91 protein-coding genes and 3 pseudogenes are annotated in these 105,187 nt (G+C 72.3%); 48 read left to right on the top strand and 46 right to left on the bottom strand.

What is annotated here, in order from left to right; genetic code table 11:
• Window positions 1-3,813 precede the first annotated feature (3,813 nt).
• A complete protein-coding gene (gene nadA / locus ABD832_RS00460) occupies window positions 3,814-4,029 on the top strand; it encodes a quinolinate synthase NadA (protein WP_344886747.1) in 216 nt (71 codons plus the stop codon).
• 82 nt (window positions 4,030-4,111) lie between these two features.
• Window positions 4,112-4,330 (top strand): hypothetical protein, encoded by a 219-nt coding sequence (locus ABD832_RS00455; protein ID WP_344886745.1) that lies wholly within the window; start codon window positions 4,112-4,114, stop codon window positions 4,328-4,330.
• A gap of 130 nt (window positions 4,331-4,460) precedes the next feature.
• Here ABD832_RS00455 and ABD832_RS41970 read toward each other — a convergent pair whose 3' ends face one another.
• The 6 genes and pseudogenes from ABD832_RS41970 to ABD832_RS00435 all read right to left on the bottom strand — a co-directional run bounded on the left by ABD832_RS41970 (window position 4,461) and on the right by ABD832_RS00435 (window position 10,617).
• Window positions 4,461-4,718 (bottom strand): SIMPL domain-containing protein, encoded by a 258-nt coding sequence (locus ABD832_RS41970; protein ID WP_425582558.1) that lies wholly within the window; start codon window positions 4,716-4,718, stop codon window positions 4,461-4,463.
• Between the two features lie 615 nt (window positions 4,719-5,333).
• A complete protein-coding gene (locus tag ABD832_RS00450; RefSeq protein WP_344886743.1) occupies window positions 5,334-5,741 on the bottom strand; it encodes a maleylpyruvate isomerase mycothiol-dependent enzyme family protein in 408 nt (135 codons plus the stop codon).
• Window positions 5,742-5,766: 25 nt separating this feature from the next.
• Window positions 5,767-6,084 (bottom strand): annotated as a pseudogene (locus ABD832_RS41965) (maleylpyruvate isomerase N-terminal domain-containing protein); the annotation flags it as partial.
• Window positions 6,085-6,500: 416 nt separating this feature from the next.
• On the bottom strand, window positions 6,501-8,843 hold the full coding sequence (locus ABD832_RS00445; protein WP_344886741.1) for a serine/threonine-protein kinase: 2,343 nt from the start codon (window positions 8,841-8,843) through the stop codon (window positions 6,501-6,503).
• Between the two features lie 653 nt (window positions 8,844-9,496).
• Entirely contained in the window at window positions 9,497-9,775 is a 279-nt protein-coding gene (gene pspAA / locus ABD832_RS00440) for a PspA-associated protein PspAA (RefSeq protein ID WP_344886739.1), read from the bottom strand.
• A complete protein-coding gene (locus tag ABD832_RS00435) occupies window positions 9,772-10,617 on the bottom strand; it encodes a PspA/IM30 family protein (protein ID WP_344886737.1) in 846 nt (281 codons plus the stop codon). The genes pspAA and ABD832_RS00435 overlap by 4 nt, the downstream gene beginning before the upstream one ends.
• A 144-nt stretch (window positions 10,618-10,761) precedes the next feature.
• On the opposite strand from ABD832_RS00435, the gene ABD832_RS00430 reads away from it, so the two are divergent.
• Both ABD832_RS00430 and ABD832_RS00425 read left to right on the top strand, forming a co-directional pair.
• Complete coding sequence (locus ABD832_RS00430) at window positions 10,762-11,370, top strand: DUF3043 domain-containing protein (protein WP_344886735.1); 609 nt, start codon at window positions 10,762-10,764, stop codon at window positions 11,368-11,370.
• 332 nt (window positions 11,371-11,702) lie between these two features.
• Window positions 11,703-12,701, top strand: coding sequence for an aldo/keto reductase family protein (locus ABD832_RS00425; RefSeq protein WP_344886733.1), 999 nt, complete (start codon window positions 11,703-11,705; stop codon window positions 12,699-12,701).
• A gap of 243 nt (window positions 12,702-12,944) precedes the next feature.
• Here the strand turns inward: ABD832_RS00425 and ABD832_RS00420 are convergent, their stop codons facing one another.
• Window positions 12,945-13,151, bottom strand: a complete 207-nt coding sequence (locus ABD832_RS00420; protein WP_344886731.1) for a hypothetical protein — start codon at window positions 13,149-13,151, stop codon at window positions 12,945-12,947.
• A gap of 401 nt (window positions 13,152-13,552) precedes the next feature.
• Between ABD832_RS00420 and ABD832_RS00415 the strand changes: the two genes are divergently transcribed.
• Together ABD832_RS00415 and ABD832_RS00410 are read left to right on the top strand one after the other, a co-directional pair.
• Window positions 13,553-14,515, top strand: a complete 963-nt coding sequence (locus tag ABD832_RS00415) for a bifunctional adenosylcobinamide kinase/adenosylcobinamide-phosphate guanylyltransferase (protein ID WP_344886729.1) — start codon at window positions 13,553-13,555, stop codon at window positions 14,513-14,515.
• Window positions 14,516-14,746: 231 nt separating this feature from the next.
• Entirely contained in the window at window positions 14,747-15,709 is a 963-nt protein-coding gene (locus tag ABD832_RS00410; RefSeq protein ID WP_344886727.1) for an adenosylcobinamide-GDP ribazoletransferase, read from the top strand.
• Window positions 15,710-15,839: 130 nt separating this feature from the next.
• Here ABD832_RS00410 and ABD832_RS00405 read toward each other — a convergent pair whose 3' ends face one another.
• Window positions 15,840-16,829 carry a DUF1648 domain-containing protein gene (locus tag ABD832_RS00405; protein WP_344886726.1) on the bottom strand — a complete coding sequence of 330 codons (990 nt, stop codon included), beginning with the start codon at window positions 16,827-16,829 and terminating at the stop codon, window positions 15,840-15,842.
• Window positions 16,830-16,867: 38 nt separating this feature from the next.
• The gene (locus tag ABD832_RS00400) at window positions 16,868-17,215 is read right to left on the bottom strand and encodes a GntR family transcriptional regulator (protein WP_344886725.1); all 348 of its coding nucleotides are present in this window, start codon (window positions 17,213-17,215) and stop codon (window positions 16,868-16,870) included.
• A gap of 90 nt (window positions 17,216-17,305) precedes the next feature.
• Between ABD832_RS00400 and ABD832_RS00395 the strand changes: the two genes are divergently transcribed.
• From ABD832_RS00395 to ABD832_RS00350, 10 genes are all read left to right on the top strand, one after another.
• Complete coding sequence (locus ABD832_RS00395) at window positions 17,306-18,838, top strand: leucyl aminopeptidase (protein ID WP_344886723.1); 1,533 nt, start codon at window positions 17,306-17,308, stop codon at window positions 18,836-18,838.
• Window positions 18,839-19,087: 249 nt separating this feature from the next.
• Complete coding sequence (lpdA, locus tag ABD832_RS00390) at window positions 19,088-20,467, top strand: dihydrolipoyl dehydrogenase (protein WP_344886721.1); 1,380 nt, start codon at window positions 19,088-19,090, stop codon at window positions 20,465-20,467.
• Between the two features lie 37 nt (window positions 20,468-20,504).
• Window positions 20,505-22,067 carry a 2-oxoglutarate dehydrogenase, E2 component, dihydrolipoamide succinyltransferase gene (gene sucB / locus ABD832_RS00385; protein WP_344886719.1) on the top strand — a complete coding sequence of 521 codons (1,563 nt, stop codon included), beginning with the start codon at window positions 20,505-20,507 and terminating at the stop codon, window positions 22,065-22,067.
• A gap of 214 nt (window positions 22,068-22,281) precedes the next feature.
• On the top strand, window positions 22,282-23,178 hold the full coding sequence (locus ABD832_RS00380) for a TIGR01777 family oxidoreductase (RefSeq protein ID WP_344886718.1): 897 nt from the start codon (window positions 22,282-22,284) through the stop codon (window positions 23,176-23,178).
• 40 nt (window positions 23,179-23,218) lie between these two features.
• On the top strand, window positions 23,219-23,956 hold the full coding sequence (locus ABD832_RS00375) for a Type 1 glutamine amidotransferase-like domain-containing protein (RefSeq protein ID WP_344886716.1): 738 nt from the start codon (window positions 23,219-23,221) through the stop codon (window positions 23,954-23,956).
• Window positions 23,957-23,984: 28 nt separating this feature from the next.
• Window positions 23,985-24,662, top strand: coding sequence for a lipoyl(octanoyl) transferase LipB (gene lipB / locus ABD832_RS00370; RefSeq protein WP_344886715.1), 678 nt, complete (start codon window positions 23,985-23,987; stop codon window positions 24,660-24,662).
• Window positions 24,663-24,942: 280 nt separating this feature from the next.
• A complete protein-coding gene (lipA, locus tag ABD832_RS00365; RefSeq protein ID WP_344886713.1) occupies window positions 24,943-25,872 on the top strand; it encodes a lipoyl synthase in 930 nt (309 codons plus the stop codon).
• 105 nt (window positions 25,873-25,977) lie between these two features.
• A complete protein-coding gene (locus ABD832_RS00360) occupies window positions 25,978-28,476 on the top strand; it encodes a beta-glucosidase H (RefSeq protein ID WP_344886711.1) in 2,499 nt (832 codons plus the stop codon).
• A gap of 283 nt (window positions 28,477-28,759) precedes the next feature.
• Complete coding sequence (locus ABD832_RS00355; protein ID WP_344886709.1) at window positions 28,760-29,437, top strand: DUF4191 domain-containing protein; 678 nt, start codon at window positions 28,760-28,762, stop codon at window positions 29,435-29,437.
• Complete coding sequence (locus tag ABD832_RS00350) at window positions 29,437-30,243, top strand: class I SAM-dependent methyltransferase (RefSeq protein ID WP_344886707.1); 807 nt, start codon at window positions 29,437-29,439, stop codon at window positions 30,241-30,243. Before ABD832_RS00355 ends, ABD832_RS00350 begins: the two co-directional genes overlap by 1 nt.
• On the opposite strand, the gene ABD832_RS00345 is transcribed toward ABD832_RS00350, so the two are convergent.
• From ABD832_RS00345 to ABD832_RS00335, 3 genes are all read right to left on the bottom strand, one after another.
• Window positions 30,240-31,376, bottom strand: a complete 1,137-nt coding sequence (locus ABD832_RS00345; protein WP_344886705.1) for a serine hydrolase domain-containing protein — start codon at window positions 31,374-31,376, stop codon at window positions 30,240-30,242. The genes ABD832_RS00350 and ABD832_RS00345 overlap by 4 nt on opposite strands.
• A gap of 159 nt (window positions 31,377-31,535) precedes the next feature.
• A complete protein-coding gene (locus tag ABD832_RS00340) occupies window positions 31,536-32,582 on the bottom strand; it encodes an RNA polymerase subunit sigma-70 (RefSeq protein ID WP_344886703.1) in 1,047 nt (348 codons plus the stop codon).
• 188 nt (window positions 32,583-32,770) lie between these two features.
• The gene (locus tag ABD832_RS00335; RefSeq protein WP_344886701.1) at window positions 32,771-33,232 is read right to left on the bottom strand and encodes an RDD family protein; all 462 of its coding nucleotides are present in this window, start codon (window positions 33,230-33,232) and stop codon (window positions 32,771-32,773) included.
• A gap of 118 nt (window positions 33,233-33,350) precedes the next feature.
• Here ABD832_RS00335 and ABD832_RS00330 point away from each other — a divergent pair, with 118 nt between their 5' ends.
• The 3 genes from ABD832_RS00330 (at window position 33,351) to ABD832_RS00320 (ending at window position 39,674) form a co-directional block, all read left to right on the top strand.
• Window positions 33,351-34,373: a hypothetical protein gene (locus ABD832_RS00330; protein WP_344886699.1), complete on the top strand. Its 1,023-nt coding sequence runs from the start codon at window positions 33,351-33,353 to the stop codon at window positions 34,371-34,373.
• Window positions 34,374-34,534: 161 nt separating this feature from the next.
• The gene (glnA, locus tag ABD832_RS00325) at window positions 34,535-35,959 is read left to right on the top strand and encodes a type I glutamate--ammonia ligase (protein WP_344886697.1); all 1,425 of its coding nucleotides are present in this window, start codon (window positions 34,535-34,537) and stop codon (window positions 35,957-35,959) included.
• 1,024 nt (window positions 35,960-36,983) lie between these two features.
• Window positions 36,984-39,674 carry a ricin-type beta-trefoil lectin domain protein gene (locus tag ABD832_RS00320; RefSeq protein WP_344886695.1) on the top strand — a complete coding sequence of 897 codons (2,691 nt, stop codon included), beginning with the start codon at window positions 36,984-36,986 and terminating at the stop codon, window positions 39,672-39,674.
• Between the two features lie 71 nt (window positions 39,675-39,745).
• Here the strand turns inward: ABD832_RS00320 and ABD832_RS00315 are convergent, their stop codons facing one another.
• Both ABD832_RS00315 and ABD832_RS00310 read right to left on the bottom strand, forming a co-directional pair.
• Window positions 39,746-40,657, bottom strand: a complete 912-nt coding sequence (locus tag ABD832_RS00315; RefSeq protein WP_344886693.1) for an ABC transporter permease — start codon at window positions 40,655-40,657, stop codon at window positions 39,746-39,748.
• Window positions 40,654-41,367, bottom strand: coding sequence for an ABC transporter ATP-binding protein (locus tag ABD832_RS00310; protein ID WP_344886691.1), 714 nt, complete (start codon window positions 41,365-41,367; stop codon window positions 40,654-40,656). Before ABD832_RS00310 ends, ABD832_RS00315 begins: the two co-directional genes overlap by 4 nt.
• Before the next feature lie 161 nt (window positions 41,368-41,528).
• Between ABD832_RS00310 and ABD832_RS00305 the strand changes: the two genes are divergently transcribed.
• The 5 genes from ABD832_RS00305 (at window position 41,529) to ABD832_RS00285 (ending at window position 45,710) form a co-directional block, all read left to right on the top strand.
• The gene (locus ABD832_RS00305; protein WP_344886689.1) at window positions 41,529-42,707 is read left to right on the top strand and encodes a sensor histidine kinase; all 1,179 of its coding nucleotides are present in this window, start codon (window positions 41,529-41,531) and stop codon (window positions 42,705-42,707) included.
• Window positions 42,682-43,329, top strand: a complete 648-nt coding sequence (locus ABD832_RS00300; protein ID WP_344886687.1) for a response regulator — start codon at window positions 42,682-42,684, stop codon at window positions 43,327-43,329. Before ABD832_RS00305 ends, ABD832_RS00300 begins: the two co-directional genes overlap by 26 nt.
• A gap of 217 nt (window positions 43,330-43,546) precedes the next feature.
• The gene (locus ABD832_RS00295) at window positions 43,547-43,747 is read left to right on the top strand and encodes a hypothetical protein (protein WP_344886685.1); all 201 of its coding nucleotides are present in this window, start codon (window positions 43,547-43,549) and stop codon (window positions 43,745-43,747) included.
• Between the two features lie 327 nt (window positions 43,748-44,074).
• Complete coding sequence (locus ABD832_RS00290; protein WP_344886683.1) at window positions 44,075-44,869, top strand: C40 family peptidase; 795 nt, start codon at window positions 44,075-44,077, stop codon at window positions 44,867-44,869.
• Between the two features lie 7 nt (window positions 44,870-44,876).
• Window positions 44,877-45,710 (top strand): LLM class flavin-dependent oxidoreductase, encoded by an 834-nt coding sequence (locus ABD832_RS00285; RefSeq protein WP_344886681.1) that lies wholly within the window; start codon window positions 44,877-44,879, stop codon window positions 45,708-45,710.
• 84 nt (window positions 45,711-45,794) lie between these two features.
• On the opposite strand, the gene ABD832_RS00280 is transcribed toward ABD832_RS00285, so the two are convergent.
• The 6 genes from ABD832_RS00280 to ABD832_RS00255 all read right to left on the bottom strand — a co-directional run bounded on the left by ABD832_RS00280 (window position 45,795) and on the right by ABD832_RS00255 (window position 54,175).
• Complete coding sequence (locus tag ABD832_RS00280) at window positions 45,795-47,018, bottom strand: hypothetical protein (protein ID WP_344886679.1); 1,224 nt, start codon at window positions 47,016-47,018, stop codon at window positions 45,795-45,797.
• 188 nt (window positions 47,019-47,206) lie between these two features.
• Window positions 47,207-50,194, bottom strand: coding sequence for a bifunctional [glutamine synthetase] adenylyltransferase/[glutamine synthetase]-adenylyl-L-tyrosine phosphorylase (locus tag ABD832_RS00275; RefSeq protein WP_344886751.1), 2,988 nt, complete (start codon window positions 50,192-50,194; stop codon window positions 47,207-47,209).
• Window positions 50,195-50,476: 282 nt separating this feature from the next.
• The gene (locus tag ABD832_RS00270; RefSeq protein ID WP_344886678.1) at window positions 50,477-51,178 is read right to left on the bottom strand and encodes a type 1 glutamine amidotransferase; all 702 of its coding nucleotides are present in this window, start codon (window positions 51,176-51,178) and stop codon (window positions 50,477-50,479) included.
• 10 nt (window positions 51,179-51,188) lie between these two features.
• Entirely contained in the window at window positions 51,189-51,953 is a 765-nt protein-coding gene (locus ABD832_RS00265; protein ID WP_344886676.1) for a PaaI family thioesterase, read from the bottom strand.
• Between the two features lie 356 nt (window positions 51,954-52,309).
• Window positions 52,310-53,485 carry a cellulose binding domain-containing protein gene (locus tag ABD832_RS00260; RefSeq protein WP_344886674.1) on the bottom strand — a complete coding sequence of 392 codons (1,176 nt, stop codon included), beginning with the start codon at window positions 53,483-53,485 and terminating at the stop codon, window positions 52,310-52,312.
• 300 nt (window positions 53,486-53,785) lie between these two features.
• A complete protein-coding gene (locus ABD832_RS00255) occupies window positions 53,786-54,175 on the bottom strand; it encodes a MerR family transcriptional regulator (RefSeq protein WP_344886672.1) in 390 nt (129 codons plus the stop codon).
• A gap of 114 nt (window positions 54,176-54,289) precedes the next feature.
• Here ABD832_RS00255 and ABD832_RS00250 point away from each other — a divergent pair, with 114 nt between their 5' ends.
• Window positions 54,290-55,018, top strand: a complete 729-nt coding sequence (locus ABD832_RS00250; RefSeq protein ID WP_344886670.1) for an SDR family oxidoreductase — start codon at window positions 54,290-54,292, stop codon at window positions 55,016-55,018.
• 398 nt (window positions 55,019-55,416) lie between these two features.
• Here the strand turns inward: ABD832_RS00250 and ABD832_RS00245 are convergent, their stop codons facing one another.
• Window positions 55,417-56,778: a glutamine synthetase family protein gene (locus tag ABD832_RS00245; RefSeq protein ID WP_344886668.1), complete on the bottom strand. Its 1,362-nt coding sequence runs from the start codon at window positions 56,776-56,778 to the stop codon at window positions 55,417-55,419.
• 189 nt (window positions 56,779-56,967) lie between these two features.
• Between ABD832_RS00245 and ABD832_RS00240 the strand changes: the two genes are divergently transcribed.
• From ABD832_RS00240 to ABD832_RS00210, 7 genes are all read left to right on the top strand, one after another.
• The gene (locus ABD832_RS00240) at window positions 56,968-57,894 is read left to right on the top strand and encodes a terpene synthase family protein (RefSeq protein ID WP_344886666.1); all 927 of its coding nucleotides are present in this window, start codon (window positions 56,968-56,970) and stop codon (window positions 57,892-57,894) included.
• A 35-nt stretch (window positions 57,895-57,929) separates the two neighbouring features.
• Window positions 57,930-58,472 carry an EF-hand domain-containing protein gene (locus ABD832_RS00235; RefSeq protein ID WP_344886664.1) on the top strand — a complete coding sequence of 181 codons (543 nt, stop codon included), beginning with the start codon at window positions 57,930-57,932 and terminating at the stop codon, window positions 58,470-58,472.
• On the top strand, window positions 58,472-59,554 hold the full coding sequence (locus tag ABD832_RS00230) for a terpene synthase family protein (RefSeq protein ID WP_344886663.1): 1,083 nt from the start codon (window positions 58,472-58,474) through the stop codon (window positions 59,552-59,554). Before ABD832_RS00235 ends, ABD832_RS00230 begins: the two co-directional genes overlap by 1 nt.
• 186 nt (window positions 59,555-59,740) lie before the next feature.
• Complete coding sequence (locus ABD832_RS00225) at window positions 59,741-61,033, top strand: sensor histidine kinase (RefSeq protein WP_344886661.1); 1,293 nt, start codon at window positions 59,741-59,743, stop codon at window positions 61,031-61,033.
• 85 nt (window positions 61,034-61,118) lie between these two features.
• Window positions 61,119-62,711, top strand: a complete 1,593-nt coding sequence (locus ABD832_RS00220; protein ID WP_344886659.1) for a BTAD domain-containing putative transcriptional regulator — start codon at window positions 61,119-61,121, stop codon at window positions 62,709-62,711.
• Between the two features lie 2 nt (window positions 62,712-62,713).
• Window positions 62,714-64,831 (top strand): sensor histidine kinase, encoded by a 2,118-nt coding sequence (locus tag ABD832_RS00215; RefSeq protein WP_344886658.1) that lies wholly within the window; start codon window positions 62,714-62,716, stop codon window positions 64,829-64,831.
• A 34-nt stretch (window positions 64,832-64,865) separates the two neighbouring features.
• Complete coding sequence (locus ABD832_RS00210; protein WP_344886656.1) at window positions 64,866-66,647, top strand: NAD+ synthase; 1,782 nt, start codon at window positions 64,866-64,868, stop codon at window positions 66,645-66,647.
• Window positions 66,648-66,767: 120 nt separating this feature from the next.
• Here ABD832_RS00210 and ABD832_RS00205 read toward each other — a convergent pair whose 3' ends face one another.
• The 3 genes from ABD832_RS00205 to ABD832_RS00195 form a co-directional block, all read right to left on the bottom strand.
• Window positions 66,768-67,388 carry a TetR/AcrR family transcriptional regulator gene (locus tag ABD832_RS00205; RefSeq protein WP_344886654.1) on the bottom strand — a complete coding sequence of 207 codons (621 nt, stop codon included), beginning with the start codon at window positions 67,386-67,388 and terminating at the stop codon, window positions 66,768-66,770.
• 8 nt (window positions 67,389-67,396) lie between these two features.
• Window positions 67,397-68,911 (bottom strand): MFS transporter, encoded by a 1,515-nt coding sequence (locus ABD832_RS00200; protein ID WP_344886652.1) that lies wholly within the window; start codon window positions 68,909-68,911, stop codon window positions 67,397-67,399.
• A 231-nt stretch (window positions 68,912-69,142) separates the two neighbouring features.
• Window positions 69,143-70,351, bottom strand: coding sequence for an MFS transporter (locus tag ABD832_RS00195; RefSeq protein ID WP_344886650.1), 1,209 nt, complete (start codon window positions 70,349-70,351; stop codon window positions 69,143-69,145).
• A gap of 251 nt (window positions 70,352-70,602) precedes the next feature.
• On the opposite strand from ABD832_RS00195, the gene panB reads away from it, so the two are divergent.
• On the top strand, window positions 70,603-71,448 hold the full coding sequence (gene panB / locus ABD832_RS00190; protein WP_344886648.1) for a 3-methyl-2-oxobutanoate hydroxymethyltransferase: 846 nt from the start codon (window positions 70,603-70,605) through the stop codon (window positions 71,446-71,448).
• Between the two features lie 112 nt (window positions 71,449-71,560).
• On the opposite strand, the gene ABD832_RS00185 is transcribed toward panB, so the two are convergent.
• Both ABD832_RS00185 and ABD832_RS00180 read right to left on the bottom strand, forming a co-directional pair.
• On the bottom strand, window positions 71,561-72,472 hold the full coding sequence (locus ABD832_RS00185; protein WP_344886646.1) for a threonine/serine dehydratase: 912 nt from the start codon (window positions 72,470-72,472) through the stop codon (window positions 71,561-71,563).
• A 126-nt stretch (window positions 72,473-72,598) separates the two neighbouring features.
• Window positions 72,599-73,771, bottom strand: coding sequence for a trans-sulfuration enzyme family protein (locus ABD832_RS00180; protein WP_344886644.1), 1,173 nt, complete (start codon window positions 73,769-73,771; stop codon window positions 72,599-72,601).
• A 62-nt stretch (window positions 73,772-73,833) separates the two neighbouring features.
• Here ABD832_RS00180 and ABD832_RS00175 point away from each other — a divergent pair, with 62 nt between their 5' ends.
• On the top strand, window positions 73,834-75,288 hold the full coding sequence (locus tag ABD832_RS00175) for an aminotransferase-like domain-containing protein (protein ID WP_344886642.1): 1,455 nt from the start codon (window positions 73,834-73,836) through the stop codon (window positions 75,286-75,288).
• A gap of 66 nt (window positions 75,289-75,354) precedes the next feature.
• Here the strand turns inward: ABD832_RS00175 and npdG are convergent, their stop codons facing one another.
• Window positions 75,355-76,032 carry an NADPH-dependent F420 reductase gene (gene npdG, locus ABD832_RS00170; RefSeq protein ID WP_413224535.1) on the bottom strand — a complete coding sequence of 226 codons (678 nt, stop codon included), beginning with the start codon at window positions 76,030-76,032 and terminating at the stop codon, window positions 75,355-75,357.
• A gap of 135 nt (window positions 76,033-76,167) precedes the next feature.
• Here npdG and ABD832_RS00165 point away from each other — a divergent pair, with 135 nt between their 5' ends.
• Complete coding sequence (locus ABD832_RS00165; protein WP_344886640.1) at window positions 76,168-76,746, top strand: hypothetical protein; 579 nt, start codon at window positions 76,168-76,170, stop codon at window positions 76,744-76,746.
• A gap of 107 nt (window positions 76,747-76,853) precedes the next feature.
• On the opposite strand, the gene ABD832_RS00160 is transcribed toward ABD832_RS00165, so the two are convergent.
• Complete coding sequence (locus tag ABD832_RS00160) at window positions 76,854-77,795, bottom strand: LysR family transcriptional regulator (protein WP_344886638.1); 942 nt, start codon at window positions 77,793-77,795, stop codon at window positions 76,854-76,856.
• A gap of 103 nt (window positions 77,796-77,898) precedes the next feature.
• Between ABD832_RS00160 and ABD832_RS00155 the strand changes: the two genes are divergently transcribed.
• Both ABD832_RS00155 and ABD832_RS00150 read left to right on the top strand, forming a co-directional pair.
• The gene (locus ABD832_RS00155; RefSeq protein WP_344886636.1) at window positions 77,899-78,168 is read left to right on the top strand and encodes a CBU_0592 family membrane protein; all 270 of its coding nucleotides are present in this window, start codon (window positions 77,899-77,901) and stop codon (window positions 78,166-78,168) included.
• A complete protein-coding gene (locus ABD832_RS00150; RefSeq protein WP_344886634.1) occupies window positions 78,165-78,827 on the top strand; it encodes a cyclase family protein in 663 nt (220 codons plus the stop codon). The genes ABD832_RS00155 and ABD832_RS00150 overlap by 4 nt, the downstream gene beginning before the upstream one ends.
• Before the next feature lie 9 nt (window positions 78,828-78,836).
• On the opposite strand, the gene ABD832_RS00145 is transcribed toward ABD832_RS00150, so the two are convergent.
• Window positions 78,837-79,022 (bottom strand): hypothetical protein, encoded by a 186-nt coding sequence (locus ABD832_RS00145; protein ID WP_344886632.1) that lies wholly within the window; start codon window positions 79,020-79,022, stop codon window positions 78,837-78,839.
• Window positions 79,023-79,066: 44 nt separating this feature from the next.
• Here ABD832_RS00145 and map point away from each other — a divergent pair, with 44 nt between their 5' ends.
• Window positions 79,067-79,915, top strand: a complete 849-nt coding sequence (gene map / locus ABD832_RS00140) for a type I methionyl aminopeptidase (RefSeq protein WP_344886630.1) — start codon at window positions 79,067-79,069, stop codon at window positions 79,913-79,915.
• A 64-nt stretch (window positions 79,916-79,979) separates the two neighbouring features.
• Here map and ABD832_RS00135 read toward each other — a convergent pair whose 3' ends face one another.
• The 5 genes from ABD832_RS00135 to ABD832_RS00115 form a co-directional block, all read right to left on the bottom strand.
• Complete coding sequence (locus ABD832_RS00135; RefSeq protein ID WP_344886628.1) at window positions 79,980-80,405, bottom strand: sensor histidine kinase; 426 nt, start codon at window positions 80,403-80,405, stop codon at window positions 79,980-79,982.
• Window positions 80,406-80,582: 177 nt separating this feature from the next.
• Window positions 80,583-82,643: a bifunctional copper resistance protein CopD/cytochrome c oxidase assembly protein gene (locus ABD832_RS00130; protein WP_344886626.1), complete on the bottom strand. Its 2,061-nt coding sequence runs from the start codon at window positions 82,641-82,643 to the stop codon at window positions 80,583-80,585.
• On the bottom strand, window positions 82,640-83,269 hold the full coding sequence (locus ABD832_RS00125; RefSeq protein WP_344886624.1) for a copper resistance CopC family protein: 630 nt from the start codon (window positions 83,267-83,269) through the stop codon (window positions 82,640-82,642). Before ABD832_RS00125 ends, ABD832_RS00130 begins: the two co-directional genes overlap by 4 nt.
• Before the next feature lie 146 nt (window positions 83,270-83,415).
• On the bottom strand, window positions 83,416-84,708 hold the full coding sequence (locus ABD832_RS00120) for a helix-turn-helix domain-containing protein (protein ID WP_344886623.1): 1,293 nt from the start codon (window positions 84,706-84,708) through the stop codon (window positions 83,416-83,418).
• Between the two features lie 550 nt (window positions 84,709-85,258).
• Window positions 85,259-86,335, bottom strand: a complete 1,077-nt coding sequence (locus tag ABD832_RS00115; RefSeq protein WP_344886621.1) for an excalibur calcium-binding domain-containing protein — start codon at window positions 86,333-86,335, stop codon at window positions 85,259-85,261.
• Between the two features lie 1,187 nt (window positions 86,336-87,522).
• Between ABD832_RS00115 and ald the strand changes: the two are divergent.
• Window positions 87,523-88,642: pseudogene (gene ald / locus ABD832_RS00110) on the top strand (alanine dehydrogenase).
• Window positions 88,643-88,738: 96 nt separating this feature from the next.
• On the opposite strand, the gene ABD832_RS00105 reads toward ald, so the two are convergent.
• Complete coding sequence (locus ABD832_RS00105) at window positions 88,739-89,215, bottom strand: GbsR/MarR family transcriptional regulator (RefSeq protein ID WP_344886619.1); 477 nt, start codon at window positions 89,213-89,215, stop codon at window positions 88,739-88,741.
• A gap of 78 nt (window positions 89,216-89,293) precedes the next feature.
• Between ABD832_RS00105 and ABD832_RS00100 the strand changes: the two genes are divergently transcribed.
• Window positions 89,294-90,187, top strand: coding sequence for an ABC transporter ATP-binding protein (locus ABD832_RS00100; protein ID WP_344886617.1), 894 nt, complete (start codon window positions 89,294-89,296; stop codon window positions 90,185-90,187).
• Window positions 90,184-91,755 (top strand): ABC transporter permease, encoded by a 1,572-nt coding sequence (locus ABD832_RS00095; protein ID WP_344886615.1) that lies wholly within the window; start codon window positions 90,184-90,186, stop codon window positions 91,753-91,755. The genes ABD832_RS00100 and ABD832_RS00095 overlap by 4 nt, the downstream gene beginning before the upstream one ends.
• Window positions 91,756-91,906: 151 nt before the next feature.
• Here ABD832_RS00095 and ABD832_RS00090 read toward each other — a convergent pair whose 3' ends face one another.
• A complete protein-coding gene (locus ABD832_RS00090) occupies window positions 91,907-92,626 on the bottom strand; it encodes a thioredoxin-like domain-containing protein (protein ID WP_344886613.1) in 720 nt (239 codons plus the stop codon).
• Between the two features lie 121 nt (window positions 92,627-92,747).
• Between ABD832_RS00090 and ABD832_RS00085 the strand changes: the two genes are divergently transcribed.
• Window positions 92,748-93,416 (top strand): DUF305 domain-containing protein, encoded by a 669-nt coding sequence (locus tag ABD832_RS00085; RefSeq protein WP_344886611.1) that lies wholly within the window; start codon window positions 92,748-92,750, stop codon window positions 93,414-93,416.
• Window positions 93,417-93,490: 74 nt separating this feature from the next.
• Window positions 93,491-93,790: a DUF3467 domain-containing protein gene (locus ABD832_RS00080; RefSeq protein WP_344886609.1), complete on the top strand. Its 300-nt coding sequence runs from the start codon at window positions 93,491-93,493 to the stop codon at window positions 93,788-93,790.
• Between the two features lie 141 nt (window positions 93,791-93,931).
• Here the strand turns inward: ABD832_RS00080 and ABD832_RS00075 are convergent, their stop codons facing one another.
• The 6 genes from ABD832_RS00075 to ABD832_RS00050 all read right to left on the bottom strand — a co-directional run bounded on the left by ABD832_RS00075 (window position 93,932) and on the right by ABD832_RS00050 (window position 99,178).
• On the bottom strand, window positions 93,932-94,999 hold the full coding sequence (locus tag ABD832_RS00075) for a threonine aldolase family protein (RefSeq protein WP_344886607.1): 1,068 nt from the start codon (window positions 94,997-94,999) through the stop codon (window positions 93,932-93,934).
• A gap of 14 nt (window positions 95,000-95,013) precedes the next feature.
• Window positions 95,014-95,667, bottom strand: coding sequence for an SDR family NAD(P)-dependent oxidoreductase (locus ABD832_RS00070; RefSeq protein WP_344886605.1), 654 nt, complete (start codon window positions 95,665-95,667; stop codon window positions 95,014-95,016).
• Complete coding sequence (locus ABD832_RS00065) at window positions 95,664-97,739, bottom strand: DUF6421 family protein (protein WP_344886603.1); 2,076 nt, start codon at window positions 97,737-97,739, stop codon at window positions 95,664-95,666. The genes ABD832_RS00070 and ABD832_RS00065 overlap by 4 nt, the downstream gene beginning before the upstream one ends.
• 177 nt (window positions 97,740-97,916) lie before the next feature.
• The gene (locus ABD832_RS00060) at window positions 97,917-98,120 is read right to left on the bottom strand and encodes a DUF397 domain-containing protein (protein WP_344886601.1); all 204 of its coding nucleotides are present in this window, start codon (window positions 98,118-98,120) and stop codon (window positions 97,917-97,919) included.
• 36 nt (window positions 98,121-98,156) lie between these two features.
• Window positions 98,157-98,360 carry a DUF397 domain-containing protein gene (locus tag ABD832_RS00055; protein WP_344886599.1) on the bottom strand — a complete coding sequence of 68 codons (204 nt, stop codon included), beginning with the start codon at window positions 98,358-98,360 and terminating at the stop codon, window positions 98,157-98,159.
• Window positions 98,345-99,178: a helix-turn-helix domain-containing protein gene (locus ABD832_RS00050; RefSeq protein WP_344886597.1), complete on the bottom strand. Its 834-nt coding sequence runs from the start codon at window positions 99,176-99,178 to the stop codon at window positions 98,345-98,347. Before ABD832_RS00050 ends, ABD832_RS00055 begins: the two co-directional genes overlap by 16 nt.
• Window positions 99,179-99,314: 136 nt before the next feature.
• Here ABD832_RS00050 and ABD832_RS00045 point away from each other — a divergent pair, with 136 nt between their 5' ends.
• Together ABD832_RS00045 and ABD832_RS00040 are read left to right on the top strand one after the other, a co-directional pair.
• Window positions 99,315-99,773 (top strand): ATP-binding protein, encoded by a 459-nt coding sequence (locus ABD832_RS00045; RefSeq protein WP_344886595.1) that lies wholly within the window; start codon window positions 99,315-99,317, stop codon window positions 99,771-99,773.
• Entirely contained in the window at window positions 99,764-99,991 is a 228-nt protein-coding gene (locus ABD832_RS00040) for a hypothetical protein (protein WP_344886593.1), read from the top strand. Before ABD832_RS00045 ends, ABD832_RS00040 begins: the two co-directional genes overlap by 10 nt.
• Window positions 99,992-100,058: 67 nt before the next feature.
• Here ABD832_RS00040 and ABD832_RS00035 read toward each other — a convergent pair whose 3' ends face one another.
• Window positions 100,059-100,640 carry a putative glycolipid-binding domain-containing protein gene (locus ABD832_RS00035; protein ID WP_344886591.1) on the bottom strand — a complete coding sequence of 194 codons (582 nt, stop codon included), beginning with the start codon at window positions 100,638-100,640 and terminating at the stop codon, window positions 100,059-100,061.
• Between the two features lie 125 nt (window positions 100,641-100,765).
• Complete coding sequence (locus ABD832_RS00030; protein WP_344886589.1) at window positions 100,766-101,431, bottom strand: carbonic anhydrase family protein; 666 nt, start codon at window positions 101,429-101,431, stop codon at window positions 100,766-100,768.
• Between the two features lie 409 nt (window positions 101,432-101,840).
• On the opposite strand from ABD832_RS00030, the gene ABD832_RS00025 reads away from it, so the two are divergent.
• Window positions 101,841-103,073, top strand: a complete 1,233-nt coding sequence (locus ABD832_RS00025; protein WP_344886587.1) for an MBL fold metallo-hydrolase — start codon at window positions 101,841-101,843, stop codon at window positions 103,071-103,073.
• On the opposite strand, the gene ABD832_RS00020 is transcribed toward ABD832_RS00025, so the two are convergent.
• Entirely contained in the window at window positions 102,961-103,623 is a 663-nt protein-coding gene (locus ABD832_RS00020; RefSeq protein ID WP_344886585.1) for a response regulator, read from the bottom strand. The genes ABD832_RS00025 and ABD832_RS00020 overlap by 113 nt on opposite strands.
• A gap of 304 nt (window positions 103,624-103,927) precedes the next feature.
• On the opposite strand from ABD832_RS00020, the gene ABD832_RS00015 reads away from it, so the two are divergent.
• A complete protein-coding gene (locus tag ABD832_RS00015; protein WP_344886583.1) occupies window positions 103,928-104,383 on the top strand; it encodes an SRPBCC domain-containing protein in 456 nt (151 codons plus the stop codon).
• Window positions 104,380-104,709, top strand: a complete 330-nt coding sequence (locus tag ABD832_RS00010; protein ID WP_344886581.1) for an ArsR/SmtB family transcription factor — start codon at window positions 104,380-104,382, stop codon at window positions 104,707-104,709. Before ABD832_RS00015 ends, ABD832_RS00010 begins: the two co-directional genes overlap by 4 nt.
• Before the next feature lie 121 nt (window positions 104,710-104,830).
• Here ABD832_RS00010 and ABD832_RS00005 read toward each other — a convergent pair.
• Window positions 104,831-105,187: pseudogene (locus ABD832_RS00005) on the bottom strand (serine/threonine protein kinase); the annotation flags it as partial.

The following is a 105,187-nucleotide window of genomic DNA, read 5'->3' as shown; positions in this document are numbered from 1 at the left end:
GACCGCCTGGCACCCCTTCCCAGGGGTAGTGACTATGCACTGCTATCAGTGAGCTAGGGTAATAGCTGTGGAATCAAATTTTCGGGGAAGTGAGAAGGTCACTGACGTTCCAGCCAGGGCCACCCGGGGCGGATTCGCGCCCAGCCTCCGGCCCTGACCATCGACGCGTTGGGCAAGAAGTGCCCCGATCCCATTCATCATGCTGGTCCGAGCATGATCATACCTGTCGTGCCGCTCAACTGGGATCGTCTCGGTGATGGCCGACGATCCCAGCCGCCTTCAACGAATCCCCGCGTGGTGCCGGCGTGAAGTCGTCCGGCACGTGGACAGTTACTGAGCTCACCCAGCGGGGCTGGGCCATCCAGAACCGTGCGGCGTAATTACTGATCTGCCCTTAAAACCAGGTATGGTACCCTCCGTAACGTCCGACCAGAGGAATCGGGGGACGAAACATGAGCACGGTGAGACCGAGCCAGTGATCTGATGGAGCCCGGGGTCAGCGTCGTCGAGGGCCACACGAGACCGCTCGAATCACGGCTCTGCGCGCAGGATGATGCGGCGACATGAACGCTGCGCGCGCCCTGCCCATCTGCGGCAAGCGACCCGACCGGGCTGAAGGGGATCAGCACCGACCGCGACATCGTGATCAAGTGCGTAGGCCCACGGTCAGCGACCCGTCCAAGATCGCACCGACGGGGAGCTGGCCCCGGTCCTGGGTCTGGGTCTCCGCGGACGCCGGCGTCGACCAGGAGCGCAGCTGTGCCAAGGACTGGAGCAGAACCGCAGATACGGCGGCTGCCGGTGATGAGAACGGCCGGCATCGATCGGCTATTGATCAGCGAGGCAAGACCCGTGGCCCACAGCACCTGCCGGACGACAAGATGGCCGAGTTCGTCTGACCGCGTCTACCGAGGGCAGCTTGACAACCCCGTACCCGCGCACGGACACGGGTACGGACCACGGGCACGCGGAACGGGCCGGAACGCACCGCGCGGAGGGGAAAACGGAACGGACCGGAAACATGGACGGCCGGGAAAAACACGGGCGGCCGGGAACCCCGGCCGGCGACCAGGCCGCGGCGCGAGGGCGCGGCGGGGCACGGGGCGCACCCAATTCTTAGTGGACACATTTTTTTTTTTTTTCTTGCGACGGCTCGGGTACCGGTACGGGTGACGGCCCCGGGCCAACCGGAGGGCGGCGAGATTGCGCCGGATCAGCGTAGTGGCAGTTCAGGAAGCCCGACACGTCCGAGGGACGGGTCGACGCCGTAGGCCGGTGAAGGCGCTCCAGGACAGACCTTCCGGCGAGCTCGATAACTCCTGGCCGCGGACGCGCCTCCAGGGACGTGGTCGGCGATCGAGGTTTGCCGGACCCGGCCGCAGCGCACTCAGGGGCAAGCCCCACAGGCCACGGCGGACAGGAAGCGGAGCGGGGGGGGGGTGGGGGGGGGGGAAGGCGTCGCCCACCCTCGGTTGAGTCGCCTTGCCGACGCTGGGCGCGGCGGGGATGTGCAGGGACAGGCTCGCCCTTGTCGGTCGTATGACCGAACGCCTTGGCGACCGAGCCGTGGGTGACGCGGGACCCGGCGAACCCGGTCCGGAGGAATCTCCGGACGTCGCCACTCCAGCGGTCTTTCTGGCTCGATCATGGCTATAGTTCTCGTTAGTCGTGCCGCAAACCAGGTAGGCGGCACCGTCGGACGGGCTGGCGGATCTGGTCCCGGGCCAATCGCGGGGCGAGCTGACGGATGGAGGGCGTCGGACGACCGCTAAACGGGATTGCCCGCTGGCAGCGCCTCGTCCGGTGTGCCTGAGCATCCCCTCGGGGCGTTGGGACCTGATCAGCACCACGAGTCCAGGGCCGCACCGAGCCGGTCGACCGAATGATCTTCTTGGGGGACCAGTTCGGATCAGGGCGGGCCTCGGCGTATCCGCGCCGGGTAGAACGAGGCGATCTGTTGGTGCGTCCGCGTCCTCGGTGGATGTGACAGGATACGGCGGTGTGGTGGGACCTCGGAGACGGCTACGGAGTCACAAGTCGACTGCCCCGTGATCCGCTCCCAGCAGGGAAGAGGTATTGTCCGGACGAGTCCGCGCCGACACGCGCCGACCAAGGACGGCCGCAACCAGGCAGCCCCATGCGAAGGCGACGTTTTGCCGCGTCAGCGCCACGGGCGGATCTGCAGGTCGTCAACCAGGAACGACGGGGACAACCGGTCGAGCTGCTCGGCGATGAAGTGGTCGGCCGAAGACGCCCGGGGAAGCGGTCCCTCAGGTGGTCGGTCGCGATGGAGCCGGTGACGGCACGATGCCACGGGGCTGTTTCTCGTTGTCGGCATCTGGAGAAACAGGGGCGTCGAGCCTCGGCAAGAATACGCGACAGCGCGGGCGCAGCGAAGGGCCCCGGCGGGGTGACGGATGTCATTCCCGCGGGGCCTTTCCTCCGACTCTCGATACCTACGGGACCGAGCCGACCCCGTTCCCGGCCCGGCCGTGCGCGCCTGTCAGTTGAACGAGATCGCCCGCACGCGCACGAACCCGTGCGTTGGGGTTGTCGGGATCGTGAATACCCCTGCTTCCTCGATCGTGTCGACGAAACGTCGACTTTGGTGGCACCCACCAGGTAGGGGCGCTCCATCGGCGGTGACCACGCTCACGCCGTCGGAAGTCGGAGACGGACGTCCGACGTCCATCGAAACGGTCGTCCGAAGAGAAGAGTGGTAGCGCAGGCCGGAAAACAGGCCACCGTGGCCTGCACGGACCACGCGCAGCTGGCAGTCCTCCTCGCCTGCTCGCTCCAGAAGGCTCTTGGACCTTCCGCGGCGGCCAGCGGAACGGAGGATCAGGCCCTGCGCCGTGGGTATGGCTGCTCTCAACCGAATTGTGGTGACCTGCCCGCGTCTGCGTCAGCCGCTCCCCCGGGATAACGGCTGTCTTGTGTATGACGTCCTTTCTCAGACGCCTACCAAACAACCTCCCGTCCGGGCACAATTCCGTGGAAGGGCGCAGACTCCTCGGCGGATCCGGGACCCGCCTCCGCGAACGTGGACCTGCGGGACGTGTGGTTCATCATTACGTCGTCACATTCGACGATAAGGAGATGTGCGCCGATGACGAACCACGATAGGACCCGGCTGCTCCGCATTCTTCGTCTGCACGGTCAGGGGTGTCGACCCGCACGACGAGCAGCGGCGTCGACAACTGATGCCCGGCGAGCTGCCGTCCGCCGTCACGACCCGGCGCTGGTGGAGCGCGCCCGGCGGCAAGGCGGCGGCTCGGCGAGCGGGTCTTCCGTCGTGGCACCCACTACACAGCGCGGACGAGTTCATCCGGTTCGCCGACAGTGACGGCGACTCGTCAAGCTACGCCCGAGGGCCGCGGCAACGCGGCGGACAGCCTGACGTACGCATCGTCTTCTGCTTGGCGTGACACTTTACATGGCCGAGTCCGCGAACTATCCTCACCTCCGCTCATGCGCAGAAGGTCGTGCTGCCGACCTGTGCGGCGTGGTGCTCGCGATGGCCGAGCATGGCCCCTTCGACAGGTACCGAGAGTGCTGTGTGGGCAGGTGCTGCCAGGACGCCGGATCGCGGACGTCCGTCCCCGTCGACCGTACATGAGCTCCGCACAGCGCGTGCCGTAGCATCAAGGCGTTCTGCGGCGCCAACGGCGGTGCCGTCTGCACCTCTCCAACGCAGGGCGCGCCTTGGAGTGGGCCTTCTCAGCGCGGCGAGAAGGTGCTCTTCCTGCCCGACCAGCACCTGGGCCGCACACACCGCGGTGCTGGAGATGGGCCTGAGCCTGTGACGACTGCGTGGTCTACGACCCGCACCGGCCGGGCGGCGGCCTGACCCCCGAGCGGCTGGCCGCGGCCACGGTCATCCTGTGGAAGGGGCACTGCTCGGTGCACGGCCGCTTCAGCGCCCATTGCGTGGACGACGTGCGCGCCCGCATCCCCGGGGTCACGTGCTGGTCCACCCGTGCAGCACGAGGTGTCACCAAGGCCGACCACGTCGGCTCGACCGAGTAACATCATCAGAAGATCGAACAGGCTCCGCCGGGTCCTCCTGGGCGGTGGGCACCGAGCTGAACCTGTCAAGCGGCTCGGCGCCATGTTCCCCGACAATAACGTGGACGTTCCTGGACCGGACCGTCTGACTACTGCTCGACACGATGAACGGATCGACCTGCCGCACCTGGTCTGGGCGCTGGAGTCCGCTCGCGCCGCAGGCCAGGTCGTCAACCAGATCACCGTGGACGACGACACCGCCCACTGTGCCAAGGTCGCGCTGGACCGTGATGCTGGCGCCCTGACCCTCCCTGGGCCGTGATCACGGGCCGGGCGGGGAGCGGGGACGGGCCCCGGCGGTGGTCGACCCGCCGGGGCCCGCCGGGTGCCGGGAACCTGTTCGCGTACACCCGGGTTCGGGGGCGATCGGGGGACACCGCCCGGGCTGGGGCCTACTCCAGCTCGTACCCACCCTGACGCTGACCGACACGTCGCGGCGGCCGGTGCTGATCGAGGCCTTGTTGTCCGCGATCCCGGCTGCGCCGTAGACCGGTGTCCGGCGGGTGAAGCTCTGCTGCTGATCTCTCCAGGGGTGCCGAGCTGGCGCCGGCGAGCTTGGCGTACTGCACGGCACGGGCCCTGGCGTCCCTGAAGGCGATCTCGCGCGCCGCCCTGAGCGCACGCGGTTGTCGGAGGACCTCGAACGACACGCCCGTCCAGCCGGACACGCCTCACCGGCCCGCGACCGCCGCGTCGCGCACCACCTCGTCCGCGGAGTCGATGTTCCTGACACGGCCTCGACGCCTGCGCGGCCGGTAGCCGGAGATCGTGGGATATCCTTGTACTCGGGCCCCAGGGAGAGCTCGTCGTCCTGAGGTCCTTGGCCGCGACCCCGGCCGCGAGCAGTGCCGCGTCAGCGCGGCGGCGGCGGCGCGGGCGGCGGTGAAGGCCTCGCCCGCGGTGGGACGGCGGCACCTCCACACCGGTGTCCAGCGCATGACTCGGGGGTGACCGACAGTATCACGCCCTCCCCCGTCACGGTGATCTTGGGGACGGTCCACTCGACGGCCGCCGTGGCGGGCTCGGCGTCGGCGAGCGCGGTGCCGTGCCGAACAGCCCGGCGTAGACGAGGCGGCCGAGACCACGCCTGTGACATCTTGATCATAAGGTCATGGCATCACGGGGTCCCGGCCGCGGCGGCGCGCCCGCCGCGGGGCCTGTCGTGTCTTGGCCGAATCCCGGTACGGACGTTTACCCGCACCCGGCCGGGCTCGGGTGGGTCCGAGTGGTTTCCGGAGGAGATGACGGGAGATTCCCGGACGGGGTCAGATCCGGGTGAGCTCGCGCCACCGGGCCAGCAGCGCGGTGTCGCCCTCGACGACGTGGTCGCCGGCGTCGCACCGTCCCCACAGCACCTGGAGCAGGTCGGCCGAGGTGGCGGCGCGGACGGTCACGTCCCCCGCCCGTACCTCCCGGCGGTGGTGGAAGCGGTCGGGATCGAGGGTGATCACCCATCCCGCCCCGGTGCCGGCCTGCAGGGAGATCGTCTCGCCCGTGCCCCTGAGCTCCTTCACCCCCGGCTGCCAGCGCACGTACGGCAGCACCTCCAGGAACTCCTGCACCCCGTCGGCGGCCACGTCCTCGTCGACGGAGACCGGGAGGCCCAGCGCGAGCTCGGCGTCCATCCGGTGCACCACGGTCTCGTGCAGCGTCCGCCTCGACCAGAACCGCACCCGCCGGTCCCCGCCCCAGGCCCACATCGGCGCCTCGGCCTCCCGGAGAGCAGGCCTCGGGCAGCAGGACGGCCCCCTCACCGAGCCAGGCCGGGTAGTCGCCCACGTCGGCGGGCAGGCCCGGGTCCACGTCGGCGACGTTGCGGCCCCGCTGGGCCAGTTCGCGTACCAGCGCGGCCGCCCAGCGGTGCACGGCGCCGACGTGGACGACGAGTTCCGCCAGGTCCCAGCCGGGGCAGGTCGGCACCGGAGCCGACATGTCCCGGCCCTTCAGGACCTCGGCCATGCGGGTGATCTCCGTGCCGACGGCCCGGGCGTGCTCCTCGTGGGTCCACTCGCGCATGTCAGTCCTCCCGGGTGAAGCGCATGAACTGCTTCTCGTACTCCTTGGCGTCGGTGCTGGTGACCAGGACCCTGCGGACCTGTCCCGTGAAGTCGAACACCACCGCCTCGTAGCCGGAGCCCTTGCGCCGCCAGCCCGCGATGTGCTCGTCGTCGTACCAGCCGATCAGCCGTTCGGTCGGGAACGGGATGCGGACCTTCGGCGGGCCGTCCGCCGTCGTCGACCAGACGCAGATCTCCTTCTTGGTCCCCTTGCAGTAGGTCATCAGCGACGAGCCGGACGGCGAGGTGTCGTCGCCCTCCACGGTGATCGGGGCGCCCACGTCCAGCAGGGTCTGCAGCACGGTGCCCTTGAGGTCGTAGAAGCGGATGCGCTGGGTCTTGCCGTCCAGTGCCCAGGTGCCGACGGCGCGGCCGTCACCCCGCCAGAAGTAGCTCCACCTGCCCGCGTCCTTCTCCCTGACCCGGACGATCCTCGCCTTCCTGGCGGACACGTCGATGATCGCGAAGCCGTACGCCTTGCTGGTGTCGCCGACGGCCTCGTACAGCGTCACCAGGGCCGCGCCTGCCGTCCGGCGACCACTGCGGCAGCGTCGGGTAGACCGGGGCCTTGGTGATCCTGATCCTGCTCGCCGCGCCGGTGCGGTGGTTCACCACCGAGACGATCGAGTAGCTCTGCGCGTCGTACATCCGGTCGGTGCCCAGCGCCTGGGTGCCCGTGGCGTTGACCGTGTACTGGAAGTAGGTGTCGTTCTTGACGAACCGGCCGTTCCCGGCCTGGCGGACGTAGAGGTTCTTGTCCCACTCCAGGCTGTACGAACTCAGCCTGATCGGGTCCTGGTCGCTCTCGTGGAGGGTGAGCGCGCTGCCGGGAAGCTTGATCGTGCTGGTGGCGCGCGGCAGCTCGGAGCGGCTGGGCGCCGGGGTGGAGGCCGCGGTGCTCGCCCCCGGTGTGCCGCCCGTCCGGACGGTGCCCGTCCCTCCGGTGCCGGTGTCGGGGAGCGTCGCCAGCACGACGCCCCCGGCGACCAGGGCGGTGGCCAGCAGGGCGCCGCCGATCACGAACCCCACCTTCCGCCGGCCGGGTGCCCCCTGCCCCGGGTACGCGGGGTGGGACGGGGCTCCCGGGTCGTCCCGGTACGCCCGGTGGGGCTGCCGCGGGTCCGGCGGGTGCCCTCCCTGGCCCGGGTACCCGCCGGGACCGGGGTGCCCCTGCTGCCAGGACGGGCCGCGCGGGTCGGGGTTCTGCGGGTACCCGATCGAGCCGTGGGGGTTGGAGTTCTGCGGGGGGCCGGCCGAACCGCGGGGGTTGGAGTTCTGCGCGTACCCGGCCGAGCCGTGCGGGTTGGAGTTCTGCGGGTACCCGGCCGGTCCGGGGCCTCCCGGGTAACCGCGCGGATCGGAGACCTGCGGCGGTCCGGGCCGCTGCGCGTACGCCTGCGGCCCGGAAACGCCCGGGTGACCGTGCGGGCCGGGGTCGTGCGGCAGGCCGGGACCACGCTGAGGCCCGGGGTCGTACGCGAGGCCGGGCTGCCGGTCGTGAGCCTGCGGCCCGGGCCATCCCGGCCGGCCGCGGGGGTCGGAGTTCTGCGGGGGGCCGGGCTGCGGGTACCCGACAGGCCCGGAGTGCCCCGGAAGGCCCCGGGGGTCGGAGCCGCGCGGGTCCTGGACGGGGAGCCCCCCGCCGGGACCGCTCTGCCAGGCGAGCGCCTGCCGGTCCTGATGCCCGCCCTGCTGGGCCCACCGGTCCTGGTGCCCGCTCTGGTGGGCCCGCTGGTCCTGCCGGACGTGGTCGTCGCCCGTGGAGCGGGTCCACCCGGGCCCGGACCCGTCCCCCGCCGGGTGCCGGTCAGGGCCGGAGCCGGGGCCGGTCTGCTGGGCCGCGGCGGCGGACCCCTCGGCGAGGATGCCGCGGGGCGCGGTGGGCGCCACGGCACCGGCCGGGCCGCCCGCGTGGCCGAGCAGCCGCAGCAGCGCCTCGCCCGCCGTCGGCCGCCGGTCCGCGTCCTTGGACAGGCACTGCCCGACCAGGTCGCGCAGGGCCGGGTCGGCGATCGCCGACAGGTCCGGCTCCATGTTCATGATCCGGTTGAAGATCGCCGGAAGGCTGTCGGTGCCGAACGGCGGCTGCCCGGTGGCGGCGAAGACCATCGTGCAACCCCAGGCGAACATGTCCGCGGGGGATCCCGCGTTCTCCCCGGCCAGTTGCTCGGGGGTCATGTAGGAGGGGGTGCCGATCGCCATCGCGGTCAGCGTGGAGGTGCGGTCGAGGGCCTTGGCGATGCCGAAGTCGATCACCCGGGGGCCGTCCTGGGCCAGCAGCACGTTGGACGGCTTGAAGTCGCGGTGCACGATCCCGGCCTGGTGGATGGCGACCAGCGCGGTGACCGTGCCGATGGCCAGGCGGTGCAGCGCGGCACCCTCGCGCGGGCCCTCACCGTCCACCACCGCGTCCAGGGTCGGGCCGTCGACGTACTCGCTGACGATGTACGGGCGGTGCGCCTCGACGCCGGTGTCGATCACCGCGGCGGTGCAGAACGGCGCGACCCTGCGGGTCGTGCTGACCTCGCGGACGAAGCGCTCCATCGCCTCCTCGTCCTGCGCCAGGTCGGCGCGGAGCAGCTTGACCGCGACCCGCACCCCCGCCGGGGACTCGCCCAGGAAGACCGTTCCCTGACCACCCTCGCCGAGACGTGCGGTGAGCCGGTACTCCCGCACCTGCTCGGGATCCCCGGGCCGCAAGGACGCGAGGTCCGCCATGGTCACACCCTTCTCCCGTACGCGCTTTCCGGGTCCCATTGTGGGGGCAAAGGGTCACAGGACGTACATCAAACCGCAAGCCGGACGAGCCGCAATGGCGCGTTCCACGGGGTTTGCGGGCACGGCCCGGACGGGGCCGGGGACGGGCGGAACGGGAGGGGTACGGGCCCCGTCACGGGGCCGGACGAGCGGCGCGGCGTACCGGCGGCCGGGGGCGATCGAAGGGGTGCGCGGCCTCGTGAAGCGGCACGCACCGGCGGCGCACCGGCATCACGTCGGCGATGCACCGGCATCACGTCGGCGCGGCATCGAGGCTGAACCGACGCTGAACCGGCGGGCCGCACCGCGCGTCCGGGCGACGCAGCGACGCAGCGACGCAGCGACGCAGCGACGCGGTGACCCCGTGGTCACGTGGACCACGGGGTCTCACGAGCGCGGGCGACGCGGGACCGGGGGCACCGACGCGGGACCGGGGGACACGGTGAGCACGGCGGGCACGCCGGGGCCTGCGATCGGCGGCATCGTGACGGCCCGGACGCCCGGCGCGGTCGTCACGGCCACGACGACCACGGGGAGCGGCCCGAGCGGGAACACGGTCAGGCGTCCGGCCGGGCCCCGGCCCGGGGGGACCGGGCCCGTGCCACAGGGCCGGACTAGCCCGGGATCAGCCCCTCGTTGCCGAGCATCTCCCGCACTTCCTCCATGGAGGCGTCGGCCGGCGGGAGGATCAGTTCCGAGGACTCCAGGCTGTCGTCGGGCAGGGCCTTGCCGACGTGGCGGACCCGGTCGAGCAGGGCGTGCAGCCGCGTGCGGAAGGCCTCCTCCTCGCCGGCCTCGATGGCGGCCTCCAGCTCGGCGTCCAGCGTGTTGAGCACGTCGAGGTCGGCCGCGGAGATGTCGATCTGGCCCTCCCCCATGATGCGGACGATCACTGGCCCTCCCCCGGCTGACGCAGCTGCTGGGTCTGGTTGTCCTGCTGCTGCGGGTACTGCTGGGACTGGGGCGGCTGCTGAGGCTGCTGCTGGGGCTGCTGCTGACCCGGACCGGACGTGATCGCCCCCTGCGGGCCGGTGCCCTGGCCGAGCTCGGCCTTCATCCGCGCGATCTCCAGCTCCACGTCGTGCCCGCCGCCCATGCGGTCGAGCTCGGCCTGGATGTCGTCGCCGCGCTGGCCGCTGAAGTCGTCGAGCGCGCCGCTGGCCAGCAGCTCGTCGATGGCGCCCGCGCGGGCCTGCATGGAGGCCGTCTTGTCCTCGGCGCGCTGGATCGCCAGGCCGACGTCGCCCATCTCCTCGGAGATGCCGGAGAACGCCTCGTTGATCCGCGTCTGCGCCTCGGCCGCGGTGTAGGTCGCCTTGATCGTCTCCTTCCTGGTACGGAAGGAGTCGACCTTGGCCTGCAGCCGGTGGGAGGCCGTGGTGAGCTTCTCCTCCTCGGCCTGCAGGTTGTCGTGCTGCACACGAAGGTCGGCGATCTGGGTCTGCAGGCCGCCACGACGGGTCAGCGCCTCACGGGCCAGGTCCTCACGGCCGACCCCCAGCGCCTTGCGGCCCTGCTCCTCGAGCTTGCGCGACTGCGCCTCGATCTGGTTGATCTGAAGCTCCACGCGCTTGCGCGAGGTGGCGACGTCCGCCACACCGCGGCGCACCTTCTGCAACAACTCCAGCTGGCGCTGATATGAGTAGTCCAGGGTCTCGCGAGGATCTTCCATCTTGTCCAACGCGTTGTTCGCCTTGGACCTGAAGATCAGCGAAAGTCTCTTCATCACGCTCATGCGCGTCGGCCGTCCCCTTCTTTACGTGCGCTTCGGGCCACCCAGTGATCCCGGCCCCCGAAAAGCACCGGAGCCACCATAGGGTTCACCCTACGCATAACGCGCGGGGGCGTCACTAAGTTGCAGTCCCGGTAGGCTGGCCATGTGTTCCGACGTACCCAGACCACCGCGGACGACTCCCCCGCCTCCGCCAACGATCCTAAGCCTGCGGGCAAGGGGCGTCCCACACCCAAGCGCCGGGACGCCGAAGGTCGTCGCCGGCAGCCGGTGAACGCCCCTCAGAACCGCAAAGAGGCCTACCGGCAGCTTCGCGAGCGCCAGGCGAACGACCGCGTCAAGGCCCGCGAGGGCATGCTCCGCGGCGACGAGCGCTACTTCCCCGCGCGCGACAAGGGGCCCGCCAGGAAGTTCGCGCGCGACTGGGTCGACTCCCGGCGCATCGTGAGCCAGTACTTCCTGCCGTTCTCCATCCTGATCCTGCTGCTGACCTGGATCCCCTTCCCGGCGAGCGTGCGGGGGTACATCTACGTCGCGGTGATCACGATCGGCTGGCCGCTCATGATGGTCGGCGTGCTGCTCACCTCGATCTGGGTGTCGTGGAAGGTGAAGAAGCTCGCCGCGGAGAAGTTCCCGGACGAGAACCTCAAGGGGGTCGGCTTCTACGCGGCCATGCGCGCGCTGCAGATCCGCAAGCTGCGCTTCCCGCCCCCGGCCGTGCTGCCGGGCGGCAGGCCCGTCCCGCCGAAGAACTGACGCCCGCGCCCGCGGACGGCACGTCGAGCCCCGCCCCCGTTTCGGGGGCGGGGTTTTCCTCTTTCAGGGCTCTTGCGGGGGATTTCCGGTGATTTCTCCTCGCGCTGATCCGAGGTTCCGGGAGAGTTCTCCGCAGGGGGTTCTCGCGGGGTCCCGCTCGACGGCCGTCCGGGCCGGGGACGGGCCGTGGATTCACCGCCCGGGTTCCGGATTCCGGGACCCGGGAGCTCTTCACGAGGTGGCACCGGCACGTCGCGTACCCCATTGAGCCCGACACGCCCGACAGAGCATCCCGAATCATCTGTAATCATCCCGGCGGTTAAGGTCGGACCATGGAATTCCGCCACCTTGGCCGAAGCGGTCTCATGGTCAGTGAGATCAGCTACGGCAACTGGATCACACACGGTTCCCAGGTAGAGGAGGACGCCGCCAAGCAGTGCGTGCGAGCGGCGCTCGACGAGGGGATCACCACCTTCGACACCGCCGACGTGTACGCGGGCACCAAGGCGGAGGAGGTACTCGGCCGCGCCCTCCAGGGCGTCCGGCGCGAGTCCCTGGAGATCTTCACCAAGGTCTACTGGCCGACGGGCAAGGGCCCCAACGACCGCGGCCTGTCGCGCAAGCACATCACCGAGTCCCTGCACGGCTCGCTGCGACGCCTGCAGACCGACTACGTCGATCTCTACCAGGCGCACCGCTTCGACTACGAGACGCCGCTCGAGGAGACCCTCAAGACCTTCGACGACCTGGTACGCCAGGGCAAGGTCCTGTACGTCGGGGTCAGCGAGTGGACCGCCGAGCAGATCGGCCGGGCACTGAAGATCGCCGACGAGATGGGCTTCGACCGCCTGGTCTCCAACCAGCCCCAGTACTCCATGCTGTGGCGGGTCATCGAGGCCGAGATCGTGCCGCTGAGCGAGAAGGAGGGCGTCGGGCAGGTCGTCTTCTCGCCGATCGGCCAGGGCGTGCTCACCGGCAAGTACCTGCCGGGCCAGCCGCCCCCGGAGGGTTCCCGGGCCACCGACCCCGCGGGTGGCAACTTCATCTCCCGGATGCTCAACGACGACGTGCTCACCCGCGTCCAGGAACTGCAGCCGGTAGCCGGTGACCTGGGCCTGAGCATGGCCCAGCTCGCGGTGGCCTGGGTGCTGCAGAACCCGAACGTGTCCTCCGCCATCGTCGGCGCCAGCAGGCCCGAGCAGGTCCGCGACAACGTCAAGGCCTCCGGTGTGAAGCTGGACGCCGAGGTGCTGAAGAAGATCGACGACATTCTCGGCCCGGTCGTCGAGCGTGACCCCGCCAAGACCGTGAGCCCGCCGAAGCGTCCCTGACCTCCGGTCCGGCCTCTCGTCACGGCGAGGACCGGGAACGGCGGGCTCCCCGGCCCCTGCCTCGGCGGGAGCCGGGGAGCCCGCCGTTCCCGGTCGGCCCGGTTCACTCAGGCTTGCCGGGGTTCACAGTGGTCCATGGTGGTTCACCCCGGTTTATCGGTGTTCGCTCCGGCTTGTTCAGGCTCGTCCGGCTTGTTCAAGCCAGTCCGGCTTGTTGCTCCGGTTCGTCCTGCTTGCCGGGGTTCACTCCGGGCGCAGCGACATCCCCTCGTACTCGACGCGCTCGCCCTCGAGCAGGGTGACCTTCTCGACCCCGGAGTCCAGCAGCTCACGCCAGCTTTCACCGAGCCACGACTCGGCGTCGGCCTGGCTGGGGAACGTGTCGGACGGCGTCACACCCTCGACCATCTCGCCACCGTTCGCGTTTTCATAACGCCAGCGCCACGTCATGCCACAGCTCCTTCTCGCGGGTCTCGCCGTTGCCCCTCGTCGGCTCAGCGAACCCTACCTCGCCGGGCCGCCCGCGGGCGTGCAGGCGTGATCACGTCCCGCACTCCGTCTCCGGGCCGAGGCCCTGACCTCTTCGGCGACCTGATGGGATACCGGGTGTGAAGGTCCTGATCTCCGGCACGGCGAGCGCGGCGGGCTGGCCGGCCCCCGGGTGCGGGTGCGCCTCGTGCGCCCGCGTCCCCCGCGGCAGGAGCCGCACTTCGGTACGGCTCGACGCCCCCGGCGTACCACCTGGCGGCCCTGTCCCCCACCTGCCGCCCGGCGACCCCGGTCCCTGCCTGACGCCCGACCGGCCCGTTCCCCACGTAACACCCGTTCCCCGCGTAGGACCCGTTCCCCGCGTGCCATCAGGCGTCACCGTCCCCCACGGTGACCTCCCGTCGTCCGGCTTTGTCGTCCTGCCTCCGTCCGGCGGATCGCTGCCGCCCGGCTACCAGGCCCGGTCGGGTCCCGACGGCCTCACCGTCACCACGCCCGACGGCCTTCGCATCCTGTACGCGGCCGCCCTCCCCGCCCTGCCGTTCCCGTACGCGACCACCGGCCCGGCGGAGGAACCGGACATGGTGCTGGTGGACGTCCTGGACCGGCCGGAGCGGCTGGGGGACCTGCGGCGGCGGGGGCTGGTGGGCGAACGGACGCACGTGGTGGCCGTCGACGTCGACCACCGGGTGCCGACGGAGGCCGAACTCGCCCGCAGGACCGCGCTGTGGGGGGTGCGGACCGTACCGGACGGCACGGTCATCGACCTTCGCGACCCCCCGCCCACCCCACCCCTCCTGCCCCGGCGGACCCTGCTGCTCGGCGGCAGCCGGTCCGGCAAGTCCGCGGAGGCCGAACTGCGGCTGGCGGCCGAGCCCGATGTCCTCTACGTCGCGACCGGGCCGTCCGGAGAGGGTGACCCCGAGTGGTCGCGCCGGGTCCGCGCTCATCGCGACCGCAGGCCCGCCCACTGGGGGACCGCCGAGACCACCGACCTGGCCGGGGTACTGCGGTCCGCCACGAGCCCGCTGCTGATCGACGGGCTCGGCACCTGGATCACCGCCGTCTTCGACGAGTGCGGGGCGTGGTCGGGCGGGGAGGGTCTCGACGCGGTCGCGGCCCGGTGCGACGAACTGGTGGCGGCCTGGCGGCAGACCCGTGTCCGGGTGGTGGCGGTCTCCGACGAGGTCGGCCTCGGCGTGGTCCCGCACACCTCCAGCGGCCGGATGTTCCGCGACGCCCTCGGCCGCCTGAACCAGCGCCTGTCCATGGAGTCGGAGGACGTCGGCCTCGTCGTCGCCGGTCGCCTCCTCGGCCCGATCTGACACCGGCCGTCTCCCCTGCCGAACCCGACGTCGGCCGTCTCCCTGACCACATCCCCTCCGACCGGATCCGGCACCGGCCGCCCCCACCGGAGCCGACGCCGATCACCTTCGACCGACCGGACGCGCCACGGGCCGTCTCCCTGACCGAATCCGGTCGGAGGGGATCCGCCACCGACCCGCCCCCGGCCTGCTCAGCCTGGGTGCGACCGGGGCGGGCTAGGATCACCGGTCATGCCCGCACCCCCCACCCCGGACACGCCCCCGGCACCGCCGGAGCCACCGGACCCCCCGGACAGGCCCTCGACGACGGCCGACGGGATCCGTCTCGCCGTCGGCACGCTGAGCGTGTTCCCGGTCCGGCCGGGTGTGGTCGACCGCCGGGCCGCGGGGATCGCGATGGCGGTCGCCCCACTGGTCGGGGTGGCGATCGGGGTCATCGGAGCGCTGGTACTGACGATCTCCCTGTGGCTGGCCGTGACCCCGCTCCCGGCATCGGTACTGGCGGTGGCGACCGTGGCGCTGCTCACCCGGGGACTCCACCTGGACGGGCTGGCCGACCTCGCCGACGGGCTGGGCAGCGGGAGGCCCACCGAGCGGGCTCTGGAGATCATGAAGCGGTCGGACATCGGCCCCTTCGGGGTGGTCACGCTGGTCCTCACCCTGCTGGTCCAGGTGACCGCCCTGCACGAGGCGATCCGGGCGGGGGCGGGGCCGGTCACCCTGGTCGTGGCCTGCGCGGCCGGGCGCCTCGCCCTCACCTGGGCCTGCCGGACCGGTGTCCCGTCCGCCCGCCCCGACGGCCTCGGCGCGATGGTCGCGGGCACCGTCCGGCGGGGCACCGTGCTGGTCGTCACCGCGCTGACGCTCGCGGCAACGGCGGCGCTGGCCTGGGTCCACGATCTCGGCATCCTCGGCGGGTACGCCTCCCCCTCCTTCGAAGGGGGCGAATACGGTTACACGAGCTATGTCCCCGGTGACGGGATCGTTCTGGACCACGGCCTCACCGCGGGCCTCGGGCCGTTCCTCGCCCCCTGGGGTCTTCCCCTGGCCGTGGCGGTGGGCCTGCTGGCGGCCTGGGCGCTGCGCCGCCGGGCCGTACGGCGGCTGGGCGGCGTGACCGGTGACGTGCTCGGCGCCCTCGTCGAGACCTCCACCGCGGCGACGCTCCTGGCCTGCACGGTGCTCGCGAACTGAGCTCCGGCACGGCCCCGACCGGACCACCACCCGCCCTCCCGCGGCGGGGGTGAGGGCGAGGGACCTCAGGGACCCCAGGCGCCGTGACACCGGGCCGGCGAACCGGCGGATGTGCGGGCGTCAGTTGGTGTCAGCGGGCGCCGGGGCCGGTGGACTCCCTGGCCACGAGGGTGTTGACGAGGGCCGCGCCGTTCTCGGCGTCGTCGATCGAGATGGCGAGCCGGCCACCGGAGACGTAGCTCAGCACCAGGCACTCCCCGCCGCGGAGCATGACCGTGGCCGATCCCGGCAGGCCTCGGATGCCCCAGCCCCCGACGGCGGACGGGAACAGCTTCTCCGACCAGGCCCGCTCCACCCGCCTGATCGGGACGCGCCACCGGGGCAGGCGGAGCGGACCGTAGAAGATCACGACGCCCTCCTCGGTGACCTGCACGCGTGCCGAGCTGAAGACCAGGCCCAGCAGCCCCACGAGGATCAGGGTGCCCGCCACGCCCCACAGGACGCCCTCGCCGCCGATCAGGGCGAACACGGCGCACCCCGCCCCCGCGGCCAGCAGCGATCCGGCGAAGACCACGAACGCGACGTTGTGCACCGAGGAGACCCAGACCGCGCGCTGGTCGGCGCCCAGCGAGAGCCGCCGCACCGCGCCGGTCTCCGGGACGTCGTCGGGACCCGGCCTGGCCGCGAGGGCGCCGAGCCAGCCGCCCGCCAGCAGCCCGAGGACCGCGACCGGCACGCCCCACCCCAGGGGAGAGGCACGCCACCAGGCGGGGGCGTCCAGGTTGGCGGTCAGCGTGACGGCCTCGATCCCCAGGAGGAACAGGCCGCCACCGCCCAGCAGGGCTCCGGTGCTCATGCGTGCCGTCCTGCGCCTGAGCGACAGGCGGCCGACGAGGCAGGGCATGACGGCCGCGCCCGCCAGTACCGCCCACACGCCCACCTGGAACCACAGGAGGGCGTCGAACGACATGGAGCGGTCGGGGGCGCCGGACACGCCCCAGTGCGTCGCGAGCGGGTCCGGCAGCCGCTCGCTAAGGGTCAGCGCCGGCACCGTCAGCGCGACGGTCACCAGCGCGAACCAGCCGACGGCCGCGGACAGGAAACGGGCTCGCAGACTCATTCGATCATTCCCTCCAAGGACCGGGCCCCGGGGCCCGGTCACGACAGTTCCCTGATGAGCTCGATGACGTCGTCGTGGCGGTAGCCGTACTGGACCGCCTCGGCGAGCAGGGAGCGCAGCTTCTCCTCGATGACGCTGCGCGGGTTGGGACGGTTGAGGACGCTCACGCCGCGCCCCCGCCGGAACTCCAGGACCCCCTCGTCCCGCAGGTCCCGCAGGGCGCGCAGCACCGTGTTGGCGTTGATCCCCAGCGCGGCGGCCAGGTCCCGCGCCGGGGGGAGGCGGTCTCCGGGCGCGTAGGACCCCTCGGCGACGGCACGCCTGATCGCCTCGGCCACCTGCTCGTGCAGTGGCCGGGGATCGTTCAGATCCAGTGTGATCAGCATGATGCTATCGACATTAGCACCATGGACCCGGATGGTGCCACCCCGAGTGGCACCATCGTGCGATAGAATTCGTAGGACGAACCCTCGTTTATGCGTACCGTGAAAGCCCTACTAGCATCGGCCTACGTGACCACTGTGCGGCTGAACCCAAGTGACAACGCTGTCTCGTTCGACTCCGACGCCCTGGTCGTCGGAGTGCACACCGGGCCGGACGGCCTGCTCGCCGCGCCCGGGGCCGAGGGCCTCGACGAGGCGCTCGGCGGCAGGCTGGCCACCACGCTCGCCGGCATGGGCGCCAAGGGTAAGCCGGGCGAGGTCTCCAAGATCCCCACTTTCGGCGCGCTGACCGCTCCCCTGCTGGTCGCCGTCGGCCTGGGCGACGCCCCCGCGGACGGGTCCGGCTACGACGCCGAGGCGCTCCGCCGGGCCGCGGGCACCGCCGTCCGCGCCCTGGCCGGGACCGGCCGCGTGGCGCTGGCCCTGCCCGCCGCGAGCGCCGACGCCGCCGGTGCCGTCGCCCTGGGCGGCCTGCTCGGCGCCTACTCCTTCGACAGGTACCGCACCACCGGTGAGCAGACCGCCCCGGTGGCCGAGCTGACCGTGCTGAGCGACGCCGAGGGGGCCCGGGCCGCGGTCGAGCGCGCCACCGTCCTGGCCGAGTCGGTCTCGCTCGTCCGCGACCTGGTCAACACCCCGCCCTCGGACCTGTGGCCGGCCCGCTTCGCCGAGATCGTGCAGGACAAGGGCGCCGAGGCCGGCCTGTCGGTGGAGGTCCTGGACGAGACGGCCCTCAAGGAGGGCGGCTACGGCGGCATCGTCGCCGTCGGCCAGGGGTCGGTCAACCCGCCCCGCCTGGTCCGCCTGGCCTACAGCCACCCCGAGGCCGGCACGAGACTCGCCTACGTCGGCAAGGGCATCACCTTCGACTCCGGCGGCCTGTCGCTCAAGCCGACGGCGTCGATGGACTGGATGAAGTCGGACATGGGAGGCGCCGGAGCGGTCTTCGGCGCGATCCTCGCGATCGCCGCCCTGGGGTTGAAGGTCAACGCGGTGGGCTACCTCTGCCTGGCCGAGAACATGCCGAGCGGCACCGCGCAGCGCCCCTCCGACGTGTTCACCAGCTACTCCGGCAAGACCGTCGAGGTGCTCGACACCGACGCCGAGGGCCGCCTGGTGCTGATCGACGGCATCGCCCGCGCCGCCCAGGACGAGCCCGACGTGATCGTCGACGTGGCCACGCTCACCGGCGCGCAGATCGTCGCGCTGGGCTGGCGGACGGTGGGCGTCATGGCCAACGACGACGCGCTGCGCGCCGAGGTGGTCGAGACCGCGGGCGAGCAGGGCGAGGGCGCGTGGCCCATGCCGCTGCCGGACGAGCTCCGCAAGGGTCTCGACTCCCCCGTCGCCGACATCGCCAACCTGCACCCCGAGCGTTTCGGCGGCATGCTCACGGCCGCCATCTTCCTGCGGGAATTCGTACCGGACGGAGTCCGTTGGGCACACATTGACATGGCCGGTCCCGCCTTCAACAAGGGCGAGCCGCACGGGTACACGCCCAAGGGCGGCACCGGTGCCATCACCCGGACGCTGGTGGGCCTGGCCGAGCGTTACGCGGGCGAGTGACCACCACGAGGCCCTCGCCGGCCGGCCCTCGTCACCGCGCAAGCGGGTCACGAGGGATGCGGACAAATGAAAAGATGCGGTTGCCGGGATCAGGCCGAGGGCGCCTCCCGGCGCGGCGCCGAGCCGGGACCGGCGGCGGCGCGGACGCGATCGGCGATCCGCGCGGCCGGACGGGGTCCGGGAGGGGTGCGACCGTGAACACGACGAACACGACGAACACGGTATTCCGATCCGACAAGGAGCTTTCCTGTGGCTGATGGCAGCGGCCCGTACGACATCGTCGTCCTGGGTGGTGGCAGCGGTGGCTATGCCTGCGCTCTGCGGGCGGCCGAGCTGGGCAAGACGGTCGTTCTGATCGAGAAGGACAAGATCGGCGGCACCTGCCTGCACCGGGGGTGCATCCCCACCAAGGCGCTTCTGCACTCCGCGGAGGTCGCCGACGAGACGCGGGAAAGCGCGACCTACGGCGTCAAGGCGCGGTTCGAGGGCATCGAGATGCCCGCCGTGCACGCGTTCAAGGACAAGATCGTCAACCGCGCCTGGAAGGGCGTGCAGGGCCTTCTCAAGAGCAAGGGCATCACCATCGTCGAGGGAGAGGGCCGTCTCGCGGGCCCGAACCGGGTGACGGTGGGCTCCGACGTCTACGAGGGCCGCAACATCGTGCTCGCGACCGGCTCGGCCCCCAGGTCGCTGCCCGGCCTGGAGATCGACGGCGAGCGGGTCATCACCAGCGAGCACGCGCTCAGGCTCGACCGGGTGCCCGGCTCCGTGGTCGTCCTGGGCGGCGGCGTCATCGGCGTGGAGTTCGCCAGCGTCTGGCGTTCCTTCGGCGCCGAGGTGACGATCGTCGAGGGCCTGCCGCACCTGCTGCCGCTGGAGGAGGAGTCCAGCTCCAAGCTGCTGGAGCGCGCCTTCCGCCGGCGCGGCATCAAGCAGGAGCTCGGGGTCTTCTTCGAGGGCGTCAAGACCACCGACACCGGCGTGGTCGTCAGCCTGGCCAACGGCAAGACGCTGGAGGCCGAGCTGCTGCTCGTCGCGGTCGGCCGGGGCGCGGTCTCGTCGGGCATGGGCTTCGAGGAGGCGGGCATCGCGATCGAGCGCGGCACCGTCACAGTGAACGAGTTCTGCCAGACCAGCGTGCCGAACGTGTACGCGGTCGGCGACCTCATCCCGACCCTGCAGCTCGCCCACGCGGGCTTCGCCGAGGGCATCCTGGTGGCCGAGCACATCGCCGGCCTGAACCCGGTGCCGATCGACTACGACGGCGTGCCGCGGATCACCTACTCCGACCCCGAGGTCGCCTCGGTGGGCATCACCTCCGCACAGGCCAGGGAGCGCGGCCACGAGATCGTCGAGTTCACCTACGACCTCGCGGGCAACCCCAAGAGCCAGATCCTGCAGACGCAGGGCGCGGTCAAGATCATCTCCGAGAAGGACGGCCCCGTGCTCGGCGTGCACATGGTCGGCCGCCGCATCGGCGAGCTCGTGACCGAGGGGCAGCTGATCTACAACTGGGAGGCCCTGCCCTCCGAGGTGGCGCAGCTGGTCCACGCGCACCCGACCCAGTCCGAGGCCGTCGGCGAGGCGATGCTGGCGCTGGCCGGCAAGCCCCTCCACGTCCACAACTAAACGTAAGCCCTCACTCGGAACGCGAGAGAAGACACCCATGCCGAAGTCCGTACAGATGCCCCAGCTCGGTGAGAGCGTCACGGAGGGTACCGTCACCCGCTGGCTGAAGAAGGAGGGCGAGCGCGTAGAGGCCGACGAGCCACTCCTGGAGGTCTCCACCGACAAGGTGGACACCGAGATCCCCTCCCCGGCCGCGGGCATCCTCACGAAGATCGTGGTGGCCGAGGACGAGACCGTCGAGGTCGGTGCCGAGCTCGCCGTCATCGACGAGAACGGCACCGAGGGCGCGGCCCCGCAGCAGCAGGCGCAGGAGCCGGCCCCCGAGCCGGAGCCCGAGCCCGAGCCGGAGCCCGCCCCCCAGCAGCAGCAGGCGCAGCCCGCCTCCTCCATCCCGCAGCCCGCCCCCCAGCAGGCCCCCGCCCAGCAGCCCGCCGCACAGCAGGCACCGGCCCCGCAGCAGGCCCAGGCGCCCGCCCAGCAGGCTCCGGCCCCGCAGCAGCAGGCCCCCGCGCAGCAGCCCGCCCCGCAGCAGGCTCCGGCCTCCGTGCAGGCCTCCCCGGCCGCGCCGCCGTCCCCCATCGCGGCGACGCCGTCCGCCGAGCAGCCCGCGCCGTCCTCGGGCGACAGCCCGTACGTGACCCCGCTGGTGCGCAAGCTGGCCGGTGAGCACGGGGTGGACCTGGAGTCGCTGACCGGCACCGGTGTCGGCGGCCGCATCCGCAAGCAGGACGTCCTGGAGGCCGCCCGCGCCCGTCGCGAGCAGGCCGCCGCCGCCCAGGCCCCGGCCCCGCAGGCCGCCGCGCAGGCTCCGCAGGCCGCCGCCCAGGCATCGGCCCCGGCGCAGGCCCCCGAGCCGGTCGTGGTGGACACCACGCTGCGCGGGCGCACCGAGAAGATGTCGCGGCTGCGCCAGACCATCGCCAAGCGCATGGTCGAGTCGCTGCAGGTCTCGGCCCAGCTCACCAGCGTGGTCGAGGTGGACGTCACCAAGATCGCGCGGCTGCGCGAGGCGGCGAAGGCCGAGTTCCAGCGTCGCGAGGGCGTCAAGCTCACGTTCACGCCGTTCTTCGCCCTGGCCGCGATCGAGGCGCTCAAGCAGCACCCCAAGCTGAACGCCACGATCAACAGCGAGACCAACGAGGTCACCTACTTCGACGCCGAGCACCTGGGCTTCGCGACGGACACCGAGCGCGGCCTGCTGGTTCCGGTGATCAAGGACGCGGGCGACCTCAACATCGCCGGCCTGGCCCGTAAGATCGCCGACCTGGCCGAGCGCACCCGTACCAACAAGGTGAGCCCGGACGAGATCACCGGCGGCACGTTCACGCTGACCAACACCGGCAGCCGCGGCGCGCTGTTCGACACCCCGATCCTCAACCAGCCGCAGGTCGGCATGCTGGGCACCGGCGCGATCGTCAAGCGCCCGGTGGTGCTGGACACCCCCGACGGCGAGGTCATCGCGGTCCGCTCGATGATGTACCTGGCGCTCAGCTACGACCACCGCCTGGTCGACGGCGCCGACGCCGCCCGCTTCCTGACGACGATCAAGCGTCGCCTGGAGGAGGGCCGCTTCGAGAACCAGCTGGGCCTCAACGGCTAGCCCTCTCCGCTCCCACGGGGCCGGTCCGCGACGTCGCGGGCCGGCCCCCGCGCGTTGCGGCGTCCCCGCCCGGCCGCCCCTCGTCCCCGTCCCCGTCCCCGGCGGACGCTCCCCGAGGCGGCTGCGTGAGGGCCCGGACCCGCGGGGACGACGCGAATCCGCGCGGCGCCCTCCTTCCGAAGAGGCGGAGGGGAGGTCGATTACATTGGGCGATATGACGATCATCATGACCGGCTCCTCCGGTCTGCTGGGCACGGCTCTGGTCAAGGCCCTGCGGGACGACGGGGCCAGGGTGGTCCGTCTGGTCCGGCGGGTGCCGCGCGGCGACGAGGAGGCCTTCTGGAACCCGGCCAAGGGTGTCCTCGACCCCGCGGTGCTGGAGGGCGCCGAGGCGGTGATCCACCTCGCCGGTGTGGGCATCGAGGACAGGCGCTGGAGCGACGAGCACAAGCGCGAGGTGGTCCGCAGCAGGGTCGAGGGGACCCGGACGCTGGCGGCCGCCCTGGCCGGCCTGACCGTGAGACCCGCGACGCTGCTGTCGGCCTCGGCGATCGGCTTCTACGGCGACACCGGGGACCGGGCGGTCGACGAGAGCTCCGGCGCCGGCGAGGGGTTCCTCGCGCGGGAGGTCGTGGTGCCCTGGGAGGCGGAGACGGCCCCGGCCCGGGAGGCCGGGATCAGGGTCGTGCTGCTGCGCACCGGCCTGGTGCTGGCCCCGGAGGGTGGCATGCTCGCCCGCATCCTGCCGGTCTTCAGGGCCGCGCTGGGGGCCCCGCTGGGGTCGGGACGGCAGTACTGGTCGTGGATCTCCCTCGACGACTGGGTGCTCGCCGTGCGGTACCTGCTCGCGCATCCGGAGATCTCCGGCCCGGTGAACCTGACCGCGCCCGAGCCGGTCACCAACGCGGAGTTCACCAGGGTCCTCGGGGCGGCCCTGCACCGGCCCACCATGCCGCTGGCCGTGCCCGGTTTCGCGCTGCGCGCGCTGCTCGGCGAGTTCGCCCAGGAGGGCGTGCTGAGCGGCCAGCGGGTGCTCCCGCGGCGCCTGCTCGACGGCGGTTACACGTTCCGGCATAAGCGTCTCGACGAGGCACTGGCCGCCGTACTCTAGGGTCCCTGTTTCAGCCACCACCGATCACTGGGAGACGGACATGGGCAGGCCCGGGCATTCGCACATCGTCGCGATCGGAGGCGGCTCGTTCCGCCCGTCCGCCCGCTACGGGTTCATCGAGGCGAGCCCGCTGCTCCGGTACGCCCTGGACCTGAGCGGCCAGGACCGGCCCCGGCTGGGCCTGCTGGCCACCGCCACCGGCGACGACTCCGAGTGGCTGCTGAAGATGTACGGCGCCTTCCGCGACTGGGACGTCGAGGTCAGCCACCTGACGGTGTTCCCGATGCCCAACGTCGAGGACCCGCGCGAGTGGGTCCTCGGCCAGGACGTCATCTACGTCAGCGGCGGCAGCGTGGCCAACCTGGCGGCCCTGTGGCGGCTGCACGGCCTGGACGAGATCTTCCAGGAGGCCTGGCGGGCGGGCGTGGTGCTGAGCGGGCAGAGCGCCGGGGCGCTGTGCTGGCACGTGGGGGGCAACACCGACTCCTTCGGGCCCGAGCTGCGGGCCTGGTCCGACGGCCTGGGCCTGCTCCCCTACTCGTGCGGCGTCCACTACGACTCCGACCCCCAGCGGCGCGAGCTGCTGCACGCCTCGGTGGCCTCGGGCGAGCTGCCCATGGGCTACGCCGCCGACGAGGGCGTCGCCCTGCACTACGTGGGCACCGAGTTCATCCAGGCCGTCAGCGTGCGCCCGGGGGGCCACGCCTACCGGGTGGAGCACGACGGGTCGGGCGGCGCCAAGGAGTTCCGCATCGAGCCTCGGCTTCTCACACCATGACCACGAACGGGTCAACTACTCTTGAGCCGTGAGTGACCTGGCAATCGTCCGTCTTGGCGTTGACTTCCCCTACGAGCAGGCATGGGATCTCCAGCGGCGCATCCACGCCCGCCGGGTGGCCGACGAGATTCCCGACACCTGCCTGATGCTCGAGCACGCGCCGGTCTACACGGCGGGCAGGCGTACCGCGCCGCACGAGCGGCCCTCCGACGGCACCCCGGTCGTCGAGGTCGACCGGGGCGGCCGGATCACCTGGCACGGTCCCGGCCAGCTGGTCGGCTACCCGATCGTCAGGCTCGGCGGCCGGCTCGACGTGAACGCCTACGTGAGGCTCCTGGAGGAGACCCTGGTGCACGTCTGCGCCGATTTCGGGGTGCAGGCGGGCCGGGTGGAGGGGCGGGGCGGCATCTGGGTGGCCGGTGACCCCTCGCACGGCCTGCCCGACAGGAAGGTCGGGGCGATCGGCATCCGGGTCGCGGGCGGCGTGACGATGCACGGGTTCGCCCTGAACTGCTCCAACGACCCCAGCTGGTACAACCGGATCGTCCCGTGCGGGATCAGCGACGCCGGGGTCTCCTCGCTCTCGGCCGAGACCGGCCGCCGGATCGTGGTGGACGAGGTGCTGCCGTACGCCGAGAAGCACCTGACCGAGGCGCTGGGCGCGCGGGCCTTCGAACTGCCCGAGGAGGACCTGTTCCGGCGCTGATCGGCAGCGGCCGGACCGGTCCCGGAGCGCCGGGCCGGTCCCGGGAGCGGTTCAGGGCCCGACCGGGGCCCGACGGGGTGGCCGGGCACGCCGCCCGGCCCCCGGAAAGCCCGCTCCGTGCCCGGCCGGAGCCCCGCGGGCGGCCCTCGTGAGGCGGCGCCGGGGCCGGGGCCGCCGCAGCCTGCGGCGGGACATAAGCTGGGGGGGTGAGCGAGCGTGACGACATATACCGCACCTCGATGTGCACCACCTCGGTCCCGCGACCGATGAAGGAGCTCGCATGACCGTCTCCCCCGAAGGCCGGAAACTCCTCCGCCTGGAGGTCAGGAACGCCGAGACCCCCATCGAGAAGAAGCCTGAGTGGATCAAGACCCGGTTCCGGACCGGCCCCAACCACACCGAGCTGCGCGCGCTGGTCAAACGCGAGGGACTGCACACGGTCTGCCAGGAGGCCGGCTGCCCCAACATCTCCGAGTGCTGGGAGGACCGCGAGGCCACCTTCCTCATCGGCGGTGACCAGTGCACCCGGCGCTGTGACTTCTGCCAGATCGACACCGGCAAGCCCAAGGAGTACGACACCGACGAGCCCCGCCGGGTGGCCGAATCGGTGCGGCAGATGGGGCTGAACTACGCGACCGTGACCGGTGTCGCCCGCGACGACCTGCCCGACGGCGGGGCGTGGCTGTACGCCGAGACCGCGCGGCAGATCCACGCGCTCCTTCCCGGCTGCGGCGTCGAGCTGCTGGTCCCGGACTTCAACGGCGACCAGGCCCAGCTGGAGGAGGTCTTCTCCGCCAGGCCCGAGGTGTTCGCGCACAACGTCGAGACCGTGCCGCGGATCTTCAAGCGCATCCGGCCCGCGTTCCGCTACGACCGCTCGCTGGGTGTGATCACCAAGGCCCGCCAGGCCGGTCTGGTGACCAAGTCCAACCTGATCCTCGGCATGGGCGAGGAGCGCGAGGAGGTCGTCCAGGCCATGCGCGACCTGCACGAGGCCGGGTGCGACCTGCTGACCGTGACCCAGTACCTGCGTCCCACCCCGCGCCACCACCCGGTGGACCGCTGGGTCAAGCCGCAGGAGTTCGTGGAGCTGCAGGCCGAGGCCGAGGCCATCGGGTTCGCCGGTGTCCTGTCCGGGCCGCTGGTGCGTTCCTCCTACCGGGCCGGTCGTCTGTACAAGCAGGCCGTCGAGGCCCGCCAGCACGCCTGAGCGCGTCGCCCGGCCCCGGAAGCGGGGCCGGGCACCCGCCCGCTTTCGTAAAGGTGTGACCGCGGGCCCTGTCGCCCTCCCGGCCCGCCGGGCGAGACTGTCGGCGTGGACATCGAAGAGCTGATCGGGACGCTGGATCTGGGCGCCAAGACGCGCCTGCTGACCGGGACCGACATGTGGTCGCTTCCCGCGCTCCCGCGGATCGGGCTCGGCCCGCTGGTGATGAGCGACGGCCCGATCGGCGTCCGGGGTGAGCGGTGGTCGCCCGGTGACCCCTCGATCGCGCTGCCCAGCCCCACCGCGCTCGCCGCGACCTGGGACGTGGAGCTGGTCCGCAGGGCCGGGCGGCTGCTCGCCCAGGAGGCCCGGCGCAAGGGCGTGCACGTGCTGCTGGCCCCGACCCTGAACCTGCACCGCAGCCCCCTGGGCGGCCGGCACTTCGAGTGCTTCTCCGAGGACCCGTACCTGACCGGTGAGATCGGCGCCGCCTACGTCGAGGGCGTCCAGGAGGGCGGCGTGGCCGCCACGCCCAAGCACTTCGTGGCCAACGACTTCGAGACCGACCGGTTCACGGTGAACGTCACGGTCGCCGAGGGGACGCTGCGGGAGGTCTACCTGGCCCCCTTCGAGCGGGTGGTACGGGCCGGGGCCTGGGCGCTGATGTCCGCCTACAACGCGGTCAACGGGACCACGATGACCGAGCACCGGGCGCTCCAGCGCGACCTGCTCAAGGACGAGTGGGGCTTCGACGGCCTCGTCGTGTCGGACTGGACGGCCGCCCGCTCCACCGAGGCGACGGCCGACGGCGGGCTCGACGTGGCCATGCCGGGCCCGTACGGTCCCTGGGGCGCGAAGCTGGAGGCCGCGGTCCGCGACGGCCGGGTGGCCGAGGAGGTCGTCGACGACCAGGTCCGCCGCGTGCTGCGCCTGGCCCTGCGGGTCGGGGCGCTGCGCCCCGTCCCCGGCTCCCCCGGCTCCCCCGCCGCCCTCGCGTCCGCTCCCGGCCCCGCGTCCACCTCCGTCCCTGATCCCGGTCCCGATCCTGACCCCGGTCCCGGTTCCGGAACGGGACTGAAGGTCGCTCCCCGGGCAGGCGGGGACGTCCCGATCGACGGGGTGGCGCTGGCCCGCGAGGTGGCCGCGCGCTCGTTCACGCTGCTGCGCAACGAGGGCGGCCTGCTGCCGCTGGAGGGCGTGCGGAGCGTGGCGCTGATCGGGCCGGGCGCCGCACAGCCGCGGATCATGGGCGGTGGCAGCGCCCAGGTGTACCCGGACCGGATCGTCTCGCCGCTGGAGGGGCTGCGCGGGCGCGGAGACGTCGAGGTCCGCCACGCGCCGGGCACCGACCCGCGGATCCGGCCGGCACCGCTCGCCGTGCCCTGCCGGGCCGTCTTCCTGGACGCCGGGGGCGAGTCCCTGGGCGAGCATCCGCTGGCCGACGCCGAGGCCCGCTGGGTCGGCCGGCTGCCCGCGGACGTCGACGCCGACCGGCTGGGCGCCGTGGAGATCCGCGGCACGTACACCCCGGAGATGACCGGATCGCACCTGTTCTCCCTGGTGGGGGCGGGGGCGTTCGCCGTGAGGATCGACGGTGAGGTGGTCTTCGACGGGTTCGTCACGTCACCCGGCGGTGATCCGGCGACCGCGTTCCTGGCGCCGCCCGAGCATCGCCTGACCGCCGCGCTCACCGCGGGCGTCCCGGTCGAGCTGCGCGTACGGCACCTCACGGCGGCGTCCGGCGGCATGGCGTTCGTCTCGTTCTCGCTGGGTCACGCCGCCCCCTCCCCCGGTGACGACGCGACCATCGCCGAGGCGGTCGCGACGGCCGCCGGCGCCGACGTGGCGATCGTGATCGCCTGCACCACCCCGGAGGTGGAGAGCGAGGGGTTCGACCGCACCGATCTGGCCCTGCCCGGCCGCCAGGACGAGCTGATCACCAGGGTCGCGCGGGCCAACCCCCGCACGGTCGTCGTGGTCAACGCCGGGTCACCGGTCCTGATGCCCTGGCTGGAGCACGTCCCCGCGGTCCTGCTGACCTGGTTCCCCGGGCAGGAGGCGGGCGCCGCCCTGGCCGACGTGCTGTTCGGCGACGCCGAGCCCGGCGGGCGGCTGCCCACCACCTGGCCGCTGCGCGCGTCCGACGTCCCCGTCCTGGACGTGACGCCGACGGACGGCGAGGTCGTCTACCGGGAGGGCCTGCTCATCGGGTACCGCGCCTGGGAGCGGGCCGGGCGCGTCCCGGCCTTCTGGTTCGGCCACGGCCTGGGCTACACCACGTGGTCCTACGACTCCGTCGCCGTCACCGGGACCACCGTGACGGTCGCGGTGACCAACACCGGCGGGCGTCCCGGACGCGAGGTCGTCCAGTTCTACCTCGCGCCGCCCGAGCAGGACCCGCTGCGGCCCGCACGGATCCTGGCCGGGTTCTCGGCCGTCGACGCGGCCCCCGGGCAGACCGTGATCACCACCGTCTACCTGCCCGAGCGCGCCTTCCAGGTCTGGACGGAGCGGGGCTGGCGGACCGTACCCGGGGAGCACACCGTCGAGGTGGGCCGCGGTGTCGCCGACCCGCGCCTGTCCGCGACCGTGACCGTGACCGGGTAGGACGGCACGGGAACGCGGGCCGGGCACGGCGGGACGGGCAGGCGGCACGGGAACGCGGGACGGGCACGGCGGTGCGGGAGGGGCGAGACGGGAGCGGTGAGCCGGGGACGCCGGGGCGGGCCCGGAAAGGAACCGGGAGGGCGGGGACGGGCGCGGGAGCCGGCGGGACCGGGCCGGGCGGGGCCGGGACCGGACGGGCGGCGCCGGGAGACGGCGGCCGGGCCGGGACGATCGTCAGGTCACGTTTTCATTTCTTGAGCCCTGGATTTGTATCCTTCAGAGCATGGCCAAGAAGCCCGAAGACTCAGAGCGCCCGGGGCGCGTCAAGCAGCTCCGTATGATCGCGCAGATCATCAAGCAGGCCAACCCCAAGGGGATGCCGATCGTCTATGCCTCCGCGCTGGGCACGCTCGTCCTGTTCGTGGTGATCGGCCTGGTCACGGGCTGGTGGTACCTGTTCGTCATCGGGATCATGCTGGCCCTGACCGTGGGGCTCGTGGTGTTCGGCCAGCTCGCCCAGCGGGCGCAGTACTCGATGCTGCACGGCCAGCCCGGTGCCGCCGCCGCGATCCTGCAGGGCATGCGCGGCAACTGGGAGGTCACCCCGGTCGTCGCGGCCACCCGCGACCAGGACGTCGTGCACCGCGTGGTCGGCTACCCCGGGATCATCCTGGTCTCCGAGGGGCCGGGCAACCGCGTGCAGAAGCTCCTGGTCGCCGAGAAGAAGCGGGTCCAGCGGGTCGCGCTGGACGTGCCCGTCTACGACGTGCAGTCCGGTGACGGTGAGGGCCAGATCCCGCTGGCCAAGCTGCAGCGTCACCTGATGAAGCTGCCCCGCAACCTCAAGAAGCCCGCCCTGTACGAGATCAACAACCGGCTCAAGGCGCTTCCGCAGACGATGCCGATGCCCAAGGGCCCGCTGCCGCGCGGTGCGAGGATGCCCCGCCCGAAGATGCGCTGATGTCCCTCGCCGGGGTGGGCCGCCAGGGGGTGGACGCCGCGGCCACCTCCCGCGCCAACCGCGGCTGGTGGGACGGCGCCGCCGACGAGTACCAGGCCGAGCACGGGGAGTTCCTGCGCGACGCGGGCTTCGTCTGGTGCCCCGAAGGGCTGGACGAGGCCGACGCGCGCCTGCTGGGCGACGTGGCGGGCCGTGACGTGCTGGAGATCGGCTGCGGCGCCGGGCAGTGCGGGCGCTGGCTGGCCGGCCGGGGCGCCCGGGTGGCCGCCTTCGACCTGTCCTTCCGCCAGCTCCAGCACTCCCGGCGGATCGACCTGGACTCCGGTTCCGCCCTTCCGGTGCTCCAGGCCGACGCCGAGGCCCTGCCGTTCGCGGACGAGGCCTTCGACCTGGCCTGCTCGGCGTACGGCGCGCTGCCGTTCGTGGCCGCCGCGGGGACCGTCCTGGCCGAGGTCCGCCGGGTGCTGCGACCCGGAGGGCGGCTGGTCTTCTCGGTCAGCCACCCGATCCGCTGGGCCTTCCCCGACGACCCCGGCCCGGCCGGGCTCACCAGCGACCGCTCCTACTTCGACCGCTCCCCGTACGTGGAGACCGACCAGGACGGGCGGCCGTCCTATGTCGAGCACCACCGCACGATGGGCGACTGGATCGCCCTGATCACCGGTGCGGGCCTGACCCTGCGCGGCCTGACCGAGCCGGAGTGGCCGCCGGGCCACGACCGCGAGTGGGGCGGCTGGAGCCCGCTGCGCGGGCGCCACCTGCCGGGAACGGCGATCTTCACCTGCGAGCGGGCACCCGGTTCCTAGCGGTCCCGCGCGGCCTCCAGGACGATCCCGGCCAGGGTGTCGAAGGTGCCGAAGTCCCCGTTGCGGACCAGGTTCTTGGTCACCGCGACGGCGGTCCCGGTGGCCGTGTCGGCGTAGGCGGCCGATCCGCCGCTGCCCGCCATGCCGAACAGGGTCGGGGCGTCGAGCCGCTCGGTGGCGCCCAGGGCGTACCCGAGACCCCTGCGGACCGGGCGGCCGATGATCTCGTCCGTGCCGGCGACCGCCACGGCGGTGATCTCCCGCAGCCGCTCGGCCGAGACCAGCCGGACGCCGTCCACCTCTGTCATCAGGGCCGCGTACATGCGGGCCACGGCGCGGGCGGACATGGTGCCGCCCGCCGGGATGTCGGAGGTCAGCACGTCGGCGCGGTTGCCGAACGCGGCGTCGGGCATCGCGGCCATCGGCGCCGCCGTGTAGCCGTCCACGACCCTGAAGAACGGGATGACCGCGAGCATCTCGGCGGGCATCTCGGCGTGCGTCCCGCCGGGCGGGTCCTCCAGCAGGGCCAGACGGCCGAGCTCGGACGCGGGCACGCCGAAGAACAGCTCGTCCGCCACCCCGAGCGGGCCCGCGACCTCCTGGCGCAGGACGTGCGAGATCGGCGTGCCGGTGGCCCGGCGGACGACCTCACCGAGGATGTGGCCGTAGGAGTGGGCGTGGTAGCCGGTGCGGGTGCCCGGCTCCCACCAGGGCACGGCGGCGGCGATCGACGCGCACATCCCCTCCCAATCGCAGAGATCGTCCGGTGTGGTGGCGACCGGCACGCCGGGCACGCCCGCCGAGTGGGTCAGGGCGTGCCGTACCGTGGCGCGTTCCTTGCCGTGGGCGCCGAACTCCGGCCACAGCTCGGCGATCGGCGTGTCGTAGCCGAGAACGCCCCGCTCCACGAGCACGTGCACCACGGTCGCGGTGACGCCCTTGCCCGTCGAGGCGCTGTAGAAGGGGGTGCCGGGGGTGACGGGACGGCCGGTGGCCGGGTCGGCGACGCCCGCGACGACGTCGACCACCTGCTCGCCGTGCCGGTAGGCGGCCACCTGCAGGCCCCGCTCGGCACCGGTCTCCACGAGCCTGTCGGCGGCCTCCTGGACGAGCTTCTGCACATCACTGTTCATGATCGATCCTTTTCCGATACGGCAGGTGACCGGTATGACGGCCACCGGCCGGGAAAGGAATCGGCGCGCGGGTCCCCGCGAGGTCCGGTCACAGGGCCGAGGGCAGGCCGAACTCGGGGAAGAGCAAGGAATCGGCGCGCGGGTCCCCGTGGGATCAGGTCACAGGGCCGAGGGCAGGCCGAACTCGGGGAAGATCTCGGGACCGAACGTCGTGACCTCGGTCACCAGCCCGTCCTCGACCCGCAGGACCCCGAGCCAGGAGCCCCGGTACCCGGACTCGCCCGGCCGCCGCAGGTAGGCCGCGGCCGCGGGCTGCCGGTTGGCGCGGGTGGGCAGGACGCGCCAGTCGCCCCACGCCTGGGGGCCCACCATGGCGTCGCGCCACGCCTCGACGATCGCGTTCCCGCCCAGGATCCAGATGGGCGCCGGGGGCATCGTCTGCCAGGCGTCGGCCCGCAGCACCGAGGCCAGGACGGCGGGGTCGGCCTGCTCGACCGCGTCGATGTAGCGCTGCAGCGCCTGGCGTTCCTCCCCGGTCGGGTCGGTGGACGGTGCCCAGTCCAGCCGTCGCGGGGGCAGGTGCTCCCGCATCGTCGACCGTGCCCGCTGCAGGGCACTCTTCACCGCCACGACGCTGACCTCCAGCAGCCCTGCGGTCTCCGGCGCCGACCAGCCAAGCACGTCGCGCAGGATCAGCACCGCCCGCTGCCGGGCCGGCAGGTGCTGGATGGCGACCAGGAACGCCAGCTCGATCGTCTCCTTGGCGACCACCTCGGCGTCCGGTTCGTCGTCGGGTGAGGCGGCGGGCTCCAGCAGCCGGTCCGGGTAGGGGCGGAGCCAGAAGACCTCGGTCGCCGACGGTGAGGGCACCCCGGGAGTGGCCAGCACCGGCGCCTCGCGCGGACGCGGGCGGCGCGGGTGACGGTCGAGGAGGTCCAGGCAGGCGTTGGTCGCGATCCGGTACAGCCACGCCCGGAACGTCGAGCGTCCCTCGAAGGTCTCCCGTCGCCGCCAGGCGCGCAGGAACGTCTCCTGCACCAGGTCCTCGGACTCCTCGAACGAGCCGAGCATGCGGTAGCAGTGCACCCGCAGCTCGCGCCGGTACCTCTCGGCGAGCGTGCCGAACGCCGTCTCGTCGCCCGCCAGCGCGTCGGCCAGGATCGTGGCGTCCTCCGTCCGTTCCGGCGCCGTCTCGTCCTCGATCATCAGGCCGTTCCTCCCGTTCGTCGTGCCGCGCGGCGCGGCCGCCGGCGATGTGACGGCCGCGGGGCGGAAAAGGAATCGGTGCCGGCCGATGATGCCGTGGCAGGACGCGGAGCGGGCGGGGAGCCGGTGCTGACGGCGTCCGGACGGGACGGGGAACCGGCGGCAGCGGGGACGGGCACGGGGCCCGGTCAGAGGCGTACGACCACGGTGTTCGCCGCGCGGTCGTGCAGGCCCCGCTGGTCGCGGTCCCAGATCAGGGCGGGTACGGCCAGGCAGAGCAGGAGGGTCCGTACCAGGACCGCGACGAATCCCGGCTGCCCGCCGCCGAGCGCCGCCACCCTGATCCCGAGCAGGCGCATCCCGAAGGTCATGCCCATGGTGCCGACCAGCAGGAGGTACTCGACCGCGAGGATCGTGACCGGCACCCAGCCCTGCCGGGTGGGGTCGATCCCCAGGAGCCCCTGGGTGATGGCCCAGGTGCAGATCAGCCAGTCGATCAGCAGGGCGGCGATCCTGCGGCCGAACCCGGACACCGAACCGCTGCCCTCGGCGGGCAGCCCGAGCCGCTCCCCCGGGTGTCCGAGGTCGATCCCGGCCGATCTGACGCCGCCGAGCCAGGTCTGGGTCCACCGCGGCTGCCTACTGCTCATGCCTCCAACGGTAGCCGCCCGGCCCGTCGCCCCCGTATCCGCCCGGACCGCCTGTCGCGCACCGGCCCGGGTCGTAGATCATTGGTCTCCCATCGCGCGCATCCCCCCGGAGAGACCCGTGTCCGAGACCGACGACATCGACGAGCGTTTCACCGCGCTCACGGCCCAGATCACCGATCGGGAGCGCAGGCGGATGAGCAGGAGCGCCGCGCGGGAGAGGACGCGTCCGCCCCGCTCCCGGCGCTCCCGGCGGCGCTGGATCGCGGTGGCCGCCGTGACCGCCCTGGTCGTGGCCGCCGGGGTGTTCGTCACCTATCGCCCGGACGTCGTCGACCGGTTCCGCGCCGGCGTCTTCGGGGGCTTCACCGGTTCCGGCCGCCCGGACGGCGGGACGGGCAGGACGGACGGTTCCTTCGGGACGGATCTCGCCGGGACGGACGCCCCCTTCGCGGGCTCGCCCGCCGCCGCGTACGCCGACGGGGTGAAAGGCCTGGTCATGCCGCCGGCGAAGGGGATGGGCGGGTTGAGCCCCAAGGAGGTGGCGACCGTCCTGCGGCGCGCGAAGAACCTCCTGGCGGCCTCCCACCTGGACCGCGAGGTGCTGCTGGGCGGCAGGCCGGAGAAGTTAATCCGCCTGCTGGACCCCGAGCAGCGCGGGCCGTTCGTCAAGGGTCTCAAGCGCCCCGACCCCAAGAACGGCTACCACAGCCGGGAGTGGGTCACCAGCCTGGCCCCCGGGAGCGCCGAGCTCGTCGGCGACACCTTCAAGGTCCACGGCAGGAGCAGCCTCTCGGTCTTCCGGGAGGACGGCCTCAGGGGCGTCCGGGTCAAGGTCAACTACCTGTTCGTGTACGCGATCCGGCGGCCGGACCGGCCGGAGACCCTGACGAGGCTCGTCACGCACAGCATCGGCACGCTGGACGCCTGGCGGGAGGGCGGCAGGCTGCGCTTCTGGGTGAACGAATGGAACGGCGGAGGCGTCGCGCCGGCGCGGTGCGATGTCGACGACGGGTTCGTCCACCCCTTCTACCCGGACTCGGCGCCCGACACGAAGACGAACGGCACCGCCGCGCCGGTGGACCCCTACTCCCTGGAGGAGGAGTCCTCCGAGGAGTGCGCGACGCTCCGGTACGAGACGTGAAACTCACGTAAAGGAAAGACTCGCCATATCTGCCCAAGCCGGACCTGGGGACTAGCGTGGAGGGGACTTTCGCTTAACACGGGTGAAACAAACGAGACACGGCACGGTAACGGCCCAGGCATAGTTTCGGTCTGATGGCCCGTGCCCCATGGGAGGTTAGCGTGTTCAACTCCGCCGACGACGTCCTGAACTTCATCAAGGACGAGGGGGTCCAGTTCGTTGACGTCAGGTTCACCGACCTGCCGGGAACGACGCATCACTTCACGTTCCCCTCGGAGAACTTCGGGGCCGGTGTCTTCACCGACGGCCTGATGTTCGACGGATCGTCGATCCGCGGCTTCCAGGCCATCCACGAGTCGGACATGTTGCTGCTGCCCGACCCCTCCACGGCCGTGCTCGACCCGTTCCGCCAGCACAAGACGCTGAACATCAACTTCTTCGTGCACGACCCGCTGACCGGCGAGGCCTACAGCCGCGACCCGCGCAACGTCGCCCGCAAGGCCGAGGAGTACCTCAAGGGCACCGGCATCGCCGACACGGTCTACTTCGGCCCCGAGGCCGAGTTCTACATCTTCGACGACGTGCGCTTCGAGACCAACGCCCACTCGAGCTACTACCACATCGACTCGATCGAGGGCGCCTGGAACAGCGGCAAGGCCCAGGACGGCGGCAACCTCGGCTACAAGCCGCGCTTCAAGGGCGGCTACTTCCCGGTGCCGCCGATGGACCACTTCACCGACCTGCGCTCGGAGATGGTCCGCAAGCTCATCGACGCCGGCATCGACGTCGAGATGCAGCACCACGAGGTGGGCACGGCCGGTCAGGCGGAGATCGACTTCCGGTTCGACACGCTGCTCAAGTCCGCCGACACCCTGATGCTGTACAAGTACATCGTCAAGAGCACGGCCCTGCAGCACGGCCACACGGTCACCTTCATGCCCAAGCCGATCTTCGGGGACAACGGCTCGGGCATGCACTGCCACCAGTCGCTCTGGAAGGACGGCGAGCCGATCTTCTACGACGAGGTCGGCTACGCGGGCCTGTCGGACACCGCCCGCTACTACATCGGCGGCCTGCTCAAGCACGCCCCGTCGCTGCTGGCGTTCACCAACCCGACGGTCAACTCCTACCACCGCCTGGTGCCCGGCTACGAGGCCCCGGTCAACCTGGTCTACTCCCAGCGCAACCGCTCGGCGTGCATCCGCATCCCGATCACGGGCTCCAACCCGAAGGCCAAGCGCATCGAGTTCCGTGTCCCGGACCCGTCGTGCAACCCGTACTTCGCCTTCGCCGCCCAGCTGATGGCCGGCATCGACGGCATCCGCAACAAGATCGAGCCGGTCGAGCCGGTCGACAAGGACCTCTACGAGCTTCCCCCGGAGGAGGCCCGCAACATCCCGCAGGTCCCGGGCTCACTGCAGGAGGTGCTGGTGGCGCTGGAGGCCGACCACGAGTACCTGCTGGAGGGCGGCGTGTTCACGCCGGACCTGATCGAGACCTGGATCGCCTACAAGCGCGAGAACGAGATCGACCCGATCCGCCTGCGCCCGCACCCGCACGAGTTCGAGCTGTACTACGACGTCTGAGCCACCGAGCCTCTGACCTGGGAGGACACTGACGGCCGACCCGTCGGGGCACATCCAGGGCACTCGGGCATCCCGCGAAAAGGCCGTCGGCCGTCCCTCTGGCGAGGGCACGTCCGGCGGCCTTTCGCATGCCTGCCGCGGGCCGGCACGACTCCCCCGGCTCCGAGGACCGGTCTCCGGACGAGCGAGCCAAACGGGTTCCGGTTCGTCGCCTCGCGCTCTGGCAGGGTGAGGATCAGACGGGCACCCGCCGATCCGATCGGGTGCTCCGGACGAGCGAACCGGCGAACGTTACGGCTTTACCGATGAAAGTTACATCGGCACGTGTGATCCACCACCGCCCGATGTGAACGGTCCCCTCTGGCGACCCGTCAGGAGCACGGGGTGACCCGGCGGGAGTCCGGTGCGCCGCGGGCACCGCGCGCAGGAGCGCGCCGGGCCGCCGGCGACCGGCGCGGCGACGCGGGCACCGGTCCCTGAGCTGGCGGATCGGGCCCGCGAGCCGCCAGGAGGCACCGTACGGGTGACCGGCGAGGCACCGTCGCACCGATCGGGAGGCCCGCCGTGTCGCGGAAGATCACCCGGTGTCGCGGCTCCGGAGCGGACGACGACGGACTTTCCCACGTTCATCGACTGTTGCGAAAAATCTCTGTTAATGCGACATTACCCCCAGACATCAGTCGGCATACGTCATACGTTACAAAACAGTAACGCCACGTCTGCCACGGACTCCTGGGGCGTGCCATGAGGCGACCTCTCACGTCCCGGCGCCGGTGACCCTCGTCGGCGCGGCGCCGGGGCGGACGACCGGGGCTCCCCAGGCACCGGTGAGCCCGTCGTCCGCGAACCGGAGAGCCCGCGGACCGTCCGCGAGGGCCCATGAGCCGCCCGTGGCGAACGCCCGGACACCCGACCGGCCGGCACCGCCCGTCCCGCAGCACGGACATCCGGCCTCACCGGCGGCGACCCCGCCAGGGGATCGCACGGTGAACACTCCGCCCGGAATCAGCGAAAGGAACAGAGCGTGAAGCCAGCCTCGTCCACCACCGGGAAGGCGTTAGCGGCGCTCGCGGTGTTCGTCGCCGCCGCGTTGCCGCCGGCCTTCGTGGGTGCCACCCCGGCCTCGGCCGCGGCCCAGGCGACCTACTACGTCGCCCCCGACGGCAACGACGCCAACCCTGGGACGATCACGTCACCGTTCAGGACCCTGCAGCGCGCCAGGGACGTCGTCCGCACGGTGAACGCCACCATGACGGACGACATCCAGGTGTATCTCCGCGGGGGCACCTACCCGGTCGGCGGCACGATCGACTTCACTCCGGCCGACTCCGGCACGAACGGGCACCGGGTCGTCTACTCCGCGTACCAGAACGAGACGCCGATCCTCAGCGGGGGCGTTCAGGTGACCGGGTGGACGCAGCACAGCGGCAACATCTGGAAGGCCCCGCTGAACCGCGCCAACAAGCTCCGCGCGCTCTACGTCAACGACAGGCGCGCGTACATGGCCTCGAAGACGATGACCTCGGCGGGGTGCTCCGGGACCTACACCGTCACGGCGGGGCAGGCGCCCTGGGCGTGGGAGTCGGGTTCGCAGTGCGCGGCGGCGAAGTACGGCCTGAACGACTTCCCCGCCATCGCCGGCAACCACGACGACATCGAGATAGAGACGGGGACGACCTGGACCACGGCCATCGTCGGGGTCCGCCAGGTCACCTCCGACGGCGCGAACCGCATAGCCCAGTTCCAGCAGCCGGGAGCGGCCATCGCCCAGGGCGCCTTCAACGGGAACGCCCAGACCGGCGGAAGCCACAAGGTCATGAACGCCTACGAGTTCCTGGACACGCCGGGCGAGTTCTTCTTCGACAAGACGAGCCGTACGGTGTACTACTACAAGTCGGGCTCCGAGGACATGACGGCCGCGACGGTCTTCGCACCGAACAACGTGTCCACCGTCATCAGGGTCGCCGGCACCTCCACGAGCAACCGTGCCCGGAACATCACGTTCTCCGGCCTCACGGTCCAGCACTCCGACTGGAACCTGTTCAACGTGGCCGGCTCGGTGCTCAAGCAGGCCCAGCAGGGCAACCTCGGCGCGCTCGCGTACGCCAGGCAGAACTTCCACGTCTACCACTACCGCAACGTCGACATGGCGCCCGGCATCATCCAGATCGAGAACGCCGACGGGCTCGTCCTGCAGAGGAACCGGGTACAGCACACCGGCGTCGACGGAATCACCATGGTCAACGACGTGGTGAACACGCAGCTGATCGGGAACCACACGAACGACATCGCCGGATCCGCCATCGCCGTGGGCCATCCCCAGCACGTCTACATCGGGGACCACACCGCGACGAACCGCGAGAAGTACCCCGCTCAGGTCGAGGGAGCACCCAAGAACATCACGATCAAGAACAACTACCTCTACGACAGCGCCGTGCTGTTCAACGGGCACAGCCCCATCTCGGCGTACTTCGCCGACGGCCTGTCCATCCAGCGCAACCGCATCGAGAAGACCCCGTGGTCCGGTGTGACGCTCGGCTGGGGCTGGTGGAACTTCGACGGGTCGTCAGGCTCGATCGTGCCGAACCGGCCGACCACCACGGCGAAGAACAACACCATCAGCCACAACCACTTCATCGACACGGTGCAGCGCCTGAGCGACACGGCTCCGGTCTACACGCTGGGCAACCAGCCGGGGACCACGATCACCGACAACTACATGCAGGGCGTCCCGTCCGGCCACAAGTACGGGCTCCACCCGGACGAGGGCTCGGGGAACATGATCTTCCGCGACAACGTCCTGAGCGTGGACAAGAACATCACGTGGCTCGTCAACTCCGACGACTTCGGACGCAAGCACGACCTGAGCATCACGCAGACGTACGGGCCCATCAACAAGGTCTCCAACAAGAACCTGCCGAACAGCACGATCCACGACATCCTCGTGTCGTCCGACTACGTGTGGCCGTCGCAGGCCTACGGCATCGCCGTGAACTCCGGGCTGGAGGACGCGTACAGGAACATCGTTCCCCAGGGCAACCTCTCCCTGCCGGACCACGTCCTGCCCGCCAGCACGTTCGTCGGCGCAGGCGCGACGTCGATCCCCATCCGCAGCGCCGGCGACGCGAGCAGGACGGTCTGGCTGGCCCCCTCGGGGACGACCTCCTTCACCGCCGGCGCCACGATGACCAGGGCCGGCGGAACCGCGACCTCCATCGCCGTCCCGACGTCGGCCGGTGAGTACCGCCTCTTCGTCGTGGACGCGCAGGGGAACCGGTCGGCCGAGTCGAAGTCGCTCGTCAGGCAGGGCAACGGCGGGGGCGGCCGGCAGAACGTCATGATCGTGGGTGGCCAGTCGGGCCGATGCCTGGACGTCAACGGCACGTCGGCCAACGGTGCCCAGGCGCAGCTGTGGGACTGCAACGGCGGCACCAACCAGCGGTGGACGTACACCACGGGCAAGCAACTGCAGGTGTTCGGCAACAAGTGCCTGGACGCCTCCGGCCAGGGCACCGTGAACGGCACCCAGGTGGTGATCTGGGACTGCAACGGGCAGACCAACCAGCAGTGGAACCTCAACGCCAACGGCACCGTCACCGGCGTGCAGTCCGGGCTGTGCCTGGACGCCTTCGGCGGCGGCACCGCCAACGGCACGAAGGCCATTCTGTGGGCGTGCAACGGCGGCGCCAACCAGCAGTGGAGCCTGCGCAACTGACGTGAGGTCATCGGGCCGCGGACGGTCGTACGCGCACCGTCCGCGGCCCGGTCGCCGCGCCGCGGGTCCCGTCAGGTGATCTCCTTGCGGCCGATGCGCACCATTCCGGCGATCGCCGGGAGGGCGATCCACACCAGTGCCGACGTGGCCAGCCGGGCGGCGTCGCCCCCGGTGAGGTGGCCGTTCGTCAGGGGGATCGCGGCGCGGTTCACGTCGAGCCAGCCGGCCAGGAGCTCACCGGTGGGGCCGAGCCTGGCCACGGCCGACCACACCATCGGCGTCGTCAGGCAGATCACGATCGCGGCCGGGGCGTTCAGCAGCAGCATGCCCAGGGCGAGGCCGGTCGCGACCACCAGGACGTTCGTCACCATCCAGCCCAGCAGCGCCATCGGGCCGACCTCCCAGGTGGCCGGGAGGTTCCGGACGCCCGCCACGACGGCCGTCACCGGCACCGCGACCAGCAGCGAGAACGGCGCGGACAGCGCGGCGATGATCAGCGGGGGCAGGCACTTGGCCGCCAGCACCCGCGACCGCCGGGGTTCGAGCGCGAACGTGACCAGGGCGGTGCGGTGGCTCCACTCACCGGTCACGGTGAGGATGCCGAGCACCGGCAGCAGGGTCGCGAGCCCGATGCCCGCGGTGCCCGCCAGGGTCTGGAGGTCGGGGTCGGTGACGAAGCCCCGCGCCGTGATGGACACCGGTATCAGGAGCACCAGAAGAGCGGTAATGATCTTGCTGCTGCGGGTGTCGAGGAGCTTCCTGGCCTCGACCCGGAGCAGCCGGGAGAACGGGATCCGCTCCCGGGCCGAGTCCGAGGCCGGGGCCGGGGCCGGATCCGGGTTCGGGGGTGCCGTTCGGGCACGACGGGTGCCGGTCGCGAGGGTGTCGGTCACGGACGGGTGGGTCGCGGGCGTGCCGGTCATGGGCGTGCCGGTCGCGGACGGGTGGGTCGCGGGCGTACCGGTCGCGGGGGTGTCGGTCATGCGGCGCTCCGATCGGCGTCGGCGGTCAGGTCCAGGAAGGTCTGTTCGAGGCTCCGGCCCCGGCCGAGCTCGTCGAGGGTGCCGTCCGCCAGGACGCGGCCGCGGCCGATCATCACGATCCGGTCGGCGACCTGCTCGACCTCGTGCAGCAGGTGCGAGCTGAGCAGCACCGCGCACCCCGAGGCGGCCAGGTCGCCGAGGAGCTCGCGCATCCACCGGATGCCCTGGGGGTCCAGGCCGTTGGCGGGCTCGTCCAGGACGAGCACCCGGGGCCGGCCGAGAAGGGCGTGGCCGATGCCGAGGCGCTGCCTCATGCCGAGCGAGTAGCCGCCGGCCGTCCTGCGGCTCTCGGTGCGGGTCAGCCCGACCAGGTCGAGCACCTCGTCGACCCGCGACCGCGGAAGGCCGAGTGTCATCGCGCCCAGCGTCAGGACCTCCCGCCCGGTACGGCCGGGATGCAGGGCACCGGCGTCGAGCAGCGTGCCGACCAGCAGGGCCGGGCACCCGAGGTCCGCGTACGGCCGGCCCAGCACGGTGGCCGACCCCGAGGCGGGGCGGGAGAGCCCGGTCAGGACGCGCAGGGCCGTCGACTTCCCCGCGCCGTTCGGCCCGAGGAACCCGGTGACGCTGCCCGGCGCGACGGTGAAGGACACGTCGTCGAGCGCTCTGGTCCCCCGGAAGTCCTTGGTGACGTGACTGAATTCGATCATGACTCCAGTCCACCGGATCCGGGGCCGCCGGTCATCGTCCCGGGGTCGAGGACCGCCGGGCCGCAGGGACCGTCCCCGGAGCCTCGGTGCAGACCAACGGCCATCGGAGGGTGGACCCAGGTCGCTGGGGCCACCCGCGGCCGCTCCCTAGGCTGTGGACCGTGCACGATCCCACGGAGAACCAGCCACCCCTGGACGGACGGGCCGTCGCGCTGCGCTACCTGTGCGCCGTGGCACCGATGCTGTTCGACGCCGTCATCCTGGTCGTGGCCGTTCACCGCGAGCCCGGGCGGCTGGTGCCCGCGCTGGTCAACACCGGGCTCGGCCTGGCCGGGCTGGTGCTGATGCGGTGGCGGCGCCGGCGGCCCGTGGCGGTCACGACGGCGATCACCCTGCTGACCTCCTTCTCCACCATGGCGGCCGGCCCGGCGCAGGTCGCGTACGTGTCCCTGGTCACCCACCGGTGCTGGCGGCAGATCGTCCCGGTCGCGATCCTGTCCTGGGTGTGCCTGCTGGTACGTTCCAGCTGGTTCGGCATCGACCAGGCGACCTACGTCTCGACGGCGGCCGGGACGGTCCTGCTGGGCGGGCTGACCGTCTTCGGCCTGTACCTGCGCGGGCGCCGCGACCTGGCCGCCTCGGAACGGCAGGCGGCGCTGGCCGCCGAGCGCGAGCAGCTGCAGCGGATCGAGCAGGCCAGGCTGGCCGAACGGGTCCAGATCGCCCAGGAGATGCACGACGTGCTGGCCCACCGGCTCTCGCTGCTGTCGATGCTCGCCGGCGGCCTGGCGTACCGCAGGGACCTCACCGCCGAGCAGACCCGCGAGACCGCGCGGGCGATCCAGGAGAACGCGCACCGGTCGCTGAACGAGCTGCGCGCCGTGCTCGGCACGCTCCGGGACGACGGCGCCGCGCAGGCCCCGCAGCCGACCCTGGCCCACCTGGAGACCCTGTTCGGCGAGGTACGCGCCGCCGGCCAGCAGGTCGAGGTGCGCGACGCCGTGGGCGAGCGCGGGCTGCTGCCGGAGCAGACCGGCCGGCACGCGTACCGGATCGTGCAGGAGGCCCTGACCAACGCGCGCAAGCACGCCCCGGGCGGCGAGGTGACCGTCGAGCTCGGCGGGCGTCCGGGCGAGGGCCTGCGGATCCGGGTGGCCAACCCTGTGCCGGACGGCACGCCCGCCGGTCCCGGCGCGAGGCTGGGCCTGGTCGGCCTGGCCGAACGGATCCGGATGGCCGGTGGCACGCTCGGCCACGCCGTGCGGGACGGGCACTTCGTTCTCGACGTCCGGCTGCCGTGGGAGGCTTCACACCGTGATTCGACTGGTGATCGTGGATGACGACGCGATGGTACGGACCGGGTTGCGTCTCATCCTCGGCGGTGAGCCCGACCTGGAGCTCGCCGGCGAGGCCGAGGACGGCCGGCAGGCCATGCGCGTCATCGCCGACCTGCGGCCCGACGTCGTGCTGATGGACATCCGGATGCCCGTCCAGGACGGGCTGGCCACCGTCGAGCTGCTGCTGGCCCGGCCGGACCCTCCCCGGATCCTCGTGCTCACCACCTTCGACGCCGACGACATGGTGCTGCGGGCCCTGCGGCTCGGCGCCGACGGCTTCCTGCTGAAGGACACCCCTCCGCCGAAGATGATCGAGGCGGTCCGCGCCGTGGCGAGGGGCGAGCCGGTGCTGTCGCCGGACGTCGCGCGACGGGTGATCGCCGCGGCCACCACGGGACGCGGGCCGGGGCTCCCGGACGCGCGGCAGGAGCTGGCCAGGCTCACCGAACGCGAGTGCGAGGTGGCGGTCGAGGTGGCCAGGGGCGGTTCGAACGCCGAGATCGCCGAGCGCCTGCACATGAGCGTCGCGACCGTGAAGGCCAACATCACCCGGATCTTCGCCAAGCTGGGGACGGAGAACCGGGTGCAGGTCGCGATGAAGGTGCGTGACGCGGGCCTGCTGTGACGGGTCCCGCGGCGAGAGGACCCGCACGGGCGGATGGCCTACACCCGGACCTGGATCCACGTGGAGGGGGCCGGCTGGCGCGTCCTGGCCGCGCACGTGGCCACGGCCTGACGCACACGCAGCACCGGCCCGGTGTTAGATCCCGGCCGTACGGGACAGGGAGGAGGCCAGGCGGGCGCTCACGCGTCCGGCACGGGAACACCATCGGAGGTTGCGCATGCTGACTCAGACCACCCGTAAGGCGGCACTGGTCGCCGCGACGATGGCCGCGCTGGTCGGCCTGGTCGGCGGTTGCGGCGGCGGGGGCGACGACGACGGGGACGACGGTCCGGACGTGGTCAACACGACGTCCGCCCCGGGCCAGGACAACGACGGGGACGACGCGAACGAGCCCAACGACGCGGACGACAACAACTGACGGCCGCGGGCCGCGAGCCGCGGGTGACCGTGTCCCCGTCACCCCCGCCGCCCCGTCCCGCGTGCCCCCGCCCCCATCCGCGACCCGCGTGCCCGGCACGCGGGTCGCGGCATGTCCGGCCCGGGGCACCCGGGCGCGTGTCCGGTACGCGGGGCACGGCGTGTCCGGTACGAGGCACCCGGGCGCGTGTCCGGTACGCGGGTCGCGGCATGTCCGGTCCGCGGGTCCGCGCGGCGTTGTCCGCGGCTTCACGGGTCACGCGCGCCACCGGCTCGTCAGGCAGACTGAGGATGACTTATACGGATAAATCATCCAAAGTGAGGTGACGTGGCAGAGGTTCTCCGGAACGGGGACCTGTATCCGGCATCTCCCCCCGCCGGAGAACGGCATCCTCCCCTCCGATCCGGCGTCCCCTCCGGGCGCGACGACGCCTCCCCCCGCGAGGACTCCCCCGGACACGACGGCGCCTCCCCGCGCGACGACTCCCCCGAGCAAGACGCCTCCCCGCGCGAGGACTCCTCCGGGCACGACGGCTCCCTCCGGCACGACGGCCGGCTCAGGGGGTGGGCCGCGGCGGCCGTACTGACGGGAACGTTCCTGCTGGCCGCTGCCTCCGCCCTGATACCGCTCGCACCGGCCCCTCCCAACCGGATCACCGCCATCGCGTACGCGATCGAGGCCGGGCAGGACCAGCCCGGCTGGCGCGGCGGAGGGATCCCCTACTCCTGGGGCGGCGGGCACGACGACGCTCCCGGCCCCTCGTTCGGCACCTGCCAGGGCTACCAGGGTTCGATCAAGCCCTGTCCCGCCACCAGGACCCGCGGCCTGGACTGCTCGGGGCTGGCCCGCTGGGTCTACCACCTCGCCTACGGCCGGGACGTGCTGGGCCGCGGCAACACCGACGACCACGTCAAGCGGCTCAAGAAGGTCCCCGCCGCCGCGGCCAGGCCGGGAGACCTCGTCTTCTACGGCAAGGTGGGCAAGCGTAAGGTCAGAACCCACCACGTCGGCGTCTACATCGGCCGCGGCAAGATGATCAACGCGCGCAGGACCGGGACCGAGGTGCGGATCGACCGCGTCGCGGCCGTCCGCGGCTTCGCCGGCTACTTCCGCTACCTCTAGGAGAGACATGCGTCTGGGTGTCATGTTCGACCGCGACCTTCCCCCCGAGTCGCTGATCCCGTTCGCCCGCCACCTGGACGTGGGCGACGTGGACGACCTGTGGGTGGTGGAGGATCTCGGCTGGACCGGCGCCGTCTCGTCGGCGGCCACCGTGCTCGCCGTCACCGAGCGGCTGCGCGTGGGCATCGGCATCGCCCCGGCACCCCTGCGCAACCCGGCCCTGCTGGCCATGGAGCTCGGCAACCTGGCCCGGCTGCACCCGCACCGGCTCGCCGCCGGGATCGGGCACGGCGTCCAGGACTGGATGCGCCAGGTGGGCGCCCTCGCCCCCTCCCCGCTGGCGCTGCTGGAGGAGACGATCACGTCGGTACGCGGGCTGCTGCGCGGCGAGACCGTGTCCCTGCGGGGACGGGCCGTGCACATCGACGGGGTGCGCCTGGTCCATCCCCCGGCCGTCGTGCCGCCGGTGCTGGCCGGGGTGGTGCGGCCCCGCTCGCTGGAGCTGTCGGGCCGCGTCGCGCAGGGCACGATCCTGCCGGAGGGCGTCGGCCCCGAGGGGATCGCCGAGGCGCTGAAGGCGACCGGCGGCGGCGATCACGAGATGGTGGTCTTCACCCACCTGTGCATCGGCGACCCCGAGGCCGCCGCCCGGCTGGCGGCGGACTCCGCGGGGTTCCTGGGCGTCCCGCCGGACGAGGTCTGGACGGCGTCGGGTTCCGCCGAGGAGGCCGCCGACCAGGTGAGGTCGCTCTGGGAGGCGGGCGCCGCCACGGTCGTGGTCCGGCCGTACGGCCCCGGCCCGCTCCCCCAGGTGGACCGGCTCCTGGCGGAGCTGCGCTGAGACACCGCCCGGCCCGCGCGGGGACCCGCAGAACCCGCACAGGACCCGCGCCGGGGACGACCCCGCGCGAGCCCCGTGGACGGTCTAGGAGCGGTTGCCCCGCACGCCGGTCAGCCGGCGCAGGACGTCCCACCAGAACGAGGCGCCGAACAGCAACGCGACCATGGTGAGCAGGTATCCGGGCCAGTGCCCGGGGGTGATCAGCCGGTCCCACCAGGCCGCGCCGTTCCACCTGAAGGACGGGTCGGCGGAGTCCTCCGGCGGCATCGTGACGCTCAGGATCGCGTGGTCGAAGATCTTGACCAGCGCCGGGGAGCTGAGGGACTCGGTCACGCACCGGTACGGCTCGGCCAGGCCGGGCTCGGCACCGGCGCACCTCTCCTTGAGCGCGGCGTACCCGTCCCCTCCGCCGCCCGCGATGGCGGCCACCCCGGCGCGGTAGGCGTTGTCGCGCAGCAGCGTCTTGCCGTACTCCAGCGCGTCCATGCTGAACAGCAGCGTGAGCACCATGCCCAGGGCGAAGACCACCCACCTGACATAGCGGGCGTAGAGCGTGGACAGGCGCTGCATCTCACCGTCGAACCAGTGCTCGACGCCCTTGCGGAACTTCTGCGTGTCCCGCTGGGCGCCCTCCCAGACCCCGCGCAGGTGACCGGCCAGCGGGCTGCGGATGGCCTCCAGCTTGGCCAGCAGGCCGTCGATCCCGTCCTCCTCGGCCGCGACCAGCTCCATCACGGCGCCGGAGAAGCGCTCGGGCGGGATGTTCGCGATGCTGGTACGGGCACCCTTGGGGTGGTCGATCTCCTGGAGCCGCTCGTACAGCCGGGCGGTCATGTCGATCGCCGGTGCGACCTCCCCCGTCACGGCGCCGCCCCCGGTCACCGGAGCGGCGGCGGCCGTATGGGCGGCGGCGCCCGCGGCGGCGCCCGCGGCCGTGCCGGTCCCCCGTTCCCCGGAGTCCGCCGCCACGGCCGGGGAGGACTCCCCCGCGTCCGCGGGAACGGCGGTCAGGTCCACCGGCATCGGCTCCACCACCGCGGGCGCCGGGTCGGGGCTGTGCACCGGACGCGGGTCGTCGCTGGAGAAGGGGAGCTTCGCGAAGACGTCGGCCACCTTCGACGGGATCCACGACCTGCCGCCCTCGGAACCGTCCATGGTGTCCCTGAGGTAGGCCCACAGGAACTTGCTGCGGATCCCGAGCAGCCGGACGAAGGCCTCGTTGATCCCGCTCACCAGGAGCGACAGGAGCAGAAAGGCGAGGATCAGCCCGATGGCCAGATCGATGTAGACGGATATCAAAAGGATCACCCGGACCGTTGATACACGCCCGCCCCGTACGGCGCAACGCGATCACCTGAAACAGGTCGATTTCGTGATCGCGGACTCCGTCTCCCGGCGGGCCGGACGTGCGGTCCGGCCCCGCGCGGGACCCCGAGGACCCCGAGGCCCCCCCAAGACTCCCGAGGACCCCGGGACGGACGGAGGACGGCGGCGGGTCAGTCCTCGTAGAAGACGCGCTCGACCACCCGGCGGGCGCGGCGGGTGACGCGGCGGTAGTCGTCCACGAAGTCCTCCGTACCGTCCGGCGGGTAGCCGAGAGCGCGGGCGATGAGCCTGCGCTCGCCGGCGTCCACCGGGATCGCGTCGGCGGCCCGGCCCCGGACCGTGACGATGGCGTCCCGGATGCGCGAGGCGAACCGCCAGGCCTCGGCCAGCACCGCCTCGTCGGCCTCGGAGAGCAGGCCCTCGGCGACGGCCGCGGACAGCGCCTCCAGCGTGCGGGTGGTGCGCAGCGACGGCAGGCGCCCGGCGTGACGGAGCTGGATCAGCTGGGCCACCCACTCCACGTCGGACAGGCCACCGGGACCGAGCTTGGTGTGCAGGGCCGGGTCGGCGCCGCGGGGAAGGCGCTCGGCCTCCATCCTGGCCTTGAGCCTGCGGATCTCCAGCACGGCCGCGTCGGAGATGCCCTCGGGCGGGTAGCGCAGCGGGTCGGCCAGGTGCAGCAGGCCGACGCCGAGGTCGGCGTCCCCGGCGGAGAAGCGGGCGCGCAGCAGCGCCTGCGACTCCCAGGGCGACGACCAGCGGCGGTAGTAGGCGGCGTAGGAGGCCAGGGTGCGGACCAGCGGACCGGCCTTGCCCTCGGGACGCAGGCCGGGGTCGATCAGCAGCGGCGGGTCGGGGGCCGGCAGGGCCAGCAACCGGCGCAGCTCGTTGGCCACCTCGAACGCCGTCTCGGTGGCCTCCCGCTCGGGGACGCCCTCCAGCGGCGAGTGCACGAACATCACGTCGGCGTCGCTGCCGTAGGAGGACTCGATCCCGCCCAGGCGGCCCATCGCGATCACCGCGAACCGGGTGGCCAGCGGGCTGCGCCGTTCCATCTCGACCTTGTCGATCGCGGCGTCGAGCGCCGCCTGGATCGTCACGTCGTTGAGGTCGGACAGCGCCTGGCCGACCTCCTCGATGCCGATCAGGCCGGACAGGTCGGCGACGGCCGTACGGAGCAGCTCCCTGCGCCGCATCGCCCGGACCGCGGCCACCGCGCTCTCGGCGTTCCCGAGGTGGCGGGCGACCACGGTCCGCGCCTCCGACAGCAGCGCAGCGGCGGGGCGGGGGGTCAGCTCGTCGTCCGAGCCGAGCATCGCGACCGCCTCGGGGGCGTTCATCAGCAGGCCGGTCACGTAACGGCTGGTGCCGAGCATCCGGGCCAGCCGCGCGGCCACCGCGGTCTCGTCGCGCAGCAGCCGCAGGTACCACGAGGTGGTGCCGAGCTTGTCGGAGACCTGGCGGAAGCCGAGCAGGCCGCCGTCCGGGTCGGGGGCGTCGGCGAACCAGCCGAGCATGACCGGCAGCAGCGTCCGCTGGATCGCGGCGCGCCGGGAGACGCCGGTGGTCAGCGCGCTGATGTGGCGCAGCGCCCCGGCCGGGTCGGCGTAGCCCAGCGCCTCCAGGCGGGCCTTGGCCGCGGTGGTGGACAGGCGGTCCTCCGACTCGGGCAGCCTGGCCACGGCCTGCAGCAGCGGCCGGTAGAACAGCTTCTCGTGCAGGCGCCTGACCTCCACGGCGTGCCTGCGCCACCGGGTGGTGAACTCCCCCACCGGGTCGGCGGTCATGCCCATGCTCCGGCCCAGGCGGCGAAGGTCGGTCTCGCCCTCGGGCACCACGTGGGTACGGCGGAGCCGGTGCAGCTGGATCAGGTGCTCCACCTGGCGCAGGAAGGTGTACGCCTCGCCGAGCGTCCTGGCGTCGTCCCTGCCCACGTAGCCGCCCCGGGACAGGGCCGCGAGCGCGGGAAGGGTGGCGCGGCGGCGCAGCAGCGGGTCCAGCCGGCCGTGCACGAGCTGGAGCAGCTGCACCGCGAACTCGATGTCGCGCAGCCCGCCGGGACCGAGCTTGAGCTGGCGTTCGGCCCCGCCGCCGCGGACGTGGGCCTCCACCCGGCGGCGCATGGCCTGGACGTCCTCGACGAACTTCTCCCGGGTGGCGGCCTGCCAGACCATCTCGTTCATCACGGCCACGTACTGCTCGCCGAGCTCGGCGTCGCCCGCGACCGGCCGGGCCTTGAGCAGGGCCTGGAACTCCCACGTCTTGGCCCAGCGCCGGTAGTAGGCCTCGTGGCTGGCGAGGGTGCGCACCAGCGGACCGGCCTTGCCCTCCGGGCGCAGGGCCGCGTCGACCTCCCAGAGCGACCCCTCGGGGGTGCTGGCCGAGCAGGCGCGCATCATGCCCTGGGCCAGCCGGGTGGCGAGCTGGACGGCCTGGTGCTCGTCGACGTCCCCGGTGCCGCCGGGGCCGGGCCTGGGCTCGGCCACGAAGACCACGTCGACGTCGCTGATGTAGTTGAGCTCGCGGGCCCCGCACTTGCCCATGCCGATGACGGCCAGGCGTACCGCCCCCGCCTCCGGGTGCTCGGACCTGGCGACGGCCAGTCCCGCCTCCAGGGCGGCCCCGGCCAGGTCGGACAGCTCCGCGGTCACCTCCGACAGCGAGACGGTGCCGGTGACGTCCCGGGCGGCGAGGTGGAGCAGCCGGCCCCGGTAGGCGACGCGCAGCGCCGACAGGGTGCCGGTGGAGGCGTCGGCGGCCCTCGGCTCGGGGTCGTCGGGCTCCGCCCCCACGGCGAGCAGCAGTTCCGCGCGGAGCGCGCTCTCGGTCGGCCGTTCCACGGCGGAGGCCTCGCCGAGCAGGCGCCAGTGCTCGGGGTGCCTGACGACGTGGTCGCCGAGTGCGGCGCTGACCCCGAAGACGCCGACCAGCCGCTCGCGCAGCCCGGGGTCGGCCCGGAGCGCTCCAAGGACGGCGGGATCCCGCTCGGCCAGCCGGTTCAGCGAGATGAGCGCCAGGTCGGGGTCGGCCGCGGTGACCAGCGCGTTCAGCAGGTCGAGGTCACCGACGGCCTCGGGGCCCATCTCGTCGAGCAGCCGCTCGGCCCTGGCCCCGTCGGCGAAGCCGAGCCGGGCGAGCCGTCCGGCCGTCGTCTGCATCCGGGGCACCGTCTCCACCGACCCTCCATGGTGTTCGATCACGGGCACGGGCGCTCTCTTCCTCACGTCTCCCCCGAGCCGTCCTGTCCCTACCCCGGGTCACCCCGGGTCACCCCGGGTCACCCCGGGTCACCGCAGCGACGCCCTCCCCGCGGTCACGCCCGCCCCGGGGTCAGGCGGATCCCGGGCGTGGCTCGCGTCCCGGGCGTCCGGGGCGTTGCCGCACAGGGTAATCCCGAAACCGCGCGGCGTCGTTAGCGGATTCGGACCGTGATCGGACGGTCACGCGGTTTGCACGGCGGTGGCGAACCGCTCGGCCAGGGGCCGCCAGGCCGCGACGAGGCGGTCACGGGCCCGCTCCACCCCGGCGTCGAGCTCCTCGACCGAGTGACCCAGGCCGGTCAGGTGACCGGCCGACCCGGCCGTCCACCCGGCGAAGATCTCGGGGGTGGCCTCGGGGTGGAACTGCACGGCCCAGGCGTTCGCCCCCAGCCGGTAGGCCTGGTTGGGGTACGGGTCGCCGGTGGCCAGCGCCACCGCGCCCGGCGGGAGCGCGGTGATCGCGTCGCGGTGGTACTGCACGGCGGGGGCGGGCGCCAGCCCGGCGAAGAGCGGGTCGTCGGCGGCGGCGGGCAGCGGGACGATCTCGCGGGCCCCCACCTCCAGGCCGTGCGCGCCCCGCTCCACGGTGCCGCCGCAGGCCAGCGTCATGAGCTGGGCGCCCAGGCAGACGCCCAGGGTCGGGACGCCCGCCCGGACCGAGTCCCGGATCAGGTCGCGGGTGGCGGGCAGCCAGGGGAAGCGCTCGTCCTCCCAGGCCGCGGCCTCGCCCCCGAGGACGATCAGCCCGTCGGCGGCCCGCCCGGGCACGTCCTCCCCCAGGTGGGGCCGCACGACCTCGCAGGCGGCCCCGGCCCCGGAGAGCCAGCCGGCCAGGAACCCGAGACCCGCGTCCGCCTCGTGCTCGATGACGGTGATCCTCATATGCGGCCCGTCAGCTCGCCGTCGTCCCGGCCCGGCCGGGCTCGGTGCCCTGGGCCGGAGTGATCCAGACGGCCTTGGCCGAGGCGAGCAGCGTGCCGTCGACCTCGTAGACGGCGCTCTCGGCGAACAGCTTGCGACCCTCGCGGCCGGTGGCGCGGGCGACGACCGAGTAGGTGCCGCCGGGGTAGACCCTGCGGTGCAGCCGCGCGGTCAGGCGGCCGAGCAGGGCGAACTCGCCGGGCTTGAAGTGCGCCCAGCCGCTGGCGCAGTCCAGGGCGGACCAGACGATGGCGTCGGGGACGGTGCCGTCCGCGTTGAGGATGCTCATCGGGACCCGCCAGCCGGCCGCGACCAGGTCGGTGCCGTCCACCGGCCCGGGGAAGATCCGCAGGCCGTCGCCGGGGCCGCGCAGGCCGCAGGCGAAGCAGCCCGGGAAGGCGTGCGCGACCAGACCGGCGAACCCGCTCTCGGCCCGTGCCGCGTCGACGAAGGGCACGAAGGCCGGGGCGTCGAGCTCCTCGGCGACCGTGATGGCCTCGACCAGCAGCCTGTCCCCCTGGGTGAGGGTCGCGGTGTTGGCCAGATGGTGCAGCGACAGCTCGGTGTCCAGTGGCGTCGGCGCGTGCAGCGTGACCTCGACGGCCGAGTCGTTCCCGGCGCCGTGCAACGCCTCGGCGACCGTACCCGCGATCCATCCGCCGTTCGCGGACCTCTCGGGGCCGCGGAAACGTGCCGGAACGGTGAGAACGGTCTGCAGCTCGGACATCATCGTCATGCCGCACCTCCTGACGCCTTTTACGGCGATCAATCCTCTTAAATCACGCTAAATGGATTGGCCGATTTTACCGGACTGCTTGTACATACAGCCAACTCGGGGTCGATGACGCCCCTGTTGACCGCAGGTGACGCCGGTATGACGTTCGACGGGCCGGACCGGATCACACGGTCCGCAAGGAGATCGGGACGTTCCGTGACCGGGCCTGCGGGCGGGACCGCCGGAACGGCCAGGGCACCCGCGGGGAGTACCACCCCACGGCCGGCACGGACCCCGGGGCCGGCCCGCTCGCGGAACGGCGACGGCACCGCCGCGGGGAGGCGACTCCCCGCGGCGGTGCCGTCCGGACGACGCGGTCAGCCGGTGAAGGCGCAGGACGTGCCGTTGAGGGTGAAGCCCGCGGGGGCGGACAGGACGCCGCTGTAGGAGGCGACGAACCCGATCTGGATCTGCGACCCGGCGGGGATGGCGCTGTTCCACGGCTTGCTCACGGCGGTCAGGCGCGAGCCGTTCTGGCTCCAGCCCGCGGACCAGCCCGAGGCGAGGCGCGGACCCGGCGGCGGGTAGTCGATCGTCAGCGTCCAGCCGTCGATCGGGGCGGCGCCGGTGTTGCGCACCGTGATGTGCGTGCTCAGACCCGAACCCCACGACGTCACTTGGTACGACACCTCGCACGACGGGCCGGGGGTCGGCGTGGGCGTCGGCGTGATGGTCGGGGAGGGCAGGCCTCCCCTGGCGAGGGCGGAGAGCGGGTCCGACGGCACGCTCAGGTTGCCGGCCGCGTCCCTGGCCACCACGACGTAGGTGTACCTCAGCCCGGTGACCAGACCGGACTCGGCGAAGTTCAGGAACCCGGACGCGGCGACCGTGCCCACCTTGGTGTAGCCGGTGAGGCTCTCGCGGTAGACGTCGTACGCCGTCACCGCCACGTTGTCGGTCGACGGCTGCCAGCAGAACGTGGCGCCCCGGTAGTCCTGCAGGCAGGCGTCCTGCAGGCCGGTCGGCTTGGACGGGGGGGTCCGGTCGCCCGGCAGGGGGGTCGGCGAGGCGCTCGGGGTCATCCCGACCGACGCGGTCACCGTGATCAGGCTGGAGGGCGGGCTGACGTTCCCGGCCGCGTCCCTGGCCACGACGTACATCGTGTACGCGCGGTTCAGCTCACCCGAGAAGCCCCCGATCGTGCCGGTCGTGGTGGTGGCCCGGACGAAGCCGTCGACCTCCAGCCGGTACAGGTCGTAGGCGACGACCCCGTTCTCGTCCGTCGAGGCGTTCCAGCAGATGGAGGCGTAGCCGACGGGGTTGTTGGGCGCCATCGGCACCGGGCAGGGCCGCGTGCCTCCCGGACGGGTCGGCGGGATGGTGTCCGCCCCCGCGCCCGCCGGAACGGCCACGTGCGCGGCGTCCCTCGCCGGGACGGCGGCCAGGGCCGCCTCCCCTGCCGGGCCGACCGCCAGTACGGCGACGAGTAACGCCAGGGTGAAGAGCCCGAAAGTGAGGAGAACGGTCCCCACGGCTCGCCTGCCGATGTGCATGGTGCCCCTATCGAATCGCGTCGGCGTGTGACCCCCCGCAGTGAGTGTGAATCATTTCCGGCATTCCGTAAAGCCGTTGTCCCGAATGGCGAGAAAACAGGAATCAGAATGTTCCGCACCCGCGCTCCCGCCCGGTGAAGACGCCTGAGAACCGCCCCCGGATCCGAAATGGAAAACGACCGGGCAATGGCGGAGCACGCGAGAACGACGGGGCCCGGACGGCGCACGCCGTCGGCAGGTGGGACGCGCCCGCCCACCCGTGGCTCAAGGTCCACCCGTGGCTCAAGGTCCGCGCGTGGCTCAGGGAGGCGGGGGGCCCACCCATCCGGGGCAGCGATGGCCCACGTCCTTGGCCCTGGTGGCCGTGGTGATGAGGTGGTCGAGCCGGTCGCGGGTGCTCACCAGGCTGTCGATCTGCTCTTCGATGCGGTCCCGCTCGTGCGACAGCCGGTCCAGCAGCGCGGGCGTCGCCTCGCCGTCCTCGATGCACGGCAGCAGCTCCACGATCGTCCTGCTCGACAGCCCCGCGGCGTACAACTGCTGGATCAGCCGGACGCGGCCGATCGCGCCGCGCGGGTAGTGCCGCTGCCCGCTGGAGGCGCGCACCGAGGTCAGCAGGCCGTGTTCCTCGTAGTAGCGCAGGGCCCGCACGCTCACGCCCGCCTCGCCGGCCAGTTCACCGATACGCATGGGCACCCTTCCCTGTGACCTCGGTCATGGTACTTGCCCCTGACGTCAGCGTCAGGTTCTAGCGTAACCCGCGAACGACCTGGACGAAACGACTCAGGCTCTCAGGGGGCACACATGAAGATCACCGATTCCGTCGCGCTCGTCACCGGCGCCAACCGTGGCATCGGCCGGCACTTCGCGCTGCAGCTGCTGCAGCGGGGGGCGGCGAAGGTCTACGCGACCGCGCGCACGCCCGAGCTCGTCGACATTCCCGGCGTGCACGTGCTGCGGCTCGACGTCACCGACCCGGCGTCGGTCGCCGCCGCGGCGGCCGACGCCGGTGACGTCACCCTGCTGATCAACAACGCCGGGGTCGCCACCCACCAGAACCTCGTCACCGGAGAGCTGGAGAAGATCCGGCTGGAGATGGAGACGCACTACTTCGGCACGCTCAGCGTGGTCCGGGCGTTCGCCCCGGTGCTGGCCCGCAACGGCGGCGGGGCGATCATGAACGTCATGTCGCTGCTGTCGTGGATGTCCTACGACGGAGCAGGCGCCTACAGCGCGGCGAAGGCGGCCCAGTGGAGCCTGACCAACGGCGTCCGCCTTGAGCTCGCACGTCAGGGAACCACGGTCGCGGGCCTGCATCTGGGGGGCACCGACACCGACATGATGGCGGCCTTCGACGTGGAGAAGAACGACCCCGCCGACGTCGTGCGCACCGCGCTGGACGGGCTGGAGGCCGGCGAGATCGAGATCCTGGCCGACGAGAACACCGTCCAGGTCAAGGCGGCCCTGTCCGCGGATCCGCGCGCGCTGTACCCGCAGATCGCCTCGGGGACGGATGCCGGCGCAGGTCGCTGACCACGTGTGAGCGACCGCCCTTCACGTCGTCCCGCCCCATGCCTCCTCGGCGTGATCCGGGATGTCCGCGTCATCGGGTCGGACCCGCGTGAAAGACCCGCGGTGACGGAGGACCTCGAACAGGTACGCCGGGGCCTCCGCCATTCGTCCGCCATTCACCGATCGGCGGCGCCAGGGCCCGGTTTCGATTTCGAACGTTCCGGTGGGCGTCCTTTCCGGGCGTCCCGGTTCGAGACGGGAGGTATTTTCCCGGCGGGCGGGCGACAGGGTCCGCGAGGCCGCCGGTTTTCGTCATGACGCCCGTACACGGCCCGGAATTTCAAAGGGTGCGGGACCGGACGGCGATGAACCGTCCGAACCCGCACCCTTTACGATGTAAGAAGTGTTCCGGCCCGCGACTACAGCACCGGCAGGTAGCGGCCCAGTTCGAACTCGGTGACCTGGCGGCGGTAGTCGTTCCACTCGGCGCGCTTGTTGCGCAGGAAGTAGTCGAAGACGTGCTCGCCCAGGGTCTCGGCGACCAGCTCGCTGCGCTCCATGACCGCGATGGCCTCGTCCAGCGACTGGGGCAGCGGCTGGATGCCCAGGGCCCGGCGCTCGGCCGAGGTGAGCGCCCAGACGTCGTCCTCGGCGCCGGGGGGCATCTCGTACCCCTCCTCGATGCCCTTCAGCCCGGCCGCGAGGATCACGGCGAAGGCGAGGTAGGGGTTGCAGGCGGAGTCCAGCGAGCGGAACTCGATGCGGGTCGAGCCGCTCTTGTGCGGCTTGTACATCGGCACCCGGACCAGGGCCGAGCGGTTGTTGTGACCCCAGGAGATGTAGCTGGGGGCCTCGCCTCCGGCCCCGGCGATCGCCTCGGCGCCGCCCCAGAGCCGCTTGTAGGAGTTGACCCACTGGTTGCAGACCGCGGTGATCTCGGCGGCGTGCGTGAGCAGGCCGCCGATGAAGGACCGGCCGATCTTCGAGAGCTGGTAGTCGGCACCGGGCTCGTAGAAGGCGTTGCGGTCGCCCTCGAACAGCGACATGTGGGTGTGCATGCCCGAGCCGGGGTGCTCGGTGAAGGGCTTGGGCATGAAGCTCGCCCAGATGCCCTGCTCCAGCGCGACCTCCTTCATGACCAGGCGGAAGGTCATGATGTTGTCGGCGGTGGTGAGCGCGTCGGCGTAGCGCAGGTCGATCTCCTGCTGGCCCGGCCCGCCCTCGTGGTGGCTGAACTCGACGGAGATGCCCATCGACTCCAGCATCATGATCGCGTTACGCCGGAAGTCGTGGCCGGAGCTGTGCGGGGTGTGGTCGAAGTAGCCGCCGCCGTCGATCGGCTCGGGGCGGCCGTTCCCCTCGGGCCGGTTCTTCAGCAGGAAGAACTCGATCTCCGGGTGGGTGTAGAAGCTGAAGCCCATCTCGGAGGCCTTGGCCAGGGTCCGCTTGAGCACCCAGCGCGGGTCGGCGTGCGAGGGCGAGCCGTCCGGCATGAGGATGTCGCAGAACATCCGGGCCGCCCCGGGCGTCTCGCTGCGCCAGGGAAGGATCTGGAAGGTGGACGGGTCCGGCTTGGCGAGCATGTCGGACTCGTAGACCCGGGCGAAGCCCTCGATCGCCGAGCCGTCGAAGCCGATGCCCTCGGCGAAGGCCCCCTCCAGTTCGGCCGGGGCGATGGCCACCGACTTCAGGAACCCGAGCACATCGGTGAACCACAGCCGGATGAACCGGATGTCGCGCTCCTCAAGGGTGCGGAGAACGAACTCCTGCTGGCGGTCCAAGGCTTCTCCTTCATTGCCGACGTGCCACGACACGCCTGGTGGTCTCCCAGTCTGCCCTCTCAGTGTTTCGCACACGTTACGAGGAAGAACGGTGAGATATGGCATCGGGCTCGTCGCGCCTCCGCCCGGCGGGCCCCGTCTCCTCCTAGTGTGCGACCGGAACCGCTGGAAGTTCGATCCGGGGGAGCGATGACGAGTACCGAGGTCCACAGATCACCGCGGCCGGACGGCCGGGGAGCCGCGCCGGCCGGGCTGGCCGAACGGCTCGCCGCACTGACGATGCCCTGCCCCGTGCACCCGTCGTCACACCTGGTCGAGGCGGCCACCGCGGACTGGGCGTACGCCACCGGCCTGGAGCCCGACCCCTCCGCCCCCTGGCTGGCCGGGCGGGCGTTCGCCCGTTGCGAAACGCGCGTGGTCACCCTCTTCGCGCGCTGGCTGACCCTGGCGGCGCGGCTGCGCGAGGACCCCGGGGCGATCGGCGGGATCATCGCCGTGGCCGGGGGCTCCGAGCCGGGCCCGGCGCCGCTGGAGCGGGCGTTCACCGGCCTGTGGCGGTCCTGCGCGCCGGGGATGAGCCGGGCGTGGCGCGAGCGGTTCACCGCCGGGCTCGCCGCCCAGCGCGAGGCGCTGCCGGCGACCGGGACGCCCACGGCCGAGGAGTACCCGGCCAGGGGCAGGGACGCCTTCGGCCGCTACCTGCTGGACCTGGTGGAGCCGTGCCGCGAGACGGAGGTGCCGGAAGCGGTGGGCCGGAGCCGCCAGTGGCGGGCCCTGACCGAGGCGAGCGGGGACGTGGCCGCCTGGTGCGTGGACGTGGCCGGCGGGCGCGGGTACGTGCGCGTCGCCGCGGAGCTCTTGGAACGTTCCAGTGATCCGGTCCTACGCCCGCGGAGCCGGCGCGGCGCGGCCGAGGAGTGGGTGATCGACCGCCTGGCCGTACGGGTGGAGGAGCTGTGGGCCGCCGCGCGGGCGGTCCCGGCGCTCACCGAGCGGCACGGGCTCGGCTTCACCGCCTCCGCCGAGGTGACCGGGGTGGCATGCGCTTTCTTGACCGTTCCCCGGGCTTACCTGGAGTGGTTGACGCGAGAACACCGCTATCGTCACTCCGGGTAATGGAACGAGTTCGACAAGTGACATTGGAGTAGACGGTGAGCACCACGCTCCTCAACCGCAAGCTTGACCGTGCCTTCGCGCACGTCGACGCGGACGGCAGCGGATCCATCGGGCGCGACGACCTGCTCGGCCTCGGCGCCCGTATCCTCGTCGGCTTCGGCGAGTCGCCCACCTCTCCCGCCGGGAGCAGGCTCGCGGGGGGCTTCGAGGAGATCTGGCGGACGCTGACCGCGGAGATCGACACCGACGGTGACGCGATCTCTCCGGAGGAGTTCCGGGCCGGCATGACCTCGGCGTTCGTCGAGGGCGACCGGTTCGAGGCGGTCTTCGAGCCCGCCGCCGCGGCGCTGGCCGGGCTCTGCGACACCGACGGCGACGGCGTCGTGGGGCCGGAGGGGTTCTGGGTGATGATGGACGCGTTCGGCACCCCGCGCCAGGACGCGGCGGCCGCCTTCGCCCGGCTCGACGGCGACGGCGACGGCGCCGTGTCGGTACGGGACCTCGTGGAGGCCACCCGGCAGTTCTACACGAGCGCCGATCCGGACGTGGCCGGCAACTGGCTGTTCGGTCCGCTGTAGTGGCCCGCACCCCGGTCTTCGGCGGGTCCCCGGCCTGCCCCCGGCCGCATCCCGCACCCTCCCCCCGTTTCCTGGCCCCCTCTCCCCTTCCGGTGCCGCCGGGTCCCGGCACTCCCCCGCGACGCCCCTCCGGGGTGGCCGCGGACGCGCTGCTGCCCCTGGTGGAGCTGGTGCCGGCGATGTCGGCGCCGTGCCGGATGCACCCCTCGGTGGAGCTCGTCGGCACGGAGCTCGCCGCCTGGACCCGCGAGACGGGGCTGGACACCCCGCCGGACGCCGGGTTCGAGCGGATGGCGGGGCGGGCGTTCGCCGCCTTCGACACGCGGGCGGCGCTGCTCTTCGCCAAGTGGCTGACCTGGCTGTTCCACTTCGACGACGAGTGGGACGAGAAGCCCGCCGGCAGGGCGGCCGAGACGGTGCAGAGCGTCTTCGGCCACCTCGACCGCCTCGCGCGCACCCGCGCACCCGCCCGCTCGCCCGTCGAGGTGGCCTTCGCCGACCTGTGGAGGACCACCTCGGAGCGGATGAGCACCCGGTGGCGGCACCGGTTCCTGGAGGGGCTGGCCGCGCAGGGGGCGGCCTGCCGTACCGAGGCGGAGAACCGGTGCGCCGGACGGGTCCCCTCCCCCGCCGAGTACCCGCGGCTGCGGCGCGGCACCGCGGGGCCGTACCTGTTCGACCTGGTGGAGCCCTGCCTGGGGGTGGAGGTGCCGGCGGGGCTGCGCGAGAGCGTGACCTGGCGGACTCTGGTGGACGCCTGCAACGACGTCACCGCGTGGTGCAACGACGTCGCCTCGCACCACAAGGAGCGGGCCAACGGCGACGTGCACAACTACGTGACGGTCGCCGCCTCGGCGTTCGGGCTCTGTGACGCCGAGGCGGTGGCCTGGGTGAACGACCGGATCGCGGCCCGCGCCGAGGACCTGCGCACCTCCGCGCGCCGCCTGCCGGCCCTGTTCGACCGGTTCGGGCTCTCCACCTCGCAGGCCAGGGACGTCAGCAAGGTCGCCTGCGCCTTCCTGGCGGCACCGCGGGCCCAGCTGGAGTGGCTGCTGGAGTCCAGCCGGTACGACGTGTCCTGACCGGCCGTCCCGCGTGCCGGGAACCGCTCGCGTCCACCCGGGAGCGGTTCCCCTCCGGACCGGCCGCCGACGATCGCGGCAGTTCATGGGCATTTATGGAGATCCATCGATCTTTAAACGCTTATTGATCGGATTGCGTCTTAAGCCGGTTAAGGTCCCTTCAAGTACACGACGAAGGGCCTGGACATGCGTGGGCTGAACCGGGTGTCCCCCTCGGGGACGCCCGTCCGGGCGCGGATCGCGGCGATGCGGGCCGTCTCGGCGTTCGTGCTCCCCGGACTGCGGCACCGGCTCCAGGGGATCGGCCCGCTCGTCACCCGCGCGCTGGTCGGCGCCGGTCTGATCGGTGTGGTCGGCGGGGTGTACGTGGCGGTGGGCGCCGCCTCGGGCCTGTTCCTGCCGGACGTGGACCGGATCGGCGGGCTGATCGCCGCGCTCTGCGCGGGGGCGCTCTTCCAGCCGATCCGGCGGATGCTCCGGCGCCACGCCGACCGCCTGCTGTACGGCAGCAGGGGGGACCCGGTGGCGCTGGCCGCCGAGCTGGGGGGCAGGCTTCAGCGCACCGACCCCTCGGACGGGCTGGTCGCGGCCCTGGAGGTGCTGCGCGAGGGCCTGTCGGTGACCGGCGCGGCCGTGCGGTTCCCGGACGGCCGGCCCGCGGAGACCCGGGTGGGGACCCTGGAGGAGGTGGCGCGCGACGTCCGGCTCGTCTGGCACGGCGAGCCCGTCGGGCGCCTGCTCATCGGCCCTGCCGGCGCCAGGCGCCTGCCGGCCGCGCACGGCGAGCGGGTGATCGCCGCGCTCACCCCGTACGTGGCCGACGCCGCCCACGCGGTCCGGCTGGTCGGCGCGCTGCGCCGCTCGCGGGAGCGGATCGTCACCGCGCGCGAGGAGGAGCGGCGCCGTCTGCGCCGTGACCTGCACGACGGGCTCGGCCGGTCGCTCAGCGGCATGGTGACGGCCGTCAACGCGGCCAGGCACTCCCTGCGCACGTCCCCGGAGGCGGCCGAGCGGATGCTCGTCGAGCTGCGCTCGGGCATGGACGGCGTCACCGGCGACATCAGGCACCTGGTGTACGGCCTGCGTCCCCCGGCCCTGGACGAGCTCGGCCTGGGCGGGGCGGTGGCGGAGATGGCCGGTCCCGGCGTGGTGCTGGAGACCAGGGGCGAGCTGTCGGGGCTGCCCGCGGCCACCGAGGTGGCCGCGTACCGCATCGCCCAGGAGGCGCTGGCCAACGCCCGCAGGCACGCCGGTGCCCGGACCGTCCGGGTCTTCCTGGAGCGGGGCGAGGGCGGGCTGAGCGTCCGGGTGCGCGACGACGGGATCGGCGTCCCGGCCGGGCGGCGCTCGGGGGCGGGGCTGGCGTCGATGCGCGAGCGCGCCGCCGAGCTGGGCGGCAGCTGCGTGATCACGACCCCGCCGGGCGGCGGGACCGTGGTCGAAGCGGTACTGCCGGTGAACTTGAATGTGGAGATCTGACCGTCCATGATTTCCTCCCCCCTGCGAACGATGGTGAGTATTGCCCTATGAGACCGGCCCGGCTCCTCCTACCCTTACGCCTGCAATGCTGACTTTTCGCGCTCTCGGACCGTTCCAGGCCCGTCATGGCGACACGGTGATCGATCTCGGCGGCCAGCGCCAGATGGCGGTGCTGGCCCGGCTCCTGGTGGCCGGTGGCCGTGCCGTCCCCGTGTCCGTACTGATCGACGAGCTCTGGCCGGGCGAGCCGCCCGCCCAGGCCCTGTCGACCATCCAGGGGTACGTGTCGCGGCTGCGGCGTGCCCTGGAGCCCGGCCGGGCGCCGCGGGAGGAGGCGGAGGTGCTGGTCTCCGCCCCGCCCGGGTACGCGCTGCGCGCCTCCTCCGACCAGGTGGACGCCTGGCGCTTCGAGCGCGCGGTCAAGACCGGCGGCGAGCCCGCCATGGTCTGGGAGCGCCTGGACGCCGCGCTCGCGCTCTGGCGCGGCCCTGCCCTGGCCGAGTTCTCCGACCTGTCGTGGGCGGTGACCGAGGCGGGACGGCTGGAGGAGCTGCGCCTGATCGCGGTGGAGCGCCGCGCCGACGCGGGGCTGCTGCTGGGGCACTCCGGCGCGCTGGTCCCCGACCTGGAGGCGCACGCCTCGGCCCACCCGCTGCGGGAGGAGGCCTGGCGGCTGCTCGCGCTGGCCCTGTACCGCAACGGCAGGCAGGGGGACGCGCTGGGCGCGCTGCGGCGGGCCAGGACGCTGCTGCGCGAGGAGCTGGGCCTCGACCTGGGGGCCACCCTGCAGCGCCTGGAGTCGGACATGCTGGCGCAGGCCGTCCACCTCGACCCTCCGCCCGGGACGACCGGCCGCGCCGCGGGCCCGGGAAGCGCGGGCACCGGGAGCGCCGGGAACACCGGGAGCACTGCGGACACCGGAAGCACCGAGAGCACGACAGCGCGGGCGGCGAGGCCCCCGTCGCCCTCCGGGACGTCCCCGGACGCGTCCCCGCGGGAGCCGGTCACGGCCCCGCCGGAGCTGCGCGTCGTGGTCGTCGACGACCAGGCCCTGGTCCGCACCGGCCTGCGCGTGGTGCTGGACAGCGAGCCCGGTTTCCGGATCGTCGGGGAGGCCGAGAACGGCGAGCAGGCGATCGCGGTCGTCCGGGAGACCCGCCCCGACCTGGTGCTGATGGACATCCAGATGCCCAGGCTGGACGGGCTGACCGCCGCGCGGCGGATCCTGGCCGACGAGGCGCCGCCGAAGGTGGTCATGATGACCACCTTCGGCACGGACGACAACCTCTACGCGGCGCTGCGCGCGGGGGTGAGCGGATTCGTGCTCAAGACCTCGGCTCCCGAGCAGCTCATCACCGCGATGCGGGCCGCGCAGGCCGGGGACGCGCTGATCGACCCCGCCGTGACCACCCGCCTGATCGCGGCCTTCGCCGGACGCACCGACCCGTCCGCGCCGCCCGGCCTGGCCGGTCTGGGCGACACCGAGCTGGACCTGCTGAAGCTGGTGGCCCGCGGGCTGACCAACCGGCAGATCGCGGTGACGCTGGCGGTGCCCGAGGTGACGGTCTCGGCGGCGGTGGTCAAGCTCCTGGACCACCTGGGCCTGTTCGACCGGGCCCAGCTCGTCGTCACCGCCTACGAGTCCGGGCTGGTCAACCCGGGTGACGTGGTCAGATAGCGATGAACACGCGGATCCACGGGCGCGGCCGCCTGCTCGCCGGCGTCGGCGGCGTGCCCAGGAGGGCGGTCGGCGACGTCGTCGTGGCCGGGCCGTACCCGGCCGGGTCCGCCGTGCCGCTCTCGCGCGGGCTGTTCGGCTCGCGGCTGCGGATCGCGGTGTTCGCGATGGCCGCGCTGTCGGTGGCGTTCTCGGTGACCTCGCTCGTGCTGTACGCGTCCCTGCCGCCCCTGTGGCAGCCGGAGGTGCCCATCCGGGCCGACCTGGCCGCGGGGCTGACGTTCCCGGTGGTGGGCGCCTTCCTGCTGGCGCACCGGTCGCGCCCGGCCACGGCCTGGCTGATGTGCGTGGGCGGGCTGATGTGCTCGGTCACGGTGATCTGCGAGTCGGCGATGTTCACCGTCGCGGCCGCGGGCCACATGGACGTCGCCGGTTACCTGCGCTGGGGGACGAGCGTCGGGAAGGCCGTCGGCGGGGTCACGCTGGGGGTCCTGCTCCCGCTCTACTCCCCCGACGGCCGGCTGCCCTCGCCGCGCTGGCGGCCGATGGTGGTGGCCGCGGTGACGCTGGCGGTGGCCGACGTCGTGGCCAACGTCGTCCGCACCGCACCCGACCCGGCGACCTACCCCTGGCCGCGGGTCGTCCCGAACGTGCTCGCCCTGGACGCGCTGGCCCCCTACGACGCGACGATACGCCGGACCACCGGCACGCTGACCATCGTCTTCGTGGTCCTGGCCCTGGTACCCCTGCTGATGCGGTTCCGGCGGGCCGACCCGACGCTGCGCCGCCAGATCGCCTGGCCGCTGCTCGCGTTCGCCGTCTACATCGTCTTCCTGGTCGGCGGGGCGGACTGGTGGCTGGCCACCGCGATCTGGACCGGCCTGATCCCGGTCGCCATCGCCTTCTCCGTGCTCAAGTACCGGCTGTACGGGATCGACACCGTGGTCAGCCGCGCCTTCGTGGCGGCCGGGCTGATCGCCGTGATCAGCGTCATCTACGCGGCCGGCACGATCGCGGGGCTGGCGCTGTCGGGCTACGACCGGGCCGGTGGCCTGGTCGCGGCCCTGTTCGCCGGGGTGATCTTCCATCCGCTCCGGCACCGGCTGCGGCGCCTGATCGACCGGCTCATGTACGGCACGCACGGCGACCCCCGGGCGCTCGCCGCGCGGCTGGCCAGGGAGGTCCGCGACAGCGAGCCCGCCAACGCCCTCGCCTCCGTCGCCTCGGTGGTCAAGGACGGGCTGAGCGTCACCGGCGTCGTCGTCGAGGTCTACGAGCCCGGCGCCCGGAAGGTACAGATCGGCCTGCTGGGGCCCGCGCCGCGCCGGGTGCCGCTGATCTGGCACGGCGAGCCGGTGGGGCGGCTGCTGCTGGGGGCGCCGGGGCCGCGCAGGTTCGCCGCCGCGTACAACGGGCGCCTGGTGGCGGCGGCCACCCCGTACGTCGCCGACGTGGTGCACGCCGTGCGGATGACCGCCGACCTGCAGCGCTCCCGCGAGCGCATCCTCACCGCCCGCGAGGAGGAACGCCGCAGGCTGCGCAGGGACCTGCACGACGGGCTCGGCCACGCGCTGACCGACATGGCGATGTCGATCAACATGGCCAGGATCAGCCTGCGGACCGCCCCGGCCTCGGCCGACCGGCTCCTGCTGGAGCTGCGCGGCGGCATGGACGCCGTCAGCCAGGAGATCAGGGACCTGGTGTACGGCCTGCGCCCGCCCACCCTGGACGAGCTGGGCCTGGCCGGGGCGGTGCGGGCCCTGGCGCAGGAGGGGGGCCCGCGGATCACCGTGGAGGCCGAGGGCGACCTGTCGGACCTGCCGGCCGCGGCCGAGGTGGCCGCCTACCGCATCGCGCAGGAGGCGCTCACCAACGTCCGCAAGCACGCCGGGGCCGGCCACGCGGTCGTCTCCCTGCGGCGCGCGGAGTCGCTGACGGTACGCGTCCGGGACGACGGGGCGGGCCTGCCCGCGGGGCCGCGTTCGGGGATCGGGCTGCTGTCCATGCGCGAGCGCGCCGCCGAGCTCGGCGGGACCTGCGTGATCGAGGCCGCCCCCGGCGGCGGCACGGTGGTCGAGGCCGTCCTGCCCCTGTCGGCCGTACCGGCCGTGACCGCCTGACCTCGCGGTCACGGGCCGTCCCTAGGATGGGTGGGTGGCTCAACTCCGCATCGCCCTGGCCCAGACCAATCCCGCCGTCGGTGACCTGGCCGCCAACACGGACCGGCTCGTCGAGTGGACCCGGCGCGCCGCCGACCGCGGCGCCCACCTGGTGGTCTTCCCCGAGATGTTCCTGACCGGCTACCCCGTCGAGGACCTGGTGCTGCGCACCTCGTTCGTGGAGGCGTCCGTCGCCGCGGTCGAGGAGGCGGCGCGACGGCTGCAGGAGGCCGGGCTCGGCGAGATCCCGGTGGTCGCCGGGTACGTCGACCGCGCGCGGCTCGCCCCCCGCGTCGGCCAGCCCAAGGGATCCCCGCTGGACGCCGCCGCGCTGCTGTACCGGGGCCGGGTGGTGACCAGGACGGCCAAGCACCACCTGCCCAACTACGGCGTCTTCGACGAGTACCGCTACTTCGTCCGCGGCGACCGGCTGCCGATCTTCCGGCTGCACGGCGTGGACGTGGCGATCGCGGTCTGCGAGGACCTCTGGCAGGAGGGCGGCCCGGTCGCGGTGGTCGCCAGGGCCGGAGCCGGGCTGCTGGTGGTGCCGAACGCCTCCCCGTACGAGAAGGAGAAGGACGACGTCCGGCTGGCGCTGGTGGCCAGGCGCGCCCGCGAGGCGGGCTGCGCGCTCGCCTACGTCAACCAGGTCGGCGGCCAGGACGAGCTGGTCTTCGACGGCGACTCGCTGGTCGTCTCCGCCTCCGGCGAGCCGATCGCGCGCGCGACGCGTTTCCGCGAGGAGCTGCTGGTGACGGACCTGGAGCTGCCCGAGGGCGAGGGCGAGCCCGGCACGTTCCCGGTGGACGCCGCCGACGGCACCGAGATCACGGTGGAGCGGCTGGAGCTGTCGGGGCGCCCCCTGGAGGCGTACGAGCCGGAGCCGCCCCCGGTCGCCGAGCCGCTCGACGACACCGCCGAGGTCTACTCGGCGCTGGTCCTCGCGGTCCGCGACTACGTCGCCAAGAACGGCTTCCGCTCGGTCATCCTCGGCCTGTCCGGCGGGATCGACTCGGCGCTGACCGCCACGATCGCCTCCGACGCCATCGGGCCCGACCGGGTGCACGCGGTGCTGATGCCCTCGCGCTACTCCTCGGACCACTCGCTGAGCGACGCGCGGGAGCTGGTCGACCGGCAGGGGATCAACGCCCGTACGGTGCCGATCGCCGACATCGTCAGCGGCTTCGAGAAGGAGGTCGAGCTGTCGGGTATCGCCGCGGAGAACCTCCAGGCCCGGGTCCGCGGCATGATCCTGATGGGGCTGTCCAACGAGCACGGCCACCTCGTCCTGACCACCGGCAACAAGAGCGAGCTGGCCACCGGGTACTCCACCCTCTACGGCGACTCCGCGGGCGGCTTCGCGCCCATCAAGGACGTGCTCAAGACCCTCGTGTGGGACCTGTCGCGCTGGCGCAACGCCCAGGCGGGCCGCTCCGGCGAGCTCCTGCACGGGTTCGCGGTGCCGCCGATCCCGGAGAACTCGATCGAGAAGGAGCCCAGCGCGGAGCTGCGGCCCGACCAGCGCGACACCGACTCGCTGCCCGACTACGCGATCCTGGACCGGCTGCTCGGCGACTACGTCGAGAAGGACATGGGCTCCGCCGAGCTGATCGCGGCCGGGCACGACCCCGCGCTGGTCACCCGGGTCATCCGCCTGGTCGACCTGGCCGAGTACAAGCGCCGGCAGTACCCCCCGGGCCCGAAGATCACCCCCAAGAACTTCGGCCGCGACCGGCGCCTGCCCATCACCAACCGCTGGCGCGAGACCACCCCCTGACACGCGGCCGTCTCCGGGCCGGTACGGTCACCGGCCCACCCGGCCGTGCAGGCGTCCGCCGGGTCCCTTCGTGACGTTCACGACAGGCCCCTTCTCCCCGGACGGAGCCGTCCGGGGAGGTCAGGTGCCGATGCCCGCGAGGAGGTGGTCGACGACGCGTTCGGCCAGGTCCGGTGCGGAGGCGGCCTCGCCCTGGGAGCGGGTGTACCACATGACGGTTCCCACCAGGCTCGACATCGCGAGCGCCACGTCGAGGTCGGGCCGGAGCTCCCCGGTGGCCATGCCGCGCCGCAGCAGCGCGGTGACGACCGCCTTGCGCGGCTCGATGGCCGCCTGGCTGACGCGCTCGACCAGGCGCGGGTGCCGTTCCGCCTCGTTCATCGCGATGCTCATCACGCACCGGCTGCGCGCGTCGTTAGCGTCGCGCTGGAAGACCCGCATGCAGGCGATCAGGTCGTCGCGGACCGAACCCCCCGTGGGGGGCGGGAACGGCGACTTGAGGGTGGCCACCGCGTCGACGAACAGGTCCTCCTTGTTGCACCAGCGACGGTAGATCGTGGTCTTGCCGACCCCCGCCCGGGCCGCGATCGCCTCGATCGACAGCTCGAAGAGGCCCATGCCCTCCCCGATCATGTCAAGGGTGGCGTCGATGATGGCCTTCTCCGCCTTGGCGCTGCGAGGGCGGCCCGCGGAGCGGGCGGTGCCGGCTCCGCCCGCCTGGGTCTCGTCGGTGGTCGTCATCGCGGTCCCTACACTACTGCCGGTTCCTTGTCGTGGTCGATGGTCTGCGGGGCGGGGACCTCGGAGGACCTGCCGGGCAGCCACTTGAGCACCACCAGCGCTCCGGCCAGCGCGATCGCGGCGGAGACCAGGGCGGTGACGTGCATGCCCTCGACGAAGGCGAGCTTCGCCGGTTCGATCAGCGCCGAGCCACGGGCGCCGAGTCCCTGGGCCACGCCGAGCGTGGCGGTCAGCGACTCGCCGGCGACGTGCCTGGCCTGGTCGGGCAGCCCGCTCAGCGCCGGGGCGATCTGGTCGCGGTAGGTGGCCGAGAGCAGCGAGCCGAGCAGCGCCACGCCCAGGGCTCCGGCCACCTGGCGGACGGTGTTGCTCATCGCCGAGCCGACACCGGCCTTCTCCCGGGGGAGCGCCTCCATGATCGTGGTGGTCGCCGGGGGCATGATGTTGGCCATCGCCGCGCCCTGGACGAAGAACACGGCCACCAGTGCGACGATCGGGGTGTTCTGGTCCATCAGCGCGTAGGAGGCCAGCGCGCCGGCCACGACGACCATGCTGACGGTGGCGGTCAGCCTGCTGCCGAAGCGCCTGGCCATCTGCTGGCTGAGCGGGGAGAAGATCAGCTGTGCGACGGCGAAGGGCATCATCAGGGCGCCCGCCTGGAGCGCGCTGAAGCCCAGCACGATCTGCAGGTAGAAGACCAGGAAGAACATCGCGCCCATCATCGCGAAGAACACGATGCCGATCATGCCGACCGCGGTGGCGAAGCGGGGGTCGCGGAAGTAGCGGACGTCGAAGGCCGGGTGGTCGATGCGGCGCTCGTACCAGACGAAGGCGGCCAGCACGGCGACGCCCAGGAGGGTCGGGACCAGCACCTCGGCGCTGGCGATCGTGGCCAGCTCCCCGCCCCGGATGATGCCGTAGGTGACGGCGACCAGGCCGATGATCGACAGGATCACCCCGACCGGGTCGAGCTTCGAGGGCCTGGGGTCACGCGACTCGGGCACCACCAGGCCGATGAGCACCATGCTGACCGCGACGATCGGCAGGTTGACCAGGAAGACCGAGCCCCACCAGAAGTGCTCGATGAGCAGGCCGCCGGTGATCGGCCCGATCGCCACGGCCAGGCCCACTCCCCCGGCCCAGACGCCGATCGCCTTGCCGCGTTCCTGCGGGGGGAAGACGTTGGAGATGATGGCCAGCGTGGCCGGCATGATGGCGGCGCCGCCGATGCCCATGAACGCGCGGGCGACGATCAGCTGCATGGGGTCCTGGGCGTACGCGCTGGCCAGTGACGCCAGGCCGAAGAGCACCATGCCGATCAGGAGCATGCGCTTGCGCCCGGTCCGGTCGCCGATCACCCCGAAGGTGAACAGCAGGCCGGCGAAGACGAGCGTGTAGGAGTTGATCGCCCATTCCAGCTGGCTCTGGGTGGCGCCCAGGCCCTCCACGGGGTCGGCGATCGTCTTGAGAGCCACGTTGAGGATGGTGTTGTCGAGCACGACGGCCAGGAGGCTGAAGACCATCACCCCGAGGATCTGCCACCGTCTGGGATGACCGAGCTTGTGTTCCACTGTTGCCCCGTTTTTCGATACGCTTAAGTTTCGAAACGAAACCGTATCGCTCATCCTTTCGATACGCAACCGTACCGTTTCAATATTGTCCGACGGGACGTCACGGAGCGGCACCGGCGGACGAGGCGGGGGCGGGACGACGCGTGCCGGGCGGACGCCGGCGGACACCGGCGGACACGCGGGTCAGGCCGAGGTCGACACCGACCGCTCCGGCGTGGCCGCGACGGTGGCGCGCCGCCAGAACGGCAGGGCGACGAGCACCATGATCACGCTCACCAGCCCTGCGGCGGCGAAGGCCCATCCCGGGCCGGGACCGTCGATGATCGCGCCCGCGACGGGTGAGGCGCAGCCCACGCCGACGAGCAGGGCCGTGCCGTGCAGGCCCATCGCCTCGCCCCGTGCCCCGGCCGGGACCCAGCGGCTCACCGTCTCGATCGTGGAGGACAGCGCCGGGGCGCACAGCACACCGGCGGGCAGCAGGGCCAGGAGCAGCCAGTGCCAGTTCCCGCCGACCAGGCCGACCGGGATGGTGAGCACCCCCATGGCGCCGATCAGGATCAGGGGTGACAGCCCGCGGGGCAGCATGCCGTACACGAAGCCGCCCGCCAGCGAGTAGGCACACCACACGGTGATCGCCAGACCGATCCACGCGGTGTCGCCGCCCCGCTGCATCGTCGCCACCAGCGAGAGCTCGGTGGCGGTCAGCACGAACGTCGCCGCCATGACCGTGCCGAACAGCCCGAGCAGTGCCGGGGTGAGCCACTGGCGCCGGGGGACGCGGCCGGCGGGCTCCCTGAGCTCCTCGGCCGAGCGGACGGGCGGGTTCAGCACCAGCAGCGTCGTTCCCGAGACGGCCAGGCCGGCTCCGACGACGGCCATGGTGGGGACGCTGCCCAGCAGGCTGACCCCCGCGATGGCCAGGGCCGGGCCCGCCATGTAGGAGAGCTCCACGAGCATGGAGTCGAGGGAGAACCCCATCCTGCGCTGCTCGACCGGGACCAGCGCGGTCAGGCACTGCCTGATCACGCTGAACACGGGGAGGGTGAGCAGGCCCGCCGGGACCGAGGCGGCCAGCAGCAGCGGGAACGGCATCAGCCAGGCGGTGGACCAGAAGACGACCTGGGCGAGGGTGGTCACCGCCAGCACCGGGCGCAGGCCGTGGCTGTCGACGAACTTCCCGGCCAGCGGCGAGCCGACGGCCATCCCCACCGTGCTGGCCGCGGTCACCAGACCGGCCTGGACGTAGTTCAGGCCGAGCCCGCTGGGGTCGACGACGTGCATGGTCAGCGTGATGGAGACCGCGGTCGTGGGGATCCGGGCGAGCATGCCCACCAGCAGCAACGATCGCACGCCCGGCAGTGCCAGCAGGCGGCGGTAAGGTTCGACGGCCATGATGATTACTTACCTCCCCGGGCATTGTGCCGTACGGCCCCGGTGTCCCCGCCACCGGATAACCCCCTGAGCCCGTCCCCGGCGATCTCCGCCCGCGCGGGAATCCCCAGCGTGGAGGCCCTCCGCCCGGCCCGCGGACCGGGCTCGGATTACCTGGCGGATCGGGTCTGTTGAACCTGCCGGGCGCGTGCAATCATCGAACCGTCCGGGGACGCCACTGGGGCGCCTCGAGACTTCACTGGAGGTCCCACATGTCCTCTTCCGTCACCAGCCGGCCGACCTCTCTCTACGGCGGCCAGGCTGGACGCAGGGTCACCGTACGCGACATCGCCGCCGCCAAGGAGCGCGGCGAGCGCTGGCCGATGGTCACCGCGTACGACGCGATGACCGCCAGGATCTTCGACGAGGCCGGCATCCCCGTGCTGCTCGTCGGCGACTCGGCCGCCATGGTCGTGTACGGGTACGACTCGACGCTCCCCGTGTCGGTGGACGATCTCATGCCGCTGACGGCGGCCGTGGTCCGCGGTTCCTCGCGCGCGCTGGTCGTGGCCGACCTGCCGTTCGGCTCCTACCAGGCCTCCCCCCAGCAGGCCCTGGAGACGGCCACCCGGTTCATGAAGGAGGCCGGGGCGCACGCGGTCAAGCTGGAGGGCGGACGCCGGGTGCTCCCCCAGGTCGAGACGCTGGTCTCGGCGGGCATCCCGGTGATGGCCCACCTCGGCCTGACCCCCCAGTCGGTCAACGCGCTCGGCGGCTACCGGGTGCAGGGCCGCGGCCAGTCCGGGGACGAGCTGATGGCCGACGCCAAGGACCTGGAGTACGCCGGGGCGTTCTCGGTGGTGCTGGAGTGCGTCCCCGCGGATCTGGCCGAGCGGGTCACCTCCTCCCTGTCGATCCCGACGATCGGCATCGGCGCCGGTCCCGGCACGGACGCGCAGGTGCTCGTCTGGCAGGACCTGATGGGCCTGACCGCCACCCCGGCGAAGTTCGTCAAGAAGTACTCCGACCTCGCCGGGGAGATGAACAGGGCGGTGCGCGCCTTCGCCGACGAGGTGACGGCCGGCGCCTTCCCCGCCGCCGAGCACAGCTACCGCTGACGCCCCGGCCGCTCCCCGGCCCCCGCGAAAGCCGTAGAAGCCGTAGAAGCCGTGAAAGCCGCCGCGGGGACGCGGGGACGCTGCGGAGACGCGGCGAGCCGTCCGGCCGCCCTCAGACGAGGGTGGCCGGGTCGGTGTTGGCGCCGCACACCACGACGGCCACCCGCTCCCCGGGCGCCGGGCGGTAGGCGCCGGACAGCAGTGCCGCGTAGGCCGTGGCCCCGGCGTGCTCGACGGCGAGCCGGTGGTCGCGCCACATCTCCCGTCGCGCCTCGACGATGGCCTCGTCACCGACCAGGAGGCTCTCCACCCCGGCCGCGGCGGTGATCTCGTAGGTGAGCGCGCCCGTCCTGCTCGCACCCAGCGCGTCGGAGCCGACCCCCGAGACCCCGACGGGTACGGGCCCGCCCGCCTCCAGGGCCCGGTGCAGGGTGGGGATGAGCTCGGGCTCGACCGCGACCACCCGGGCCCGGCCGGCGAGGACCACGGTGATCCCCGCGACGAGCCCGCCGCCGCCGACCGCGACCAGGACCGTGTCGACCCCTCCGGTCTGCTCCAGCAGCTCCAGGCCGACCGTGCCCTGTCCCGCGATCACCTCGGGCTGGTCGTAGGCGTGCACGTCCAGGGCGCCGGTCTCGGCCGCGCGCTTGACCGACGCCTCGTACGCCTCCGCGTAGACCGCGCCGACCTGCGTCACCTCGGCGCCCAGCGCGCGCAGCCCGGCCACCTTCACCGGGCTGGACACCGTCGGGACGAAGATCTCCGCCCGGACGCCGAGGCTCCGGGCCACGTACGCCACGGCCAGGCCGTGGTTGCCGCCGCTCGCCGCGATCAGGCCCGCCTCCGGGAGCCTCCCCGCCGACAGCGCCCTGTTGAAGCCTCCCCGGGCCTTGAACGACCCCGAGTGCTGGAGCGCCTCCAGCTTCATGAACAACCCCGGCGACACCTCGATCACCGGTGTGCGGCGGACGTGCCCGGCGATGCGCCCGGCCGCCCGTTCCACGTCCCCGATCGACACGCTCACGCGCGCTCCCATTCCCGTTCCCGGCGAACGACTCCGGAGGTTCCCGGCGAACGACTCCGAAGGGCCGCCGGGTGATCGGCGGCCTCCGTGCCGCAGTCTAGAAGACGCCCCGGCGCCGCAGGCCGGTCAGGAGAGCGCCTGCTCGATGTCGGCCCAGAGGTCCTCGATGTGCTCGATGCCCACGGCCACCCGTACGGTGCCCTCGCCGATCCCGTGCCGGGCCAGCTCCTCGGCGGTCAGGGTGCGGTGGGAGGTGGTCGCGGGGTGCAGGACGAGCGTCTCGACGCCGCCCAGGGACGGGGCCAGCAGGGCCAGCCGCACCGAGCTCATGAACCGCTCCCCGGCCTCGCGCCCGCCGACCAGGTCGAAGGAGAAGACCCCTCCGAAGTCGGGCAGGAGCTTGGCCGCCAGCTCGTACGAGCGGTGCGAGGGCAGACCCGGCCAGTACACGGCCGAGACGGCGGGGTGGTCGTTCAGGCGGGTGGCCAGCTCGCGGGTGTTGAAGCAGTGGCGCTCCATCCGCAGCGACAGCGTCTGCATGCCGCGCAGGGTGAGCCAGGCGGCGAACGGGTCCGGGGTGGCGCCCAGCTTGCTCGCGAAGGCCCACACCTTGCGGTACAGCTCGTCGGAGGCGAACACGGCGATCCCGCCGAGCACGTCGGTGTGGCCGCTGAGGTACTTCGTGGTGGAGTGCACCACGATGTCGGCGCCGTGCTCGATCGGCCGGCACAGGATCGGGGAGGCGAAGGTGTTGTCGACCACGGAGATCAGGCCGGCCTCGCGGGCCGCGGCGCACATGCCGGGCAGGTCCGCGACCTGGGTCACCGGGTTGGCGATGGTCTCCAGGTAGACGAGCCTGGTCTCGGGCCGTACGGCCTCGCGCAGCGCCGCCGGGTCGTCCTCGGCGACGTAGCTGACCGTGATCCCGAACCGGCCCACCATGTCGTTGATCATCGCGGCGGTGCCGCCGTAGAGCGGCTTCTGCGCGATCAGGTGGTCGCCGGGTGCCAGCAGCCCGAACAGCACGGCGTTGATGGCGCCCATGCCGGAGCCGGTGGCCACGGCGCCGACGCCGCCCTCCAGGCCGGAGACGGCCTCCTCCAGGGAGCGGACCGTCGGGTTGGACATGCGCCCGTAGACGAACGCCCCGTCCGGACGGCCCATCCCGTCGGCGAAGACGGCCGGGTCGTCGAAGATGAAGCCGGAGGTCTGGTAGAGCGGCACGGTGATGGGACGGCTGCCGTTCAGCGGCGGCTGGGGAAGGTGGACGGTGCGCGTCTCCGGACGGAAATCAGTCATGTCCCAAGGATGTACGCAAAATAGGCCCTGTGTCAGATCCAATCCGGCAAGATTGGTCCATCATGGGAGCCAATAATGACGAACTGATCGCCAGGCTCGGCCGCTGGTCGTCGGGCAGGGGCCCGCTCTACCTGCTGCTCGCGGTGCGGTTGCGTGCCCTCATCGACGACGGGGAGCTGCGCCCGGACACCCTGCTGCCGCCCGACCGGGAGCTCGCGCGGTCGCTGGCGGTCGGGCGGGGCACCGTGGTCGCCGCGTACGACCTGCTCCAGCAGGAGGGCCGGGTGGTCCGGCGCCAGGGCAGCGGCACCCGGGTCTGCGCCGCCCAGCGGCCGCCGTCCGGTCCCGGCGGCACCGCCGGCACGACCGGCACGGCCGACACCACGGCCAACCCGCTGCTGCTGCACCTGCTGGACCCGCCGGAGAACGTGACCCTGCTCAGCTGCGCCGCCCCGGACGCCCCGCCCCCGGTGCTGGTGGAGGCGTACCTGGAGGCGGCGGCCCGGCTGGGCCGGATCCGGCACGACATCGGGTACCACCCGGCCGGGTACCCCGAGCTGCGCGAGCGGATCGCCTCCTACCACCGGGAGCGCGGCGTGCCCACCACGGCCGGGCAGATCATGGTCACCAACGGCGGCCAGCAGGCCCTGACCCTGCTGGCGAACCTGCTGCTGTCACCGGGCGACACCGTGCTGACCGAGGCCCCGACCTACCCCGGCGCGCTGGAGTCCTTCCGGGAGGCCGCCGCCCTGTTCCGCACGGCCGCCGACGCCGAGGCGTTCGGCGCCGCGCTGGCGGACCGCCCCGCCCTGGGGTACCTCGTCCCGACCTGTCACAACCCGACCGGCGCGATCATGCCCCCGCTGGTCCGGCGCCGCCTGGCCGCCCTGGCGGCCGAGCACGACGTGCCGCTCGTCGAGGACGAGGTCCCGGCCGAGCTCTGCTTCTCCGGCGAGACCCCGCCTCCGCTGGCGTCCTACGGGGACGGGCGGCGGATCATCACGGTCGGCTCGCTCAGCAAGCTCGTCTGGGGCGGGCTGCGGATCGGCTGGATCCGCGCGGCGGCGCCGGTGATCTCCCGGCTGGTGCGGCTGCGCGCCGTCCACGACCTGGGCGGCGAGATCCTCGGCCAGCTCGCGGCGGCGCGGCTGATCTCGCAGATGGACCGGCTCCGCGGCGACCGGATCGGCGTCCTGCGGCGCCGCCACGACCACCTCCTCGGCGAGCTCGCCGCGAAGCTGCCCTCGTGGAGCGCGGAACCCGCCCTGGGCGGGCAGACGATCTGGGTACGGCTCCCCGGCGACGCCGGGGCCTTCGCCCAGGTCGCGCTCCGGCACGGGGTGGCGGTCCCCCAGGGACGCTCGTTCGACCCCTCGGGCGGCCACGGCGATCACCTGCGGCTGCCGTTCCTGTTCGACGAGGAGACGCTCACCGCGTCCGTCACGGCGCTGGCCGCGGCCTGGCGGGACTACGACGGCACCCGCCGTCCCGGCACCCTGCAGGCCCTCGTCGTCTGAGCGTCCACTCCCCCGCCGGCAGCCGTCCAGGAGCCCCGGCCGGGGACCCGCAGGCCGCCGAGCCGGTCAGATGTCGGTCAGGCGCAGGCCCGCGTGGGCCTTGTAGCGGCGGTTGATCGAGATCAGGTTGGCGGTCAGCGCCTCGACCTGGTGGGCGTTGCGCAGCCGGCCGCCGTACACGCCCCGCACGCCCGGGATGCGGCCCGCCAGCCCGCGCACGATGTCCGTGGCCTCGCGGTCGTCGCCCAGCACGAGCACGTCCAGGTCGATCTCGGCGACCTCGGGGTCCAGCAGCAGGACGGCCGAGACGTGGTGGAAGGCGGCGACGACCCGGCTGTCGGGCAGGACCGCGGCGGCCTGCTGGGCGGCGCTGCCCTCCTCGACCGGCAGCGCGTACGCGCCCTGCTTGTCGAAGCCGAGCGGGTTGACGCAGTCGATGACGATCTTCCCGGCCAGCTCGGCGCGGAGGGACTCCAGCGTGGAGCGGTGCCCGTCCCAGGGGATGGCCACGATCACCACGTCGGCCTCGGCCGCCACGGCCGCGTTCTCGGCGCCGCGTACCGTACCGCCGAGGGCGGCCGCCGCCTCCTGGGCACGCCCGGCGCTGCGCGAGCCGATCAGCACGGTGTGGCCTGCCAGGCCGAACCGCCGGGCCAGGCCCTTGCCCTGGTCCCCGGTGCCGCCCAGGATGCCGATCGAGACGCCGCTCACGTCCGGAACATCGGTCGGATTGTCAGTGCTCACTCGCCGCTCCTCGTCGTCCCCGGTCATCCGGAGCCGGAGCCCGTCGACCATGTGTCCAGTGTCCATCGCCTTTTCCGATCATCTCAGGATCGCGTTCCCCGGGTCACCGCGGGGTCCGTACGGCACCATGGGCACATGGACGCTGGGGCGGTGACACTGCTGCGCGAGATGCTGGCCTCCACCGGCTGGATCGAGCGGACCCGCGAGCTGGGCCTGGCCCTGCGCGCGACGCGTTCCCCGGGGGGGCTGATGGTGGTGGGCACGCCCGCGGAGGAGCCCTGGCACCTGACCGCGCACCTGGGCGACGAGGCCAGGCTCTCCGGGCTGCCGCAGCTGGCCCCGACGCTGGTCCGCTGGGCGCCCGCACCGGACGCGCCGGCCCACCTGCGGGTCGGGCTGGACAGGATCGAGCGGGCGCGAAGGGGCGAGACGCTGTTCGTGGTGGCCGAGGAGGCCGCCCCGGAGACGCTGCTGGAACGGGTGAGCGACGCCCGCAGGACCGGTACGACGATCCTGGCGCTGGACGGCGGCGACGCCGAGCTGGCCGGTCTCGCCCACGACGCGCTGACGATCCCCGAACGGGCGCCGTTCTCCTTCGACGGTGCCCAGCACCTGGTCAGCATGGCCGCGGGGGAGATCGGCCGCCGCCCGGGACTGCGCGACCGGCTGGCCAGGCTGCTGGAGCGGGTCAGCGGCCCGCACCTCACCGACTAGACGGACCCGCTCCGGGCCCACGGGTCCCCGGGACTGCGGGTCCCCGGGTCCGTACCGCACGGGTCACGGCCCCGGCCCCGCTCACCGGCCGGGCGCGGCCGATGCGGTCAGGACGTCCTCCAGCGGGCCCGGAGGCGTTCCGCCAGGCCCTCGGCCGCCTCCCTGAGCGCCGCGATGACCACGGCCTGCACCGGGTCGGGCTCCCCCGAGCGGGTACGGCTGAGGCGGGTGACCGCGTCCAGCTTCCTGGCGCCCACGCCGGTGATGCCGGTGACGACGACCTCGCCGTCGGGGACGTCGAGCAGGGCCAGCGACGGCACGATCGCCACCCCGTGCCCCGCCGCGACCAGGGCGAGCGTGGGCGGGAACTCCTGGATCGTGTGCACCCGGCGCGGGGTGAACCCGTGCAGGGCGGCGAGCCGCTCCAGGGCCTGGCCGCTGGCGTGGTCGAGCGGTCCGGCGACCCAGGGCACCTCCGCCAGGTCCGGCACCTGGCGGGGGACCTCCGCCCAGCCCGGCGGGGCCACGATCCGGTACTCGTCCACGTACAGGGGGTGGGAGACGATGGCCTGCCGCGCCACGACGGCCTCGTCGGCGTCCTGCTCGGTGAGGGCGAGGTCGACCCCGCCGAGGCGGAGCTCGCTCAGCGCGGGCGGCCCGTACAGCTCCCGGATGCGCGGCGTGATCCGGGGGTGGCGTTCGGCCAGATCGGCGAGCGCGGGCACCAGCAGGTGCCGGATGACCGTGGGGAAGGCGGCGATCGCCACCGGCCCGGCCAGCCGCTCGGTGAAGCGGATCAGCTCCCGCCTGGCCTCGTCCAGCTCCTCCTCGACGCGCTCGGCGTATCCGGCCAGCACCCTGCCCGCGGGGGTGAGGGCGACCCGGCGCTGGGACCTGTCGATGAGGGAGAGCCCGACCTCCCGTTCCAGGAGCGCGAGCTGCTGCGAGACCGCCGAGGCCGTCAGGTGGAGCGCCTCGGCCGCGCGCATGACGCCGCCGCGGCGGGCGACCTCGTGGAGCACCCGCAGCCGCCGGGGATCGATTTCCATGTAGCTGAGCTTACGTGGATGGTAAGACAACTTTATTTGACCTTCAGTGACCAGGGCGGAAACCATGGGGGCATGAACCTCTTCCCGTCGGGCGCGTGATCCCGTGCCCCTCCTCATCGACCTGCTCGGCTGGGCCGGCGCCGTCCTGCTGCTGTACGGGTACGCCATGGTCTCAACGTCCAGGATGGCCGGCGACGGCATGCCCTACCAGGTGATCAACCTCACCGGCGCGGTCACCCTGATGATCAACTCGGCCTTCCACGCGGCCTGGCCGTCGGCGGCCCTCAACGTCGTCTGGGGCGTGATCGGTCTCGTCGCGATCGCCAGGATCGCCGGGGCCCGCACCGGGCGCGGGCAGGTGAGCGTCCCGTGACCCGCCAGCTGGTCGAGCTGAGCCACCGCATCACCGAGGGCATGATCACCTACCCCGGTGTCCCCGGCCCGCGCCTGGGCGTGCACCTGAGCCGGGAGGCCTCGCGGGAGGTCTACGCGCCGGGCACGGAGTTCCACATCGGCAGCGTCGAGCTGGTCGCCAACACCGGCACCTACCTCGACACCCCCTACCACCGCTACCCCGAGGGACCCGACCTGTCGGAGGTGCCGCTCCAGGCGCTCGCCGACCTGCCGGGGCTGGTCGTACGGGCCGAGGGGGCGCCCTCGGTGGGCCTCGACCGGTTCGCCGGGCTGGACGTGCGCGGCAGGGCCGTCCTGCTGCACACCGGCTGGGACCGGCACTTCGGCACCGAGGCCTACTTCCGCGGACACCCCTACCTCGAACCGGAGGCGGCCCGCATGCTCGCGGAGCGGGGTCCCGCGCTCGTCGGCATCGACAGCCTCAACATCGACGACACCCCGCCCCGCGGCGAACGCCCCGCGCACACGCTGCTGCTCGCGGCGGGCATCCCCATCGTGGAGCACATGACGGGGCTGGCCGCGCTCCCGGACAGCGGGTTCCGCCTCCACGCCGCGCCACCGATGCTGGCCGGGCTGGGGACCTTCCCGGTGCGCGCGTACGCCGTCGTGGACGACTAGCGGGCGGGCTCAGTCGTCGTCCCCGTCCCACCCCCGGTCGTTCTTCTTCCAGTCCTCGTTCCGCCGGGCCGCGGTCTGCAGCGCGCCGGCCGCGGCCTCGCGGGTCGGGTACGGCCCCATCCGGTCCTTGTTCGGGCACCCCTTGTCCGGTTCGACGGCCTGATGCGTGAGACAGAACCACCATTGATCGCTCATGCCGCAATCCTGCCCAGCCGGAAGCACAACTAGACTGCTGGACCATGACGACACTGCTCCAGCCCGGGCGGATCTCTCCCCTCCGCAAGGTCCCCTCCCACATCCAGCGGCCGGAGTACGTCGGGAAGAAGACCCCGAAGACCGGGGAGCCCGACGTCAAGACCCCCGAGATCATCGAGCGGATGCGGGTCGCGGGCAGGCTGGCCGCCCAGGCCCTGGAGGAGGTCGGCAGGCACGTGGCCCCCGGGGTCACCACCGACGAGCTCGACCGGATCGGCCACGAGTTCCTCTGCGACCACGGCGCCTACCCCAGCACGCTCGGCTACCGGGGCTATCCCAAGTCGCTCTGCACCTCGATCAACGAGGTGATCTGCCACGGCATCCCGGACGACACCGTGCTGCGCGACGGCGACATCGTCAACGTCGACATCACCGCCTTCATCGGCGGCGTGCACGGCGACACCGACGCGACCTTCCTGGTCGGCGACGTCGACGAGGAGTCGCGCCTGCTGGTCGAGCGCACCCGGGAGGCCACCGAGCGGGCGATCAAGGCCATCGCCCCGGGCCGCCGGCTCAACGTGGCCGGCCGGGTGATCGAGGCGTACGCCAAGCGGTTCGGCTACGGCGTGGTCCGCGACTTCACCGGTCACGGCATCGGCACCACGTTCCACTCGGGCCTGATCGTGCCGCACTACGACGACCCGTCGCTGGCGGTCACCCTGGAGCCGGGGATGACCTTCACCATCGAGCCCATGCTGACGCTCGGCACCATCGACTACGACGTCTGGCCCGACGGCTGGACCGCCGTCACCAAGGACCGCAGGCGGACCGCCCAGTTCGAGCACACCATCCTGGTGACCGAGACCGGCCGCGAGATCCTCACGCTTCCCTGAGCCGCCACCTGTGAACCGGCCGCGGGCCGTCGTCCCCGGCCCGCACCGGCTTCAGCACCAGGCCCTATTCCCGGTCCTGTCTCCGCAGGGGCAGCACCCCGGTGACGGTGGTCCCCTCGCCGGGGCTGCCGTTGACGCCGAGCGAGCCGCCGAGCCTGCGGACGTGGGCGCGCATGGCGACGACGCCCCGGCCCCGGGCCTCGCCGAAGAAGCCGACACCGTCGTCGCTGATCGTCATGCGCAGCCCGCCGCGCCCGTGGGTGACGGCGACGGAGACCGTACGGGCACGGCTGTGCCGCTCGACGTTGGCGAGCGCCTCCTCCAGCACGGCCAGCACGACCTCGGTGAAGGAGGCCGGGACGTCACGGCCGGGCAGCGCCCAGATCTCGACGGCGATCCCGGTGCGCTCGGACCATTCGGTCAGGTATCCCTCAAGGGCCCGGGCCAGACTCCGGCTCCTGTCGTCGCGTACGCGCAGTTCCTCGGACACTGCTCAACCTTCCCATGCACATGGCGATCACCGGCCCCCCGACCGGATGTGACTCGGCGTGGCGCGCGATGACGAAGCGCTGCACCCGCTGCGGTGAGCACGAGCCCCCTGTGGGACACCAGGCTACCGGGAGCGACACCGGGAAGACGGTAAGGGTAGGAGGGCGTAACCGTGGGGCTACCGACCGTTGTCACGCTTGTTGAGTCTGGCCAGGTAGTCGTTGTAGTCGTCGAGCCTGCTGTCCCCGCTGCCACCGGTGCGGGCCGCGGAGGCCTCGGCCCGGCGGTCGGCGTGGCGGGCCCCGCGGTCGTCGGCGCGCCACCACTGGAAGGCCAGCGCGAGCAGCACGATGAGCGTCGGGATCTCCCCGAACCCCCAGGCGATGGCCCCGCCGGCCTGCTGGTCGGCCACGGCGGAGGGCCCCCAGGTCCGGCCGAGCTGGTCGTACCACTCCGCGGCCAGCACGGTGGTCATGCTCATCAGCGCGATGCCGAAGAACGCGTGGAACGGCATGGTCACGAACAGCAGGATGAGCCGGGCCACGTGCGGCAGGCGGTGCGGGGCCGGGTCGATGCCGATGATCACCCAGAAGAACAGCGAGCCGCTGAGCAGGAAGTGCACCGTCATCGCGATGTGGCCGAGGTGCTCCTCCATGGCGGCGGCGAACAGCGGCGTGAAGTACAGCGCGTAGGTGGAGACGATGAAGATCGCCGTGGCGATCGCCGGGTGCGAGATGAACCGGACGAACCTGCTGTGCAGGATCACGGTCAGCCACTCCCTGGGCCCGCGGTCGCCCCGGCGGGCGGCCGGGGAGAGGGCCCGCAGCGCCAGGGTCACGGGCGCGCCGAGCACCAGGAAGATCGGCACCATCATGGAGAGCGTCATGTGCTCGGCCATGTGCGCGCTGAACAGCACCTTGGCGTAGCGGGCGACACCGCTCTGGGTGGCGATCAGCAGGATCAGCACGCCGACGAACCAGGCGGCCGTACGGCCCTTGGGCCAGGAGTCCCCGCGCCGGGCGAGCCGGACGACACCGGCCAGGTAGAGCCCGGCCAGCAGGGCGACGAGCGTGCCGGAGAACAGGTCGAACCACCACAGCGACGCCAGGTTGGCGACGGAGATCTCCGGGGGCATGGTGTAGCCGAGCAGCTCGAAGGCCCTGTCCACGGGCAGGACGGCGGGCGGCGGCGCGGTACGGGACAGCGCGACGGCCAGCCCGACGGCCGCGAACATGACGACGATCTCACCGGTGGCGAACCGGACGAACGTCCCGGACCCGCCACCGGCCAGCAGCGGCAGGGTCCGCTTCCTGTGCCACCAGCCGATGACCCCGAGCAGCGCGAACGCGGCCGTCTTGGCCAGCAGCAGCAGGCCGTACGTGGAGGTGAACAGCTCCGCGGGCGAGGTGAGCCTGGCCATGACGCTGAACAGGCCGGACAGCCCCACCCCGATGAAGCACCACAGCGCCAGGGCCGAGAAGCGGGCGGCGGCGGTCGCCAGGTGCGGCTGCCGGCGCAGCGCGTGCGCGCAGAGCACGCCGAGGCCACCCACCCACAGGGCCAGGACGATCAGGTGCACGGCCACACCGGTGGTGGCCAGGTCGTGGTTGGGCGAGGAGGAGGAGTGGCCGGTCAGCGCGGGCGGGAGCATGGTGACCAGGGCCAGCACCAGCAGGCCGCCGGCCGCGCCCACGGTGATCGCGCCGCGCGCGAAGAGCGCGATGGCGACCGAGAACAGCACCACCAGGGTCAGCGCGATGCCCTGGGAGACCTGACTGGCGAAGCTGGTGAGCTCGTCCCCGGCGAGCACGTCGGTCACGGGCAGCCCGAGCGCCTCCGAGAGGCTGAACACCATGGTGGCCGCGGCGGCACCGGCCCAGACCAGGGCCGTCCAGGAGGCGGCCCTGACGTAGGCGAGGGCGGGCCCGCCCAGCAGGCCCTTGTCGCTGGGGAGCAGGATCGCGGCGGCCAGCAGCGTGCCGACGGTGAGCAGACCGGCCACGTCCATCGCCAGCTTGGCCAGCGGCAGGCCCCAGCGGGTGAGGGCACCCTGGTCGGGCAGTCCGGGGATGATCCTGGGGAACGCCGCCCCCCCGGCGATCATCGCGATCACCAGCGCGACCACGGCGGCGGCGGTACCCGCGAGGACGAGCCGTACGGTCCCACCGTTCCCGGCCGGGGCCGTGTCGTCCGTCTTGGTCGTCTTGGCCGTCTGCGCGGCCCGCGCGGACCCGCTCACGGCCGCTTCTTGCCGCGCATGCTGAAGAACATGCCGATGCCGACGCCGGTCAGGGCACCGACGACGATCCACATCCAGCCCGGCACGCCTCCCGAGGAGCCGGAGTCCTCGGCCGCGGCGGCCGGGGTGGCCGGGACCTCCGACGAGGTGGCCGGGGCACTCTCGGCGGAGGCACTCTCGGGGGCGCTCGCTGTGGCTGAGCCCGGTCCGGCGCCCGCGGGCGACGACTCCGACGCCTCCGGCGCCTGGGACGGCGAGGACGCCCGGCCGACGAGGGTGAAGGGGATCTCCCCCTCGATCGGGTGGCCGTCGGAGGAGACGACACGGTAGGCGATCACGTACCGGCCGGGAGGAAGGCCGGTCCTGACCTTCTGGGTCACCACGGCGCCGTCCACGGACGGCTTGCCGTCCTGGTGGGACGCGTCCCCGGAGCGGACGACGACGTTCGGGAAGCGCACCGAGGCGCTGAAGGTCAGCTTCACCTCCTCCAGGCGCTCGACCTTCGCGTCCTTGGCCGGGCTGCTGCTCTTGAGCCGGTCGTGTGCGAGGGCGGGCGTGGCGAAGGCCGTGCCGAGAACGAGGACGGCGAGGAGCGCGAGGGCGGCCGCGACAGGGGAAGTCTTCATGACACCCCCAGGCTACCGACGCGGCACCGCGGTCTCGACTCCCCTACCCGATCCACGGCTGCGCGCGTCTCCCCTCCGTCCGGCCGTTCCCGGCCCCTCACCCACGCGTCCTTCCCGGCCGCCCGGCCGGGGACACCTCGGCGGGCCTACAGCCCGACGCTGGCCAGTGCCCGCTTGTAGGCGTCGACGCTCCGGACGGGCTCGTCGATGCGCTCCAGGACCTGCGCCGCGGTCAGCCAGGCGTGGGCGGTGTCCCGGGTGACGGGCGAGCGCTCCAGGCACTCGGCCCCGGCTCCCAGCTCCCGCGAGGCCTCCTCCTGCCTGCCCAGCTCGGCGAGGGTCTGGCCGTACAGCAGCCGGGCCTCGGCCTGCATGATCTGCGGCATGCCGTCGAGGAGGTCGCAGACGGCCCGCATGCGCTCCGCGGCCGGCTCGGGCCGGGAGAGCAGCAGTTCCACCCGGGAGAGGTTCATCGCGCAGCGCATCTTGTCCATGGGGTTGGCGGAGCTCTCGGCGAGCTCGCCCTCCACCTTCAGCAGCACGTCGCGCCAGGCCTCGGCCTCCATCGGCCGGGCGGTCAGCAGCACCTGGGCGTAGTCGCCGCGAAGGCGGGCCAGCCGGCGCGGGTCGCCGTACTCGGACTGGATGGCCAGGGACCGCTCGACGTGGGCCACGGCCTCCTGGGCCTGCCCGCTCTCGACGGCGACGATCGCGGCGCCCCAGTGCGCCAGGGTGAGCGCCTGCGGGGTGCCGAGGGACTCGGCCGCGGCCAGCAGCTCGGCCGAGAACTGGCGCGCCCGCAGCAGGTCGCCGCGGCTGACGTAGGCGACGAGGAGCTGGCCGCCCAGCCGCATCAGGCCGTCGTTCCAGGCAGGGCGGACCGCGCCGCCGAGGATCTGCTCGGGGACCTGCACCGCCCGCGCCAGGTCGCCCTTCTCGCGGTGGCAGCGGGAGAGCGCGACGGCGACCGCGACCTGACGCTCGGGGTTCATGACCACCGTGTCGTTCTCGCGCAGTCCGTCGAGCAGGACGATCGCCTCGTCCAGGTCGCCACAGGCCTCGGTCGCCAGGGCGAGGCCGTACTCGGCGTCCTGGCGGAGCTGCGGCAGGCCCGCCAGGCCGCCGTCGGCGAGGAGCTCCGCGTAGCGGGTGCGGGCCTCGACGACCTCGCCGTTCTCCATGGCCAGCTTCGCGTAGCCCAGCGCGAGCTCGATCTCCTGCATCTGCTCGGCCGTGACCCCGTTCACCAGGTAGGTGAGCGAGCAGTCGAGTTTCTCGGCAAGAAGCTCCAACACGGCAGGGGTCGGAGTACGCTTGCCACTCTCGATGAGAGAGACGTAGCTATCCGACAGTTCCGGGTGAGCGAGCTGCGCCTGGGAAAGACCACGTTGCCGACGGACGGTCTTGATGCGTTGACCGACTAAGTCTTGACCAGTCACGTTACCCCTTGAAAGATAGTGTTGAGCAGCAGAACCCACGACAGGAGTCTCCCCGTGCGCCGACGTCTTACCTTGTCCCTGTCTGCCCTCGCCATGCTATTTGCGGCTGCTTTTGCCGTCTCTGGCAATGCTACGACCGTGAGCGCTGATTCGTCTGCCCCTCAGAACGACACCTCCAACTATTCTTTGCCCTTGAACGCCATGGGCGAGCTGGGCTGGAATGGTCCCGACTAATCAGCGACTCAGTTCACCGGTAGGGCCGGAAGTCCGACCGGAACGGGATCCGCTTCCGCGACGGGCTTCCAGACGCTGAGTCACCGTCTTCGGTGAACCCGGCGTCGTCCACCCCGGCTTCCGCACCCGGGGTCCGGTACGGATGTCCCTGAGGCCAGGTCTTCGCAGACCTGGCCTTTCGCTTGTCGCGAACACGACCGCCCGCCGCCGGGCCGATCCGGCGCTTCGGGTGATCTTCTCCGGCCCTTTTCGTTCCTCCGGGCCTTTGTTTCTCGGGGCCTTCGTTTTTCGCGAGCCGCCTGCGGCATGAGGCGTCTCACTGCTCGCAGACCACGCCGTCCCCGTCCACGTCGATGTACCAGTCGTACTGCTTGTGGACGCCACGCGTGTACGGGCCGTACCCGTCGGCGGTCGCCTGCTTGCAGGTGGCGTACCGGGGATGGTCACCCCCGCCGGCAGGAGCGGACGCCGAGGTCGTCCGGGGGGACGGGTTCGTCGCGGGCGGGTCGGTGGCGCCCTGACCGGTCCCGCTCCGGTCGGTCCCGACCGGGTCGGCGGCCGGATCGGCCGCCGGGTTGGTTACCGGGTTCGTGGCCGGATCGGCCGGGTTCGTGGCCGGGGTGGTGGGCACCTGCTGGCTCGGCGACGGACCCGCAGAGGGATCGGTGGGCGGGGTGAAGACCGACCCGGTCGTCTGGGGGCTCGGCGCCGGCTGCGTCCCGGCGGGGCGGGAACCGATCAGCCGGACGACCATCGCGTCCGCCTGCTCCTTGGTGAAGGCCCCGGCGATGCTCAGGCTGTCGTCGGTGATCGCCTGAGCCACCCGGGGAGCGGCCACCACCTTCTCCCCCACCACGATCGCGATCTGCTGCCTGACCGGGTCGTCCTCGTTGACCGCCTCCTCGGTCAGGGCGTTGATCTGGTCGCGGAAGGCGGGGGCGAACGCGATCCTGACCGAGTAGCCGCCGCTCTTCTCCTGAACGGCCTCGATCTTCCGCACCGCGTTCACGGTGATCCCCGCGGCGACCGTGTAGCAGTTCTGCCCGAGGTCGTCGGGGTAGGTCTCCGGGACCGTGCAGGCACCGGCCTTCACCTCGGTCACCGGCGCGAAGTGGATGGGGACCACCAGCCGGCTGGGCGGAGGGGCACCGAGCGGCATGTCGGGGTTGCGGGTCATGAGCACCGCGATGGTGCCGAGAACTCCGGTGATCAGTACGACCACGACCAGGGCCGCCACCAGGATCGCGGTGGTGGCCCGGCTCGCCCGCGGCACCACCGGGCCCGCGAACGGGGGCTTGCCGCCCCCCGGCACATCCGCCCCGGGTGCGTTCGTTCCCGGCGCACCCGTCCCTGGCACACCGGGGGTTCCGGGCATGCCGGGGGTTCCGGGCATGCCGGGGGTTCCGGGCATGCCGGGCCCGGGGACGCCCGCGGTTCCGGGGACATCGGGCCCGGGGAGACCGGCGGGCCCGGGCACACCGGCCCCGGGGAGACCGCCGGATCCGGGGAGACCGGCGGGGCCGGGAGGACCCGCGGCCCCGTATGCGGGAGCGGCTCCGGGAGGACCGGCGCCGGGCGCGTCCATCCCGAAGCCGCCCACCCGCGTCGTCGCCTCTCCCGGATCGTCCGGTTCCCGGCCACCGGGTCCTGTCCGTCCGGCCCACGTCCCGGCGTGTCCCGGGTCGCCGTATCCGGGGTCGCGGTATCCCTGGTCGCCGTATCCAAGATCGCCGTGGTCCGGGCGGCCCGGCCCGTCGTGATCCGGATGGCCCGGAGCGCCGTACTCCGAAGCGCCGTACTCCGAAGCGCCGTACTCCGAAGCGCCGTACTCCGGAGCGCCGGAGCCACGGCCGGGAACGTCCTGGACACCGGGAAGCTCCTCACCGGATCCGCCGGTGCCACGGGCATGGCGTCCGGGCGACGCGCCGGGACGCGACGGCGGCGTGAAGGCGTCATAGGTGTCGGACGTGAAGATGTCCTGAAGGCCGGGCGGGAGGGCACCGGGGAAACCGGGCACGAAGACGTCCCGGGAACCCGGCGGCGTGAAGGCGTCACGGGAACCGGGGGTGAAAGCATCACGATCACCCCGCGTGAAGGCGTCACGGGCACCCGGCGTGAAGGCGTCACGGGCACCGGGCGTGGGCTCCCGGGAGCTCCCGGACGGGTCGTCGGGGCCGGCTGGAGGCCCCTGCGGTCCGGGCGGCGTCCCACCCTGCCCCGCGTGCATCCCCATCGTCACGTCCCCGCGTTCCTCACAGCCGTTCGCGTCCGTTCGCGGCGAGCCTACCGATCGGCGCGAGAAGCCGGTAACCCTCTAGGTCAGGACATGTGGCGAACGGCGGGTCATGCTCCCGGCCGGGACGCGTCCCGGGTCCCCGCGGGCGACGGAACGGGCCCCGGCCTCCCCGGTCCCGGCCTCCCCCTCACCCCGTCGTCCCCGCGCCGGAACATCATCGGAACGTCGTCGGCACGCCGCCGACCTGGCCGTTCGTCCCGCCCGCGCGTGATCGCCCCCTTTCGGGGAACGCACAGGGGGAACGCACACCGCGGACGAGGACACGCGCCCACCCTGGAGGAGCCGTGAGAATCTCAGTTCCCCGCGAGGTCAAGAACCACGAGTACCGCGTGGCCCTGACGCCCGCCGGAGCGCACGAGTTCGTCCGGCACGGCCACCGGGTCTTCGTCGAGAAGGACGCCGGGCTGGGGTCCTCCATCCCCGACGCCGACTTCCGGAACGTGGGCGCGACCATCGTGGACTCGGCCGACGACGTGTGGGCCGAGGGGGACCTGGTCCTGAAGGTCAAGGAACCGGTCCCCGAGGAGTACCACCGGATGCGCAAGGGCCAGGTGCTCTTCACCTACCTGCACCTGGCCGCCTCCCGGGCGTGCACGCTGGCCATGCTCGAGTCCGGTGTCACCGGCGTCGCGTACGAGACCGTGCAGAGCCCCGCGGGGTTCCTGCCGCTGCTGGCCCCGATGTCGGAGGTGGCCGGGCGGCTCGCCCCGCAGGTGGGGGCGTACCACCTGATGCGCCAGGGGGGGCGGGCGGGGCGTGCTGATGGGCGGGGTCCCGGGGGTGCGCGCGGCCTCCGTGGTGGTGATCGGCGCCGGGGTCTCCGGCATGAACGCCGCGGTCATCGCGCTGGGCATGCAGGCGGAGGTGCTGCTGCTGGACCGCGACATCGACCGGCTGCGCCAGGCGGACGTGATCTACAAGGGCCACTGCAAGACCGTCGCGTCCAACGCGTACGAGATCGAGCGGGCGGTGCTGGACGCGGACCTGGTGATCGGCGCGGTGCTGATACCGGGCGCGCGGGCGCCCAAGCTGGTGAGCAACGAGCTGGTCTCGCGGATGAAGCCGGGGTCGGTGCTGGTGGACATCTCCATCGACCAGGGCGGCTGCTTCGAGGACTCCCGCCCCACCACCCACGACGACCCGACGTACCGGGTGCACGGGTCGGTGTTCTACTGCGTGGCCAACATGCCGGGCGCGGTGCCGCACACCTCGACGTACGCGCTGACCAACGTGACCGTCCCCTACGCGCTGGCGATCGCCGACCGGGGCTGGCGGGAGGCCCTGCGCGCCGATCCGGCGCTGGAGGCGGGCCTGAACACCCACGAGGGGCACCTGACCAACCGGCCCGTGGCCGAGGCCCACGGGCTGGAGGCGGTGCTTTCGCAGGACGTGCTGCGCGGCTAGGGTCCCTCCCGCCCGCGCCACCGTGCTGCGCGGTCAGGGTCCCCCTCCCGCCCGCGCCACCGGCGAGGGGCGCCGCGGACGGGAACGGAACCGGCCTCAGGGGCCGACCGGGTCCCGGCGGCGCGCGCGCCACTTGTCGAGCAGGAGCGGGATCTCCTCATGGCAGAAGGCCATGAAGTCCCGCATCTCCGCCAGGGTGCGGCCGGGGCGGGTGTCGGGGCCGCCGATCGCCGTCAGGCCCTCCTCGATGGCCTCCACGACCAGCTGAAGGCGGTTGCCCTTGGTGAGGGTCGCCTCCCACCACGTGTCGTCGCTGATGCCGTAGAGATCGCGCCGCGACCCCGGCACCGGCACCCGGTGGATCATGCCGATGGTCGTCAGATGGCGTACGGCACCCGAGATGGCGCCGGAGCTGGCGTCGAGCCGCTCGGACAGGTCGGCCGCGCTGAGCGCGTCCTCCTCGGCGGTCATCACGGTCAGCAGCACCCTGGCGGCCATGGGCGGGAAGTTCCACTCGGCCATCTGGCGGCTCATCCGCTCCACGAACTGACGCACGGCTTCTTCGTCTCTCATCGGTCCTCCTCGGTCGGGCGTCAGGGGTTCGCACGAACTACTTTCATTTATCTCTGAAGCTTCTGTATGTTCTGAAGAGTGAACAACATCATCTCCGTGTCCGGCCTGACGAAGCGTTTCGGCCGGACGCGCGCGCTGGACGGCCTGGACCTCGACGTCCGGGCAGGCCAGGTGCACGGCTTCCTGGGCCCGAACGGGGCGGGCAAGTCGACCACCATTCGCATCCTGCTCGGCCTGTTGCGGGCCGACGCAGGCACGGTCCGCCTGCTGGGCGGCGACCCCTGGAAGGACGCCGTCGAGCTCCACCGCCGTCTGGCGTACGTGCCGGGCGACGTCACCCTATGGCCCAACCTGTCCGGTGGCGAGGTCATCGACCTGCTCGGCCGGTTGCGCGGCGGCCTCGACAGGGCACGCAAGAAGGACCTGATCGAGCGCTTCGAGCTGGACCCGCGCAAGAAGGGACGCGCCTACTCCAAGGGCAACCGGCAGAAGGTCGCCCTGGTCGCCGCGCTCGCCTCGGACGTGGAGCTCCTGCTGCTGGACGAGCCCACCTCCGGGCTGGATCCGCTGATGGAGGCGGTCTTCACCGACTACATCGGCGAGGTCCGCACGCAGGGCCGCACCGTGCTGCTGTCCAGCCACATCCTGGCCGAGGTGGAGAAGCTCTGCGACCGGGTGAGCATCGTCCGCGACGGCCGCACGGTCGAGACCGGCACCCTGGCCGAGCTGCGCCACCTGACCCGTACCTCCGTCACCGCCGAGCTGGCCGCCCCGCCCGGCGGCCTCACCGGCCTCACCGGCGTCCACGGGCTCCGCGTCAGCGGCGACCGGGTGTCCTTCGAGGTCGACGCCGACGGCCTGGGCGAGGCGCTGCGGCAGCTGTCGGCCCTCGGGGTGCGCTCACTCACCAGCCGTCCGCCGACGCTGGAGGAGCTCTTCCTGCGTCACTACCAGGGCGAGCCGGCCCGATGACCGGCACCTGGTCCCTGGTCCGGCTGATCCTGCGCCGCGACAGGTTCCTCCTCCCGCCGTGGGTGATGGTGATCGCCGTGCTGCCGGTCGTCCAGACCTCCGGCATCGCGGAGCTGTACACCGACGAGGCCGCCCTGCGCCGGTTCGCCGCCTCGATGGGCTCCGCCCCGGCCTTCTCCGCCCTGTACGGGCCGGTCTTGCACTGGAACGCCGCCGCCATGGGCGTGTGGCGGGCGGGCTTCACCCCGGTCGTACTGGCGCTGGCCGTGATCCTGACCGTGGTCAGGCACACCCGGGCGGAGGAGGAGACGGGCCGCCGCGAGCTGCTGGGCGCCGCCGTGCTGGGACGCCGGGCCGCCCTGTCGGCGGCGCTGATCGTGGCCGGGACGGCCTGCCTGGCCGTCGGGCTGATCGTCACCCTCTCCTTCCGCGCCTACCCCGCCCCGGGCGCGCTCGCCACGGGGCTGGGCTACGCCTGCGTCGGCATGGTGTTCGCGGCGGTGGCCGCCGTGGCCGCGCAGCTCACCGAGAGCGCGGGCGGCGCCAGGGCGATCGCGATCTCGGTGCTCGGCCTGGCGTTCGCCCTGCGGATGGCGGGCGACACCGGTGGCACCGGCTGGTTGTCGTGGTCCTCCCCCATCGCCTGGGGACAGCGGATGCGCCCGTTCGCGGGGGAGGAATGGTGGCCGCTGGGCCTGTTCGCCGCGCTGGTGATCACGCTCTGCGCGCTCTCCTACGCGCTGGCCGGACGCAGGGACCTCGGGGCGGGCCTGCTGCCTCCCCGGCTGGGACCCGCCGACGCCGCCCCCGGTCTCGCCACCCCCCTGGCGCTGGCCTGGCGCCTGCACCGGGGATCGCTGGCCGGCTGGAGCGCGGCCGTCGCCTTCGGCGGCGCCGTGGTGGGCGCCACGGCCCAGGCCGCCTCCGGCGCGCTCGGGCAGAACAGACAGGCCCTGGAGATGCTGGCCAGGCTGGGCGGCGGTGCCGGCGTGGGCCAGGCCCTCATCGCGAGCGTGGTGAGCATCCTGGGCATCGCCGTCTCCGGCTACGCGATCCAGGCCGCGTCGCGGATGCGTACCGAGGAGACGCTGATGCGGGCCGAGCCGCTGCTGTGCGCCGCGGTGAGCAGGCGAAGGTGGACGGCGAGCCACCTGGTGTTCGCGTTCGGGGGCCCCGTCGTGGTCCTGGCGGTCCTGGGGCTGTCGGCCGGGATCGCCTACGGGGCCGTCACCGGCGATCCGGGCGCCCACGTGCCCGAGGTGCTGGGGGCCGCGCTGGTCCAGCTGCCCGCGGTGTGGACGCTGAGCGCGCTGGTGATGGCCCTGTTCGGGCTGCTGCCCAGGCTGCTCCCCCTGGCCTGGGCGGTGCTGGCGGCATTCCTGGTGTTCGGGCAGGTCGGCGCGCTGCTGGACCTGCCGGGGGCGCTCGTGGACCTGTCCCCGTTCAGCCACCTGCCCCGCCTGCCCGGCGGGGAGGTGACGGCGACGCCGCTGATCACGCTGGTGGCGATCGCGGCGGCGCTGACGGCCGCGGGCCTGTACGGCTTCCGCCGACGCGACATCGGCTGACCGGCCCGCGCGGTCCCCGGGCCCGCCCCGGATCCGAACGCGGATCCGAGCGCGGATCCGAGCGCGGCCAGAGCGAGGGTTCGAGCACGCCCGGGTACGGGTCCGGCCCCGGATCCAGGCGCGGATCCGGGGCCGGGCGGGCCTGCGTCGGTCAGGGAGCCGAGCTGGCGCTGGGCGCGGGGGTCGCCTCGCCGGTGGCCGCCGGGCTCTGGTCGGGCGTCGCGGCCGGTGCGGACGACGGGGCGGTCGCCGGGATGGGCGCCTCGGCGGTGGTGGTGCCCACGCCCCCGCTGCAGGACGCGCCGAGCTCGGGGGTGTCCGGCCCGTTCTTGTACTTGCTGATGAACTTGGGCAGGCGCGGGTCGTCGGCCCCGTTCAGCTTGAGCTGCTTGTTCCAGGAGCTGGCCACCACCTTGGCGGGCAGGCCCGGGTAGGGGCTGAGCAGCATGTAGTCCTTGGAGGCCAGCTCCCTGAGGGTGTCCACCTCGGCCTTGGGCAGGTCGGGCCGGTAGGTGATCCACACGGCGCCGTGTTCCATGGAGTGGACGGCGTTCTCGTTGTTGATCGGCTGGTCGTAGATGCCGCAGTTCTGCCAGGCCGAGCTGTGCTCCCCGCCCATCGGCGGGGTCTCCTTGTACGAGACCTTCTTCTCGACGTGGAGGCTGCCCGGATACTTGGCGCTCGAGACCGCGTCCAGCGACGTCCTCGAACGCTCGCCGATCAGGTAGAAGGCGACGACCCCCACGAGCAGGACGATGACGAGACCGCCGCCACCCCACATCAGGAGCGAGGTCCTGCGTTCCTTGCGCTTCTGCTCCTCACGCATCCTGTTGAGGTGCTCGCGCCTCGCCTGCGCCTTTTCCTTGGTCATCGACCCTCCAGCCGGCAAACAACTTTTGTCACCCTATGCCCTAGTGGCGTATGTGGAGAATAAGGGTCTGACAACGTGCGACACAGCAGTGATTCCTGACAGTGGGTACGCTGAGGAGATAATGGAAACCGCGGTTCACGATGGTGCAAAGCCCAAGCGCAGGCTGGCGCTCGGCGCGCTGCTCGGCTGCCTGCTGGTGGCCGTCGTCCTGCTGCTCGTCATGGGGAGGACGACCTCCCCGACCGACGCCTCACCCGAGGCGGGTTTCGCCCGTGACATGTCCGTCCACCACGCCCAGGCCGTCGAGATGTCCTTCGTCGCCAGGGACGGGAGCAGGGACGAGGCGCTGCGGCGGCTGGCGTACGACATCATCGTCACGCAGACGGCACAGCGCGGGATCTTCACCGGCTGGCTGCAGCAGTGGGGGCTCAACCAGTCGGGCGAGCGGCCCGCCATGGCGTGGATGGCCGGTCACGGCGGCCACGGCGGCACCGGTGGCGGCGCTGTAACGCCGGGAGCCCAGGCCACGATGCCCGGTATGGCCTCGCAGGACGAGCTCACGAGGCTCCGCGCGGCCACCGGAAAGGACCAGGAGGTGCTCTTCCTGCAGCTCATGATCCGTCACCACGAGGGCGGCGTGCAGATGGGCCGGAGCCTGCTGAAACTGTCCGACCGCGACGAGGTGGCCACCATGGCACGGCACATCGTCAACGGTCAGACGGGCGAGATCGAGTTGATGACCGACATGTTGCGGCAGCGCGGCGCCCAGCGCCTGCCTTCCATCCTTTAGTGGCGTCGGCGCGTCCGTGTGCGGCCGGTTCCCGGCCAGGGCAGCATGGAGCCAACCTGGCCGGAGGAATGAGAATGGTGAACGACGAGCCGGAGAACCGGCTGGAGGTGAGCATCTCCGCCGAGGTGGAAATGGGGCAGTACGCCAACTTCGCCTCCGTGTGGCACACCCAAGATGGCTTCGTCCTGGACTTCGCGGTGATCACCCGGCCGCCCCAGCTGGCCAACGACCCCTCCTCCGGAGAGCACTTCGTGAGCGTGCCGACCCGGATCGTCAGCCGGATCCGCATCCCCCCGAGCCAGGTGTTCGAGCTGATGAAGGCCCTCGAACAGCAGCTCACCGCCTACGAGCACGAGACCGGCCACAAGAACTGAGCGCCCGGGTGACGCCCTGAGACGGAAGGCGGCCCCGGCCGCGCCCGTCCCGTCCCCGGTCCATGCCGGGTCCGGGCCGGGCGGGCTCACGCCGGAGGCCGGGTCGCGAGTGCCCCGCCGGGAAGGCCGGGCCGCGTGGGCTCACGCCGGGGAGAGGCGCATCTCCTCCGCCACGGCTGCGGCGAACGCGTCCACGTCGGCCTCGGTGGTGTCGAACGCGGTCATCCAGCGGACCTCGCCGGTGGCCTCGTTCCAGGTGTAGAAGCGGAAACGCTTCTGCAGGCGCGCGGTCACGTCCCCGGGCAGGATCGCGAAGACCGCGTTGGCCTGCACCGGACGCGGGATCCGCACGCCGGGCACGTCCCGCACGGCCTCGGCCAGCCGGAGCGCCATGGCGTTGGCGTTGCGGGCGTTGCGCAGCCACAGGTCTCCCGCGAGCAGGGCCTCGAACTGCACCGAGACGAACCGCATCTTGGACGCGAGCTGCATGGCGCTCTTGCGCAGGTAGCGCAGGCCCCGCACGGCGCCGGGATCGAGCACCACCACGGCCTCGCCGAACATCAACCCCGCCTTGGTGCCGCCGAAGGAGAGCACGTCCACCCCCGCGTCCGTGGTGAACGCGCGCAGCGGCACGTCGAGCGCGGCCGCGGCGTTGGTGGCGCGGGCGCCGTCGAGGTGGACGACCATGCCCAGGCCGTGGGCGTGGTCGCAGATCGCCCTGATCTCCTCGGGCGTGTAGAGCGTGCCCAGCTCGGTGGTCTGGGTGATCGACACGACCTTGGGCTGGGCCCGGTGCTCGTCGCCGAAGCCCCACGCCTGCCTGTCGATCAGCTCGGGGGTGAGCTTGCCGTCCGGGGTGGCGACCGGCAGCAGCTTCAGCCCGGCCGACCGCTCGGGGGCACCGCCCTCGTCGGTGTGGATGTGCGCGGACTCCGCGCAGATCACCGCCTCCCAGTGGGCGGTCATCGAGCGGAGCGCGACCACGTTGGCGCCGGTGCCGTTGAACATCGGCCAGACCTCGGCGGCCGGGCCGAAGTGCCCGCGGAAGACGTCCTGCAGCGCGGCGGTGTAGACGTCGTCGCCGTAGGCGGTCTGGTGGCCCCCGTTGGCGAGCGCGACCGCCTGGAGGATCTCCGGGTGGACCCCGGCGTAGTTGTCGCTGGCGAAGCCCTTCACCAGCGGGTCGTGCCTGCGGACGGCGTCCGTCATGGGCTCTCCTTCCCTCAGCCGGTGCCCGGCCCGGCGGTGAGGTCGATCCGGGTGCCGTTGGCGTCGGTCTCCCACAGCCGCTCGACCGCCTCGGCGAGGTCGTCGACGTCGGTGAATCCGGGGAAGGCCCGCTCCGGGCTCGCCTCGCGCATGCCCTCGTGCACGAGCGCCTTGACCACCAGGACGTTCGCGGTGGCGCCGGTGCCCTCCAGGGCGTCGGCGAAGGCCAGGGTCCACGCCTCGGAGGCGGCCTTGGCCGTGCCGTACGCCGCGTTGCCCTGGGTGGGCCGCTCGGCGGCCTTGGCCGAGACGATGGCGAACCGGCCGCGCTCGGCCGCCTTGAGCAGCGGCTCGAAGGCCAGCGTGACGTGCTGGAGGGTACGGATCAGCAGGTCGTGCAGGAGCGCCCAGTCCTCCAGCGACGTCTCGGCGAAGGTCTTCGACCCGCGCCAGCCGCCGACCAGGTGCACGATCCCGTCCACGTGGCCGTGCTCGGCCGCCACGTCCCGCGCCAGATCCCTGACGGCGTCGGTGTCGAGCAGGTCGACCGCGAGCAGGCCGTCGGCGCCGCTCCTGTCGACGCCGATCACCGTGTGGCCCTGCCCGGTGAACCTGCGCGTGACGGCCCGGCCCGCGGGACCGCCCGCGCCGGTGACAAGGATGATCATGCTCGGATGCCCTTCGTGGAGTCGACGACATCGCCGAGCTTACGGCGCAGGGCCTCGTAGAACATGCTGAGGGGGAACTCGTCGGGCAGCACCGCGTCCACCGCGGTCTTCGGGAATCCCTCGGCGGGCAGCGCGGCCGCGCCACGTGCCCAGACCGAGGCCGGGTGCGGCTCGACGTAGGCGGCGACCAGCTGGTGGGCGGCCAGCCAGTGGGCGAGCTTGGAGCGGTCGATGCCGTCCCGGTAGAGCTTCTCGACCTCGGCCCGCAGGTCGGCGACGCCTCCGGCGAGCCGCTCCCAGTCGACGCTGAGCCGGTTGTCGGTCCACCGCACCACGTCGTTGCGGTGCAGGTACGCGAACAGCAGCTGCCCGCCCAGGCCGTCGTAGTTGCGGACCCGGCCGCCGGTGATCGGGAAGCGGAACAGCCGGTCGAACAGGATCGCCAGCTGCACGTAGCGGGCGTGCGGCACGTTCTCGCGCTCCAGCCTCACGGCCTCGCCGAACGCGGTCAGGTCGCAGCGGAGCTCCTCCAGGGAGTACAGCCAGTACGGCATGCGCTGCTTGATCATGAACGGGTCGAACGGCAGGTCGCCGTGGCTGTGGGTGCGGTCGTGGATCAGGTCCCAGAGCACGAAGGTGTCCTGGGCCAGCTCCTGCGAGGCGATCAGCCTGGCCGCGTCCGGCGGCAGGTCCAGCTTGAGGGTGGCCGCGGCGGCGCCGCTCACCGCGCGGAAGCGGGCGGCCTCGCGGTCGGCGAAGATCCCGCCCCAGGTGAAGCGGGCCGGGGTCTCACGGACGGCGACGGTCTCGGGGAAGAGCACCGCCGAGTTCGTGTCGTAGCCGGAGGTGAAGTCCTCGAAGGCGATCGGCACGAACATCGGGTTGTCGTAGCGGGTCCGCTCCAGCTCGGCCAGCCAGTCCGGCCAGATCGTGCGGATCCACACCGCCTCCAGGTGCCGGAACGTGGTGCCGTTCTGGGTGTACATCGGGAAGACCACCAGGTGCTCCAGGCCGTCGACCCGCTGGGTGTCGGGGTGGAACGCCTCCAGCGCGTCGAGGAAGTCGGGCACCCCGAGGCCTCCCTCGGCCCACGTGTTCAGGTCGGCGACGACGGCGGCCAGGTAGGCGGCGTCGTGCGGGAAGCGCGGCGCGAGCCGCTCGACGTGCCCGGCGATCTCGGCGACCAGGCCGGCGGCCCGCTCCCGGTCGCGTTCGACCGAGCCGTCCTTGGCCTGCAGCGGCCGGAGCGCCTCCACGGCCTCCTTCAGCGCCCGGAACTCGGCCCGGCCCGCCTGCTCGTCCCGCGACCGGCTCGCGGACGAGGGCGTCCGCGCGGCCCAGGTGATCAGGTTGCCCCAGAGGGCGGCGTGGTCGTGGTCGCCGATCGAGTCGTCGCCGAACAGGTCGGAGTCGGCCAGGACCACGACCCGGCCCTCGCCGTGCCGTACGGCCACCGCCAGCGGACGTCCGGCCGGGGTCGCGGTCGCGGAGGTACGGAACAGCACGGTCGCGTCCTGGGGGGCGGTGAGCGTCCCGGCGCGGTAGAAGCAGGCGCGCCGGGCCCCGGCCAGCAGGTCCTGCCCGGCGGCGACCCCCTCCCCGGGTACGCCCATCACCCAGGAGGCCACGCCGTTGTGGGCGTTCCCGGGATCGTGGGCCAGGGTGTTCTCGACGCCCACCCCGAAGCGCGCGAGCAGCTCGGTGAGGTTGCTGCCGTACTTCTCCTGCTCGTACTCGGCCATCACGACCAGCCCGCCGCCCGCGCGCACGTACTCCTCGACGGCGTCCAGCTCGCCGGCGGGCAGAACGGGGTCACCGCCGGTGGTGCGCTCCCAGCGTTCGGTGGAGGGGTGCGCGATCACGAGCACGTCCTGCCCGTCCAGCAGGTCCGGGGTCAGAGGGCCGCCGGTGTGCGCGGCCACGGTGTGCCCCAGCGCGCGCAGCACCCCGGCGGCGCGGACGTAGCCGCTGTCATCGGGATGGCCCGGATTCATCGTCTCGGCCACGTCCCGCCGGATGGTCCACGACTCGCCGTGTGCTTCGTCGAACAGTACCCGCGGTAGCGCCGTCACGATAAATCCTCCTTCTCATCGAGCGTAATGCCGGAAAATATACACGCTACAGTCCCGTTTCAGTAGTTCTGTACGGGTTGACGGGTGCGGGCCGGGCACGCGAAAGGGCCGGTCGTCCCGGGTCGGGACGACCGGCCCTCGGCCGTACGGGGAACGCGGCTCCCCGGGATCGGGCTTCTAGACGGCCTTGCCGGCGCGGACCCATCCGGTGAAGGCGGCCCACTGGCCCGAGGTGAGCACCAGCGCCGGACCGGACGGATCCTTGCTGTCCCGCACCCCGACCCTCGCGCCGGACAACCTCGCCACCTCCACACAGTCGCCGCCGTTGCCGCCGGACAGTGACGACTTCACCCAGATGGCCTGACTCAGCTCGCGATCCATCGATCCCTCCCTCCCAGGGGGCATCCGCTACCGACGCTAGAGCGTCTCGTCGGCGCGGACCCATCCGGTGAAGGCGGCCCACTGCCCCGAGGTCAGCACCAGCGCCGGACCGGACGGATCCTTGCTGTCCCGCACCCCGACCCACGCGCCGGACAACCTCGCCACCTCCACGCATTCTCCGCCGTTACCGCCGGACAACGACGACTTCACCCACGTCGCCTCGCTCAGCTCGCGATCCATCGTTCCCTCATCTCCTCGATCAGTTCCAGCGATGCTCGCTGCGGTAGAGCCTCTGCCTTGATCGCCTCGTATTTGGTCATGATGTCCGCTACGTCATCAGGGCGATCGGAAATCTGCCCATGTCCGGCCGACTCCACGTAAACACTATTGGCGATTCCCTTGGCCTGTGCAATGAAAAATCCGCCCAGGAATCCCACGGTGCTTCCTGTTCCAGAAGGAACGATCTGAACAGTGACAGAAGAGCGTCGTCCCATGTGAAGCAGGTGATCCAGCTGTCCCACCATGACCGATGCGCCACCGACGCGGCGACTCAGTACCCCCTCATCGAGAACGACCCACAGCATGGGGGGATCTTCTCGTTCCAGGATGAGCTGGCGCTCCAGTCTGGCCGTCACATTTCTCTCCACACCGTCCGCGGGAGCACGGGGTTCATCACTGAAGAGCACCCGCGCGTATTCGGCCGTCTGCAGCAACCCCGGCATGATGAGCGGCTGCCAGGTCCGCAGGCTCTCGGCGGCCTGCTCGATCTCCGCCCATGGCCGAAACCAGGCCGGTAACCGGGCCGCGACGTTGTCCATCATCTCCTTGATGCGGATCAACGCGCCGTCGGCACCCAGGGCCTGGTCGCACCTGCGGACGAAATCCTCGGTCGGGGGACGACGGCCGGTCTCCGCCATGGAGACGGTGCCCAGCGCGAAGCCGATCCGCCTGGCCAGCTTCTCCTGGGACAGACCGGCCTCGTGGCGATGGCGGCGGAGCTCGAATCCGAAGAAGGCGACCGGTGACGTGGTCGGGTCGAGCACCTTGGCCTGCGGCATGGGACATCACCTCGGTTTCATCGGCGGTTTCACAAGAACCGTTGAACATGCGCCGCGTTCTTTCGATTACCGACTGTAGTGGAGCGGTGTCATGCTGCGAAGGCATATCCGGAATCCGGCCGTCGGAGCAGGTGACATGAATCCCGCGATCAACTCCTGGTGGAAATACCCGGGCGACCGATACGAGATCCTCGGAAAGGTATTCCTCAACCTGGATCCCGCCTCCGCGTCGAAGGCCCGCGCGCATGTGAGGGAATGGCTCGGCGACGACCATCCCGCGTACGAGAATGTGCGGCTGGCGACCTCCGAGCTGGTCACGAACGCGGTTCTGCACGCGCGGCGGAGGAATCCCGGTGACCTGGTGTCGTTCACCCTGGCCCGCCGCGAGGAGCTGCTGCGCGTGGAGGTCCTGGACCCGGGCGGTGGCCCCTGGCGGCCCCGGGAGCCCGGTGGCGTACCGGGCGACGGGGAACGCGGGCGCGGGCTCGGCATCGTCGCCGAGGTGTCCCGGAACCGATGGGGAGTCCGTGACCTGGGAGAGCGGGGCCGCGTCGTGTGGTGCGCGATCGACGGTGAGGGGCCGCCGTGCGGGTGATCGTGAGCCTCACCCGCGACGGGGTCATGATCAGCGCTCCGGGTCAGCGAGGAGTGCTGGTCGGTTTCGACGCCTGGGAGGCGTTCCTGCGACGGGCCAAGAACGGCTGGTTCGACCCGGGACCGCGTGAGGCGGAAAGCCCGCGCGGTACAGGCTTTCCTCGACCAGAGAACCGTCCCGGAGTGTCTTCCCGCGCGTTTCCGAAAAGCACCGCCTGATTCGCGGACATGATGACAATCGCCGATGAGCGGACAACGCGGTTCGTCGCCGGCCCTTTTCTTCGGGTCACAGCTCGCGTACGGCGATGCCGGGATAATCGAGCACGAGACCGGATTCGTCGTAGACCAGGCGGCACGCGAAGCCGAAGGCGGGCGAGGCGTAGTCGTAGCACCGGCGTGAGCCCTCGTCGCCGACGCGGAGGTAGTCCTGCTCCAGCCGTTCGACGGCGAGGTCGACGGCGCGCACGTAGGCGGCGGGGGCCTTCGCCGCGGCCCCGGGCCGAAGACCCAGCCGGTGCACGGGAAAGGCGTTGGTCATCGCCGAGGACTCCAGGTCGACGTCCAGGCAGCCGTCCAGATGGGGGGCCGGTTCGCCGTCGACGCGCCAGCGGCCCGCGCCGTCGGCCTCCAGCACGGTGCTCCGGGACCCCTCGGCCGAGTGCCCGCCGATCCTGGCGCTTCGCGTGACCCAGGCGGCGTCCACCTCGATGACGTAGTCGACGGCCCAGGTCACGCCGTCCTCGACCGCGGTCGTCCACCCCTCGATGCGGTGGCCGTCGCCCAGCGGGTGGAAGTAGACCACCTCGAAGCCGGTGCGCGCGTCGAGATGCCGCCAGGCCGCCGTCCGCGGCGGTGTCGTGAAGGTCATGTCCGCTCCTTCTCGTGATCCCGTGGGAGGTCCGTCCGGATCGTCATGACCGTATCGGCGCCGTGAGCGTGACCGCGACGGTGCGCGGGACGAGCTCGTCCCGCGCACCGCCGGAGGGGAAGGGCTCAGTGGTGGGAGTAGATGTTGGGCGCCGGGTGGTTCTCCTGGATCTCCCGGTGGTTGCCCTCCGCACCCCAGAGCGACCGGTAGGACTGGACGTTGTCCGGGTGGGCCTTCGCGTGCCGGTCGAACACGACCCAGTTCACCGGCTGGAAGTAGACGTCGCTCTCGTCCGGCGTGGTGAGCGAGCCGGTGTAGCGGTAGGTGGAGTGGTTCGCGGGCAGCAGGTTCCTCAGGTGGACGCCGTGCAGGGGCCTGGACGCGCCGAGGGCCGGGGGCGACGTGATCAGGCGGTCGTGCTCGGACAGGCCGTGAAACTCCTTGGAGTCGACGAGGACCGAGAAGACCACGTACCCCTTCGGGCCGGTCGCCTTCTCGTGCACCAGGTGGGCCTCGATCGGGGCGAAGGGCTGACCGGCGAAGCGGTGCTCGGCGTGACCGTGGAAGTGCACGTTGATCAGGTTGTACCGCTGGCCGCCGTAGGTGATGTACGGCTGGGAGCCACCGGCGCCGATGACGAACCGGACGTCGTCGTGCTCGCCGGCCTCACCGACCGGAGCGCGGTCCTGGAACAGGAGCGTTCCGTCGACGCTCTGCGGATAGTGGACGTCGATCGGGACCTGGTGACCCGGGCACGCGACCGAGCGGTCGATCGTGATGGGGCTCTGCACGGCGGCGTCGGTGCCGGTGCCGTGACACGGCCGTGCGACGCCCGCCTGCACGGGAGCGGAGAGAGCGGTGAACGGGAGGAGAAAAGCGGCAGCCACCGCTAGGGGGGCAAGACGGTACCGCACCATGTGCCTTTCGTACGAAGGATGCCTTTTATGTCGCGTGCGGGCACGCAAGGGTGCTATGTCGGCATTAAAGGCGGCATAAAGGCATTGGCGAGGTTAGCGGAAGAAGGTGAACTCTCAACCTGGTTTTCCGGTGACCAAAACGACCATAAGTAAACGGACGATTACAAGCGGGGTGAGGGGTCCGTACGAGATCGTCTTCCCGGGCGGCGCCGGTCCCGCCCGGCGCGCTCCGCCCTGCGTGAACGGCGTGGCCGCCCTTGCCCGGCCGCCCTACGCTCGCGGCATGGAGATCGTCCGTCTGCTGCCCGAGCTTCACCAGCTGCGTTTCGAGGTCGGCCACGCCTACCTGTGGGCCGACCCCGGGGCGCTGACGTTGATCGACACCGGCGTGGCCGGCTCCGGGCCCGCGATCGCCGAGGCGGTCCGGAGCCTGGGCCGCGATCCCGGTGAGATCCGCACCGTGGTGCTGACCCACTTCCACGAGGACCACACCGGCTCGGCCGCCGAGGTCGCCGGCTGGGGGGACGTCACGGTGATGGCGCACCGCCTCGAGGCCCCGGTCGTCCGCGGGGAGGTCCCCGGGCCGCCGCCCGTCTTCACCGACGCCCCGGACTGGGAGCGCGACCTGTACGAGAACATGGTGAAGCCGCCCCCGGCGCCGCCCTGCCGGGTGGACCGCGAGCTGGAGGACGGGGACGTGATCGACTTCGGTGGCGGGGCACGGGTGGTCCTCGCGGACGGCCACACCGACGGCAGCGTCGCCGTGTACCTGCCCGGCCGTCGCGTCCTGTTCACCGGCGACGCCGTCGCGAGCATGGACGGCACCCCGATCCTGGGCGTGTTCAACCTCGACCGTCCCCGCGCCGCCGAGACCTTCCGCAGGCTCGCCGCCCTGGACGCGGACACGGTCTGCTTCGGTCACGGGGACCCGCTCACCGGCGGGCCGGGCGAGGCGTCGGAGGCCCTGCGCGCCGCGGCCTCCCGGCTTCCGGCCCGCGATCGGCAGGGTCGCGGGACGCAGGAGAGCCAGACCGGTCGGCAGGGTCGCGGGACCCAGGAGAGCCGGACCGGTGGCCGTGGTCGCGGCCGTCTCCCCGCTGCCCGTTCCCGAGCCGGGGTTCACGGTCCCCGGGCAGGGCTGCACGGCCTGCCCCACGCTCGCGGGCGTGCCGACGCCCGGCCTGCCCGCCCCGCGGTCCTCTTACCCCGCCAGGGGGACCCCGGATCAGTCCCGCGGCGGACGACCCGGCGCGGGGCCGCCGCCTACCGTCCTGGTGGCGGGCCGTCGCGGCCCCCGTACGGACAGGAGAGGCCCGTGTTCACCGACTCCGCCCGGCTCCGGCGCGTCGCCTCCGGCACGCCGCCGATCGTCGCCCCGCCGCTCCGGCCACTACCCGACCGAGCTACCCGACCGAGCTGCCCGGCCGGACCACGCCCGACTCGTACGCGAACACCACCGCCTGAGCCCGGTCGCGCAGGTGGAGCTTCATCAGCACCCGCGCCACGTGGGTCTTGACCGTGGCCTCGCCGACGAAGAGCTCCGCGGCGATCTCGGCGTTGGTCAGGCCGCGGGCCAGCGAGCGCAGCACCTCCAGCTCGCGCGGGGTGAGCTCGGCGAGCTGCGGCGGGGGCGCGGGGTCGTGCCGGCCGGCGAAGGAGGCGATGACGCGGGTGGTGACGGCCGGGTCCAGCAGGGCGTCGCCCGCGACGACCACCCGGATCGCCTCCACCAGCTGCTCGGGCGGTGACACCTTGAGCAGGAACCCGCTGGTCCCGGCGCGCAGCGCGGCGTAGAGGTTCTCGTCGGTGTCGAAGGTGGTCAGCATGACCACCTTGGGCGGGTCCTGCTGGCCCAGCAGTTCCCTGGCCGCGGTGAGGCCGTCCATGCGGGGCATCGAGATGTCCATCAGCACGATGTCCGGCCTGGTCCTGCGGGCCACGGCGAGCGCCTCGATCCCGTCGGGGGCCTCGCCGACCACCTCCAGGCCGGGCTCGCTCTCCACGACCAGCTTCAGACCGGCGCGGACCATCGCCTGGTCGTCGGCGATGACGACGCGGATGTTCACTTCTTCTCCTTGGCCGACGACTGGGCACCTCGTTCCCGGGACGCGCGGTCGACGACCCGTACGGCCGTGCGCGTGCGCCGGACGGGAGGGGGGAACCGCCATGCGGGGAGACTAAAGCCTGGTGACCGTCTTGCCCATAGGACAAAACGCCCGGACAAGCCGGTCACAAGTGGGACGCAAGTCGCCGGCGGACGGGCTCATCGCCTGAACCAGGGCCCGGCACCCCGGATGTGTAACCGCAGGGTTGCGTCTCCCTGAGCCCATGTGTAACCCTTGGGTGACACAAGACGCGAGGGGAAGAACCATGGACCGGATCGAGCACGAGATCTTCATCGATGCCACCGTCGAGCACGTGTGGCGACTCCTCACCCAGGCCGAGCACATCCGGGCCTGGTTCGCCTTCGACGGGGCGGACATCGACCTGCGCCCGGGTGGGACGCTGGTCCACACCTGGAAGGAGCACGGCTCCTTCCGGGGCGTCATCGAGCGGGTCGAGCGGCCCACGGTCTTCTCCTACCGGTACTCGTCGGTGCCGGACGAGGATCCACGACCGGGACACCAGACCCTTGTGACGTTCACCCTGTCCGCCGCCGACGGCGGCACGCGTCTCGTCGTGACCGAGAGCGGGTTCGACGAACTGGCCGTGGGGCCCGAGCAGCGGCGCATCCATGCCCGCGGCGCGGCCGACGGATGGACCGGCGGCCTGTCAGCGCTGCAGGATCACGCCGCGACGCCCGACCGCCTGGCACAGCGGCGGTGACCCGGCCACAGCCGCAGGTACTGGCGGCGCTGGCCGACCCCACCCGGTGGCACGTTCTGCAACTGCTCGCGGAGCGAGGTGAGCAGACGGCCACACAGCTGGCCGCCCCGTTGCCGGTCAGCCGGCCGGCGGTGATCAAACACCTGATCGCACTGCAGCAGCACGATCTGGTGTCCAGCCGCCGGCTGGGGCGCGCGCGACTCTACAGTGCGAACCCGTCCCGGCTGGCCGAGACCGCGCAGTGGATGGCGAGCGTCGCGACCACCTGGGAGGCCAACCTGCTGAGGCTCAAGGCGCTGGCGGAGGACACCCGGCATACCGAATGAGACCCCGGCCGGGGATGATGACCGGTCATCCCCGATGCGACCGCCCGCGCACGGTCGTCGGCACGAGAGGACGTTTCCGGCCGTCGCCGCGGACAGGTGCGTCCGGCGAGGCCGGACGGCCTCAGAAGGCCGGGAAGGAGACGCTGCGCACGAACCGGAGAGCGATCGCGTCGTCACAGGTGCCGGGCGCGCAAAAATAGATCAGCAGGGCGGCCTCGTCCGGCCGGTCGACCACCCAGCCGGTGAAGTCGAGCCGGCCTCCGCGCTGCGGGTCGGCGATCGTCCCCTGCAGCCGTGAGGCCGTCTTGCCGCCCACGCTCACCTGGACGACCTGGGAGAAGACGCTGACGGTGCCCGGGAGCGAGGACTGCAGGGTCTCCTGCAGCCGCTCGGCGCCGCTGCGCGGGTCGAGGGTGTCGAGCGTCTGCGCGTACAGGCCGGTGGCCTCCTGGGGGGTGGCCTTGATGATCTCGTTCGC

The sequence above is a fragment of the Streptosporangium longisporum genome, assembly GCF_039534895.1.
Classification (GTDB): domain Bacteria; phylum Actinomycetota; class Actinomycetes; order Streptosporangiales; family Streptosporangiaceae; genus Streptosporangium; species Streptosporangium longisporum.
The sequence above is the reverse complement of the archived record's forward strand: the minus strand, read 5'-3'. Positions and strand labels throughout refer to the sequence as shown.

Coding starts and splice junctions, on each gene's coding strand:
- ABD832_RS00455 (WP_344886745.1), top strand. CDS start 4,112: ATGTTCCCCGACAATAACGTGGACGTTCCTGGACCGGACCGTCTGACT.
- ABD832_RS00445 (WP_344886741.1), bottom strand. CDS start 8,843: ATGGCGGACCTCGCGTCCTTGCGGCCCGGGGATCCCGAGCAGGTGCGG.
- ABD832_RS00435 (WP_344886737.1), bottom strand. CDS start 10,617: ATGAGCGTGATGAAGAGACTTTCGCTGATCTTCAGGTCCAAGGCGAAC.
- ABD832_RS00425 (WP_344886733.1), top strand. CDS start 11,703: ATGGAATTCCGCCACCTTGGCCGAAGCGGTCTCATGGTCAGTGAGATC.
- ABD832_RS00420 (WP_344886731.1), bottom strand. CDS start 13,151: ATGACGTGGCGCTGGCGTTATGAAAACGCGAACGGTGGCGAGATGGTC.
- ABD832_RS00410 (WP_344886727.1), top strand. CDS start 14,747: ATGCCCGCACCCCCCACCCCGGACACGCCCCCGGCACCGCCGGAGCCA.
- ABD832_RS00405 (WP_344886726.1), bottom strand. CDS start 16,829: ATGAGTCTGCGAGCCCGTTTCCTGTCCGCGGCCGTCGGCTGGTTCGCG.
- ABD832_RS00400 (WP_344886725.1), bottom strand. CDS start 17,215: ATGCTGATCACACTGGATCTGAACGATCCCCGGCCACTGCACGAGCAG.
- ABD832_RS00395 (WP_344886723.1), top strand. CDS start 17,306: ATGCGTACCGTGAAAGCCCTACTAGCATCGGCCTACGTGACCACTGTG.
- sucB (WP_344886719.1), top strand. CDS start 20,505: ATGCCGAAGTCCGTACAGATGCCCCAGCTCGGTGAGAGCGTCACGGAG.
- ABD832_RS00380 (WP_344886718.1), top strand. CDS start 22,282: ATGACGATCATCATGACCGGCTCCTCCGGTCTGCTGGGCACGGCTCTG.
- ABD832_RS00375 (WP_344886716.1), top strand. CDS start 23,219: ATGGGCAGGCCCGGGCATTCGCACATCGTCGCGATCGGAGGCGGCTCG.
- lipA (WP_344886713.1), top strand. CDS start 24,943: ATGACCGTCTCCCCCGAAGGCCGGAAACTCCTCCGCCTGGAGGTCAGG.
- ABD832_RS00355 (WP_344886709.1), top strand. CDS start 28,760: ATGGCCAAGAAGCCCGAAGACTCAGAGCGCCCGGGGCGCGTCAAGCAG.
- ABD832_RS00350 (WP_344886707.1), top strand. CDS start 29,437: ATGTCCCTCGCCGGGGTGGGCCGCCAGGGGGTGGACGCCGCGGCCACC.
- ABD832_RS00345 (WP_344886705.1), bottom strand. CDS start 31,376: ATGAACAGTGATGTGCAGAAGCTCGTCCAGGAGGCCGCCGACAGGCTC.
- ABD832_RS00340 (WP_344886703.1), bottom strand. CDS start 32,582: ATGATCGAGGACGAGACGGCGCCGGAACGGACGGAGGACGCCACGATC.
- ABD832_RS00335 (WP_344886701.1), bottom strand. CDS start 33,232: ATGAGCAGTAGGCAGCCGCGGTGGACCCAGACCTGGCTCGGCGGCGTC.
- ABD832_RS00315 (WP_344886693.1), bottom strand. CDS start 40,657: ATGACCGACACCCCCGCGACCGGTACGCCCGCGACCCACCCGTCCGCG.
- ABD832_RS00310 (WP_344886691.1), bottom strand. CDS start 41,367: ATGATCGAATTCAGTCACGTCACCAAGGACTTCCGGGGGACCAGAGCG.
- ABD832_RS00295 (WP_344886685.1), top strand. CDS start 43,547: ATGCTGACTCAGACCACCCGTAAGGCGGCACTGGTCGCCGCGACGATG.
- ABD832_RS00285 (WP_344886681.1), top strand. CDS start 44,877: ATGCGTCTGGGTGTCATGTTCGACCGCGACCTTCCCCCCGAGTCGCTG.
- ABD832_RS00275 (WP_344886751.1), bottom strand. CDS start 50,194: ATGCAGACGACGGCCGGACGGCTCGCCCGGCTCGGCTTCGCCGACGGG.
- ABD832_RS00270 (WP_344886678.1), bottom strand. CDS start 51,178: ATGAGGATCACCGTCATCGAGCACGAGGCGGACGCGGGTCTCGGGTTC.
- ABD832_RS00265 (WP_344886676.1), bottom strand. CDS start 51,953: ATGACGATGATGTCCGAGCTGCAGACCGTTCTCACCGTTCCGGCACGT.
- ABD832_RS00260 (WP_344886674.1), bottom strand. CDS start 53,485: ATGCACATCGGCAGGCGAGCCGTGGGGACCGTTCTCCTCACTTTCGGG.
- ABD832_RS00255 (WP_344886672.1), bottom strand. CDS start 54,175: ATGCGTATCGGTGAACTGGCCGGCGAGGCGGGCGTGAGCGTGCGGGCC.
- ABD832_RS00250 (WP_344886670.1), top strand. CDS start 54,290: ATGAAGATCACCGATTCCGTCGCGCTCGTCACCGGCGCCAACCGTGGC.
- ABD832_RS00240 (WP_344886666.1), top strand. CDS start 56,968: ATGACGAGTACCGAGGTCCACAGATCACCGCGGCCGGACGGCCGGGGA.
- ABD832_RS00225 (WP_344886661.1), top strand. CDS start 59,741: ATGCGTGGGCTGAACCGGGTGTCCCCCTCGGGGACGCCCGTCCGGGCG.
- ABD832_RS00220 (WP_344886659.1), top strand. CDS start 61,119: ATGCTGACTTTTCGCGCTCTCGGACCGTTCCAGGCCCGTCATGGCGAC.
- ABD832_RS00215 (WP_344886658.1), top strand. CDS start 62,714: ATGAACACGCGGATCCACGGGCGCGGCCGCCTGCTCGCCGGCGTCGGC.
- ABD832_RS00205 (WP_344886654.1), bottom strand. CDS start 67,388: ATGACGACCACCGACGAGACCCAGGCGGGCGGAGCCGGCACCGCCCGC.
- ABD832_RS00200 (WP_344886652.1), bottom strand. CDS start 68,911: ATGGTCTTCAGCCTCCTGGCCGTCGTGCTCGACAACACCATCCTCAAC.
- ABD832_RS00195 (WP_344886650.1), bottom strand. CDS start 70,351: ATGGCCGTCGAACCTTACCGCCGCCTGCTGGCACTGCCGGGCGTGCGA.
- panB (WP_344886648.1), top strand. CDS start 70,603: ATGTCCTCTTCCGTCACCAGCCGGCCGACCTCTCTCTACGGCGGCCAG.
- ABD832_RS00180 (WP_344886644.1), bottom strand. CDS start 73,771: ATGACTGATTTCCGTCCGGAGACGCGCACCGTCCACCTTCCCCAGCCG.
- ABD832_RS00175 (WP_344886642.1), top strand. CDS start 73,834: ATGGGAGCCAATAATGACGAACTGATCGCCAGGCTCGGCCGCTGGTCG.
- ABD832_RS00165 (WP_344886640.1), top strand. CDS start 76,168: ATGGACGCTGGGGCGGTGACACTGCTGCGCGAGATGCTGGCCTCCACC.
- ABD832_RS00160 (WP_344886638.1), bottom strand. CDS start 77,795: ATGGAAATCGATCCCCGGCGGCTGCGGGTGCTCCACGAGGTCGCCCGC.
- ABD832_RS00145 (WP_344886632.1), bottom strand. CDS start 79,022: ATGAGCGATCAATGGTGGTTCTGTCTCACGCATCAGGCCGTCGAACCG.
- map (WP_344886630.1), top strand. CDS start 79,067: ATGACGACACTGCTCCAGCCCGGGCGGATCTCTCCCCTCCGCAAGGTC.
- ABD832_RS00125 (WP_344886624.1), bottom strand. CDS start 83,269: ATGAAGACTTCCCCTGTCGCGGCCGCCCTCGCGCTCCTCGCCGTCCTC.
- ABD832_RS00115 (WP_344886621.1), bottom strand. CDS start 86,335: ATGCCCGGAACCCCCGGCATGCCCGGAACCCCCGGTGTGCCAGGGACG.
- ABD832_RS00105 (WP_344886619.1), bottom strand. CDS start 89,215: ATGAGAGACGAAGAAGCCGTGCGTCAGTTCGTGGAGCGGATGAGCCGC.
- ABD832_RS00095 (WP_344886615.1), top strand. CDS start 90,184: ATGACCGGCACCTGGTCCCTGGTCCGGCTGATCCTGCGCCGCGACAGG.
- ABD832_RS00090 (WP_344886613.1), bottom strand. CDS start 92,626: ATGACCAAGGAAAAGGCGCAGGCGAGGCGCGAGCACCTCAACAGGATG.
- ABD832_RS00085 (WP_344886611.1), top strand. CDS start 92,748: ATGGAAACCGCGGTTCACGATGGTGCAAAGCCCAAGCGCAGGCTGGCG.
- ABD832_RS00080 (WP_344886609.1), top strand. CDS start 93,491: ATGGTGAACGACGAGCCGGAGAACCGGCTGGAGGTGAGCATCTCCGCC.
- ABD832_RS00075 (WP_344886607.1), bottom strand. CDS start 94,999: ATGACGGACGCCGTCCGCAGGCACGACCCGCTGGTGAAGGGCTTCGCC.
- ABD832_RS00070 (WP_344886605.1), bottom strand. CDS start 95,667: ATGATCATCCTTGTCACCGGCGCGGGCGGTCCCGCGGGCCGGGCCGTC.
- ABD832_RS00060 (WP_344886601.1), bottom strand. CDS start 98,120: ATGGATCGCGAGCTGAGTCAGGCCATCTGGGTGAAGTCGTCACTGTCC.
- ABD832_RS00055 (WP_344886599.1), bottom strand. CDS start 98,360: ATGGATCGCGAGCTGAGCGAGGCGACGTGGGTGAAGTCGTCGTTGTCC.
- ABD832_RS00050 (WP_344886597.1), bottom strand. CDS start 99,178: ATGCCGCAGGCCAAGGTGCTCGACCCGACCACGTCACCGGTCGCCTTC.
- ABD832_RS00045 (WP_344886595.1), top strand. CDS start 99,315: ATGAATCCCGCGATCAACTCCTGGTGGAAATACCCGGGCGACCGATAC.
- ABD832_RS00035 (WP_344886591.1), bottom strand. CDS start 100,640: ATGACCTTCACGACACCGCCGCGGACGGCGGCCTGGCGGCATCTCGAC.
- ABD832_RS00025 (WP_344886587.1), top strand. CDS start 101,841: ATGGAGATCGTCCGTCTGCTGCCCGAGCTTCACCAGCTGCGTTTCGAG.
- ABD832_RS00015 (WP_344886583.1), top strand. CDS start 103,928: ATGGACCGGATCGAGCACGAGATCTTCATCGATGCCACCGTCGAGCAC.